Genomic DNA, 113,678 nt, shown 5'->3' with positions numbered 1-113,678 from the left:
GGCGGCGTGGATCTGTTCGGTCGAGACCGAGCGTACGCCGGCGCGGGCGGCGATCGCCATCGGCGCGAAGATCGCGAGGTAGATCAGGAACACCTTCGGGAACTCGCCGATGCCGAGCCAGATGATGATCAGCGGCAGGTAGGCGAGCGGCGGCAGCGGGCGGTAGAACTCGATGATCGGGTCGAACAGCCCGCGGATCGTGCGGTTGACGCCCATGAGGATGCCGACCGGCACGGCGGTGACCAGCGCCAGCACGAAGGCGCCGAGCACGCGGCCGAGGCTCGCCAGCGTGTGCTGGAGAAGCGTCGAGTTGGACACGCCCTCGGTCATGGCGACCACGAACTTGTCCCACACCGCGAGCGGCGAAGGCAGGAACAGCGGCTTGACCCAGCCCATCTCGGTGACCAGCAGCCACAGGCCGAACAGCACGAGCGCGGTGATCAGGCTGATGTGGCCGCTCATGCCGTCGCCGGGGGCGCCGTAGATCTTGCCGGGACGGACGGGCCTCGCCCTGGAGATGCGCTCAAGCATGGAGGAGTTCCGGGTTGCCGGACTGGCGCTCGTCGCCGTAGATGATGCCGAGGATCTGTTCGCGCATGTCGATGAAATCGCGGCTGGATTTGATTGCACGGGCGTTGCCCTCCTCGAGGAAGCGTCGATTGAAATCGAGCTCGTAGGTGTGGGTGATGCGGCCGGGGCGCGGCGACATGACGATCAGCCGCGAGCCGAGGAAAAGCGCCTCCTCGACGCTGTGGGTGATGAAGAAGAACATCTTGTTGGTGAGCTGCCAGACCTTGAGCAGCAGCTCCTGGATGGTCTCGCGGGTCAGCGCGTCGAGCGCGGCCATCGGCTCGTCCATCAGAAGCATTGCCGGATCGCAGGTCAGCGCCCGGGCGATGCCGACGCGCTGCTGCATGCCGCCGGACAGGTGGTAGATCATGTGGCGGTGGAAGTCCTGCAGGCCGACCAGCGCCAGGTTCTTCGTGGCGATCTCGCGGCGGGCCTGCTTGTCGATGCCGCGCAGCTTGAGGCCGAATTCGGTGTTGTCGATGACGTTGAGCCAGGGCAGCAGCGCGTGCTTCTGGAACACGACGCCGCGGTCGGCGCCGGGGCCGACGACCTGGCGGCCGCCGAGCGTGATGTCGCCGCCCGTCGGCGCCATGAAGCCGGCCATGAGGTTGAGCAACGTGGTCTTGCCGCAGCCCGAGGCGCCGAGGGCGACGACGAAATCGCCGCTCTTGATCTCGAGGTTGACGCCCTTGAGGGCGATCACAGCCTGGTCGGAGTAGAGCCCCGGATAGGTCAGGCTGACATTGCTGACGTTGAGGGTTTCCATCGCGTCGAGCCTTTCGAAGAATTGCCGTCCAATGTGAATGCGGGAGCGGCCGCCGGCAGCGTGGTGTCCGCGCCGGCGGCCATCCGGGATCAGTCGGCCGCCTGCTTCGCGTAGCTCGCGTTGACGTAGGGCGCGTAGTCGTCGAGCGCCTTGTCGATCTGCTTCTGCGCGACGAGGAACTTGGCGCTTTCGCTCAGCGCCTTGATGGCGCCGCCGCCCAGCCAGGTATCCGACGCCTGTTCCGCGGCCGTCGGGAAGGACAGCAGGCTGAGCGCCTCGACAGCGCCAGGGCCGTCGCCGCCGATCAGCTTGACGATACCCTGGACCTGCGGCGAGTCCGCCGTCCAGGCAGCCTTGTTCCTGTTGTAGTCGGCATAGGCCTCGGCCAGCACCTTGGTGAAGGCAGCCATGAACTTCGGATTGTCGGCAGCCCATTTCTTGTCGGCGACGAGGCCGTCGAAGGTGGGCACCGAGGCTGCGCCGATGGTCTCGGAATCGGCGATCGTCTTGCCGTTCTTGAGCAGTTCGGTGAGTGCCGGCGGCCAGACATAGGCCGCGTCGATGTCGCCGCGCTGCCAGGCGGCGATGATCTGCGGCGGCTTCATGTTGAGGATGTTGACCTCGCGCGGATCGACCTTCCACACCTGTTCGAGACCGACCAGCAGATGGAAGTGCGAGGTCGAGACGAACGGCACACCGACATTCTTGCCCTTGAGGTCCTCGGGCTTCTCGATGCCGGAGCCGTTGCGCACGACCAGCGCCTCCGACTTGCCGATGTTGTCGAGGATCCAGAACAGCTCGAGGTCGACGCCGCGCGTGGCTGCAGCCGTGGTGCCGGTCGAGCCGATGACGCCGATGGGCACGTTGCCCGAAGCGAGCGCGGTGGAGATGTCGCCGCCGGAGCTGAACTGGCGCCAGTCGATCTGGTAGCCGGCCTCCTTCGCCGCCGCATCGAAGCGGCCGTCGGCGATGGCCGTGACGAACGGCCCGACGATCTGCTGGTAGCCTACGACCACCGTCGTCTGGGCAAAAGCGAGGCCTGCGGCGAATATACCTGCCGTTAACGATACGGCGCCTGCCAAGTGCTTGAAATGTATCATCGTTACCCTCTTTGTTTTGTAGCTGCCGGTTGTTCCGGGAACTTGCCGGCTTTGGCGCCGGTCTTGGTTCTGACTGATAGGGTTAAATGAGAGACCCCGATTGCCTTATATCCAGATTGGAAGTTGAATAATTCCAGTTGCAATTGTCGAACGGCCATGGCGCATCCAACTGTTTCGGAGACGGTCTTCTTCCTCGACACCGCGAGCCGGGTCGGCCTGCAGGCGCAGATCCGCGAGACGGTGGTTTCGGCCGTGCTCGCCGGCCGCATCCAGCCCGGGGCGCAGCTGCCGTCGACGCGCAAGCTCGCCGGCTACCTCAACATTTCGCGGATCACCGTGACCCTCGCCTACCAGGAGCTGGCGTCGCAGGGCTACGTCGAGGCGGCGAGCCGCAGCGCCTACCGCATCGCCGGCAACCCGCCGACGAATGCGCTCGCAGCCAATGCCGCGGAAGCGGGCGGCGAGGCCATCGACTGGTCGGCCAAGCTGCGCTCGAGCTTCATCGTCGCCAAGCAGATGCGCAAGCCGCTCGACTGGCGGCGCTATCCCTACCCGTTCCTCTACGGCCAGATGGATCCATCGCTGTTCGACCTGACGGCCTGGCGCGACTGCGCCCGGCGGGCGCTCGCGCGCGAGGACTTCGAGCAGATGGCCGGCGACTTCGCCGCCGCCGACGACGTGCAACTGGTCAACTACATCTGCTCGCGCACCCTGCCGAGCCGCGGCATCCGCGCCAATCCGGACGAGATCCTGGTGACGGTGGGCGCGCAGAACGCGCTGTGGATCGTCATCCAGCTGCTGCTGCGACAAGGCGCGCATGCCGTCTGCGAGAACCCGTGCCATCCCGACATGAGCGCCTCGCTGCTGCTGAGCGGCGCGCGGGTGACGGCGATCGACGTCGACAAGGAAGGCCTGCCGCTGGAGACGCTGCCGAAGGACATCGATGCCGTGTTCGTCACGCCGAGCCATCATTCGCCGACCGGGGCGACGATGCCGATCGAGCGGCGGGCGCGCCTGCTCGAGGCGGCGGCTGAGGACGACTTCATCATCGTCGAGGACGACTACGAGTTCGAGATGAGCTTCCTCGCCCCGCCATCGCCGGCGCTCAAGGCCTTCGACCGCAGCGGCCGGGTGTTCTACATCGGCAGCTTCTCCAAGTCGCTGTTTCCCGGATTGCGGCTCGGCTACCTGGTGGCGCCGGCGCCGGTCATCCGCGAGGCACGCGCCCTCCGGGCGCTGATGCTGCGGCATCCGCCAGGCCACCTGCAGCGGACTGCGGCCTATTTCCTGGCGCTCGGCCACCATGACGCGGTGCTGCACCGCATGCGCGGCGAATACCACAAGCGCCATGTCGTCATGGCCGGGGCGCTGAAGCGCGAGAGCCTCAAGATCGCCGGGTCGTCGGCCTTCGGCGGCACCTCGTTCTGGGTCGAGGGGCCCGAGGGACTCGACGCCGACCGGCTGATGAACGAGCTGCGGCAGGACGGGGTGCTGATCGAATCCGGCTCGCCCTTCTTCCCCGACGGCGACGGTCCGTGCCGGTTCTTCCGCATGGGCTATTCGTCGATCCCGCGCAACAACATCGACGAGGGCGTGTCACGCACGGCCGCGCGCATGGCGAAGCTGATGAGCCAGGCGGGCGGTTGAGGACAATCGCTCGACGGCCGCGGTGGTCCGGCGTCAGGCGCGCTTGCGCGCTGCGAACGGCTCCTTGTTGAGCGCTTCGTATTCCGCCTCGTCCCAGACGCCGATGACGATGCCGCGCGGCTCGCGCCCCGACATCCTGTCGATGGTTTCGGGGGCCATGGTGATGCGGTTGTGGTGCTGCCGCGCCCAATGGAAAATCGCGTCGGCCATGCGCTGGCGAATATCGGCGAAGCGCTCGTCCTCGCCGAGGTCCCGAAACTCGGCCGGGTCGTCCTGGAGATCGAACAGCATGGGGCGGAAGCCTTCGGCGTGGACATACTTCCAGCGCTCGTCGCGGATCATGATCAGCCGCGCGTCCTTCTGGTCGTTGCCCAGGATCTGCCTGGCCTCCTGCAGCGCGTAGTCATATTCGGATATGGCGTAGCGCCGCCACCCGGCCGGTCGGCCAGCATCGTGCAGCAGCGGCTCGATGTTGCGCCCCTCCATGACATGCGGCTTGGCCTTGCCGCCGAAGCAGGACAGGAACGTCGGCGCCAGGTCGATGCCCTCGACCAGTTCGTCGCGCACCAGGCCGCGCGTCGCGTCGGCCTCGCGGCGCGGGTCGTAGACGATCAGCGGCACCTTGACCGAAACGTCGTGGAACAGCTCCTTCTCGCCCATCCAGTGGTCGCCGAGATAGTCGCCGTGATCGGACGTCATGACGATCATGGTGTTATCCATCAGCCCCTTGTTTTCCATGTAGGCGAACAGCCGGCCGAGCTGGTCGTCGATCTGCTTGATCAAGCCCATATAGGCCGGGATGACGCGCTCGCGCACGTCGTCGCGCGCGAAGCTGCGGCAGATGCGCGACTTGATATAGGCGCCGTAGACCGGATGCGTCGTGGCCTTTTCGGCCTCCGAGCGCACCGGCGCGATGACGTGCTCGGGTCCGTACATGTCATGGTAGGGCGCCGGCACGATGTAGGGCCAGTGCGGCTTGATGAAGGAAAGATGGCAAAGCCACGGCTTGTCGCCGGCCTGTTCCATGAAGTCGATGGCACGGCCCGTCATGTAGGGCGTTTCGGAGAGTTCCTCGGGGATGTTCGCCGGCAGGTTGGAATATTTCAGCAGCCAGCCCGACAGCAGCTCGCCGTCGTCGCCCTTTCCGGAATTGGCGAAATCCTCCCAGGGATTTTCCGAGTCCAGCCCATTGGCGCGCAGATGCTTGTCGTAGTCCGGGTCGGGGTCATAGGAACCATACGGATGCAGGCCGTCGTCGCGCTCGAACGGCTCGAAGCCACATTCGGAGATCGACACCCCGATGGTCGAATCCGGGTCGATGCCCAGCCATTCCATGCCGCGCGTGTCGACCTTCATATGCGTCTTGCCGACGATCACCGGGCGCACGCCGATCTCGCGCAGGTGGTCGCCCAGCGTCGGCTCGCCCACGCGCAGCGGAAATCCGTTCCAGGTCGAGCCGTGCGAACGGCAGTAGCGCCCGGTATAGGAGCTCATGCGCGACGGGCCGCAGATCGGCGACTGGACATAGGCGTTGGTGAAGCGCACGCCGCGCCCGGCCAACCTGTCGATGTTCGGCGTCTCGAGGTGCGGATGGCCGTAGCAGGACAGATAGTCCCAGCGCAGCTGGTCGGCCATGATCCACAGGACATTCATCGGCTTGGTCATATCGATGCCTTCTCGGTAAACAGTGATCGGCTCACGCGGCGTTGCCGCCGCCGGCCAGCGCCAGCCGCTCGTGGTGCCATGCCAGCAGCCGCCGATCGACGAGGGCATAGATCCTGCCGATGGCCAGCCCGAGTGCCGCGATGACGGCCAGCGCGGCCAGTCCGTCGGCGATCCTGAACAGCTGCTGGGCGCGCATGATGTAGGCGCCCAGTCCGTTGCTGGACAAAAGCAGCTCGGTCGAGACCGCGATCAGCAGGCACAGCGCCAGGCTGATGCGCACGCCGGTCATCATGCGCGGCAGTTCGGAGGGGAAATCGATCAGCCACATGATCTCGAGGCGGTTCATGCCGAGCGCCCGCGCCGACTGGACCAACTGGGGCTGCGTCGTACGCACCGCATCGAACGTGGTGATCAGGATCGGAAACAGGCAGCCATAGGCGATGACGGCGACCTTGGCGGCCGTGCCCGTGCCGGCGAAGATCATGGCGACCGGCGCGATGGCGATCGGCGGCAGCGGTCGCAGCAGGTCGAAGGCCGGCATGGCGAGATCGCCGAGCAGCCTGATCCGGCCGAAGGCGATGCCGAGCGGGATGCCCGCCAGCAGCGCGATGGCCAGGCCTGCCAGCGCACGCCCGAGCGTATAGGACGCCTCGGTCGCAAGCAGCCCGGCATCGTGCCAGAGCGAGCCGATGACAGCGCCGACGGTGGGCATGTTTGGCGTGCCGTTCAGGCGGGCAAGGACTTCCCAGGCCAGGGTCAGCGCGACCAGGAACAATACGCCGGACGCGTTGATGGAGCTGTTCTTGCTTGTGGTCATGACGATTTCAGCTCGGTCTGCAGGGTGTGCCAGCTCACCAGCGGCTGCTTGAGCAAATGGAGTGCCGCGTTGAACAGGACGCCGAGGAAGCCGGCTGCCAGCAGCGTGGCGTACATCTCGGGAATGCGCAGCGAGAATGCGGTGTCGAAGAGCAGGAAGCCCAGGCCGCTGGAGCCTGCGATCATTTCGGTCGCAATGGTCGCCATTAGCGACAGGCCGAGGCCGACCCGTATACCGGTGAAGATGGAGGGCAAGGCCGAAGGCAGCCGGACGTAAAAGAGTTGCCACCGGTCGCTTGCCCCGAAGCTGCGGGCGGTCATCAGCGGCAGAGGTTCGGTGCCGCCGAAGCCGGCGACGCAGGCCACATAGATCGGCCAGATCGCCGCGAACACAATGACTGCAAGGAACATCCGCTCGTTGAGGCCCAAGGCGAAGATCAGCAGCGGTGCCAGGGCCGGCGGCGGCAAGGTGCGACAGATGTCGACGAACGGCGCCAGCGCCTGGCGGGCTTTCCGGGACATCGTCGCGGCAAGCCCGAGCAGGACCGCCAGCACGGAGGCGATGGCCAGGCCCAGCGCAGCCCGCGCGAGCGTTGCGCCGGCGGCGGCCCACAATTCGCCCGATCGGGACAGGTCGACCAGCGCCCGGCCGATCTGCCCGACGGTCGGAAACAGGTTCTGCGGCGCAAGTCCGGTGCGCGCGACCGCCTCCCACACGAAGGCGAAGATCGCTACGCCGAGAATGAACCGAAAGACTGGCCTGAGCGCTGACACGTCCGCAATCCCCAATGGCCGGCTGGCGTCAGTAACTGACCGGAAAGACGAGGTCCGACGCCTTGACCGGACCGGCCAGCATGCCGGCCGCCGTCATCAGATCGATCAGGTTCTGGAAGTCCTTCTCGGCGACGGGACCGGGGCGGGTGTCGAGATTGATCCTGGCAGCGGCCGCGATCTCCGGCTTCACGCCGAGCTGCTTTTCCATCAACGCGGCCATGATGGACGAGTCCTTCATGATGTCGCTGTTCGACCTGGCGACGGCCTTGGCGAACTTGGTAGCGGAATCGGTGTTCGCGCTCAGCCATTCGTCGGTGGCGAAGAAGCCGTCCATCAACCCGAAATAGTCGTCCTTCATGTCCGGCATGGTGCCGGGCACGAGCACCTGGGCCTTGATCTCGGGCGACAGGCGCGAAGCCGAGTAGAAGGGTTCGAGCACGCAGCCGGCATCGGCATTGCCAAGCTGCAGGGCAGCCGGAATCTGCGGGAACGGCAGCACCAGCGGCTTGACGTCCTCCCAGGCGAGACCGACGGCCTTGAGGTTGGTGCGCACGACGAGCTCGCACTGGCCGCCCGCGGCATTGATCGCGATCGTCTTGCCCTTGAGATCGGCGACCTTGATATTGCCCGCCCGCTCCGGTGCAATCAGCCAGATGCTGTTGCCGGTCTTGGTTTCGAGCGCGAGATTGGAGAAGAACCTGACCGGCTGGTTGTTCGCCCGCGCGCTGACCACGGCAACCGCCGCCGCAAAGCCGATGTCGGCCGATCCGCTGACGACCGCCGAGGCCACCGCCGGCCCGTTGTTGAGGGTCGAGACCTCGACGTCGAGGCCCTCGTCCCTGAAGTAGCCTGCGTCGACGGCGTGCTGCAGGGAAAGCACATTGGCCGTCTTGAGCACCGCGACCTTCAGGTCCGCGGCGGCCGTGGCGCCCGCCGCACCCAGCAATGCAAGGCAGGACACGATCGCCGCCTTCGAAACCGTACCGAACTTCATGCTTTCCTCCCTCTTTGGTCCATCAGGACTTATTGTGTGCGTCGCGCATCAGCGTCATGACGTGATGGCGTATCTTCAGGAACTCCCGCATTTCGCGCGTTTCGATCTGGTCGCGCGGTTTCGGGAGACCGAGGACGATCTCCTCGCGCACCCGGGTGGGGCGCTTGGTGAGGACGACCAGCTTGTCGGCCATGTAGATCGCCTCTTCGACGTCATGGGTGACGAGCAGGCAGGCCTGCTGGCGTTCGCGCGCCAGCGACAAGATCAGGTCCTGGATCTCCGAGCGGGTCTGGGCATCGACTGCAGCGAGCGGTTCATCGAGGAGGAGAAGGCGGGGATTGGCCGCCAGCGCCCGGGCGATCGCCACCCGCTGTTGCATGCCGCCGGAAAGCTGCCACGGATAGCGCTGTTCGAACCCGGCCAGGCCGACCTTGGCCAGCAGAGCGGCGGCGGATTCGCGCTTGGCGGTGGCGGAGCTCACCCGATCGCGGTGCATGCCGAGGATTACGTTGTCGATGTTACGCCGCCAGGGAAAGAGCGAGCGGCTGTAGTCCTGAAAGACGATGGCCAGGCCCTCGGGCGGCGCGTCATGGCTGCGGCCATCGAAAACGACCTGCCCCTGATCGGGCTGGCTGAGATAGGAAAGGACGGTCAAAAGCGTGGTCTTGCCGCAGCCGGATGGGCCGATGACCGAGACGAACTCGCCCGCTCCGATCGACAGCTCGATGCCGTCGAGAACAGGCACGGCATCGCCATAAGCCTTGCGAACTCCGGTAACGGACAGGACCGTTCCGGCGACTGCGGGACTTTGCATCAGCACGGTTTCCTCCCAGCGGGCAGGCCGACAGTCCAGTTCCTGCCGGCAGCGGCGGCACCCATCGACCTGCAAGCATCAACCTCGGGGATGCCGCATGTCGTTGAGGGACGATAGACTGGAAATTCGATGCGCAAAAATGATATTATCGCATCTCATCATGTCGGACAGTTATGCAAATCGACCCTCGTAGCCTCATTCAGCTTGCCGAAATCGTCGAGCAGCAGTCGTTCTCGCTTGCAGCCAAGAATCTCGGCACGACACAGCCTGCCCTGTCGAAAACCGTGGCAATGCTGGAAAAGCGCCTGGGCACCGAATTGCTGGCCCAGCGCCGGCGGCCGGTGGTTCCGACCGAGTTCGGTCGCCAGTTGGCTGAATCGGGCCAGTTGATCCGCGCCGCACTCGCCAACGCGGCCAGGCTGGCCGCCGACAAGGCCAGCGGGGCCGCCGGCCACCTGCGCATCGGTGCGCCTCCGTTCATCTGCGACAGCCTGTTTCCGCAGATCGTGACCAGCTTCCGCAAGCAGTATCCGGGCGTCAGCTTCGACATCACGCCGGCCTATTCGACCGAGATGCGCTATCTCGTCCAACAGAACCGCATCGACATCGCCTTCGGCCCGATCCATTTGAGCCAGGACCGGTTCAACCTGGCGACGAGCGGGCTTGTGATGCTGAGCCACGCCATCGTCTGCCGCGCAGGACATCCGCTCCTCGGTCTTGATCGCATAACGGTGCGGGACCTCGAGCAGGCCGAATGGGTGAGCCACGCCAAGGAGAGCACCCTGCACACGGTCATGCGCGATTGCCTCAGTTCGGCACATGTGACGCAAATCCGCCCGGTCGTGAGCAGTGGCGCATCCGGCGCGATCCTGAGCCTGCTGCACGACACCGACAGCCTGACCGTCCTGCCGATCTTCTCGGTGGTCGAGCAACTGGAAAGGGGCGAGCTCAGGCTCGTGCCTTTCGACGCGCCGACGGTGGACATCATGCTCGGGGCGATCACCCACCGGACGCTCGAGCACGATCCGCTGATCGGCCGCTTCCGGCAGCACGTCGAGACCCATATAGGCGACATGGAAGCGCGCGCGCGGCGGATTCATGCGAGCCTGACGGTCGCCTGATTGCCCGGGGGGGCATTGCATCTCGTTGTTCGAGACGGGCCCGCGCGACGGCTTCTACATTCCCGCGGGCTGCAGGCACCAGTACTACAACATGGGACAGGGCAAGGCGGAGTTCGTCTTCGGCATCGCACCGGGCGAAGCACCCCGTTGATGCTGATGCTGCCACCCGACATGATGGCCGGGTGGTAGCGACCCCACGACCCCGAGCAGGGCCAAGGTCAGGGCTGCGGTGGCGCCGCCCTCGATGGCGCCGCGCGGCGCCATCGTCTTGCGTGCACTCGCGACCGACTACCAGTCGATGCCGGCTTCGGTCTTGGCCAGCGCGGATGCCAGCTCGGCGCGGGGTTCGGTTCCGTCCAGGGGGCGGATCGCCTGCTCCAGACGGCGCGCGGCGTTGTAGCCCTCGGCGGCAGCCTCGGTCGGCGCGGTGCCATAGGCGCTGCGGTAGCGCGCGGCGAAGCTGTCCGCCGCCGTGGCCTCGGCCCAGAGGCTGCGTGCCGGCAAGGTGCCGGGGCGCAGCACGGCTCCGTTCGCCGAAGCCTCGGCCATCGCCGTCGCCGCTTCCTTCTCCGGACCGATGACCACCGTCACGTGGGGCGTCGCGTCGGGGCGGCCGTTGAGCTTGTCGACGCCCGCCGCGGCTTCGGCCGGCAACGGGAGAATGTTCACGTCCACTCCGCCGAGATGGCCGTCCGACGTTTCGCCGGCATGCCCGTCGCGCTCGTCGGCCGCCAGGAGGAAGCCCCGCACCGCCTCGGCCAGCCGCGCCTCGCGCCCTTCGCCGACGCTCAGGATCCCGGCCGTGAATTCGTGCGCGGCCGCTGGCCCGGCTGCTAGCATGGCGCTGGCGAGAGCGAGTGCCCGAAATCTTGCGCCACGGATCCCACCTGCTGCGGCTGTGTCCTCGAAGAGGCGCCCCGTCATCGTGGCTCGCTGGTTCATTCCCGTCTTCATCTCCGTTTCGATCCTCATCGCATGGATGTCGTACTGCAAAGATGCCCCTGGAAAACCCGGGGAATCCCACGCCCCTCGCCCGCCGTATCCAACGGCATGGGAGGCGCGTTCGGCCTAAGTCGACATTGGATGGGCCGAGCGGAATGCGGCAATTGGCAGCGAATCGCGCCGCAGGCGCCGGATTGGCGCCCCTCCGGGGTCAGATCGCGAAATCGTGAAGGCAAGTGAGGCCGGCGAGCCCTTCCCAGCGCCGGCCACGGCAGATGGAATTCTAGGGGACGTCCGCCTCGCGGATGAAGTCGCGCAGCGTTTCCATATCCCACGACAGCGGCCGATCGTCGGCATAGTGCGCGACATGCCCGCGCACGGCGCGATAGATCGCATCGGTGCGAGGCGCGCGCGCTTCCTGGCCGGCCAGGAAATCATGCGCCTGCGCAGCCGCCATCAGTTCGATGGCGAGGATGTATTCGGCGTTGTCGACCACGGCCAGCAGCTTGTTGGCGGCGACCGTCGGGTGGGCAAGAAAGTCTTCCTGCAGGCCGGAGGTGACACCGCCGTCGGTCGCAGCCGGGGCCGCGAGGCGACGGTTGGCGTTGCTCAAGGAGGCGGCGGTGTACTGTGCGATCATGAAGCCGGAATTGCAGCCGCCTTCGCTGGCCAGGAATGCCGGCAGACCGTTGACGAGCGGATTGACGAGACGGTCTATGCGCCGTTCGCTCATCCCCGCCACCTGCGCGAGAGCGATCGCCAGGCCGTCTGCGGCCTGACCCAACGCGGGCGCCACGGCATGCGCCTCCGAGAACGCCATAGGGTTCTCCGGTGTGCCCAACACGGCCGGATTGTCGGTGACCGAAGCCAGTTCGCGGTCGACCAGCTGGGCCGAGCGCTCCAGAACCTCGCGTGCGGCGCCATGCACATGCGGAACCGCGCGAAGGCTCAGCGCGTCCTGGGTGCGCCTGCCGCTGGCGGCCGCGATCAGGCCACTGCCCTCGAGCAGTTGACGCAATGTTGCGCCTACCGCTTCGATGCCGGGCGATGGGCGCAGGGCGAGCACGCGCTCGTCGAAGGCCGCCATCTGGCCGCCGGCGGCTTCCAGGGTCAGCGCCGCGGCGGCATCGGCCCAGCTCAGCAGGCGTTCGGCACGGGCCAAGGCCATGCTCAACAGGCCGGTCGCGCATGCCGTGCCGTTGACGAGACTCAGGCCCTCCTTGGCGCCGAGCAGCAGCGGCTCGAGCCCGATGGCGGCCAAGGCATCGCGGCCACTCATGCGACGCCCGGCGACGCGCGCCCTGCCCTCACCGATCAACACCAGGGCGATGTGGGCATTGTGCGTGAGATAGCCGGCCGAGCCGCGTGAGGGCACTTCCGGAATGCAGTCCCGTTCCAGGAAGGCCAGCAGGTTGCGGACGATCTCGGGGCGTACGCCCGAATGGCCATGGGCGAAATTGGCGACCTGCGACGCAATGATGGCGCGAATGCCGCGCTCCGGCACCAGGTCGCCAACCCCGCAAGCGTGGCTGAGGATGATGTTGCGCGACAGTCTCTCCTGCAAGGCAGGCTCGACCACCGTGTTCGACAGCGCACCAACCCCGGTGTTCACGCCGTAGACGCGTACGCCGTGTTCAACGATGCGCGCCACGATGCGGTTCGCGTAGGCGATACGATCCCAGGCGGCCGGGGCCAGGGTCAGCGCTTCGCCATCACCGACGCGCGCGATGTCGCGCCAGCTCGGAGCTCTATCGAGGGATATCGTCATCACATGCTTTCCAAACGAATGTGCCGATCAGAGTCCGAAATAGTCGAGACTGACAAAGGGCACGCGATCCAGACAAGCGTCGCGTCATAGAGGAACCGATGTCCAGGCCGAGCGATGAAAGCGACTTGGATCGGTCGCTTATTTCGTCAAACGGAAGGAAGTCGAAGTGGCGGGAGCCGCAACGAGCGCTTCACCAACCGAGGCAAAGATGCCTCAGATTTCCAGCGCCCACGGCCATTCCCGAACAGCTGAGAGGATATCTCGACTGCCTAGGCGGCCACCGAACGGCGATCCGCCGACGAAACGCGAGCCAGCGCATGAGCGACCGGCTCGATCTGATCGGGGTGGAGACCGGCGATGTTGATGCGGCCGGTCTGCGTGCCGTAGATGGCGAACTCCTCGCGCAGCCGCGTCATCGCGTCCGGACCAAGCGGAAGCAGCGAGAACATGCCCTTGTGATGCCGCAGACCGCACATTTCCTCGGGGAGACCGAGGCGCTCGAGCGCATCCGCCAAAGCGTTTCTCAGGCCGACGACGCGACGCCTCATGCCTTCGAGTTCACAGCGCCAGGGCTCCGGATCGGCAAGGAGGGCTGCGGCGATGGCCGCACCGTGCTCGGCCGGCATGGAATAGTTGCTGCGCGTGATGCGTTCGAGCGTGCCGGGTATCGCACGAAGCGCGGGCGCGTCCGCGGCGATCACGGTCGCGGTCCCCGTGCGTTCGCAATAGAGGCCCATGTTCTTCGAGCAGCTTGCCGAGACGAGCACCGTTTCGAGCCTGTCCACCAGGAGGCGCAGGCCCGCGGCATCTTCATCGAGGCCGTCGCCAAAACCCTGGTAGGCGATGTCGACGAGAGGAACCAGACCGCGGTTTGCGCACAATTCCGCGACCGCCGTCCAGCCTTCGAGCGGCAGGTCGATGCCGGTCGGGTTGTGGCAGCACCCGTGCAGCAACACGATGTCGCCGCGGCGCGCGGCGGCAAGATCGTCGAGGACCGCTTCGACATCGACAACACCGCCACGCTCGCGCCAGCGATAATGGTTCACCCGAAGCCGGGCTGCTTCCATCAGCGGCCGGTGATTGACATAGGCAGGATCGGTCGACCACACGGTCGCCTCGGGGTTGGCACGAGCGACGAGATCGGCCAGGAGCCGCAGCGCGCCGCTCGCCCCGATGGTCTGCATCGTGAACTGGCGTGCCAGGCGCGCAGGGTCCGCCCCGAGCAAGAGCTTCGCCATTCCATCATTGAAATCGACGTTCCCGGCCAGCGACCGGTACGCTTTCGACGGCGCCTCCATCGCCAGTCGGCGCTCGGCCGCCTTGACGACGTCCAGAACCGGCGTGATGCCGGTGGCATCGCGATAGACACCGACCACCAGATCGATCCTGGACGGACGGGGATCGTGCCGGAATGCAGCGCTCAGCCCCCAAAGCGGATCCGCGGGAAGGATGGGCAGGTTCGAGAACATGGCTCTAATCCTCGGTTGAGATCAGGAACGATTGGACAGGACGACGCCCAAGGTGATCGCGCCGACACCAAGCGCAGTCAGCGGCGTGAGCGATTCGCCAAGGAACGGGACGGCCAGGAGGCTGGCGAGTGCCGGCGCCAGCGAGCCGACGGCGGCGCTGCGGGCGGCGCCGAGGCGGGCAATGGCGACGACGTAGGTGAGGCTCGAAATCAGGCCCACGCCGAGGCCCTGGACCAAGAGGAAGGGGGCTGCTTCGGCAAGCGAGAACGTCCCGAGGTGGCTATCGACCATGCCGGAAGCCATCAGCACCAACAGGCCGACGAGGGACGGCACGTTGAGAAGCAGCGTGCTTCCGACCGCATCCAGGCCGGCTCGGCGAAGGCCCAGGGTGTAGATCCCCCAGAACAGGCTGGCGCCCAGGAGAAGTGCCACCCCCTTGGCGGTGGATGCGGAAACACCCGCCGGCGCGGCGACCACGAGGGCGGCGGCACCGGCGACGATGATTGCAAGCGCGTGCCAGCGCGTCGCCGGCGGGAAGCGGCGGTCGATCGCATAGCCGACAAGAGCGACCGACAGCGGCGACGTCCCGGCAATCAGCGCACCGACATAGGTCGCGGATGTTGCCGCCCCGCCAGCGGAAGCGACGAAGAAGAACGGCAACCCTGCCCCGCAGATCACCATCATGGCGTCACGTGGCTTCACCGACCGCAGGGCCTGACCGCGCGATGGAAGGAACGGCAGGAGCAGCAGTGTCGGCAGACCGAAGCGGATGAGCGCGACGTCGGCGGTCGTCAAGGCCGAGGCGCTGATGTAGCGGATGGAAAGGGCAAAACCTGCCCAGACAGCGACCGTCACCGCGATGGCGGCGTAGCCAAGCACCGTCGCAGTCTGGATGTTGTTCCGCGCGACCTGTGTCGCCTCGCTGCCGACCGCCGATGACATCTGTTCCCTCGATCCAGTTTCGTGGAATCATTGCCAGGCATCTGCAGGAATGTTCTTGCTAAATTGGATAGCTTGTCCCAGTTTTTTGGCAGAATCTGCCACAGGAGACGAGAATGGATGCCAAGGACCGACAGATCATCGCCGCCCTGCAGCAGGACGGCCGGCTGACGAACCAGGAACTGTCGGAGCGTGTATCGCTGTCGCCCTCCCCCTGCCTGCGCCGTCTGCGCCTTCTGGAGGACGCCGGCGTCATCAAGGGCTACACCGCCATCGTCGACGAACAGGCTTACGGACTGCCCATCACAGTCTTTGTCCGCATTCGGCTCGAGCGGCATACGGAGGACGTGATCGAAGCCTTCGAACGAAAGATCCGCGACATCGACACGATACTCGACTGCTACGTGATGACCGGGGACGCGGACTATCTGCTGCGGGTCCTCGTCGAAAGCCTGCAGGACTATGAGCAGTTCGTGCGCATACGCCTGCACAAGATTGAAGGGATCGCGGCGATCGACACGAGTTTTGCCTACGGGATCGTCAAACGGTCCAACGTCTTTCCGCGTATCGGCTGAATAGAAGAGGCATCGCCTCTGCGCCCCGCCAACCGTCGGCGTCGCCGGATACCTGGCCGGGACGGAAACCACCCTTCCGCATGTCAAGAAATTTGCGTGCCACCCCAGGCTGAATTCATTTGCCTGGAAGCCGTAATGGCGGAAAACTCCATGAAGGCAGCCTGCCGGACAAGCCCAGCAGCGCGGCCAGCGGCACAGTCAGTTGCAGGGAGGAGAATATGGCCGGTAGCCATTCACAGCTCAGCGGACCCGACCTCGCCCTCGGCATTGCTCTCGCCGACCTTCCTGATGGCGGCAAGCTGATCGGCCATCGCGATGGCGAGCCGGTGCTGCTGGTGCGTCGCGGAGCGGAGATCTTCGCTGTCGCCACCGCGTGCTCGCATTACGGCGGACCGCTCGCCGAGGGCCTCGTCGCCGACGACACCATTCGCTGTCCCTGGCATCACGCCTGCTTCGACCTGCGCACCGGCGAAGCCCTGCGAGCCCCTGCGCTATCGCCGCTCGCCTGCTGGTCGGTGGAACAACGCGGCGACAGGATCTTTGTAGGCGAGAAACGCAAGAAGCCGTCGCCGGCACCAGGGGAAAGCGATGGAGCCGCTGCCGAAAGGATTGTCATCGTCGGCGGCGGCGCCGCCGGATTTGCCGCCGCAGAGCGGCTGCGGCGCGAACGATATCAGGGGTCGATCGTCATGCTCAGCGACGACGAGGCGTTGCCCGTGGACCGCCCCAACCTTTCGAAGGACTTTCTTGCCGGCAAGGCGCCGGAAGACTGGATCCCTTTGCGCAAGCAAGGCTTCTACGCCAAGAACGGCATCGACCTGCGCCTGGGGACCAAGGCCGCAGGCCTGGACGCGGGCGCCAGGGAGGTCGTGCTCGCCGATGGCGCCCGGCTCGCCTTCGACAAGCTGTTGCTGGCGACGGGCGCAGAACCGGTTCGCCTGACCATCCCCGGCGCCGACCAGCCTCATGTCCACACGCTGCGCTCCCTTGCCGACAGCCGCGGCATCATCGCGCAGGCCGACACGGCGCGGAGCGCCGTCGTCCTTGGCGCCAACTTCATCGGCCTAGAGGTAGCCGCCGCCCTCCGGACGCGCGGCATCGAAGTGCATGTGGTGGCGCCCGACGAGCGGCCGATGGAACGGGTCCTGGGTCCGCAGATGGGCGACTTCATCCGCGCCTTGCATGAGGAAAACGGCGTCGTCTTCCACCTTGGGGATACCGCCGCGAGCATCGGCACGAGGGACGTTCGGCTGAACGGCGGTGGCACCCTGGTCGCCGACATCGTCGTCGCCGGCATTGGCGTGCGGCCACGGACCGCCCTCGCAGAAGTCGCCGGACTTGCCACTGACCGCGGCGTCTTGGTGGACGAATATCTCGAAACCAGCGCGCCCGGCATCTACGCGGCCGGCGACATCGCCCGCTGGCCAGATCCGCACAGCGGCGGGAACATCAGGGTGGAGCACTGGGTGGTGGCGGAGCGCCAGGGTGCAGCTGCGGCGCTCAACATGCTCGGACGCCGGAAGCCATTCACCGACGTGCCGTTCTTCTGGAGCCAGCACTACGACGTTCCGATCAACTATGTCGGCCACGCAGAGGGATGGGATGCGATAGAGGTCGAGGGCGACATTGCCGCGAAAGACTGCATCTTGCGTTTCAAGCGCGGCGGACGCGTGCTGGCGGTCGCCACGATCTTCCGCGACACCGAAAGCCTCGAGGCGGAACTGGCGATGGAGCGCAGCCGGGCCTAGCGGATCGGCCAGGCTGCCCGCAGGCCATCAAGCGCGCACGGCTGGCGTCCGCATGCTCAATTTGCGCTAGCTGTTTGCCGATGTGGGCAAGTCGGTCGCTGTCCGCATGCGTCGTTCCGTAGGCTGGATGGACCAATCACGCCCTGCACCAACTAGCCCCAAGGGCGTGAGGACGAGACTTGGAAGATCGTCGCCTCAGGAGGTGCCGCGGTGACCTCCCCCAGGAGAGCTATCGCCTTCTGGACCTCGGCGAGCGCCTCCTGACGATCCAATGCGGCCTCGTTCTCAAACACCTCCGTGGCCACGAATGAATCGGGATCGGCGAGGTCCTGTCCGATGTCGAAACTTGCGACACCTTCGAGTGGTCGACTGGCTTTGATGACATCCTTGAATGCAGAGATCAGCGGTCCGCTTTTTCCGGGCTGGCACCGCACCTTGAAACGCACAACAATCATGGCGCTTCTCCCAAAAGCTCATGTCGAGCTTGTGGTCGGATCATACACTGTGGCGTGTGCGACTACCATGCTGAGTGCCCCTGACCGGAAATGCCGGCATAGGGTTGGACCCGCGAAGGTCGGGACGGCCAGAGTGTCTGTTGGTTCTTGGCGGCGTTGCAGTGCTCCTTCGGATCACACCAACGCCCGAGAACTTGAAGGGCTAGCGGACGCGCTCGGTTTGTGAAGTTCGGCTACCCCGTCCGGTGGGACGCCTCGTCCTTTTGATCTAGGCGACATCCCCGTCGATCCATGTCACGTTTCCCAGGCGGCCCGAAACGGCTCGCCCTGTCCGGCAGGTAAGCGCGCCGGCCAGTCGATCCCGCCCTCTTGCAAACGGCAGGGCGGGTTCTTTGTGAGGTAGGGTGGGGTGAACGCGGGAGGTTTGCTATGGGACACCCTCACAAGTTGGTCAGTAAACAGCCCCTCACGCGCGAGGATCTCGCCTTCATCAGGGGAGTGTTTGACACGGTTCGCGCTGAGCGGCGTGTGTCAACAGTATGGGCAGCCGAGATCGCGCGTATCCTGATCAGTGCCTATCGTGCCGGCGTCAGGGACGTAGCGCAGCTGAAATCAATCATACCAAGAGACAAGCTCTGGATCAGCTAAAGCCAGTCTTCACGCATGACCGCTAAGCCATTGATCTAGCCACGGTGTTTCTCGTCTTAGACGCCGAAAGCCGAACCCTCGGGCCGTCAAAATCTTACGCATACTGGTAAGGCTCGTCAGCGTCGGCCCTGCCGATGCGATCTCCCGCGGGTAGTGCAAAGCCCGCCGGCTGGACGCTTGGAAGCCTCATCGTTGCCGGCAGACCAGCCCCTCGGTCGCGGACCGCATTGCTCAGAGCATTTAACGCTCCTTTCGAGCGTCACGCTCGACAAAGAGCCTCGAGGGCGGCCAGGTGGATTTGCTCGTTCGCCGCCATCAGCACCGTTTCGTATTGCGCAGCATCAATGAGTGGCCGTCCGTCCCAGTCGGTCACAATACCCCCTGCCGACTCTACGATGGGCAATTGTGGCAGGATATCGTAGTCGAAGACATTGCTCTCGACGAGGAGATCGATCCCGCCAAGCGCCAGGAGTCCAGCGGCGTAACAATCATGCGAGAGGCGGGTGAAGCGGACCTTTTCGGCCAAGGCCACGAAGCGATCGTGGCGCGCGCGATCGAATTGGTCGAGGGCGGATGTGTAGACAATCGCATCGTTGAGCAGCGTGGTATTGCTGGTCCGGATCGGCTCGCCGTTGAGGGTCGCGACAGCGCCTACACCAAGCCAGCGTTCACCCGTAACAGGCTGATTGATCAGACCGAGGAGCGGCGTGCCTTGATGGAGAAGCGCAATCTGCGTGCCGAAGGCCAGCGATCCGGAGACGAAGGATTTCGTGCCATCGATAGGGTCGAGCACCCAGATCCAGTCCGCATCGATACGACAAGCGCCGAACTCCTCGCCCCTGATCCCGTGGTCGGGGAACTTCGCCTCGATCATCTGGCGCATGACTGTTTCCGCGTCGCGGTCGGCGATGGTGACGGGGCTCGCATCGGCCTTTGCGTCCATGGCAACGCGCTTGCGGAAATGCGGACGTATCACGGCGGCGGCGGCATCGGCCATAGCATGAGCCAAAGCCAGGAAGGCCGGGGGACAACTGCTTGCGGGGGTCATCCTAACTTCCTTTCGGCTTCGGCGGCGATTTCGCGGAGCATGGTTCGGACCGTTTGCACTTGCCGATGGGCGACGGCGGCCTCCCGTCGCAGCCGGGTTTCGAGATCGCCGGAACCGAGTTCCGTAAAGCTCGCCGTACGGGCGGGAATGAAGGGGTCGGGGTCGTCCGAAGAGCGGCGCATGGCCGGGGCGAAATAGCCTTCCTCCTCCTCAAGGGCGAAGGCGAGTACCTGCGGCCGGTCGCCACCTAGTAGAAGCAGTTCGACGAACATCGCCTGCATCGGCAGATGGCCCTCGCCCGAAAGGCAGGCAAGATGCGCCCAGCCGCCACGATCCGGCTGCACAAGGCAATCTTTAACATGCGCCTCGGTGATGTATGGCGCCTGGATCGCCAGCGCGGACATCGGCCATTCGTAAGCGTTGATCATGTTACCGAAGTCGAACAGCAGGCCTAGCCGAGGGTTGCAGACGGACTCGAGGATGTGGGCGAGTTCCTCCGACTTCAGGTCCTCGTGCTGCTCCAGTGTGTAGCGCAGCCGGCTTTCCGGGTCGAACTCGGGAAGACGCCGGAGATCTGCGATCGTCTTGTCGATGATCTGCGAAACCCTTCCTTCATAGCGCGGATAGCAGCGAAGCGAGGTCGCGCCTGCCACCAGTGCAATGCGCACCGCATCGGCGAGGCCCGCCGCCTCGGTCGTGCTGGTTTCGACATGGAGTTCCAGGTCACGCTTCCTCAGACGCGCGGCGAAATCCGCGAGCACGTCTCCACTCATACGGCTCAGGCTGAACTGTTCCCCATCGTCGACATGCAGTTTGATGCCGCAAAGGCCCTGCGCCTTGGCGAATTCAGCCAGCTGCAGCGGCGTCATGCCGCCGAACCGCATGTTTAGGTGGAAGGCATAGGCATGGGCGAAAAGCCGCGCGGTGCGTGCTCGCTCGGCAAGCCGGGCGCGGCTTGCCGGTGAAAGTGCGGCCAGCCTTGCCCGCCAGTCGGGCCGCGGTTCGATGCCCCATGGAGTGTCCATCACAGTGCCGGTTCCTCCGTAAGTTCGGGTTGCGCGCCCTCCTTCAAGCCGCCAGCACCAGCAGGTCGCGCTCTGAAATGCTGACCTCGACGGGCGTCCCGACGGCCGGCGGCGGCCTGTCGGGCTGGTTGAACGTGTCCAGGGAGACGGTCTGGCCTCCAATCGCCACACGGATGCGGATCACCGAGCCAAGGAAATGCACCTCGGCAATGCGGCCGGAAAGCACGACATCGTGCCCCTCTCCGCGCCCGAGCACCGCCGTCTCCGGCCGGAGCGCGAGGCTGATGCGCTCGCCGGCCCGGGCAGACAGGGGCCGGTTCAGCGCCACCAGCACCTCGCCCAGCCGCACCCGACCTTTGGCGGCCTCGACCACATCGGCATCGACCAGATTCAGCGTGCCGACGAACTCCGCCACAAAACGCGTAGCCGGGCGGTTATAGATCTCGAACGGCGTGCCGACCTGGTCGGCAACGCCCTGATGCATGACCACGATGCGATCCGATATGGAGAGCGCCTCCTCCTGGTCATGGGTCACGAAGATGGTTGTGATGCCGAGGCCGCGCTGGATGCGACGAATTTCCTCACGCAAGCTGACACGGATTTTTGCATCGAGCGCCGAGAGCGGTTCATCGAGCAGCAGCACCTGCGGACGCGGGGCAAGCGCGCGCGCAAGTGCGACGCGCTGTTGCTGGCCGCCGGACAGCTGGAAGGGATAGCGGCTGCCAAACTGCTGCAGGCCGATCAGTTCCAGCATTTCCGCGACGCGTCGGCCGATTTCCGCCTTGCCCTCTCCGGCCACCTTGAGGCCGAATCCGATGTTGTCGGCGACTGTCAGGTTCGGGAACAGCGCATAGGCCTGGAACACCATACCGATCTTGCGTCGGTTGGCAGGAAGGCCAGCGATATCGACCCCGTCGATGCGGATCGCGCCTGATGTGGGGGTCTCGAAACCCGCCACCATGCGCAGAACCGTCGTCTTGCCGCAGCCGGACGGGCCAAGAAAGGAGACGAACTCTCCCCTTTCGATGCCGAGATTGAAATCCTTGACGACGCACAGCGTGCCAAAGGACTTTTCCAGATGCTGAATGTCGAGAAAGGCCATGGTCAGCGCCTTGCAGTGGAAAACTTGGAAAAGCGGGTGAAAAGCTGGATCAGCCCGATGCAGGCCCAGGTGATGGCGAAGGCGACGACGGCGAGCGCCGAGGGCTCATAGGCCCGGTTGCTGCCCATCCAGACCATGTAGGGACCGAAGGCGTTGACGTTGAGAAGGGCGGCGAAGACATACTCGCCGATGACGATGGCGAAGGTCAGGAAGGCACCCGACAGCACCGAGACAAAGACGTTCGGCAGGATGACGACGGCAAACAATCGCACCCAGCCGGCCCCGAGCGACTGCGCCGCCTCGGTGAGGCTGGCGATGTCGATGGTGCGCAGGCCCGTATCCACCGAGCGGTACATGTAGGGCAGCGCCAGCGTCGCATATCCGAACAGCAGCAGGAGATTGGTGCCCGACCGGGTTCCCGTCAGCGGCAGGAACGAGGAGGTGTTGTAGATGCGGATGTAGCCGAAGGCGATGACGATGGGCGGGATGACCAGCGGCAACAGCGTGATGAACTCGACGACGGGCCTAAGGCCGGGAAGCCGCAGCCGCACGAAATAGGCGGCCGGCACGACGAGGAGGATCCCTAACACGATGGTGAGCAGGGCCAGCACGACCGAGTAGAGGAAGGTCTGCTGGAACTGCGGATCGGCAAGCACAATGCGGTAGGCTTCGAAGCTGTATTCGCCACGCTTCATGCGCATCGAGAAGTCGACCATGCCGGCAAGCGGCAGCAGGAAATAGAGCCCGCCGAGCGTGACGGCCAACAGGGACCAGAAACGTTTTCCCGTCATTTGAGCCACCGTTCGGCGCGCATCCGCAGGAGGATGTAGATGCCGTTGGCGATGGCGGTCAGCAGGATCATGCCGAAGGCGATGGCATAGCCGAGATGCGGATCGTTGAGCACGTCGCCACGAATCTGCGCGAAAAGCACGATGGGCGCGATGGAAAGCGAGGAGCCGGTCAGCGCGATGGCGGTGGCGACGGCCCCGAAAGCATTGGCAAAGAGCAGCGCCAGTGTGCCGAGCAGCGAAGGCCACAGCACCGGGAGCGCAACCAGCCGCCAATATTGCAAGCCACTCGCCCCCAGGCTTTCGGCGGCCTCGCGCCATTCGCGCCGGAGCCCTTCCAGCGCTGGCGTGATGATCAGCACCATCAGCGGGATCTGGAAATAGAGATAGGTGAGCGCGAGGCCGAGGAATGAGACGATGCTGAAACCGGAGCCGTAGAGATTGATGCCGAACCAGTTGCGCAGCAGCATCGTCACGAAGCCCAGCCGTCCGAGCGTGGCGATGAAGGCGAAGGCGAGCGGCACTCCGGCAAAGTTCGAGGCGACACCCGAAAAGGTGATGATGCCATTGCGCAAGGCACGCGGCAGGCCGCCAAGCGTGATCGCGGCAGCGATGAGGAAACCGAAGAAGCAACCGAGCACCGCCGTCAGGAAGCTGAGTTCCATCGAGATCCAGAAGGCCGCGCCGATCGACGGCGAGAAAAGCTTGCCAAGATTTTCCAGCGTCGCCTCGCCTTGAGCATTGCGGAAGGCGCCGATGACGATGTTGAGCGTCGGCAGGAGCAGGAACAGAGTGGCAAAGAGGAAGAACGGGGCGACCCCGACCCAATTGAGAAGCTGCCGCGGCCGAAAGGCCGCCGGCAGGGAAGCGGCGCTAGTCGTCATCGGATTGTTTCCTGAGGGCACTGCGGCCGGAGACCCCGCGACAGGCGAGGCCTCCGTGCTCGACGCGCGGCCTATTTCACGTTGGCGCCAACCACCTTGTCCCAACTTTCGACGATGGCGCTCTTGTTGGCGTCGAGTGCTTCGATGGTCGGGAAAATCGCCTTTTCATAAGCTTCGGTCGGCGGCAGCTTGTCCAGCAGATCCTGCGGGAATTTGTTGGCCTTCAGCATGGCATTGAAACGCGCCGGGTGGCAGTAACCCTTCAGCCAGCCGGTCTGACCCTCGTCGGAATAGAGGTATTCCATCCACAGCTTCGCAGCGTTCGGATGCGGCGCATAGGCCGAGATCGCCTGCACGTAGACGCCCGCGACCACGCCGGTTGCAGGCACGATGACATCCATGGGCGGGTTGCCGTTGAGGGCATCGCGCCAGGCGAGCAGGTTGTAGTCCCAGGCGGCGACGATCGGCGTCTGCCCCTGAGCGATGGTGCCGGCCTTGGCGAGGACGGGCACGAAGTTGCCGGCCTGGTTCAGTTGCGCGAACAGTTCGAGGCCTTTCTTGCCGGACTCCGCGCCGGGCTCGGCACCGCGCGAAATGCCGGCCGACATCAGTGCCAGGATTGCCTGTGCCGAGGAACGCGGGTCGCCGGTAAGCGCGACGGAGCCGGAATATTCCGGCTTGGCGAGGTCCGACCAATCGGCCGGGGCGGTCTGGACCAAGTCCTTGTTGATGCCGAAAGCCATGACGCCATAGTAGTCGCCGTACCAGTAGCCGTCCGCGTCCTTAATGTTGTCCGGGATTTCGTCCCAAGTGGCCACCTTGTAGGGCTGGAGCAAGCCTTCTTTCGTGGCCGCCGGTGCAAAGGCGAGGCCGAGATCGACGACATCGGGCGCTTGCGAGCCGGTATTGCCCTTGTTGGAGCGGATGGCTTCCAACTCGTCGGCCGTGCCAGCGTCGGGGTTCAGTTCGTTGACTGCGATGCCAGAATACTTCGCCTTGAAGCCTTCTATCACTTCACCATAGTTGCACCAGTCATGCGGCAGGGCGATGACCGTCAGCATGCCTTCCTTCTTGGCGGCATCGACAAGCTCCTGCGGAGCCTCCGCCCGGGCAAGGCCTGGCAGCGCGGCAGCAATGGCGAGCGTGGAGACGAAAGCCGAGCGGGCGACATCGGATAGACGTTTCTTCATGAATTCCTCCTGTTCACCGTCTGCGACGGTTGGTGGTCATTGGCTGTCAGTCGGCATCAGCAATCGGCCGCAGGTGCGGCCGTGCATTCCGGTTCCCCTGCACTCTGTCTGCATCAAAGGGGCTGCATCGGTGCGTTTCGTGTAGGCAGAGCATGTAACAATTGGACAACATTAGAATGTCCATTATTGTTCATTCGACTGTACCAATTCTGGAGACGCGTCTTGGCCAAGCAACTCGAAGGCCCGATCCTGCCGTTCCTTCGCTTGGATGCCGCGGCCGCCGTTCCGAAATTCCGCCAGGTGCAGGACCAGCTGCGCCAGGCGATCCTCAAGGGCCATCTGCGCCCAGGTACACGCCTGCCGGCAAGCCGCATCCTTTGCGAAGAAGTGGGCCTGTCACGCCAGACGCTGGTGCGGGTGCTGGAGAACCTCAAGGCGGAAGGATATCTCGAGGCGCGGCAGGGTGCGGGCACCTTCGTCTCGGCCGCCCTGCCGAGGCCGGCAGCAATACCACGCTGGCAGAAATCCTTGGCGAATGTACCGGACATGCCTCCACCCCGGCTGTCGCGGATCGGGGATCTCTCTCGGCAGATGTCGGCCGATATCGGCCAGTTCGAGCCAATGCCCTTCCTGCCTAACCGGCCGGCGATCGATCGCTTTCCCTTTGCCCTCTGGCGCAAATGCTGGAATTCGGTGACGCGCGGCGGCAAGGTCGCGGCCCTTGGCTACGGCGACCTTGGCGGCGAACTCATCCTGCGCCAGCGGATTGCCGAATATCTCGCCGTACACCGGCATGACCCCTGCGATCCCGAGCAGATCGTCATCACGCCTGGCGGGCACGCAGCCTTCACGCTCGCGGTGCTCGCGCTCGCAGATCCCGGCGACGGCATCTGGTTCGAGGATCCCGGTCCGGTGACTACTTACAATCTCTTCCACACGCTCGGCTTTCGCCTCTGCCTCACCGATGTGGATGGCGACGGGATGGATGTCGCCGGAGCGGCAGCGCGCTATCCCGGCGCCCGGCTCGCATTCGTCATGCCATCCCGGCACCATCCCCTCGGCGTGACGCTTTCGCTGCCACGCCGGCTTGCTCTTCTCGAATGGGCGCGAGCCAACGACGCCTGGATTCTCGAGGACGACTACGACAGCGAATTCCGTTATGACGGCGCACCGCTGCCATCCATACGCTCCATCGATAGTCATGACAGGGTCATCTATGCCGGCAGTTTCAGCAAGGCACTCTATCCAGGCGTACGCGTCGGCTACCTCGTTCTCCCGCCGCAGCTCGTGGGCACCTTCCGCAATCTCTCCGGACTGATCAATCGCAGCGTGCCGGTGGAGACCCAACTCGTATTGGCCGAATTCATCGGCGGAGGGCACTTTGCCAGCCATCTGCGTCGCATGCGCGGCCTATATGCCGAGCGCCGCGAGGCCTTCATCGACGCGGGAAAGGTCGCACTCGCCGGGCTTGCCAACATCGACTGTTCCGAAAGCGGGCTCAACGCGCTCGCCTGGCTGACGGACGGGCGCGACGACCGCGCGGTACGACAAGATGTGTTGGAGGCGGGCCTACAATGCTACCCGCTCTCGGACTATACTGTGGCGACACCGCGGCCCAGCGCGCTCATCCTCGGCTATGCGGGCGTGCCGACCGAGCGGATGAGGCCCTATCTCGCCCGCTTTGCCGAGGCGCTTTCCCGCTCGTGAGGCTGCCCGTGCGTCGCCGGGCGAGGCCCACCCCTGAGACGCGCAATCAGGCGACGGGACAGGGCCTCAATGAAAGGCGGCCAATCCTGAGGCACTTCAGGGTCCCCGTGATCTCGCTTGGCCACGATGTGGCCGATCGCCCGCAACATCGGCACCTCCGCTAGAACCGCGCCGCACGCACCGGGGTGCCGCTGCGTTGCGAGACGCCGACACCCGGAGCGACACCCACGGCAGCATTCGAGGCGGCGAGCAACGGCTTGCCGCGCACAATGTCGGATGCGCGCTCTGCCAGCATTATTGTCGGCGCGTTGAGGTTAGCGTTCGGTTCGGCGGGAAAGACAGAGCTGTCGACGACACGCAGCCCTTCGAGGCCGCGCACTTTGAGGTCGCTGTCCACCACCGCCATCGTGTCCTCACCCATGCGACAGGATCCGCACGGGTGGTAGGTGCTTTCCATGGTCTCGCGCACCCAGGCGTCGATCTCGTCATCGGTGCGCACGTTCGCACCAGGCGCGATTTCCTCACCGCGAAAGCGGTCGAAAGCCGGTTGAGCGATGATTTCACGGGTGAGCCGCAGGCAGCGCCGAAATCCTTCGCGGTCCTCCTCGCGATTGAGATAGTTGAACAGGATGTCCGGCTGCTCATGCGCCTCAGGCGAACGCAGACGCACATGACCACGGCTCTTCGGCTTGTTCGGCCCGGTCAGCACCATGAAGCCATGGCCATCGAGCGGCTTCTTGCCGTCATAGCGCATGGCCGCGGGCAGGAAGTGAAACTGGATATCGGGCCATTCGAGCGATGCATCGGAACGAATGAAACCGCCACTCTCGAAATGATTGGAGACCGAAAGCCCCTTCTTGAACAGCAGCCATTCGGCGCCGATCAGGGCGCGGCTCAGGAGCCCCATCTTGCCGTTGAGGGTGATCGGCTCCTTGCAGGCGTACTGAATATAGACCTCGGAATGGTCCTGGAGGTTTTCGCCGACGCCGGGCAGATCGTGCAGCACCTCGACACCCGCCTGCCGCAGCACCGACGCCGGGCCGATGCCGGAGCGTTGCAAAAGATGCGGCGAGCCGATCGGGCCGGAGGAAACAAGCACCTCTCGGCTCGCCTTGGCCACGACGCGTTCGCCGCCGAGTTCATACTCGACGCCGACGGCGCGCTTGCCTTCGAGCAGCACGCGCCGCGTCATGGCATGGGTGACGACGCTGAGGTTCGGCCGGTTCATCGCCGGCTTCAGATAGGCATTGGCGGTCGACCAGCGCACACCGTCCTTGACGGTCATGTGCATCGGGCCGAAACCTTCCTGCATATGGCCATTCGGATCTTCCGTCGTGATGTAGCCCGCCTCGTGGCCGGCATCGACGAAGGCCTTGTAAAGCGGGTTCTGCATCTTGTTGCCGGCATTGGTGGCAAGTGGGCCGGCGGCACCGCGATAGGCGTCGCCCCCGTCCCGCCAGCTTTCGGCGCGCTGGAAATAGGGCAGGCAGTTGGCATAGCGCCAGCCTCGCGCGCCCAGTTCCTCCCACTCGTCGAAATCGCGGGCATGGCCGCGCATATAGACGAGCCCATTGATCGAGGAGGAACCGCCAATGACCTTTCCGCGCGGGCAATGGACCCGACGACCATCGAGACCCGGCTCCGGCAGGGTCATGTATTTCCAGTTGTACTTGGTGCCGTTCATCGGGATGGACAACGCCGTCGGCATCTGGATGAAGATCGACTTGTCGCTGCCGCCATATTCGAGGACCAGGACCTTTGTCGTCGGGTCCTCGGAAAGGCGGTTGGCGAGCACACAGCCGGCTGATCCGGCGCCGATGATGATGTAGTCATAGGTCTCGGTCATGGCGGTATCCGGAGTTTACGGGTAGAGGCCCCAGCCGCGCCCGCGGGCGAAGAGCCGGGTCAGGACATAGTGGACCGCGCCTGCTGCAAGACAGGAGGGCACGGAGGCGGTCAGGTACTTGAAGGCCGGCACGCTCGCGAGCGTCTGCGGGTTGAAGATCATCACATAGACGATGAAGCCGACGGCAAGTGCTGCGAGCCCGATCGGGTTGAAACCCGCCCAGAAACGATAGGGGCCGTTTTCCTGCGGGCCATGCAGGCTGCGCATGTCCAGCTTCTGGCCGCGCAGGAAGAAGTAATCGGCGATGCCGATGCCGGCGAGCGCGGAATTGAGCGCCGACGTCCAGACGAGGAAGATGAAGAAGCCGTCATACATCTGCGGATAGAAGATCACGAGGCCAAGCGGGATGAGGCAGAACAGGAAGAGGATCGTGCCCCAGGAAATGGCTCGAACCGACGCCGTTCCCACCTGCCTGAGACCGACGATGGAGGTGTAGAGGATGTTCGCCATCGAGGTCATGTTGGCGAAGGCAACAAAGAGCAGCGCGATGATGCCGATCATCGGGCCAGCGATCTTGGTCATCCAGATCGTCGGGTCGCTTTCGCCAAGGGCCACGGCGGCGAGCAGGCCGACGATCTCGCCGAGCGCGGCAGCGCCGAAGATGCCGAGGATGTTCGGCCAGAAGGCGGTGCGCTCGTTCTTGGTGAGACGCGCGAGGTTGCCGATGTAGGGCCACCAGGAGAAACCAGCGGCAAGATTGACCTCGACGGCAATGATGAAGTTTAGCGTGTCGTCCTCGAAAGGCGGGGCAAGCGCCGGCATCGCCAGGAGTTCGGCAAAGGAACGGTTCTGCAGGATGAGGTAGAGCATCACGATCATCAGGATCACCAGCGCGGGCGAGACGACCATGTTGAAGAACTTGATCGAAGTCGGTCCCTTGGCGACGATGAACCAGGTGACGAGGATCGCGCCAACGGCGGCGATGACCATCTTGATGCCGGTCGGACTGGCCGCCTCACCTGCGCTCAGCGCCGCGAGACCATCGATCGAGCGGCCGAACATCATGGCGAGCACGGCAAGCCAGCCCATGGTGAGCACGACGACGGCAAGTACGTAAACGACGCGACTGCCGTTATAGCCGAACTGGCTGCGCAGCGCGACGAACTGTTCGATGCCATAGCGCCCGGAAAGGGGTGTGGTGGCAAGCGCCGTCAGCACGACACCGACGACGTTGCCGATGACGATGGCGGCTATGCCTTCCTTCGGCCCGACAAAGAGGCCGATGGCCCCCCCGATCAGGAAGGCCCAGGTAGCGATGGCGAGTGCGGAGTTGGCGTAGGTGAACTCCCAGAAGCCCCAGAGCCTTTCGGACGGCAGCAGCGGCGCGTCGCCGCGTTCCGCGGCCTCGCGATTGCGGGCGGCCTCCTGACGTTCGGCGGCAGCAGCCGCAAATCCCGCATTGGCGACGTGGTCGGTCATCTCACGCCCCCCAGATCCAGAATCCGGCGACCAGAACGAGCGTCAGAACGGTCATTCCGGCGTAATCGAGCGTGGTCATCACGCCCTCGAAACGGCCGCCAGCCTCGATATCCTCATAGATGCGGGCGCGCCGCTCGAGTTCTTTCTGCCAGGCGATGTCGGTTTCCATCGTCGTTCCCCTTTCGCGTCGCGCCTTCGGCGTCTGTCCGCGATGCATGCGGCTCCATCAGCCGCGGATCCTGCCAACCGGCCGCCCATGGGCGACGGCCGGAGAATTGCTCATCGGGCGCCCAGCCTCATGGCAGCGTGATCCACACGGCCTTCGTCTCCATCAGGTAGTCGAGCTGCTCGGGTCCCAGATCCTTGCCAAAGCCCGAGGCCTTGAACCCGCCGAAGGGCATGGAAGGATCGATCGTGCTGTGGGCATTGACGTAGATCGAACCCGCCTGCAGACGCGGGATCAGCCCGTGCACCCGCGACAGGTCGTTCGAGTAGACCGCGGCCGCCAGGCCGAACGGCGTGTCATTGGCCAGCGCAACCGCATCGTCGAGATCATCGAAGGCGTCGGTCACCAATACGGGGCCGAAGATCTCCTCGCGCACGATCGTCATTTCAGGCTTGCAGTGTGCGAAGATGGCCGGCTCGATGAAGTGGCCTGGCCGGTCGAGGCTTGTGCCGCCATGGATCAGCTCGGCGCCTTCCCGGCGGCCGGCCTCGATGTAGGATGAGACGACCTTCTTCTGCTGCGCCGATACCAGTGGGCCGATGTAGCAATCGCGGTCTAGGCCAGGCGCTATCTTGAGCGCCTTGGTGACTGCGACCAGTTCGTCAAGGAAAGCGTCGTGCACCGAACGCTGGACGTAGACGCGCGTGCCTGCGTCGCAGACCTGACCTGAATTGAAGAACACGCCGTTCACCACCGCCTGGGCCGCGCTGGCGAGGTCGGCATCGTCGAGAACAAGCACCGGCGACTTGCCGCCGAGTTCCAGCGTGACATGCTTGAGATTGCCGACGGCGGTACGACCGACCTCCTGCCCGACTGGCGTCGAGCCGGTAAAGGTGACCTTGTCGATACCGGGATGCGTCGACATGGCGGCGCCGATCACGCTGCCCCGGCCGGTCACGATGTTGACGACACCGTCGGGGATGCCGGCCTCCTGCACCAGTTCGGCAAAGCGCAGGGTGGAGAGCGAAGTCAGTTCGGCCGGCTTGACGATGACGGTGCAGCCGACCGCCAGCGCTGCCGCGAGCTTCCAGGCCATTGTCTGGAGCGGAAAGTTCCACGGCACGATGGCCGCGACTACGCCCAGCGGCTCCTTGCGGGTGTAAGCGAGATAGTTGCCGGGAATGGACGGCTCGACGGTGCGCCCGTGCAACTTGGAAGGCCAGCCGGCGAAATAGCGGAACGTATCGACAGTGCCCTGGATGTCGATCTCGCGGGCAAAGGTCACCGACTTGCCCATGTCGATCGCCTCGATTTCCGCCAGTTCGTCTGCATGCAGTTCGATCAGGTCGGCAAGACGGTGGAGCAGGCGCTCGCGCTCGAGCGGCTTGAGGCGGCGCCAGGCCCCGCCATCGAACTGGCGTCGGGCGGCCAGGACGGCCCGGTCGAGATCCTCCGTCGTGCCGGCAGGCGCGCGGCTGACCAGACCGCCGGTCGAGGGCTCGAAAATGTCGAAGGTCGCGCCGTTGCCGCTATCGACCCAAGCGCCGTCGATGAACATCTTCTGCGGTTTCGCCAGAAACCGCCGCGTCGCGTCGCTGACACCATGTTGGTCGAGATAATTTCGGACGTTGTCGTCCATGTGTCCTTCCTCCTCAGCCAGGCGCCGCAAGCGGCCGACTCTCCCAGGTTCTTCTGTCAGCGTTGTTTTGGCCTGGCATGCATGACACGGCCGATGAGGTTCATCAGCACCTGTGCCGCCAGGATCGAGGTGCCGCCGGTATGGTCGTAGTCGGGGGCCACCTCGACCAGGTCGATGCCGACGATGGTGCCGCGCTTGGCCAGAGCCGCCAGGATCTCCAGCACCTCGTAATAGATGAAGCCGCCATGCGAGGGCGTGCCGGTGCCCGGCGCAATCGACGGGTCGAAGCCGTCGATGTCGATGGTGACGTAATAGCGCGCGTCGGCGGGCACGCGCTCGGCAACGGCAGCGCTTCCAAGCGCGCGGATCTGGCGGACCGAGAGAATGTCGGAGCCCATCTTGCGCGCGTCCTCATAGCCCTCCTTGGCGGTGGACGAGACGTTGCGGATGCCGAGCTGCGACAGGCCGCTGACATAGGGCTTTTCCGCCGCGCGCCGCATCGGGTTGCCGTGGCCGTAACGCACGCCGTGGCGCTCGTCGACGAAGTCGAGATGGGCGTCGATCTGCACGATGTGGATCGGGCCGTTCTTCGTGCAGTCGTCGGAGAAGGCGTTGATGCATGGAATGTTGACGGAATGATCGCCGCCCAGCACCACCGGCAGCGCGCCGGCTGCCAGGATCTTGCGCACGCCGAACTCGATGTTGGTGTGGCTTTTCATGGTGTCGGTGTGGACGATGTCGGCGTCGCCGATGTCGACGATGGAGACCTCGCCGCTGGGCAGGTAGGTGACGTCGTCCTCATGGTCATAGGCGCCGCCGTGACCGAAGGAGAACAGCGTCGAAGCTTCGCGGATCGAGCGCGGCCCGAAGCGGGTGCCGGCCCGCCATTGCGTGCCGCAGTCGAAGGGCGCGCCGAGGATCGCCACGTCAGCGTCGATAGCGTCCCAATCCGGCTGATAGGGATATTTCCCGAACGTGCAGATGCCGACGAACGGCAGGTTCAGGCGTCCGGAATCGTAGGAATTGCTGGCCATGTACCCTCCTCCAAAGGTCGGAGGAGTGTGCCAAATGCATATACATTTAAAAGTATCTATGATTGGATGTTTACTTGTGCATTAATCAATGAATGATCAACAAGGTCCGCCACCGCGTCCTCAACCTTTCGCTCGGCGATGCGGAACTCAGGCTTCTGCGTGTCTTCGCCTCCGTCGTGCAGCATGGCGGCTTTTCCGCGGCGCAATCAGCGCTCGGCATGACCCAGGCGACGATCTCCACCCATATGCGGCACCTGGAGGAACGGCTGAGCCTGCGCCTGTGCAGCCGCGGGCGCGGCGGCTTCCTGCTCACCGACGAGGGGCGGCTCGTCTATGACGCAGCACTCGAACTCTTTGGATCGCTCGAAAAATTCCAGAGCCGCATCGGCGAGGCGCAAGGGGAACTGACGGGCAACCTCAGCTTCGGCACCGTCGATGCCATGATCACCAATACGGAGCTCGACCTGCAGGGGGCACTGGCCGCCTTTCACCGCGCTGCCCCGCGCGTTCATCTCGAAATCGACGTGGCCGCGCCGCAAGTGCTGCACCAGGGCCTGCTGAACGGGGCCTACCAGATCGTATTGATGCCGTCGGTCGGCAGCGTCACGCCGCATTTCCGTACCCAGCCGGTCTTCTCCGAGGTCCAGAAGCTCTACTGTGCCGAGGGCCATGCGCTGTTTGCCGTTGCCGACGCCGACCTTACGGACGATCGCCTCTCTACCCAGCCCTTCGCCGGCCGCACTTACATGCTGAACGAGACGATCTGCGGAGTGAACTTCACCTGGGCAGCCGCGACACCTCACATGGAAGGTACGCTGCTGCTGCTGCTCTCCGGCGCCTATATCGGCTTCCTGCCCGACCATTATGCCGACGAATGGGTCCGCACCGGCCGCCTGCGCGTGCTGGCACCCGACCGCATGGTTTTCGAGGATATGTTCCACATAGCCTATCCGCGCAACAAGCCTTCTCGCGCCGCCGAAACGCTGGCGCAGACCATCACGGAATCGGTGCGCAAGCCGCACTGACATCAATCCGGGTCCCCGCCTTTCGACATCGCCGCCCTGGCCTTTGATGATTGCGCCATCGTCCTTCTGATGGCCCTGAGCGAACGCGGCTTGACTCCATTCGAAACGCTTCATATTAAATTGTAGGCCTAACCCTACAATTTAATGTCATGTCTCAATCGCCGCCACCTTCAACTGCCGCATTGCCGCTGGCCGACCTGCCGCCGCGTGACGTCGCTGTTCGCCGCCTGCACCATCCCGGGCGCTGGATCAGCGGCGGCATCGTGCTTCTGCAGCTGGCTGTCATCGGCCGTGCATTTGCGGTCGGGCAGATCCAATGGCCGGTGGTCGGAGAGTTCCTGACGGCGGGCGTCATCGTGACCGGCTTCGGATGGACGCTGCTGATCTCGGCTGTGGCATTGGCGCTCGGCGTGGCCCTCGGCTTCGCCTTCGGCATCATGCGGCTGTCGGCAAATCCGATCCTGCGTTTCGCCGCCTGGCTTTATGTCTGGGTGTTCCGCGGGACGCCGGTTCTGCTGCAGTTGCTCATCTGGTTCAACATCGCGCTGGTCTTCCCGCGGCTCTACATTCCCGGCCTCGTCGACGCACGCATGGTCGACGTGGTGACGCCTTTCGTCGCCGCCGTGCTCGGCCTCGGCGTCAACGAGGGCTCCTATCTGACGGAAGTGGTGCGCGGCGGTATCGCCTCGGTTGACCGTGGCCAGACGGAAGCAGCCCATACGCTCGGCATGACGCCTGGCCAGACGATGCGTCGCATCATCCTGCCGCAGACGCTGCGGCTGATCCTGCCCGTGCTCGGCAACAGCGCCATCGGCATGCTGAAGTTCTCCTCGCTCGCCGCCACCATCGCCATGGGCGAGATGCTGAACGCTGCGCAACGCATCTATTTCATCAATGGCGCGGTCATCGAACTGCTGTTCGTCTGCGCCGTCTGGTATCTCGCCGGAACCACCGTCCTCTCCATAGGCCAGTATTACCTCGAACGTCACTTTGGCCGCGATGCTACGGCAGCCACCGGCCAGCGCAGCTGGTTCAAGGGCTGGGCGCGCAAGGCCGTCGCCGGGGGGCAGGCATGAGCCTCGCGGTCAAGGCGGTTGGTATCCGCAAGAGTTTCGGCGAACACGAGGTCCTCAAGGGCCTCGACCTGGAAGTCGCCTATGGCGAGGTTCTCTGCATCCTGGGCCCTTCCGGCAGTGGGAAGAGCACCTTCCTGCGCTGCATAAACCATCTGGAGACGCCCAATGGCGGCTATGTCTGGGTCGACGGCGCCATCATGGGCTACCAGTACGCCAACGGCGCCCTCCAGGAGTTGCCGGTGAAGCGCCTGCGCGCCCAGCAAAGCCAGCTCGGCATGGTGTTCCAGCATTTCAACCTGTTCGCCCACCGCACGGTGCTGGGCAATGTCATCGAAGGGCCGATGGTTGTGCGCGGCCTCAAGCGCGCCGAGGCGGAGGCCCGCGCCATGGAGCTTCTGGAACAGGTCGGCATGGCCGGCAAGGCATCTAGCTATCCCTCCCAGCTTTCCGGCGGCCAGAAGCAGCGCGTGGCAATCGCGCGCGCTCTCGCCATGGAGCCACGGGTCATGCTGTTCGACGAGCCTACCAGCGCGCTCGACCCGGAACTGGTCGGCGAGGTGCTCGAGGTGATGCGCACGCTGGCCCGCGGCGGCACCACCATGATCGTCGTCACCCACGAGATCGGCTTTGCCCGTGAGGTTGCCGACCGCGTCGTGGTGATGATCGACGGCGAAATCCGCGAAATCGGGGCCCCGGGCGACGTACTCAGCAGCCCTGCAGATCCACGCGTGCGCTCGTTCCTGAGCCGCGTGCTCGCCTGACCCTTTCAGTCCAACAAATGGGAGTACGGACAATGAAGAGAATGCTACCGATGGTTCTGGGGTTCGCCTCCGCCACATTCGTCAGCCTGGCGGGTGCGGCAAGCGCCGCCGGTGACGAAAAGCTGGCGGCCGCCTTGCCCGAGACCGTGCGTTCGGCCGGCAAGTTGAACGTCACGATCAGCCTCGCCTACCCGCCGATGGAATACAGCGATGCAGGCTCGAACGAGCTGAAGGGCTTCGACATCGATCTCGCCAAGGCCATCGCCGAACGCCTCGGCCTGACGGCGGAGTTCCAGAACGTCGAGTTTCCGCAGCTCATCCCGCAGGTCGTCACCGGCCGTTCGGACCTGATCATGACGGCGTTTTCCGACAAGGTCGAACGCCAGGCCCAGCTCGATTTCATCGACTACTTCAAGACCGGCAACGTCTTCTATTCGAGCACCGACCATCAGGGCGAAATCAAGACCGAGGCCGACCTGTGCGGCAAGACGGTGGCCGTGGCGACAGGCACGAGCTGGGTCACCTGGGCCGAAGAACTCGGCAAGTCCATCTGCCCGGCAGACAAGCTGATCACCGTCATCCAGATCCCGACCCAGGCCGAACACATCATGCAGATCCGCCAGGGCCGCGCCCAGGCGTCTGTCATCGGTCTCGAAGGCCTGCTCGACCTGATGAAGCAGGAGCCGGGCAAGTTCTACCAGATCGGCCAGGTCGGCGACGTCAACCACTACGGCATCGCTTTCGCCAAGGCGAACGGCGAATTGCGCGACGCCGTATTGGCCACGCTCGACGCGCTCAAGGCCGACGGAACTTATGCACAGATCCTCGACCGCCACGGCTTGAAAGAGGCTGGCGTGGAAGAGTTCAAGATAAACGGATCCACAATGTAACGGTACCGCGCCGGAGCCGCCCTTGACCCAACCTTCCACACCAGATGCCGCAATGACGGGCGAACGCCCCGATGCCAGGCTGTCGCGCTTTCGCCTCGATCCCTATTCGGGCGAACAGCTCTACCGCCAGCTCCATCGGGCGTTGCGCGCCGCCATCCTGAGCGGCGATTTCTCCGAGGGGGAGGCCATTCCTTCGGAGAACCAGTTGCGCGACCAGTTCGGTATCGCCCGAACGACGGTGCGCAATGCGATGGCGCTTCTGGTGTCGGAAGGACTGGTTCAACAGGCACGAGGCCGGGGCACGATCGTCTCGCATCGACCGATAAGCCACAACATCTGGAACTTCGGCAGCTTCACGGAACTGGCACGCCGGCAAGGCCTGCGACCGGTAACGCAGGTGCTGGAGCACCGGGTGGAAAACGGCGAGCTGCTTCTGGTGCGCGCCCGCGGCCTTGCCAATGGCGAGACGATCAACTGGCTGAACGTCGACACGTCCCAGCTCGACCTCGCGCTTTATCCAGGTATCGAGAATTACGATTTCGCGGCGCAATCGCTCTACGAGGTTTTGCGCCGCGATTATGACCGCCATCCACTGCGTTCGGAACTGCTGCTCACCGTCGTGCCGCCGTCCGATCGACTGCGAGCGGTTTTCGGCTCGGTGCCTGAGGTGCCTGGCTACCTTTGCGCCAGCGGGGACGTGCTCGACGCGGACGACCGATTGGTCGAGCGCACGTCGATCGTCTACTCGCCGGCAGTCCAGATGAAATTCGCCACCCGCTGGGGACGCGATACCGCGCCTGCCTGAAGGCGGCGCGCAGGAGAAGAAGACATGAGCCGTCTTGGTGAGACATTCCCAACCGTAAAGCCGATCCTCGGCATGCTGCACCTTGCCGGTGACGGCCCTGCTGCAAAGCTTGCCCAGGCCGAGGAAGAAGCCCGCATCATGGCGGGTGAAGGCGTCGACGGGCTGGTGGTGGAGAACTATTTCGGCGAGGCCGATGACGTCGAGCGCGTGCTCGACCGCCTGTGCGGACTCGATCTCGGTGCGAAGATCGGTGTCAACGTGCTGCGCGACGATGCGCGCGCCTTCGCGCTGGCAAAGCGCTACCCGATCGCCTTCATCCAGGTCGATTCCGTCGCCGGCCACCTGCCGCCGGAAGCCGACGGCCCCTTCGCGACGGGTCTCGCAGAAAGACGCGCAAGCGTGTCCGCATTGCTGCTCGGCGGCGTGCGCTTCAAATACCAGCCTGTCCTTTCCGGCCGTCCGGAAGAAGAGGACGTTCGCATCGGTGCATCTCGCTGCGACGGTCTAGTCGTGACGTCAGACGCCACCGGGCAGCCGACAGACATGGACAAGGTAGCGCGCTTCCGCGCCGCCACCGGCGGCACCGTCCCGCTCTTCATCGGCGCCGGCCTGACCGAGGCGAATGCCGCCGAGCAGCTCGCCTCGGCTGACGGCGCAGTGGTCGGCAGCTGGTTCAAACATGACCACAAGGATACCGGTCGCGTCGAGGCGCCGCATGTTGCACGCCTGATGCGCGCCGTCCGTTCGCTCAGGAGTGCTGCATGAGCGTGCCGCACGCAGTCGTCGCTCAGCCCGTGACGCAAGAGAATTTTGCACCCTACGGCAAGGTCTACGATCTTATGGGCGACACGGATGCCGCCGTGATCTGGACAGCCGGCGACGGCTGGCGTGACGGGTTCACTCGCATGCCGCTGATCGAGGGCGCAGGGCATCTCGGCATCACCCGCGGCGGCGGCGCGCCGTGGTCCTGCACGGCAATGGAACGGCATCCCGGAACTGAGGAAGCGATCTTCTGCGCCGCCGAACCGGTCATTCTCGCCGTAGCCCCCGCATCGGTCGCCGGCGCGCCGCACCGCGACGACATCGAAGCCTTCGTGATCACCCCTGGCCAGGCGGTGGTGATGCACCGCAATGTCTGGCACGACGCATGCCGGGGACTTTCAGGCCCGGCGCCCTACTACTGGATGGCGATCTGCGGCCTCGGAGAGAGCCCCTGGGTGCCGGTCGAGGGCGGACCGCGTCAGGTGCAGGCTCCGCAAGGACAGCTGCGATGACCACCTTCTTCATCGGCGACGTCGCGCTCGACGAATATTACACCGCCGATCGCTGGCCGGGCCGAGCCGACAAGGGCATGGTCAGGGAACTGCCGGCCGAGATCGGCGGCTCCATCGCCAACGCCGCCGTCGTGCACGCGGCGCTCGGCGGCGAAACCCAGTTCATTTCGCTGCTCAATGACAGCCCCTTGTCGCGCCGCCTGATCGATGACCTCAGGCAGAATGGCGTCGGCGCCGACCATATGCTGATCGACCCCACAATCGCGGAGTCCCGCAACCTGATCTTCCTCATCGACGGCGAGCATGTCGTGCTGACCGTGGAAATGGGCGAGCAACCGATGTGGCTGGCGGCCTCGACCTTGGCGGCCTTGCGCCAACCCGGCTTCCTCTACACGTCGCTCTACCGCGTCCGCCGGCTTCACGCCCAGACCGAACAGGGCCTGCTCAAGCAGGCAGATCTCGTCGCCGATCTGCGGCACAACCGGCGCCGCGCCATCTTCGACTTGGACGTCGGCGGCTGCACGCCCGAAGACATGGACTATCTTGCAGGTGCAGCAGTCGTCATCTTCAACCAGGTCGGCTTCCGGGCCACCTTCGGTCACGACGACATTTCCCGCATCGGCGATTGGATCGGCGATCACCAGATCGGCTGGGTGGTGCGCACACTGGCGGCTGAAGGCGCCGAGGCGTCGGACGGCCAAGCACGCCTGCAGGCAGCCGGCTACCCCGTCAGCGTGGTCGACGTGACCGGTGCCGGCGATACTTTCGGCGGGGCGCTGACCTGGTGCCTGACTCAGGGCCAGAGCTTCGCCGATGCACTGGATTTCTCCATCGCCGCCGCCTCACGTTCGGTCACGATCCATGGCCCGCGCGGCGGCAAGGCCGGCGCGAACACCGTGCGTGCCTGGCGCGAGGAAAACCGTCGACCATAAGGCACCCCGAGCCGGACATGTCGGCGGCAAGCAGGAGGTCACATAGACCTTCTCAGTGGCCGCCCTGCCTGAACTGGAATTCCGCTGACGGCGGAAGTGATGCCGGCACCTTGAATATCGCCTCTGCCCCCTCCTTTCGATAGACGGGCGCATGGGTAGATTAGAGGAACAACGCAATCTGCCTCTGGATGACGTTCCACGCCTAGGGCCTTCAACCAGGATAACGAGCCACTTCTTGGTTCTGTCCTGAAGCCCAGATCAACTCACGCCGACGACGGCGGGCGACACGCCTCAGCCGACCGACAACCATCGCCTCGACGCGTTCCAAGTCTGCCACGTCATCTGCACCCGCTGTAATACGCAAAGTAGTGAGGTGTGCTTCAACCCTGCACCAGCCGAACGGAAAGCGGATCTGCCCACGTCGGCTGGAATGCGCCGAAGCATAATTGGCAAAAGCGGTACAGAGCCCTTGGATCAATCGACCTGGGTCCTCAATTTCAACCGTCGAATGCGAGAAGAGTGTCACCTTCAGCGTCCTATCAGCGCCATCTCAACTGGACTGCCGCCCGGTCATCCGGCGTCGGGCACGACGATGGTGCGATCTCGCCCGAGCTGTGGATGGTGCACGTTTTCGGTTCAGTCGGACTGCAGCGCCCTCTCGACAGCAGCTTCAGCGTGAATGACTGTCGTGTCGAGGATGGGATGCAGGAAAGCCCCTCCTTTGCGAGGGCGGAGCGAACCAGACCTTGACGCTGACCCATCCTTCGCGAACGGCGGTTTATTGAGCCGGATGCTTGATCTCCCAGGGGGCGACCCAATCTCCGGCAACGCGCAACTCAACGTTTGCATCGTCCTCGATCACTTTGCACACGGTCATCTCGCCAGCCTCCTTGCCGTAGCGCGAAGCCGCTTCCCTGAACCGATCGTGCGTTGCGCGCGTGAGTTCGTTGCCCGTCCCCATCTCGTTCATCAACTCCTCGATCAGGCCTAGATCCTTGAGACAGAGCGCCAAGGGAAACGAGGGATCGTAATGTCCGGCGAAGATGGAGGGAACGTCATGCTGCATCACGAAGCTGTCAGCTGCACCCCCTTTCATGGCTGCCCACCACGTGTCCGGCTCAAGACCGGCAAGCTTGGCGGTAACGATAGCCTCGCCTATCGCCGCAGCGTGGATCTTCCACAACTGGTTGTTGACGAGCTTGGCCACATAGCCGTTCCCGTGCTTGCCGACCTTGCGTATCTCGCCCATTGCTTCGATCACCGGACGGACCTGTTCGATGTCGGCATCCTCACCGCCGACGAACATGATCATGTCGCCACGAATGGCGGAGTCGACGGAACCCGTGACCGGTGCATCGACGGGAGCGCCACCCTTGGCGCGGAATTCAGTCCCGAGCGCACGCATGAGATCAGGGCTGCTGGTCGTGAGGTCGATCCAGTACTTGCCTCGGCCGTCTGTCGAGAGAAAGCCGTTTTCGCCACGGACGACAGCTTCGATTTCCTTGGGGCCGAACACCATGGTGACCACGACATCGACCTGATTGAGCACGTCTGCCGGGCTGTTGGCAGCCTTGGCGCCTTTCTCGACCAGAGGTACCTGGGCTTCCGGGCGAACATCATAGACGACCATATCGAATCCCTTGCGGGCGATATTCAGCGCGGCGTTTCTGCCCATCATGCCAAGGCCAATGAAACCGACCTTCATGCCAAACTCCCTTTGAAAATCCCGAATCCTGATCTTGAGTGCCGCCGTCTCACTGTTCCCACGGTGGCACCCAGTCGCCCTCGAGCCGCATGGAAAGGCCGGCATCATCCTCGATACGCTTGGCGACATGCAGTTCCGCCGCCTGGGCGCCGTAGCGGCTCGCGGCAAGGGCGAACGCGCCTTCAGCCGCCACTGTCATCGGTAGCGCCGCGCGCACGTTGCGATTCAATTCCTGGATGAGACGCAGATCCTTGAGGCACAGGTCCAGCGAGAAGGATGGATCGTAATGACCAGCGAAGATCGAAGGAGCGTCATGCTGGGTGACGAAGCTGTCGCCAACGCTGTTCCGGATCGCGTGCCACAATGTGCCAAGTTCGACGCCGTTGGCGATACCGGTGGCAAAGCCTTCGCCGATCGCAGCGGCGGCGATGAACCACAGCTGATTGGTCACCAGTTTCACGACGTTGCCAGTGCCGAGGGCACCACAGTGGATGACCTTTCCGAGAGGGGCGAGCACGGGCGCGGCGCGATCGAACGATGCCTGGTCTCCGCCCGCAAACAGCGTCAGCTTGCCGTTTCTCGCCCCGTCCACCGCTCCCGTCACGGGCGAGTCGACGACCTTGACGCCTTCTGGTGCTTGCGATGCGAGACGGAACACGAGTTCGTTACGGTTGGTGGTCAGGTCGATCCAGAGGCTGCCCGACTTCAGGCTCTTCAGCGCGCCGCCGTCGCCGCCCATCACGGCCTCGACGTGATCCGGCCTAGGAAGGGAGGTGAGGAAGATGTCGGACTGGGCAGCGCAGTCTGTTGCAGAAGAGCCAGCCGAGGCACCGATGGCCACGACCCTTTCGAGGGCGTGGGGATTGAGGTCGAAAGCTGTCACGGGATAGCCGGCTTCAACAAGCCGCTGACACATGGGACCGCCCATGTTTCCAAGTCCGACGAATCCGATACGAGGAAGGCTTGTCATCTCTTGTTCCGCTATGTTTGATTTGGGAGTTGAACGGCTGTCCTTCGCTCTTCTCAGCGAAGCATTGCTTCCTCGAACGGGAACCGGGAGAGCAACTCGCTTCCGGTTTCGGTAATGAGCACTTGCTGCTCGAGCTTGACGCCCTCGGAGCCGTTCTGCTCGCCGGTATAGCTCTCGACGCAGATGGTCATGCCGGGCTCGATAACGCCGTCGTAGCCCGCGTCCGGGAAATCGCCGCGGTGATAGAGATACGGATATTCGCCGGTCATGCCGCAACCATGCGCGGACAGATAGTAGCGGTTGGCATAGAATTTCTCGGGAATGTCCCAGGCCCGGTCCGCATAGTCGCGGCATCGCGAAGCTTGCCGACGCCGACCTCCGTCGCGCGGAGCGAGGCGTTGATGCATTTCATCTCTTCGGACGACTTGATGGCGCGGGCCAGCTCGACAGGTCGCTGCGCATCGACGATCCGCAGCCCAAGCTCGCTGAGGGCGATGGCCGTTCCCGCGTTGAGCCTCTCGAGCCCGAGCGTCGCGCCCTTCCCCGCGAGTTCGACGATCAGATCGTTCATCTCGGCCGCCCAGCGACGCTCGCGATCGGCAATGTCGGGACCGGCTGCGACGAAGCTGGCAGTCTTCGATGGGCGAACCTCGTCGACGGTTTCGTATCCCTCGGCAAGATGAAGGCAGCCGGTGAACTCGAACAGGATCGATTTGGACTGGGTCATGACCAGATAGCGTGACGGCGCGTTGCGCTGCGAGAATATCTGCATGTTGCGGGTGCCGGTGGCGTAGCGAATGTTGATGGGATCGGACAGAAGCACCGCATCGACGCCATGCCTTGCCATCTGCTCGCGAACGCGCCCATGGCGGTACCTTCGGACCTGCCGGAGGTCGATGCCTTCGCTCTCCGGTGCACGGTCGAGGAGGGCTATGGCCGAGAGATCGCTGCGCTCGGCGTGCCAATCGAGATTTGCCATTTCCATCACCGTCAAGCTCACTGTGACGGCAAGATGCATCGGCCGATGGGCGCTGGAAACGTTGAAAAAACTCAGCCTCTCTAATAACCTGTCGTTATGAGGAAGTACCGGACCGCCCTTCCCCCGCTGGACCTGCTTATCTTCTTCGAAGCCGCTCACCGCGTCGGCAGCTTCACCGGCTGCGCGACCGAATTGCATGTCTCGCAGGCTGCGGTCAGCAAGCGCATACGCCAGCTCGAGGAATGGGTCGGAGAGCCACTGTTCATCCGCAACGGCAAACGACTTGAAACTACCCAGGGCGGGGACCAGCTTTATCAATCAGTGGGCACGGCCCTTGAATTTCTCCGCCTCGGCCTCGATAACCTGCGCGAAAACGCGCGAAGGCCACTGTCGATCGCGGCGAATACTGTAGTCGGCATGTTCTGGCTCGCGCCGCAACTACAGGCATTCGGCATGTCCGGGGACGCATGCCCGACACGCCTGACGACCTCCGACAACACCAACGGCCTGCTCTCGGCCAAGAACGACTTGCTCGTCCTCTACAGCAACGGAGTGATCCCTGGATGGCAGACGACACTGTTGCTGCATGAAGAGATGGCGCCGATGGCGTCGCCAGAACTTGCCCGAAAGCTGAACGCCGATCCGACAGCCCCGTTTTCGTCGCTTCGCTCCAAGGATGGCCCACCGATCCTGAACTACGCCCGAGGCGCGCCTGACTGGGTCGACTGGCGCGTCTGGTTCAGCGCGCTATCCGTCGGAGACCTGAAGGACTGGCGGGCGGAAATGCTGAGCACTTACTCCCAGACGATAGGCGAGGCCATCCGGGGCAACGGGATCGCCTTGGGAAGCATCGGGCTGCTGCAATCCGAGTTGAATGCCGGCCGCCTCGTGCTTCTGTCGAAAGACATCCTACGGACCAATAGAGGATACTACCTGTGCCGTGACGACCAGTCATCCCTATCGGAAGATGCGCGACGGCTTGCGGATTTTCTAGAGACAACCGCTGCCGACCAAAGGGCTCAGCTTTCACGCAACCAGGACTTCCAGCGCGACCGGCAAAAATAGGAATGTCTCCTTTCAAGGAGGCAAGAACGAACTGGAACGACCGAGATGGGCGCAAAGCGGACGCGCCAAGGGCCTTCGAAAGCTGAATTTGTTCGCCCCAGCGCAGGTCGCGAGGTTCAGATCGAATGATCGACAACAACCAATGCACGGCCCCTTGAGCAAGTCTCGACGCGGGCCTCCACCCGGTAGACTTCCTTCAGCATCGCCGACGTGATCACCGTAGAGGTCGCGCCGCTCGCGACGAGCGATCGCCGATGGTTATTGCGATGGTCGACCTTTGCGGAACGGGTCCTGTGATTTCCGTGTCAGCGCGCCGTTTCTGCGCGATACAATTTCAGGACTGCATCTCGCTTGCGGCGCAGGTGCTGTTCCAGCAGCTGACGCGCGCCAGCGCCGTCCCGGGCCTTCATCGCAGCCAGTATCTGGGCGTGCTCATCAAGCGCCTTGACCCACTTGCCTTCATCCTGGTTCGAACGGAAACGAAGAGCGTGCATGCGACCGTTGACCTGTTTCCAGGTTTCCCGAAGGATGGGATTGCGCGCAGCCTCACTCAGCAGATCGTGCGTACGCGCATTCAGCTGGTAGTAGCTCGGCAGGTCGCGGCGTTCGAATGCCGCCTGCATTTCGTGCTGGAGCGCGGTCAGTTCCGCCAGTTCTCCCGTCGTGATGCGTTGCGCGGCCAGCTCTCCGGCGAGGCCCTCGAGGGCACCCAGCAGTTCAAAGGTGTTGGAAATATCGTCCGTCGACCATTCCGGGGTGAAAGCGCCGCGCCCGGGGTCGAGCACGACCAGGCCTTCGGAGACGAGCAGGCGTATCGCCTCGCGCAACGGCGTGCGCGACACGCCCAGCTGTTCGCAAAGCTCACGCTCATTGAGTTTTGAACCGGGCTCCAGCCCGCCTCGCACCAGCAATTCACGCAAGCGGTTGGCCACGCGCTGCTGAAGCGTGTCGCGTGGAATGGCGATGTCAGATGGGGAAACCAGAGTCATACAACGTATTATATATACAGAATGGTGAGATTGCCAGCCCATAACAACTGAAATTTCTTGGCTTTTCTCGGATTGTGTTTTGTATTATGTATTATGTCATGTTCGGAGCAACAGAGGGAGTCCATCGTGCCGGATCTGAATTTCCACCCCAGCGGCCGCCATTTTCTCCAGATCCCAGGTCCCAGTCCGGTGCCTGACCGCATCCTGCGCGCCATCAGCTATCCGACCATCGATCATCGCGGTCCCGAATTCGGCGCCCTGGGTCGCAAGGTGCTGGCCGGCATCCGTCGCGTGTTCAAGACCGAACATCCGGTGGTCATATATCCGGCCTCCGGTACCGGCGCTTGGGAAGCCGCGCTCAGCAACACCATGAGCAAGGGCGATGCCGTCCTGATGTATGAAACGGGCCATTTCGCTGCGCTGTGGAAGAAGATGGCGGAGCGTCTCGGCCTGAAGCCCGAGTTCCTGGGATTGCCCGGCCTCGAGGGCTGGCGCCGCGGCGTGCAGGCGCACATGATCGAAGCCCGCCTGAGAGACGACGCCCGTCACGAGATCAAGGCGGTTTGCGTCGTTCACAACGAGACCTCGACGGGTGTGACGTCCGACATCGCGGCAGTGCGCAGGGCGATCGACGCCGCCGGCCACCCGGCCTTGCTCATGGTGGATACGATCTCCGGGCTTGCTTCGGCCGACTACCGGCACGACGAGTGGGGGGTCGATGTCACCGTCAGTGGCTCGCAGAAGGGCTTGATGCTGCCCCCAGGCATCAGCTTCAACGTCGTGTCGCCGAAGGCTTTGGAAGTCGGCAAGCGGGCAACGCTGGGCAAATCGTTCTGGGCCTGGGACGAGATCATCGAGATGAACAAGACGGGGTACTGGCCCTACACCCCGAGCACCAATCTCCTCTATGGCCTGTCGGAAGCCCTGGACATGATCGAGCAGGAAGGGCTCGAGAATGTATTTGAGCGCCACGAGCGCCTGGCCGCAGCATGCCGCGCGGCAGTCCGTGCCTGGGGGCTCGAGATCCAGTGCCTCGAAGAGGCTTGCCACTCGCCCGTGCTGACGGGCGTCATGATGCCGTCGGGTGTGGATGCCGATTGCGTGCGCAAGCTCATCTACGAGAATTTCAACATGTCGCTGGGGGCGGGCCTGGGCAAGCTCAAGGGCCTCATGTTCCGCATCGGTCACCTGGGCGATTGCAACGACCTGACGCTTTTGGCCACGCTAGGCGGCTGCCAGATGGGCCTGCACCTCTCGGGGGTCGAGCTCAAGGGTGACGGCGTTGCCGCAGCCATGCAGTACCTGCGGGACACGGCGAGGCCGGTGGCCCGTAATCCGCACGAACGCATCCCGGCCGCAAACCAGGCATCGCAACTGGCGGTCGGTGGACGGAAATTGGCGGGTGCCCACTCATAAGAAAGTATCTGGCGCCCACCAAGACGGGCGCGAGGGGAACACAATAACAACGGTATTTCTCATGCCGAACTAGGGTCGGTGCATCGGTTCATGGAGGAGACGACGATGTCGAAATGCTTGTTCAAGCTTGTTGCGGCGGCCGGACTGGCAGCCAGCCTTTACCTGCCGGCCACAGCGCAGGAGGCGCTGAAAATCCGGGTCATCGGCCAGCCTTTGGCGACGGGGCTGGTCCAGGCCAAAAAGGAAAAACCCTTCTTCGAAAATTTCCAGACCGCGACCGGCTTGCCGATCGAGATGGACTACAAGCCGATCGACACGCTCGGCATCAAGGACACCGAGGAACTGCGGGTGTTGAAGTCGGGCCTGTTCGAAATGGCGTCGCTGCGCTTCCCGCAGAATTCGCGCGACGAGCCTGCCCTGCTGGGGTTCGACCTGGTCGGCCTGAACCCGGACTATGCCACCGGCCGCAAGGTGACGGAGGCCTATCTGCCAATTGCCGACGCGCGCCTGCAAAAGCAGTTCGGGGTCAAGTTGCTCGGCGTGTTTCCGTTCGGGCCGCAAATCCTGTTCTGCAACAAGCCGATAGCGAAGCTGGCCGACGTCAAGGGTCTGAAGGTGCGGACCTACGACCAGAACCTGGCCAAGTTCATCGAATCCGTTGGCGGCACTCCCGTTCCGATATCCTTCGCCGACACCTACCAGTCGCTGTCGCTGGGTGTCGTCGATTGCGCCATCAGCGGCGCCAGTTCCGCCAACTCCTCGGGCTGGCCGGAGGTGAGTTCGTACCAGCTGGCCATCGGCTTCCAGTTGGCCGTCAACGGCTATGTGATTTCGCTCAAGACCTGGGAGAAGCTTACGCCTGATCAGCAGGCCAAGCTGACCGAGGCCGTCGCGGCCCTCACGAGCGACATCTGGACATATTCCGAGACGCTCTTTGCCGACGCGGTTAACTGCAATGCCGGCAAGGATCCGTGCACGACCGGCAAGAAGTTCAACCTTGTCGACGTGCCGGTGTCGGATGCCGATCGTGCGCTGCTCAAGGAAGCGGTCACCCAGATTTCCCTGCCTTCCTGGGCCGAAGTTTGCGACAAGGCCGACCCCGGCTGCATTGCCTCGTGGAAATCGACGGTCGGCCAGGTCGTGGGAATCAAGTGATGAGCACCGCATCCTCCAACAACCTGCCTCGGATCTCCGAGGCAGGCAGCCGTGAATCGGAAGAATCGGGCCGTGCCGCATCGAAGCGCCTCAAGGAAGGCATCGAGTCGGCCCTTGCCCTCGTCTTCGGCGTCATCTTCTTCGGGCTGTCGGTCGTCGTCTCCGTGGAAACCCTGTCGAGAAAGCTGTTCAACTTCTCGCTGCAGGGCGCCGATGAACTCGGCGGCTACGCGCTGGCGCTGGGCTCCACCTTGGCGTTCAGCCTGGCGATCATGGGTCGGGCCCACATCCGCGTCGATGTGTTTCACGAGCGTTTGCCCAAAAGCTGGCAGGCGGTGCTGAACCTGTTGTCGATCGTCTCGCTGGCCGCGTTCGGCATTTTCATCTGCTGGCTCGCGTTCCAGGTCCTTGTCGACACCTTAAACTACGGAAGCACGGCGCCCACGCCCTGGGCGACGCCGCTCGCCTATCCGCAGTCGCTGTGGCTCGCCGGGCTGATCGCGTTCGCCCTCGTCGCCGGCGGCTATTCATTGCAAGCGATCCGGCTTTTCCTCAACGGCCGCACCGACCGCCTGCTGACCGACTTTTCTCCCAAGAGCGCCAAGGAAGAACTCAAGGAAGAACTCGATGACCTCGTGCTGCGCCAGGGGGGAGAAGCTTCATGAGCGTGCCATTCATTGCCCTGGGCTTCTCTGCGATGCTCGCCATGATGCTGATCGGCTTGCCGATCGCGATCTCGATGGCGGTCATCGGCGTCGTTGGCGGCGTGGCCGCGTACGGCATCCCCTTTCTGGATTCGATCGCGCCTGTCGTGTGGGGCGTCCAGAACGACAATCTGCTGACGAGCATTCCCCTGTTCGTGCTGCTGGGAGAGCTTCTATTGCGCTCTGGTATCGCCGACCGGATGTATGTTGCACTGTCGGCCTGGCTGGGCAGGCTGCCGGGCGGCCTGCTGCACACGAACATCGGCAGCTGCGCCATGTTCGCGGCCACGTCGGGATCTTCGGTGGCGACCGCTGCCACTGTCGGAACCGTGGCACTCCCGTCGCTGCGGGCGCGCGGCTACTCCATGCGATCCTCGCTCGGCTCGCTCGCCGCCGGCGGAACCCTGGGCATCCTCATTCCGCCCAGCGTGAACATGATCGTCTACGGTTCGCTCACCAACAACTCCATCGGCAAGCTGTTCATTGCCGGGATCATTCCTGGACTGCTGCTCACCGGAATGTTCATGCTGTACATCGCCGTTGCCGCGATGTGGAGCAAGGAGAGCATGCGTGAGCCCAAGGTGCCGCTGGGCGAGCGAATCCGGCTCCTGCGCAACCTGGTGCCGCCGGCGATCGTGTTCGGCATCGTCATGGGAAGCCTCTATTTCGGCATCGCCACGGCTACCGAGAGCGCGGCGCTCGGCGTATTGGCGGCATTGTTCTTCGTGTGGCGGTCGGGACGTCTGGATTGGGCCTTGCTGCGCAACTGCTTCATCTCGAGCGGACGCATCAGCGGCATGATCCTGCTGATAATAACGGCGGCGTTCATCCTGAACCTGACCATCAGCCTGACCGGCGTGGCCGAAAACATGACCAGGTGGGTCGTCAGCCTCGGGCTGTCGCAAACGGCGCTCCTGCTGGCACTCATCGTCTTCTATCTGGTGCTCGGCATGTTCATGGACGTGCTTTCCATGCAGGTGGCGACCATCCCGATCACCTATCCGATCGCCATGGCGCTGGGCGTCGATCCCATCTGGTTCGGCATCTTCATCGTGCTGATGTCCGAACTTGGCATGATCACGCCGCCCGTGGGCATGAACCTCTTCGTGGTCCACGGCATCCGTCCCGACAACGGTGGAATACAGGACGCCATTTGGGGGGCATTGCCCTATGCCGTCATCATGCTGCTCTTCACACTGCTGCTAATCGCCGCGCCATCGATCGTGACATGGCTGCCGCTGTACATGTGACGGACTGGAAGGCAGACATCCCCGATCGCGGAAAGGCATGACAAACATGGACAAGCACGAACAAGCCTGGCGCCTTTCCGCCGTCCAGCTGCAGCAACGCTATCGCAGTGGCACCTTAACGCCGCGTGCCGTAGCGCAGGCTTGCCTGGCTCGACTGGACGCCGTCAATCCGCGGATAAATGCCGTCATCGCTCGGCGCGAGGAGGCCATGCTGCGCGAGGCCGACGCCGCTACCGAGCGTTACGGGACAGGTAAGCCCCTTTCCGCGATGGATGGCATTCCTGTCACCATCAAGGACAATCTGGCGACCGCGGACCAGGCGGCCACCTGGGGTTCGCCAGCGTTGCGCGCCCACAGGCCGGCGCGTGACGAACTGCCGGTGGCACGCCTGCGCGAAGCCGGCGCCCTCATCATCGGCAAAACCAATCTGCCCGAGTTCGCACTGGAAGGTTACACTGACAACCGGCTTTTCGGGGTAACGAGCAATCCTTGGAATCTCGCCTTGACGCCCGGCGGCTCGAGCGGCGGGGCGGTTGCCGGCCTCGCCGCAGGCATCGCCCCCCTGGCGCTTGGCACCGATGGCGGCGGCTCGATCCGCAGGCCCGCCTCGCATTGCGGGTTGGTCGGGTTCAAGCCCTCGATCGGCGCCGTTGCACGCGCCGGCGGCCTGCCCTCGCTTCTGCTCGATTTCGAGGTCGTGGGACCGCTGGCCCGAACGGTCGCGGACGCTCGAATGATGTTCGACGTGCTGAGGGGGCCGCGGGCGACCGACTGGCGTTCGTTCGCCGCCTCCGGGGCGCGGCAAACGCCCAGGCAAAAACCGTTGCGCATTCTCTACGTACCGACGATCGCCGGAGCTCCGGTCGATCCCGAGATCGCGGCCAACTGCGCGGGTGCGGCGAAGGTATTCCAGAGTTTGGGTCACATTGTCGACGAAGGCGAAATGCCATTGAATCTCGATTTCATGACCGAGACATGGCCGCTCATCGGCCAGGTCGGCCTGGCCCGGCTTTTCGAAGCGCAGCCCGAATGGCGTGGCGGCGCGGCGTCCAAGTATCTGGACATGGCGGAAGCAGGCGCCAAATACGGAGCGTCGCGCCTCTGGCGGGCACTTGAGGACATCGAGCGCCTACGCCAGCAGTGCGCGGCCGTGTTCGATGCCTACGACATGCTCGTCACTCCGGCAGCAGCGGCGCTGCCATGGCCAGCCCGAGAAGCCTACCCGCCGACGATTGCAGGCCAATCGGTCGGGCCGCGCGGCCATGCCGTCTTCACCGGCTGGGTGAACGCCGCCGGCCTGCCGGCGCTGGCCGTGCCGGCTGCGCCTTCCTCGACGGGGCTACCGATCGGCATTCAGCTCATCGGCGCCTATGGAGCGGACGATCTGCTGCTCGATCTCGGCGACGCCTATGAAGCCGCCGCTCCCTGGGCCGATCGCTGGCCCGACCTCTAAGACCAGAAAGCATCGCATCATGTCTACATCGTCGGTTCAGATCGTCGCAGATACCTTGTTGTCGGCGCGCCAACAGGGTCAACCCCATGTGGCGGCCGTATTCGACAAGGCATTGGCCGGCGCGGATGAAGCGTATGCCGTGCAGGAGGCTGTCTCGGGAGCACTGCGGTGGTTCGCGAATGCCGCGCCGCGCCACTGGAAATCCGGCGGCCAATCGCGCCAATCCGTTCTGACGCATGCGCCGCTTCCGCCCCATGGCGTATGGACGAGCCCGGCGATCGCGAACGGCTTTTCGTTCACCCGACGCGGAATCGAGGCGGAAATCGCATTGCGTCTGGGACGGGACGTCGATGCCCGGCTTGCCGCCGAGCTGGACGAGACGGCGGCAGTCGAACTGATCGACGCCATGGCGGTATCCATCGAGATCGTCGACTCCCGCTGGACTGAATGCATGGCGGCCCCTCCCCTCTTGCGCCTGGCCGACCTTCAGTGCCATGGCGCTCTCATTCTGGGCGACTGGCAGCCCTGGAAGGCGCGCGACTGGTCGCGCCAGGTCTGCCGGGTGGCGATCGGGAGTAAGGACGTAGTGGAGCGCTGCGGAACCCATGCGCTTGGCGCACCGACTTGGGGCCTTGGTGCCTGGCTCAGGCATATCACCAGGAACGGTGCAATCGCGGGGGCGGGTACAGTCGTGACCACGGGAACCTGGGTCGGTATCCTGGACGCCAGAGAGGGTGATCTGGTCGTTGCCGAATTTGAAGGCATCGGCAGCACCAGGGTCCAGTTGTAGGAAGACAGAGACCAAGATCCAGCTACAGCGCGCACCGCTCCTACTATGCTTGGTTAGCAAAAAATCCTCGTGCGGGAGCCTGACGTCAACTCGTCGCTTCGGGCCTGAAAACCGCAAGGACGACCTCACGAGGATGCGATCAGGCAGACGAAGTGGGCCGAATGGAGCAAGACCGGCGCAAGGTGCCGGTCTTGCCTATCGCGGGAAGCGTACCAAGTACGATCTCCGCCTTCGGATTGCCTGAGGAATCAGGCGGCCTTGGGGTCCTTCAAAGCCTTCTCGAAGGCATCCCTGATCGGCTTGGATACGTCCTCTGCGGCTCTCAACATCACGGCCTGCAAAGTCTTGGCCTGCTCGATGGAAGTTTCGATATGTTTGTTCAGGAAAGCGGACTGCAGTTCGAAGAACTCGGACGGCGACTTCACGGCAACCAACGCTTCGAGGTGTACGAAGCCGGCTTCGGCATTGGCTCGCAGAGCGGCAATGGCCTTCAAGGACACCCCATCGCGAGTTGTCTGGGCCATTTCAACAGTCGACTCAAAAGCCTTTTGAGTGGTTTCCGCGTCCGATTGCAATTTGGAAAAAGCTTCCTTCCCCTGCTCAGCACCCTGTTCGGCCACAGCGCGAAAATCGGTAGCCTTGGACGGCTCGAAGCTAGCGGATTCCGCGTTTTCGATCGTTTCGGTCTTGCCGGGGATCTTGGACATTTTTCCATCCTTTTCCAGAGTGGCCTAAAACAAAGCCCCCTCCTTCATGTACGAAACCGTCACAACGGATTTGTGAAACCGACATGAATTTGAGCGAGCGGGCCGGTCGAATAGCGAGGGATGACGACGCTTCGGACGGTCCGACGACATATAGGAACAGCGGCACCCACCTTGCGAGGTGACACGTAGCTCAGAGGGTTGCATCAACCTTACGAGTGAGCTCCAACCGCGATTGCAACTGCCGATTGCGCAGTCTGTTGCAGCTTCGCAAATCGCCCACGGTCGGTTGCCGGATGGGTTGGGACTGCTACGGAACCGACACAATCCATTTCTGGCGGAAATCGACTGATTTTGGGCCTAAAAGACCGTCAGGCAAAATTCGGCCTGCTTCGACGCTGCTTTCCTTAACGAATTCAGCGCGGTCCTTTTGCAGGCGATAGTCCGCGATAAATGATGAAGATTTCTATTTTTGAACTCAGGTACTTAAATGTGACTTCCGACAGTTTGCGATAGACCGCGAAGGACCCAAAATCATTCCCACTCAATTGTTTTTGGACCAGCTAAGATATTGATCCAGTTGGTTTTTCTTTGACCGCCATTGGGAATACTTTCGAACAGCCCGCCAATATCCTACAATGTTGATTTTAAAGGGAAATTTTTCGCATCTTTTTATTACCATTTCGCGGACTATCGGGATCAATCGGTCCTTTCGCCAGCCCTTCGGATCCAAAAGATGTTCCACCTACTAACACCAAAAGTACCGTCACCGCTCGCCGCCAATCAACACCGGCGAGCACCGGGGCGCAGTCTTGCCAGCGCGGGCAGCACGCGGCTGCGGCCGCGTAGGGATTTCCATCAGCAGACCGCCCACGCCCATGCCGCCAATATCTGCCGCCGTCACACCAAGCCCAGCAGTGAGTCGGTCGAGAACCCAGTCGAATCCGTTTTCCTTGTAGCTTCGCGCACAACCTGGTGCGCCGATCACAGCCGCGCTGCCAATTTCGCCCAGCACCAGCAGATTGCCGGGATCGACGGGCATGCCTGCGCGAATAACGATGCCGCCGGCTGCGCGAATGGCTGCCGGGATGACGTCGTCGAAATCGGCAAGCGCTGACGCAGCAAAGATGACGATCAGATCGTGGTCGCGAGCGAGCACCTTGACAGCCCCCGCCACCGCCACCGTTTCATGCTTGGTGCGGAGTTCGGCACTGACTACGCTGCTGGAACGCGCCAGGCGTTGACCGGTGACGCGCACGGTCTTGTCGAGCACGCTCTCTTTCACACTCGGCAGCACAGTCTGAATCAGGCCAACGCGCCTAGCTATGAAAGGGCTCACAGCACAGATCGCTCGGTCCTGGCAGAAGGCAGCGGCCCTGCGCACAAGGTCGCCGGAGACCGCGAAGGGGATGATTTTCACGGTCGCGACCATCTGGCCCTTCTCGACCGTCACGTGGTTGGCGAGAGTGGCGAGCGTGATCGATGGGTCGACGGCATTTATTGCGTCGATCAGGCTTTTGTCTACGGTGAAGACGCCGGCTTCCTGTGCATGCAGATTGACGCGCCCCGTCGAGGCGGGCTTTACCTCGACAAAGCAATGACGCATTGCTGTGGCGATCGTACTGGCAGCTTCATCCTCGCCCAGATCGCCTGGCCCCAAGACTACAACGACAATGTCCGCGAGCCCTGCGGTCTGCAAGGCAGCAACATCCCCGGCTCCGAGCACATGGCCCTTGCGGTAGCGCACGTCACCTGCGGTGGTGGCGTGGGCAAGTACCGCACCTTCAGCTTCGGCGACCGGGACGGAACCGAACTTCATGCCGCCTCGCTCTTTGCAAATTCCGCACCGAAGCCGCCGGCGGCAACCTGCTTCACATGATCGGGAAACAACGGCCATAGCCCGTCCCGACGACAGGCTTTACACGCGCTGGACGTTCCGGGACTTCGGCAAATTCGGCGCCGACACCACCTTCGGCGTCGGCGCGCTCGTTGACGCCCCCCTCTGCCTGAAATCAGGCCAGGATCCCGCTTTTCTTTGCGGTCCAGGTGGCGATGTAGTCCATCAGGGCCGGTGATAGGCAGTCGTAAGGCGCAAGGCCAAGCTCGTTGAGCCTGGAGCGGATATCATCCATCGCTGCCGGGTCGACACCGGCTTCGATGACCGAAGAGACGAAGGCCGCAAAGCCCGGCGCCGACCAACCGTTCTCCTGGAACCGCTCCGGATGGATGAAGTCGAGCCCCTTGAACGGATGATCGCGCTCGACCGGGCCGTACATGTGGACGCCGCATTCGGTGCAGGCGTGGCGCTGGATCAGCGCGCTCGGGTCGACCACCGCGAGCTTGTCGCCGTTTTCGATCACCTCGACATTCTCGTGGCCCGTGACCGCGACGATCGAAAAGGCCGCACCGTCCGGCTTCCAGCATTTGGTGCAGCCGCAGGCGTGGTTATGGGCGACGTCGCCTTTGATCTTCACCTTCACGGGCCGATCGACGCAGGCGCAAACCAGAGTTCCGCCGGCAAAGCTACCCGTTCCCGGCTTGAAGCCATGATCGATGGCGGGATGCAACGATTTCATGTTCTCCTCCATTGCCGGGACATACTTTGGCCGACGGCCCCGGCTGACCGCCGACGTGGATCAGGCGAAACAGGCCATCGGCTCAGAACAGGACGACCGAGCGGATCGACTTGCCTTCGTGCATCAGCTCGAAGGCCGTGTTGATCTCGTCCAGCGGCATCGTGTGGGTGATGAGATCGTCGATCTTGATCTTGCCCTCCATGTACCAGTCGACGATCTTCGGCACGTCGGTGCGGCCGCGCGCGCCGCCGAAGGCGGTGCCCTTCCATATCCGGCCGGTGACCAGTTGGAACGGCCGGGTGGCGATCTCCTTGCCAGCCTCGGCGACGCCGATGATGATCGATTCCCCCCAGCCGCGATGGCAGCATTCGAGCGCCTGGCGCATCACATCGGTGTTGCCGGTGGCGTCGAACGAATAGTCGGCGCCGCCGTCGGTCAAGTCCTGGATGGCCTGCACCACCTTGTCGTTGCCGATCTCGCGCGGGTTGACGAAGTCGGTCATGCCGAACCTGCGCGCCATCGCGACCTTGGCCGGATTGATGTCGACGCCGATGATCCTGTCGGCGCCAACCATGCGGGCGCCCTGGATGACGTTGAGGCCGATGCCGCCGAGGCCGAAGACCACGACATTGGAGCCGGGCCGCACCTTGGCCGTGTAGATCACGGCACCGATGCCGGTGGTGACGCCGCAGCCGATGTAGCAGATCTTGTCGAAGGGCGCGTCCTCGCGCACCTTGGCGAGCGCGATCTCCGGCAGCACCGTGAAGTTGGAGAAGGTCGAGCAGCCCATGTAGTGGAAGATCTCGCCGCCATCGCAGGAGAAGCGCGAGGTCTTGTCGGGCATCAGCCCCTGGCCCTGGGTGGTGCGGATCGAGGTGCACAGGTTGGAGCGCTGCGACAGGCAGGTTTTGCACTGCCGGCATTCGGGCGTGTAGAGCGGGATGACATGGTCGCCCGGCCGCAAGCCCGTGACGCCAGCACCAACCTCTCGGACGACGCCAGCACCCTCGTGGCCGAGTATTGCCGGGAACTTACCTTCGGAATCGAGGCCCGACAGCGTATAGGCGTCGGTGTGGCAGACACCCGTCGCCATGACCTCGACCAGCACCTCGCCGGCCTTCGGCCCGCCGATCTCGATCGTCTCGATCGTCAGAGGCCGGTTCGCCTCCCAGGCAACCGCTGCACGTGATTTCACTGAAGTACTCCTTCGCGGCGAACCTGGATGCTGTGGCAGGCAGCGATCAACCGCACTTGAGGCCGTCCGCGCTTCGCCGCGTCATCCGATTGGTGAAGCGGATCGATCAGTTCTACTTCCGTACTGCGAACGGCCCTCCGGTCGCGTGACCGGAGGGCCGACTGTTGGGTCAGGAGCCGGATCGCTTGAAGTATGACTTCATGACCATGCCGGCCACTTTCAGGGCGCTGATCTCGTTCGACTGAGGCGCATCTGCCGCCTCTCCGGACAGGCGAGCTTCGACATTCTTGACGAACTGCCCAATCAGCACGTTTGCGGTTTCCGTGACGATGCCGGTGCGCCCGAACTGGGCGATGGGGCCGGCAAGCTGGATATCCGCATCGATGCTGACGAGCGTGGCGGAACCGGCCTCCTTGAGCTGGTAGTCCATGACCAGCCTTGAGCGGCTGCCGCCCTTCTTGTCGATGCCGCGCCCTTCGGCCCGGCCAACGAAGCTGGCCGGGTCCGCGGTTACCTGCGCCTCTCCCTCGAAGGAAGCGCCGAACGGGCCAAGCTTGATGCCGACCCGACCGGCATAGACGCCGTCGCCCTTGTTCTCGGTAAGCTCGGCGCCGGGCATGCAAGCCGCCACGGCGGGAACATCCTGGAACAGCTCCCAGACTGCAGGAAGAGGCCGTGCCACTTCGAAGGATTGACTGATCTTCATGCCTCACTCCCTTGTCATGCGGACCAAATCAAGCCACCGGCTTTGCGTACCAGCCGGCATCCGGGTCGGTCCATCCGTCCGGCCGGCTAATTTTCCCGGCGACCTTGAGATCGTCGAAATATCGGCCGCGGTCGAACATCGGCGGCGTGCCGCGCTCCTTCGCCAGCTTGCTGCGCCGTGCCGCCGTCGCCGCGGCATCGGCCGTCCACTTGCGACCGGACTTCACGAGCTCGACGCCATAGTCGTCCCGTGCCGATTCCGGCGACACCAGCCCGCACTGGACATCTTCGACCACTTTTTCGACCGGACGCTGCAATGGATCGCCCCAGCCGCCGCCACCCGTCGTGACGATGGTGATCGAGGCGCCAACCGGCACGGTGACGGTATCGCACATGCCCGGGTGAACGGTCTCGCTGCCGTCGCCGTCGCTGACCGACACCTGGTAGTTGGCACCAGCCTTGCCGCCGTTGACGCCGTAGCAGCCAAGCAGCGATCGGTCGGCATTCGAGATCAGCCGGCAATCGCCCAGCATCTTGATACGCTTGTCATAGCCGAAGCCGCCGCGATGGTAGCCAGGCCCGCCAGATCCCTGCTTGAGGCCGAGTCTCTCGACCAGGATCGGATAGCGCGTCTCGGAGAATTCAGCCGGCAGGTTCTTCGAGTTGGGAACGATATGGACCACGTCCGAGCCGTCGGCCCAGGGCCGGCCCGGACTACCCCCTCCCAATACTTCGCGGAAGAGGAAGAAGTTGTCTTGCGTGTTGCCACCGGTCACGCCCCAGATGCGGATCGTCTCGTGATCGGCCGGCATCTTGCCGTCGGTCGCCTTGGACAGGCAGGCCGCAAACGAACCGAGTGTACGCAGCATCAGGAAGAAGCGCATGCCTGTCGGCTTTCCGAAGGTCGGCGTGATCAGCGTCCCCTTTTCGGGGAAGATCACGTCGATGACGTCGAGCACGCCCTCGTTGGAATCGATTTCCGCCGCCCGCTCGGGCGAGGAAGCCAGCGAGCGCAGCGTCGGCGCCAGCCATTTGCGGAAGTAGCGGCCCTCCATTTCATCAAGCGACCAGTTGATAGGCCCCTTGGCCTCGGGGTCCGTCCCGGTGAAGTCGAGGATGATCTTCTCGGGCGTCTTGATCATCTTGATGCGCAAGGCATGAAGTCGGTTTTCTTCCACGCCATCCGCCTCGATGTAGTCTTCGAAGTGATACTCGCCGTCTTTGATGCGCGGGAGGATTTCGCGGCGGAAGATTTCCGCGGTGTTCTTCAGGATCTGGTCGAACGCAGCTTCCAGAGTGTCGACACCATACCGCTCCGCGAGCGTGACGATCCGACGGGAACCGAGCTTTGCCGCGCCGATTTCGGCATCGAGATCACCGGCCAGATGTTCCGACAGGCGAGAGTTGCGCACGATGATCTTGAACGCCGCCTCGTTGAGCTTACCGCGCTCATAGAGCTTGATTGGCGGGATCAGCACGCCTTCCATCCAGCTGTCGGTGGCATGGACGGGAAGACTGCCCGGCACGGCGCCGCCGATATCGTCGTGGTGACCGAACACCTGGCTGAAACCGATAAGCCGTTCGCCGTGGAAAATCGGCACTGTCGTGCAGAGGTCGGGCACATGGCCGATACCGCCGCAGGAGTTATATGGGTCGTTCCAGAAGAAGACGTCGCCTGGATGGATGTTGTCAGCACCGAAGTACTCGAACACCGGCTCCACGATAGCTGAGTAGGAGCGACCAGTCAGCTTGCGGCCCTTGGCGTCAAACAGCGCGACACGATAGTCGTGCTGGTCGCGGATCATCGGCGAGCGTGCGGTGCGCTCCACCGCTGCCTCGATCTCTAGTTCCGCAGCGCGGATGGTGCCGTGGATCACCTCGAGCTCGATCGGGCCGAGGGCTGTGCGCTTTGTCTTGTCAAGCATGGGGTGTCCTCCGCTTAGGCGTTCTTGTCCAGGATGAGATTGCCGTATTGGTCGGCGCGGACGCTCCAGCTCGCCGGAACCACGACGGTCGAGCCGTACTCTTCGACGATGGCAGGGCCGGCAATCAGCTGTCCGACGGCAAGCTCGGTTCGGTTGTAGAGAGGGCAGTCCACCCAGCCGGTGGCACGCCAGTAGGCCATCCGGTAGCCGAATGGGCTGGCGGCGTCGCGGGCGATGGTGTCCGGCTTGAGGTTTGGACGGTGTTGCACGCCGACCGCCTGGACCCGGAGATTGACCACCTCGACGTCCTGTTCGCCCTCATAGTGGAAGCCGAACGTCTGGTCGTGAACGCGATGGAAATCCTTGAACAGGTGCGCGATCGCGGCTTCTCCGCCAAGATCGGAAGGAATGTCGACCTGCACCTCATGGCCCTCGCCGAAATAGCGGACGTCGGCGACGCGGCGGATCTCGATCTTGTCCTCGGCGATGCCTTCGGCTGCGATATCGGCGATGCCACCACGCACCAGATCGTCCCAGGCCGCAAGGATTTCGGCAGCATCGGCCGTAGACTGCCGGCGCACCATTGTACGGATGTAGTCACGCCGCACGTCGGAGACATGCAGGCCGAAGGCGCAGAGATTGCCCGGGTTCGGCGGCGACACGATGGTGCGCACGTCGAGGAAGTCGGCCACCTCCGCTGCAAACAGGCCGCCCGCACCACCGAATGCGACCATGGCGTAGGCCCCCGGGTCGCGTCCGCGGGTGGTCGTCACCTGGCGGATGCCGAACACCTGGTTGACGGCTGCGATCTCGAGGGCGCCAGCTGCGACCTCTTCTGCCGACATGCCGAACTCGGCGCCCAGTTTCCGGTATGCCTCACGCGCGGCATCAGCATCGAGCTTGATCGCTCCGCCGATGAGCGCCGCCGGCAATCGCCCGAGGGAAATGGCGGCATCGGTCACGGTCGGCTTGGTGCCGCCCTTGCCGTAGCAGATCGGGCCCGGATCGGCGCCGGCGCTCTTCGGCCCGACCTTCAATTGTCCGTAGGGATCGATCCAGGCGATCGAGCCGCCGCCGGAACCGACGGTGACGATGTCGAGCATCGGCGTCTTGACCGGATAGCTCTCCACCATCGAGGCCGAGGTGTACATCGGAGTGTAGTTCTCGATGATCGCGACGTCGGTCGAGGTCCCGCCGACATCGACGGTGAGAATATCCTTGTAACCCGCCAGATGCGCCATGTGGATCGAGCCAAGGATACCAGCCGCAGGCCCCGAGAGCAGCATCGTCACCGGCTTCTCGCCAGCGGTGGAGTGCTTCACCACGCCGCCGTTGGACTGCATGATCAGGAACGGGATGTCGCCCGACTGAGCGCGGATACGATCGGCGGCACTTTGCAGGTAGGTCTTGCAGTAGGGCTTCACCAGAACGTCGATGAGCGTCGTCATCGCGCGCTCATATTCGCGGTACTCGGGCAGCACCACCGACGAAAGCGAGACGAAGACATCGGGGAAATGCTCCTTGATCAGCGCACCGATGCGCTGCTCGTGAGCGTCGTTGGCATAGGCATGCAGCAGGCAGACGGCAATGCAGCTCACGCCGTCCTCGACCAGTTCGCGCACAGCCTGAAGCGTCTCGGCTTCGTCGAGCGTTTCCAGCTCCTCGCCCGCAAAGGTCATACGGCCGCCGACTTCGCGAACCAGATGGAGCGGCACCAGGCGCGGCGGCTTGACCCAGAAGAAGGAGTTGCCATAGCCGTCTGGAACTGACTGCCTGGCGATTTCGATCATGTGGCGGAAGCCACGCGTCACGACCAGCCCCAGCCCGCCGAACTTGTGCTCCAGAACGGCATTGGTCGCCACGGTCGAACCATGCAGCAGCATCTGCAGGTCTTCGTCCTTGCCGCCTGTTTCCTCGAGGACCCGACGGACGCCGTTCAAAAGACCGACGCTCGGATCAGCGGGCGTCGAGGGCGTTTTCACCGCGGTGATCTGTCCCGTCGCTTCGTCGATTGCAACCACGTCGGTAAAGGTTCCGCCCGTGTCGATGGCAATTCGCAGGCCCATTTTCTCTCCTCCGTATCCACATATTAGATATTGCATTCAAATGTTGCAGAAAGCAGGCTTCAAATCAAGCGGCAATCTCCAAAATATGGATATTATCGCTTCTATTTGGATACTGTTTGAGCCCGCGACGGTGGTTTTTGGCGTGACCGCACACCGTCCGCCTGGAACTATGGGCGCTAGCGGCGTTCCTCACGCAAATATGGCTGTCCGAGCCCGCGCGGCTCGTCGAACCGCCGCTCGGTGCTCTTGTTCAGATTGGCGTAGACCATGACGGCAAGCGTCGCGACGTAGGGCGTCATCAGCATAAAGTATTGCGGCACCTGCAGGCCGACTGCGGCAATGCGCGGGATCAGAGCCTCGATGCCGCCGAACAAGACGGCGCCGGCAAGAGCCCGCCAAGGCTGCCACCGCGAGAAGATCACCAGCGCTACTGCGATCCATCCCCGGCCGCCGGACATGCCCTCCACCCACATCTTGGCAACGCCGACCGAGAGATAGGCCCCTGCCAAGCCAACGATCGCCGCGCCAGCGACGATCGCGCCATAACGGTAGACGGCAACGCTTGTGCCTGCGGCATCGGCTGCTTCGGGAGCATCGCCGACGGCGCGCAGCCGGAGCCCCACCATCGTGCGCGACAGCAGGTACGCCACGCCGAAGAAGATCGGTAGCGTCAGATAGACAAGCATGTCCTGGCGGAACAGGATCGGACCGAGCACCGGAAAGTCGGCCAGAGGCCCGAGCGGGATCCGGTCGAGACCGGCGATCGGCCGATTGGTCCATCCCTGCTGGGTGCCGATCAATCCGGTCAGGCCCTGGGCCAGGAACACCATGACCAGGCCAGCCACTACCTGATTGACCCGCAGCGTCACAGCCATCAGCGCAAACACCAACGACAGTGCAGCCGCCGCCAACGCTCCCGCGGCAAATGCAACCAATGCATGGTCGCCGATCACGATGGAGGCGCCGGCTCCCGCCAGAGCCCCCATGAGCAAATAGCCCTCGGCCCCCAACGAAAGGACGCCGGACTTCTCGGTGACGATCAGGCCGAGTGCGGCGAGCGCGAAAGGCACGGCGAACGCCGGAACATTGGCTGCCCAGTTGACGAGGAATTCGATCATCACGATCCCCTGTGAATGCGACGGATGCGGTAGCGTATGAAGAACTCCGACGCCGCGACGCAGATCACCACCACCGCCTGCACGAGTTGCACGACCGAACCGGGAATCTGGTAGAAGACCTGCAGGCTCTGGCTGGCGATGAACAACGTCGCCACGCACAGCGCCACCAGCACGGCGCCAAGCGGATTGTTGCGCGCGAGGAAGGCGATCAAGATCCCGGAGAAGCCATAGCCAACAAAGAAGCTCTGCGTCATCCGGTACTCGACACCGGCGCTGATGACAAAACCCGCGACGCCCGAGAGTGCGCCAGACAACAGCGCAGCCCCGACGGTGACAGCGACGACCGGCAGGCCCATAGCCGCAGCCATGCGTGGATTGGCCTGGACGACGCGGGTGAAATAGCCGTAGCGACTGACGTTCAGCAGCCACCAGATGGCTGCCGTCAGGACAAGCGCCAATGGCAGCGCGTAGGTCAGGCTCTCCCATCCCACCGTCGCCAGCCGCTCGGTTGCCTCGTACTGCTCCGAGTTCGGAAAACTGCTCTTCGGATCTTTCCATGAGCCATAGAGAAGATGGAGTAAGAGGTTGAACGCCACGTAGTTGAGCAGCAGCGTCGAGATGATCTCGTTGACGCCGTAGCGGAGGCGCAGAAGTGCCGGGATCAACATCCAAGTCATGCCACCCAGGGCCGCAGCGACGAACATCGTGGCAAGCCGCACCGGCGCCGGGCCGACATTGCCGATGGCCACAGCCGTCGCCGCAATCGAACCAAGGATCATCTGCCCTTCGATGCCGATGTTCCAGAAGCGCACCCTGAACGCCACAGCCGCGGCAAGCCCGACGATAAGTAGCGGGGCAGCTTGTGTCAGCACGTCCGACAGGCTGCGCGGGGTGGAAAAGATCGAAAAGATGAATTCATTGGCGAGGTCGGAAAAGCCAACACCGGACGCCACGAGGATCAGCGCGGCAATGAAAAGGCCCGCACCGACACCGCAGGCAAGGGCGACAGCCTGATACCAGGCCGGTGTATGCTGGCGAACCTCGAGGTTGAACCGGCCAAACCCGTGTCGTTTGCGGCGCTGATCGGGTTTGCCGGCAACCGCAAGCGCGGCCGGGACGTTGTGATCGATATCAGTCATGGTGCACCATCGCCATTCCCACCGCCTGCCGGTCGGCTGGCGCGGCAAACTCCCGGACAATCTTTCCGCGACTCATGACCCCGATGCGGTCCGACAAGAGCAGGATTTCGTCGAGATCCTCGCTGATCAGCAGAACGGCCGCGCCGCTGTCGCGCGCATCGCGCAATCTTTGGTGCACTGCCGCCGTCGCACGCACGTCGAGGCCGCGGCTTGGGCTGTGCACGACGACCACCCGCGGCGGTGTCGCAAATTCCCGCGCGATGACCAGCTTCTGGGCGTTTCCTCCCGACAGCAGCGCGGTCTTCTGGCGTGGGCCCCGCACGCCGTTGACTTCGAATGTCGAGACCGCGGCGGTCGTTTCGGCCTGCGCAGCGCGGCTATTGACGCGCGCCCAGCTGCCGAACCGGTGCGAACGAATGCCGTGCACGGCGTAGTTGTCGGTGACCGACAGGTCTCCGGCGAGAGCATATGTCTGGCGGTCGGCGGGTATCGAAACGATGCCGAGTTCGCGGCGACGGCGGGCGCCATCTCCACCGACCTCGCCAACCCCGTCGAATTCGATGCTGCCGGCTACAGGGCGCAGCACACCCATCAAGATTTCGGCCAATTCGGACTGTCCGTTGCCACCGACACCGGCGATGCCGTAGATCTCGCCCCGGCGCAGTTCGAAGCTGGCGGCGGCGAGCGCGCGATGGCCATCGGAGCGGAGGCCGGCAACGCCGGTCAGCTTCAGGATCGGTGCGCCCGGAGCGGCAGCCGGCTTGCGGACCTCCGCCTGGACGTCCCCGACGATCAGCGCCGTCAGGTCGTTGATCGAACGCGACTTCGGATCGACGGAGGCGACGGTGCGGCCGCCGCGCATGACGGTCACCCGATCGGCGAAACGCTGAACCTCCGCCAGCTTGTGGGTCACCAGCACGACGGCAGCACCCTGGCCGGCCAGTTGCCGCATCACACCGAGCAAGGCTTCGGCCTCCTTGTCGGTCAGCACCGCGCTCGGCTCGTCGAGGATGAGGATGCGCGCGCCCTCGACCAGCACCTTGAGGATCTCGACGCGCTGCTGTTCGGCGACCGACAGCGCACCGACGGGGCGCCTTAGATCGACCTCGAAGCCGATCGCTTCACTCTGGTGTCGGATAGATGCCTCGACATCGGCGATGCTCTTGCCGTAACGCCCCTTGCCGCAGGCGAGGAGCACGTTCTCCAACGCATTGAATGCCTTAACCAGCTTGTAGTGCTGATGCACCATGCCGATGCCCAGCCGTTTGGCAGCCATTGGGCCGTCGATCAGTACCTCGCGGCCTTCTATGTTGATACGCCCCTCGTCGGGTTGGTAAAGGCCGGCAGCGACATTCATCAATGATGACTTGCCGGCCCCGTTCTCACCCAGCAGAGCATGTACTTCGCCTGCTGCCACCGTAAACGAAGCAGATGACAATGCATGGAAGCCATCGAAAGACTTCGAAACGCCTGAAAGTTCCATCGCCATCATGATTGCAGCCTCGATACAATTCGTCCGGGAAAGCCCGCGGCGTTAGTCGCCGCGGTGTGTTTTCATTGCTGGCTGACGACGCCAGGCACGTACCAATCCATCGCCCAAAGGTCCGCGTCGCTCAGCACCGCCCCAGCCGGAACACGCTCCTTGCCGTCGCGATCCTTGAGCGGTCCGGCGTAAACCTTCTTCGTGCCGTCGATGATTGCCTGGCGCTCAGACTGGATCTTGGCGACCGCATCTGCCGGCACGCCCGGACCGCAACAGGAAATGTCGGTGCCGCCTTCCTTTATGGAAGCAAAGAACCCATATTCGTTGGGCTTCCAGGTTCCCTTCTCGATGTCGGCGATGATCGGCGTGAGCAGGCGATCCCAAACCCAGGACGACGTACAAAGCATCGCCTTTGGTGTAAGCGCCGACAGATCGAGATGGTGGCCGGTTGCATAGATGCCACGCTCCTGGGCAACCATCTGGGTTGCCGTCGTGGCGCCATGCTGACCAAGCACATCCATGCCTTGATCCGCCAGGGCAACGGCTGCGCTACGCTCCTTGACGACATCGTTCCATGATCCGGTGTAGATCACCGTTACGGTCGCCTTCGGGTTCATCTGCTGCGCGCCCATCGCAAAGGCGTTGATCGCCCAGTTGACCAGGCCGAAAGGATTGGGCGCCACGTAGCCGATCTTACCCGTCTTGGAGGCGGCACCTGCAGCCATGCCGCACAGATACTGGCTCTCGTAGGTGCGACCATAGAAGCTCTCTAGGTTCGGACCGTTGGTCGTGCCGGCGCCATTCACAAACGCAACATCAGGATATTTTTCGGCCAGTTCCTTGAAGGCGTCGGAGTACCCGAATGCCGTGCCGATGATGATGTTCACGCCCTTGCTGATGAGAAGTTCGACGGCCGGGCGAACCGCAGTCGCATTTTCGGGGATGTTCTCGACCAAGGCGATCTTGATCCCCAGGTCCTGCTCCATCTTCTTTCTGGCGTTCTCGAAAGCCTCGGACCACGCCTTGTCGTCCTTTGGCGAGTACATGATCATCGCCACCTTTGGCGGACCGGCTAGCTTGAAGTCGGCTTGCGCCGGCGACGAAATCGCGGCGACCAGTGCCCAAACGGCCACGGCAAGTAGGCTTACAAATGTTCTGCCCATGAGACCCTCCATTTGTCTGGTTGAAACATCCTGACTGCTTGTAATTCTCCGAGACCGGAGGGCGCTCCCTCTTCGCTCGCCTTAAAGACGGTCACTGCTGGCTGATCACACCGTCTACGTACCAGTCCATGCTCCAGAGGTCCGCGTCGCCCAGCACGGCCCCGGTCGCCACACGCTCCTTGCCGTCTCGGTCCTTGAGCGGACCGCCATAGACCTGCAGCTTCCCGTCGACGATCGCCTGGCGAGTGGCCTTGACCTTGTCGGCGACTTCCTTGGGCACGGCCTCGCCGCAACAGGCGACATCGGTGCCGCCCTCCTTGATCGACAGGAAGGCACCGTAGGGGCTCGGCTCCCAGGTGCCGGCTTCTATCTTCTTGATTTCCGGAAGCAGGAAGCGATCCCATACCCAGACGGAAGAACACTGCGTCGCCTTCGGTGCGAACTCCGACAGGTCGCGATGGTGGCCGGTGCTGTAGATGCCCTTTTCCTGCGCCACCAATTGCACCGCCGGGGTATCGACATGCTGGCCGATGACATCGATGCCCTGTTCGGCGAGGGCTTCGGCGGCGGCGCGCTCCTTGACCGGATCGTTCCAGGCGCCGGTGAAGACGACGGTGACCGTCGCTTTCGGATTGACCTGGCGGGCGCCCATTGCGTAGGCGTTGACCGTCCAGTTCACGAGACCGAAGGGATTGGCCGCGACGAAGCCCAGCTTCCCGCTCTTCGAAGCGCCGGCGGCCGCCATGCCGCACAGATACTGGCTCTCATAGGTTCGACCGTAGAAGCTCTCGAGGTTCGGACCGTTGGTCGTTCCCGCCGGATTGAGGAACGCAACTTCGGGATACTTCGCCGCGAGTTCCTTGAACGTGTCGGAATAACCGAAAGCCGAGCCGATGATGACGTTGAAGCCACGCTGGATCAGAAGTTCGACGGCGGGACGGATGGCAGTGGCGTTTTCCGGCACGTTCTCGATCACGGGGATGGAGACGCCCAACTCCTTTTCCATACGCTGGCGCGCCTCGTCCAACGCTTGCGACCAGCCGCCGTCGTTCTTCTTGGTGAAGACGACCAATGCAATTTTCGCAGGGCCGGAAAGCTTGAAGGCAGCATCTGCCATCGAAGTTGCGGCGACCAACGCGACGGCGCCCACGGCAAGCAATTTGCAATATCTTCCAACCATCGGATCCTCCATCAGACCGATTGAACAAAATTGACTTGTTTTCGGATGCGCCGCCCTGCGAGCGCGCGGGGTCTATGATGCCGTGGCCTTCTCGAAGGCGGCCATGCCCTCGCCCCAGCTGGTGCGACGCTCAATTAGTGTCTTGCTGAGCATCAGGCTCCTTGCCTCGTTCATGGCCAATGCACCGACCAGGCGATCGCCGCGACGATACCAGGCTAGGAACCTACGCTCGGCGACCGAGCCCTCGACGATGCGGATTTCATCAGCCTCGGTGATCCCGGCAAACTGGATGCGGACGCCATATTGGTCCGACCAGAAATAATTGCTGCCGTGGAATGGCAGCTGTGCGTCGGCGTTGGCGAGTATGTTGCGCGCGACGTGCCGACCCTGCTCCACTGCGTTGGTCCATTGCTCGCCGCGCATGCGCAAGCCGAACAATTCGTTCGGCCAGGACGCAACGTCGCCGGCTGCGTAGACGCCCCTGGCAGGTGTCGAGAGGGTGGCATCGCAAACCACGCCATTGTCGAGCAGCAGCCCGGATCCGGTCAGCCAATCTACAGTCGGTGCAACGCCGATGCCGACCACCAGGAGATCGCATTCGATCGTCGTCCCGTTGGTGAGACTGACGCGCTCGACGCGCCCGTTACCTTCGACAGCAGCGATCGAAACGCCCCGGAGCAATCTGGTTCCATGGTCGGCGTGAAGTCCGGCGCATGCGAGCCCCATGTCGTCGCCGAGCGCGCGTGCCAGTGGCGCAGGCGAAGCCTCGACGATCGTAACTTCCAACCGGAGCTGGCGGGCACTAGCCGCTACCTCCGAACCTATGAACCCGGCCCCGACCACAACAACGCGGGGCCCGTTCGCCAAAGCATCGCGGATTGCTATGCCATCCTCGATGGTTCTGAGTTCATGAACGCCGGCCAGTTTCGCGACGCTCAATCGTCGCGGCGCGGCGCCCGTGCAAATGATTAGGTCATCAAAATCAACGTACCCACGGGTGGTCTTAAGGCAGTGCTCGCGCAGATCGAGGCTGTCGATCCGATGCTCCAGCAGCAAATCGATGTTCAGCTTTTTGTAATACTCGGCGTCGCGGTAAATGGCGTTGTCGGCGGAAGTGGTTCCGACGAGCAGGCTCTTCGACAATTGCGGCCGGTCATAGGGCGCAACGGCTTCGGCGGCGACGATCCTGATCGAGCCGTCGAAACCCTGGCGACGCAATTCCTCGGCAGCCCGCAAGCCGGCCAAGCCACCGCCGGCGATAGCGACACGCCGGCGGTGGTGGGGAGGATGGCTAACGCTTGCTTGTATCATGGCACAACTTGCCCTTGCGCCCGCCCAGGCACGAAACCATGGGCTGGGCCGCTACTTGTGTCAGCGCCCCCTTGGGGGCCATTCAGTCAGTTGGTAACGACCGAAATCCGAACGATATCGGCCAGCCGTCCTTGGCCTAGTTGGCCAGCTTGTTGGCCAGATCGAGGAGCCATCGGCGATACTCAACCGAGTATTTGTCGACGCCCTTGACGTGCATCTCGACCGTCAGATCTTCCGGCAGTTCCTCGGGCCGCTGCGATTCCACGACCGGCTTGTCCTGGTCGTAGATAAATTTGACAAAGCCTGCGAGTTCCGTGTCCTTCTGCGCCGGATCACCAAAATCGCGCGTAGCGACCGTGAAGTTGCGGATCTTCTTCGCGTTCATGGGCGTGGGATGGAAGATCAGGTTGTAACGATTTCCATCCTGAAACAGGATGTTCAAGACACAGGTCAAGGGCATGAACACGCGCCAATCGACCAAAAACCGGATGTAGGGATCAGCCGGCAGCTCCTTCCCACCCCAGGCTGCCGTGTCGATGGGCACGCGCACCCACGCACCCTCACCTTGCTTGTTCTCGAGCTTGTTTTCGTTGCGCCAGACTTCGTGAGCCGGAACCTCCGGTACTGTGACGTCACCAAGATAACCGTCGTGCAGAATGGCGAAGTGTGAATAGTCGGTGTAGTTCTCGACCCGGCGCGGCGCACTGCAGGCCCAGTCGTCGGTCGGCACCGCAACGTAATGGAATGCAGGGTCATCCCAGAGATGATATTCGGGAAGCGGAAAGTGAGGCTCGTCCTCGAGGCAGACCCAGACCATTCCGTATTTTTCGACGGATTGGTATTTGCGAACGCTGGCACGCAGATGCCCAGCCAGATCGGGCCGCTGAGGGGCGAGCTTCAGATCGCCGCTCGAGTCGAATTGCCAGCCATGGTAGGGGCATTCCAGCCGGCAGTTTCCGTCCTTCGTCTCCTTCACGCTGCCGAGCGACAGGCGCGTGCCGCGATGCGGACAAAGATCGTCGAAGACCGAAACCTCGCCCCGCATGCGTACGAGGACGATATCCTGGTCGCACAAGGTAAAGCCGATCGGCTTTTCGGTCACCTCATGCGAATATGCGACCACGTGCCAGAAATGGCGGAGCGATCGATAGACGAGCGCTTCGCCCTCGACATCAAGTTCGTTCGCACGCGTGCTCCCTACGGGTTTGAGTTTGGTAACAGCCATTTTTGTTCTCCTCTAATTGGCTCTGCCGTCCAGATGACGCCTTGCAGGCGTTCTTGTTCGTCTGCCCACAGGGCGAGCAAATCCGTTGCAGCGTGAGCTGCCAGTCCAGTCCGGTGATGCTTTTTAGTTGTTAGGCCGTGCCGTTAGGCGATTGCTGGTTCGTGCTCCAGGAACTCGATGGCTTCGACGGGGCAACACATTGCCGCGTCCTGGGCTTCCTTTTGTTCGGTATCGCTGAGCTTGCAGCTCTTGATGACGACGAGGCGGCCGGCCTTGTCCAGATCGAACAGGCTTGGCGCAATGGTGATGCACATGCCGGAGCAGATACATTTGTCCATGTCCACATGCACTTTCATCTTGGTCTCCCTGTTGGTCAGTCAGTTGCTGCGCATTCAGTACGCACGCCCATAGGCGGACATCAGTTGCCGGAAACGGCCGCGTGGATCATGCTTGGGGTGATCGGGATGTGCTGGAACGGCGCGGCGCCAAACGGCCGCAGTGCGTCGTCGATGCCCGAGGCGATCACAGCCCCGACCGGGATGCACCCCGCCTCGCCGACACCCTTGACCCCGAGCGGATTGAGCGGCGACGGCGTTTCGAGATGCAGTATCTCCACCTGTGGCACTTCCGTGGCATAGGGCACGAGGAAGTCGACGAAGTTGGCGTTGATCATGTTGCCATCGGTGTCGAATTCAATGCGCTCGTACATCGCGCCACCGATGCCCTGGGCGATACCGCCCATCACCTGCCCCTCCACGATCATCGGATTGATCATGTTGCCGCAATCGTGGATGCAGACGTAGCGTTTGACCTTGACCGAACAGATATCCGGATCGACTTCCAGGATTGCGCCGTGCACGCCATAGGCCCAGGTGGCGGAAGGTGGGCTGTAGTAATCCGTTGCTTCGAGGCCCGGGGCCTGCCCTTCCCCAAGCGCAGGACCATCATGGCGACTCGCGGGGGCGAACTGCGTGGCGGCCTTGGCCGATTCATTGAAGGCATATCGCAGCGGGTTGGTGGCGGTGGCCACCGCGGCAAGCGAGACCTGGCGGTCTGTGCCCTTCACCCAGGCTGCGCCGTCGCGCAACTCGATGTCGTCCGCACTGGCCTCGAGCATGTTGGCCGCGGCCGCGAGCGTCTTGCTGCGGACAATCAGTGCCGACTTGTGGATGGCGTTGCCTGATACCACAGCGGCGCGGCTGGCGAAGGTCGCGACGCCCCAGTCAAAGGCCTTGGTATCACCCTCGACGAGGATGACGTCCTCAACCTTCACGCCGAGCTGGTCCGACACGATCTGCGCGAACACAGTATCGTGGCCCTGCCCTTGTGACGTGAGGCCTGTGTTGACGTAGACCTTGCCCGTGATCGGGTGGATCTTTATGTGGCCGCCTTCATAGGGGCCCAAGCCGGTACCTTCCACGTAGAAAGCCATACCGAGCCCGAGATGCTTTCCTGCCTTGCGCGCCAACTCCTGCAAGGCAGGGAAACTGGCGACGTCGAGCTTGTCATGAAGCATCTCCAGCGCCTTGTGATACTGGCCGCTGTCGAGACTGACCGGAAGGCCGTCGGCGAACAGCAATCCCTCGCGCAGCTTGGGGAACTCGTCCTCGCCGATCAGGTTGCGGCGCCGGATCTCGAAGCGGTCAAGCCCGAGGTCGTCCGCAAGCTGGTCCATCGCCCGTTCGATGGCGAAGCAGGCGTGCGGGCGGCCGCAGCCGCGATAGGGTGTGACAGGCACGGTCGGGGTGTACACCGCCTTGAACTCGACCCAGATGTTGGGGATGCGGTACGGACCGGCGATGGAGGTCGACGCGACCTGTGCCACCGCGATGCCATAAGGAATGAACGCGCCGGTGTCGTGCAAGAAGCTGTCGCGCAGGGCCACCACCTCGCCGGTCTTCTTGGCATAGAGTTCGATCGTGTGGATCTGCGTGCGTTCCTGGGTGGAACCAACAAAGTTCTCGCGTCGGTCCTCGATGTATTTCACCGGACGCCCGAGCTGCATGGCGGCAAAGGGTACTAGCAACTCGTCTGGATAGAAGAGAAGGACCTTCTGACCGAAGCCGCCGCCGACATTGGGAGCGATCACGCGCACCTTGTCCTCGTCGAGCTTCAGGATCGAAGCGAGCCCTCCGCGCACCGAAATCGGTGCTTGCGTGCCGTCCCACACGGTCAGCTCACCGGTCACCCGGTCGAAAATCGCGGCGACAGCACGGCATTCCATGGCCGCGGCAGTGGAGCGGTCGACCTGGACCCTCACCCTGGTGACGTGCTCGGCCCCGGCAATCGCCTGGTCCGGCTTGCCCGACACCTGCACCAGATGGGCAGCGATGTTGTTCGGGTGCGTCGCATGGACCAGCGGCGCTCCGTCCAGGATCGCCCTTTCGAGATCGATCTCGACTTCCAGCGGATCATAATCGACGTCGACCAGGCTCGCCGCGTCCTCCGCGGTATAGCGGTCGACGGCCACGACCATGGCAACGGTCTGCCCCACATAATAGACGTCATCGCGGGCCAGAGGCCGCTGCGTACGCGCGTCCTTCATGGAAGGATGGGGGATCAGCAGCGGCATTTCCAGGTCGAGATCGCCGGTGTTGTCGCAAGTGTAGACCGCCGCGACGCCCGGATGCGCCAAGGCCATCGACACGTCGATCGAATTGATCCGTGCTCGCGCAAATGGGCTGCGCACGAAGGCGACATGCAGCGCGTTCGCCAGCGGAATGTCATCCACGAACGACCCTTCGCCACGCAGCAGTTGCGGGTCGATGTTGCGCTGGACGCGGGAACCGAAAGCTCGGGTGGACATGGTTCCGCTCCTTATCGCGAGGCCAGCGCATCCGCCGCCTGGCGTACGGCAGCGACGATGTTCTGGTAGCCGGTGCAGCGGCAGAGATTGCCCGAAAGCATATCGCGGATGCCCTCTTCGGAGAGGTCCATCGGCGTGTCGGATTCGAGATTGCTCAGGATGTTCATGATCATTCCCGGCGTGCAGTAGCCGCATTGCAGCGCGTGGCAGTCGCGGAATGCCTCCTGCAGCGGATGCAGGCTGCCATCTTCGGCGGCAACCGACTCGATGGTGCGCACCTCGGCACCCGATGCCTGCACCGCGAAGGTCAGGCAGGAGCGCGCGGCGACGCCGTCGATGATGACCGTGCAGGCGCCGCACACGCCATGCTCGCAGCCGACATGGGTGCCGGTCAGGCCGAGCTCGTGGCGCAGGAAGTCTGAGAGCAGCATACGCACGCTCACCTCCGCCGATACGGCCTCGCCATTGACAGTCAGGGCGACGGCTGCCTTGGGATCGATGGAAGTGGCCGCCAGCCTCGGCCTGATCGTTCCGCGGTTCATCTGCATATCCTTCATTTCGTCCTGGAAGCGGCCTTCTCGACCGCGCGCCGAACCAGCGTCGCCAGCAGATGGCGGCGGTAGTCGGTCGTTGCGTGCATGTCGTCGGGTGCGGTGACCGCCTCCTTGGCAGCCTCGCTTGCGGCCTTCAGGGCATCAGATCCCAGGCCACCCTTGGTGAGTATCTCTTCCGACTGCTTCAGCCGTACCGGCCGCGAGGAGATGCCGCAGGCAGCAAGCGAGACGCGGCCGGCGGTCTTGTCCACGATCGCGGCAACTGCGGCGATCGCATAGTCGCCATGGCGGCGGGTGAATTCCTCGAAAGCCCAGCCGGCGCCGTCGGGCAGCACGGAGAAACGCGCCTCGGTGATGATCTCGTCGGGCTCGCGCGTCGTGGTCATGTGGAACTGGAAGAAGTCCTCGGCCGCGATCTCGCGGCGGCCGCGCGGGCCTTCGGCAACGACACTGCCGTCGGTTGCGAGCAGCACCATCGGCATCTCGGCGGCGGCGTCGGCATGGCACAGGCTGCCGACCACCGTCCCGCGGTTGCGGATCGGCACATGCGCGACATGTGCCATCGCTGCGCGGATCAGCGGATTGGCGCGAAAGGCCGCATCGCTCAGTTCGAGCTGCCGATGGCGCGTCATCGCCTTCACGACGATCGTTCCATCTTGAACCGAGATGCCCTTGAGGCCTTCGACATGCTGAATGTCGACAAGGCGGCTTGGACTGGCGAGCCGCATGTTCAGCGCCGGGATCAGGCTTTGACCGCCGGCAAGCACCATCGCACCGGGATCGCCAGCCAGCAAGGCAATCGCGTCCTTCAGCGAACGAGGCGCGCGATACTCGAACAGCGGTGGCTTCATGCTACCTCCCGTATGTGTTTGCGCCATGCCCTGGACGGTGAACATCCAATGGCCGGCACCGTGTTTTGGCGACCCCTCGTCGCCTCCTGACTGTGCCGACTGCTCATTTCCTGAGCTTCTTGTCTATCCACAATCTGGATATTGCATCCTAAATAGCGATAGTCCGCGATGTCAACAGCAATTGCGACAGGCCGTCATCGCAATTGCATTTTCCTTGAATTGTCAGGGTCTGGCCGTGTTTCCCACACGGTTCACGAGCAGGACGCCTGTCACGATCAATGCCAGTGCCAGCCATATCCAGAGAGACAGGCTTTCACCGAACAACAGCACTCCAAAGCCGACGCCGACGGCAGTGTTCACGTAGCTCATCTGGCTGACATAGACCGGCCCGCCGACCTGTTGCAGGCGGAAGAAGAGGCCATATCCGACCCCCGTGGCGACGCATTGGATGGCTATGAGACACCATCCACATGCTGGGCGGTACATCCGTGACCATCCGAGCGCAAGAGTGGCGAAGGCAGCCATCAATCCAGGACATTTGACGGAGGCAGCTACGTCCGCTTGGAGGCCTCGACTATGATCCGCGGGGAGAAGTGGCCACGGCCCTTTGGAGCTCGACAAATCGACATCCCAGGTAGCGGGATCGATGGATGCTCGACAGCCTTCGAGACAGTCAAACTCCCAAACTTCGTACTCGACACTGAGCAATAAAGTCATAAACCCAGCCATCGAGCAAGCAGCGCCTCGCCATCGTGACCGATGGGAGACGCCGCCCGTTGCCGAGCCGGAAGAGCGGGTTCTGGCAAAACTAGAACTTCTTGGTAACGAATACCGAGAAAGCATTGTCATCGACGTCCTTGACGCCGTACTTGTTGTTGAAGTGGACATACCGCAGACCCGCTTCGAGCGAGTTTTCCTTGCCGCCAAGAGCGCTGCCAATGTCCCAACGAACTTCAGGCTGGAAGTATATCTGGCGCTCCACCCCGGCCCCTTGCGGCCCGATCCAGTCGATTACACCACCAGTCGAAAATTTCTGAGCGCCAACTTTGAACGGAATATCCCATATCAGCGTCGCCTGGTAGGTCGTATCGAGAGCGCGACCATACGGGTCTATTTGATTGTCATATGCGTAGACACCGAATGTAAGAAGACTAAATCCAGGCACTTTGAAGCTGGCCCGGACACCGTACAAACTTACAAGGAAATCCGCACCCGCGTTGATGCCTACTCCTGGGCCAATGTCCGCAAGGAACGACCCATCATCAATGGGCACGCCTAACGATTTCAAACCCATGTGGCCATATAGCTCGCCGTAGAACCCGACTCGTGAAGACGCCCCATCCCACTTGTGATCTCCGTAGATGTCGACAAAATAAAATAGGTCTCCATAGTCATATGCGCTGAAATGCTGAAGCTCGACCATTGTTCTGGTCGTATCATCCATCCCATTTCCACCAAAATGATAGCCACTTCCGAAATGGAGCTGAATTTGATTCGCTGAAAATGTTTGCGCCGATGCCATATCAGAAAAAGTAACATAAATAGTTGAAAAAAATAATAATACCAATATTATATTCTTTATGACATTTTGTTTCACCTTGATAAATTCTTGTGTTATTTTATTCATATTACCATTCCCCTATTTTTTTAATTTTAAAATTAAGCTGAAATACCGAATGCAGACGCAGCGTCTACCACTAGAAAATTCACACCTGGCAAAACGCCATCGTGCCGGCAATCAGCCAGCAAAGCAGGTACATCTTCTCAGTTTGATGCATTTATATAAGCATTGTATCCAGAATCTGGATACAACATCCTAATTATCGATACTCCGCAATGTCAACTGCAATTGCGACGGACCGTCATTGCATCCTTGAATTGTCAGGATCGGACCGCGTCTCCCACACGGTTCACAAGCAGGACGCCGATCACGATCAATGCGAGCGCCAGCCATATCCAGAGCGACAGGCTTTCGGCGAAGAGCATCACGCCGAAACCGACACCGACCGCGGTGTTCACGTAGCTCATCTGACTGACATAGACCGGCCCGCCGACCTGCTGGAGACGGAAGAAGAGGCCGTATCCAACGCCCGTGGCGACGCATTGCATGGCAATGAGATGCCAGCCATTTGCGAGAGCGGCGGCAAAGCCAGGCATTGCCCCTGTCACAATGAAAAGGGACAGGGTCACGGCAATGCCAAGGGCCGCAGCGGCTAGGGTCCATGCCGCGAGTGGCAGCGGGTGCTTGCCCTTCGGCCAGTGGGTTGTGCGGTAGACATTGCCTGCAGCCAGCACCACCGGAGTGATCAGGGCCGCCAAGTACCAATAGAACGGCGCATGAGCGCCACCGCCACCATTACGGGCGAAAAGGATCACCAGCGTACCAATCATGCCGATGCCGAGACCAACTAGGCGCGGCACGTTCGGCTTTTCCAGCGCCAATGCGTAGACGATGGCGAGCGTGGCAATCGGCGCCAGGGATTGGATTATCGCCGGAATTCCTGCCCCAAGATGCGGCATCACCGTCACGACGGCGGTCCAGGGAATGGCAAAGGTCAGCAGTCCGGCAATCGCCGCGTAGCGGAGAATGGCCCGGTCCGGCCGCAACGAATGGCCCGCGAGTCGGGCAATTGCCGTCAGCACGACGCCGGCACCGGCAGCGGTCGCGCCGACATAGACGAGCGAAGGTATTCCCGCGGCCACTGCGATCTTGCCCAAGGGAAAGATCGAGCCGATACAGATGCCCGCGCCAAACAACAGCAGGACCGGTTCCAGTCGCGCCCTGTGCGTCATGCATGCTCCCTCGGATCGATCGGACGGGTGAGCGATTGTCCGAGTACGCCCTCGCACCAGGCAGCTGTCCTGAGCAATTCGGCCTCGCCATGCGGTTTGCCCACGAGTTGCAGGCCGACTGGAAGCCCGGTGGACGTCCGGCCGCAGGGAATCGAGATCGCGGGACAGCCGCAGACGGTGATGGCGTAGCCCAACACCAGCCAGTCGAGATAGGTCGCCAGCCTCTGGCCGTCTATGTGCTCGACATAGCGTTGCTCCACCGGGAACGGCTCGACCGGCGCCGTAGGCGTGATCAGCACGCCGTGCCGGTCGAGAAACTCAAGCATGGCAAGCCGCACGCGAGCCCTGTCGGCCTCCGCGCCGGCAAGTTCCAGTGCCGTGAGCTTCAGCCCCTGCTCGATGTTCCAGATCACCTCGGGCTTCAACTTGTCGCGATGCTGCTCCAGCACGCCACGGCGCAGGGCAGCGAACTGGAAAGCACGCAAGGTGCGGAAGGCCGGGTCGCTGGCGGCGAGGTCCGGACAGGCTTCGTCGGCCCGCAGTCCTGAAGCCACCAGCGTGTCCAGCGCCTGACCGACGGTCCCCTGCACGGCACGATCCACTGCGGCCATGCCGATCGTCATGCTGAATGCAGCGCGTGCGGGTGCGCGCGGCGCTTGTGCCGCCGCCAGGAATGACGCGGGGCTACACGGCCGTGACAGCGGATCGCGTGGATCGAAGCGGGCCATCCCGTCCAGCGCCAAGGCAACATCGTCGACATTGCGGGCCAGAGGCCCCATCACCGACAACACTTGACCGGGTAACGCACTCGGGCCTTGCGGCACCACGCCGGGCGTTGGCCGCAACCCCACCACATTGCAGAAGGCGGCCGGATACCGCAGCGAACACGCGAAATCCGATCCCTGCGCGAGGAAGGCCATGCCCGTCGCAACGGCGACCGCGGCGCCTCCGGAAGAGCCACCGGCGGATCGCGACAGATTCCATGGGTTCAGCGTTCGGCCGAAAACCTCGTTGAAGGTGTTGGCGCCAGCTTCGAATTCCGGCGTATTCGATTTGGCAAAGATGACGCCGCCTTCGGCTTCTATTGCTTCGACGACATAATCCGATGTCTCCGGAACGTGATCAGCATAGGCGAGCGACCCCCACGTGGTACGCACGCCCGAAACAGCAGCCGAGTCCTTGATTGGCCAAGGCAGACCGGCAAGACGTCCCCGATCGGCGACGGCTGCCTCCTCAAGCTGACCGGCGAATCGTTCTGCCCGGTCAAAGCACAGCGTTGGCAACGCGTTGACTAGAGGATCGACCGCTTCCACGCGCTGACGTATGCTGGCAAGCAGTTCACGGGGCGAAATCTCGCCGCTCTTCAACCGCTCAACAGCCGCCACCGCGCTCCACGTCCAGGGCGTGTCGGTCATAGCCAAACCTCACTATGGCATGCCTTCAAATATTCAATATTGCATCCATTGAGTGGACAGACTTTATTGCTTATGTATGTAGATAACTTCAACTTAAAGCGGCCTTCCAAGTGAGAAATCCCCCTCGCAATTCGCCTGATGTGAAGCCAACGAAGAAGTTGGCAAAGAAAAATGACATCAAGAACGGGGAGGACGACGGCGCCGAAGATCCGCTGCGTGGCATGGCGCGCTCCTTCGCCGTTCTTGACTTCCTTGCTACCTCGCCGGGCCGCGTCGTCGATGTGACCCGCAGCCTCAACCTGCCGTGGGCGACCGTGCACCGCACGATCATCCAGTTGGAGAAGGCCCAGTTTCTCCGCCGCGATCCCGAGACCAACCGCTATGAGATCGGACCCAGGCTTTGGCATATCGGCTCTGCCTATCTCGCCAACCACCGCATCCTGCGGGTTGCGATGCCCTATCTTGCGCGTCTCGAGGGCGAGGAAGGTATTGCCATGCAGGTCGCCGAGCGCATCGGCTGGCACTCGGTAGCGATCTATTCGCACCAGCGCGTCGACGAGGACATCACCAAGGCCCATTACGGCTACCATTTCCCGCTGCATTGCGGCTCCAAGGGCCAGGTGCTCCTGGCAAACGAGGAACCGGAATTCATTGAGGAGTACCTGCTGCGCGACCTCGAGCGCCTGACGCCAGACACGATTACCGACGTGGCCCGGCTGAGGACGACGCTGGAACAGATTCGCCACGATGGCCTGTCGCTGACCATAGGCGACGTGCAGCCCTTTACAGGCTCGATTGCCGCGCCGATCCGCGACGCCAGTGGCCGCACCATCGCTTGCATCTCCTTTGTCTTCAGGAAGACCCTCGCCAAAAACAGCAATCGTCTCGACGATCTCAAAGACAAGCTGTTGCAAGCCACCCATTCGATCAGCATCGACCTTGGCTGGCATCCTGGCCAGGGATGACGACGAGACTGGCCGGCCAGATGCCGGCAAAAGGATAGGCCGAGCAACTGATCCGTTACGGCTCTTTGCGCGGCCTCATTCACCGCCGGACCTCTATCTACGTTCTTCGTAAGAGGCCTGCAGCTTGGTAAAGGTTTCAGCCAGCGCATCAACGACAGTGTCGATGAACACCTTGCCAGCTTCGGCCGATGCCAGGGTTGGATCGCCAAAGATCGCCGCATGTCCCGCCTCGGGCCGTGGCCGGCGCGAATAGGTTCGCGTCGGGTTGGTCGGCGCGACCAAATCCCATCCCACCGGGCCGTAATAGGCACCGGCCAGCCGCTCCATCTTGACCACGTTGGGCCGCGTAGCGAGTTGGAACGAGGCTTCGAACTCGCAGCCATGGCCCATGCCGCCCGGGACTGACTTGCGCAACGCGTTGATCTTCGCCGCTGCAGGCTCCCAATAGCTGACTGCCGAAACCTTGACGTTGTGGCTGGCATCCAGTTCATCGACCAGATGACGGGCGACCGCGTCGTTGGCCGTGCCATTCGGGCGATTGCCATTCAGTATGATCAGGTGATCGAAGCCCTGGCGAATAAGTGCTGCCCCAACTTCGAACAGCATCGCCTGGTATGTTGGGATCGACAGCGAGATAGTGCCTGGAAAGAACTCGAAGGTTTTGGAAATCCCATAGGCGACCGGCGGCGCGACCAGGGCGTCGATGCGCTCGGCCAGAAGCCCCGCAATATGATCCGCCTGGTGGGTATCCGTATCGGTGGGCATGTGAGGCCCATGCGCCTCTGTGGCGCCGGTGGGGAGGATAACCGCCTTCTTGGCAGCGATCGCCTCCCCGACCTCCATCTGCGTCATGAATGACATACGGCGTTCCATAGCGACTTCCTCCAGCTTGGACTTGCATCGATCCGACAATCGCGTAATATTCACATTGTGGATACGATATCTAATATATAAGCATCAGAACGCAACGGCAGCAACCGGCTTTTTTTTGCAAACAGGATTGGCGACGGCGGAAGGACGACAAGTCGACATGCGCGCGTTTGATCGGGAAAGCGTCTTCTTCGGGGAATTGTTCAACGGCATCGCACAGCGCGGCCGACGCCTGTTGTGGAGGCCTCACACGCAGGCGGCATTGCCCACCGAGGGCATCGCCGGCCTGGCGAAAAAGCTCATTTCCAGCCGCGGCGAAGCATCCGGCGTGGCCCTGGCCGCCGATCTGCTCAAGGCATGGCGCATGCTGGACAACGAGGCCCGCCTGGCATGGTTTCGAACCTTGGCAAGCGCATTCGGTCCGGACGAGAAGCAGCTCGAAGCTGCGGTCGAAGCCTGGCGCTCTGGCCACAGCGCCGAGGCCGCCTCACGCCTGGCAAGCGCCTCCGAGCCATTGAGGCAGGAGTTGTTCCGGCGCATCAACCTGGCGCCCGGTGGCACCGCCGCGCTTGTTGCGATGCGCGCCGACCTTATCCGGCACTTGCGGCAAGCACCCGAACTGGAAGTCGTTGATCGGGATTTTGTCCATCTCTTCAGTTCGTGGTTCAATCGCGGCTTCCTGATGATGACGCGTATCGACTGGTCCTCGCCCGCATCGATCCTGGAGAAGATTATCCGCTACGAGGCCGTCCATGAGATTCGCGGCTGGGACGACCTGAGGCGCCGCCTGCAGCCGACGGACCGACGTTGCTTCGCCTTCGTCCATCCGCAGATGCCGGACGAGCCGCTGATCTTCGTCGAAGTCGCACTGACCTCCGGCACGCCCGCGAGCGTCGACGGTCTGCTCGCCGGGGAGCGCTCTCCGCTCGACCCGGCAGAGGCCGACACCGCAGTCTTCTATTCCATCTCGAACACCCAAGTGGGCCTCAAGGGCATCTCCTTCGGCAACTTCCTGATCAAGCAAGTGGTCGAAGACCTGCTCCGCGACCTGCCCAACCTGTACCATTTCGTGACACTGTCGCCGATCCCGGGCTTCGCCGATTGGCTTTCCCATCATCGCAACAACGCAAGCCCCGAGGAGGCCAAGGCGCTGCAGCTCCTCGACCGGCCGGACTGGAATGCCGATGCCGGTGCGGTCGCGACGCTGGAACCCGTGCTGGCCAGGGCGGCCGCAATCTATCTGGTGAACGTGAAGGACGCGGCGGCGCGGCCGCTTGATCCGGTCGCCCGATTCCACCTGGGCAACGGCGCCCGCCTCGAGCGCCTGAACGCCGGGGCCGACCTGTCGCCCAAGGGCCTCAGGCAATCGCATGGCATGATGGTGAACTATATGTACGATCTGCCGTCGATCGAGGCCAATCACGAGGCCTATGCCAACAAGGGTGACGTCGCCACGTCGAAAGCCGTGCGCAAGTTTCTGGCCTCAGACCGCCCAACCCGCGCTCAGCCAATCTCGCATTTCTAGGAGGATCTAGACGAACCATGAGCTGGCACTATCAGTCGAATCCATCGATCAGGTCGCTTCCTGCGCTCGTGCGGGCTCGAACCGGCGCTCTCGACAAGACCTTTATCCGCAACGCCGACGGCCGCGACTTCAGCTACGCTGATTTCTGGACGATGTCGGGCCGCATCGCCCAGACGCTGGTCAACGCCGGCGTGCGAAAGGGGGACCGGGTTGCCGTCCAGGTGGAGAAAAGCCCCGAGGTCATCGCCCTCTTTCTCGCCTGCGCACGCGCCGGTGCAGTGTTCCTCCCGCTCAACACGGCCTACACGCTGGCCGAGATCGAGTACTTCGTCGACGACGCCGAACCAAACGTTATCGTGGTCGCACCCTCACGCGTCTCCCAACTGGCCGACCTGGCCGCGCAGAAGCGGGCAACGCTGCTTTCGCTCGGCATAGCCGGTGACGGCACGCTGATGCAGGCTGCCAACGAGCAGGACGGCGTCTTCCGCGATGCGGCGCTGGGCTGGGACGACCTCATCGCCATACTCTACACCTCTGGCACCACGGGGCGTTCGAAGGGTGCCATGCTCACCCATGGCAATCTCGCCTCCAATGCGCTTGCGCTTGTCGAGACCTGGCGCTTCACCGAGGCGGATACGCTGCTCCATGCCTTGCCCGTGTACCATACGCACGGCCTCTTCACCGCCACCAACACGCTGCTGCTGGCGGGCGGCACGATTCTGTTTCGCCCGAAATTCGATGCCGACGAAGCGCTGCGGCTGCTGCCGCAGGCGACCACGATGATGGGGGTGCCGACCTTCTACACGCGTCTGCTTCAGCATCCCGGCCTGACCCGCGAGGCGACGGCGCACATGCGGCTGTTCATCTCCGGCTCCGCCCCCCTGCTTGCCGAGACGCATGCCGAGTTCGCAGAGCGTACCGGCCACGCCATCCTCGAGCGCTACGGCATGACTGAAACGAACATGAACACATCGAACCCCTATGACGGGCCGCGCCTGGCCGGGACCGTGGGCAAGCCGCTGACGGGCGTGGAGGTGCGCATCACCGATCCGGCGAATACGTCACTCTTGCCCACGGGCGAGATCGGCATGATCGAGGTGCGTGGCCCGAACGTCTTCAAGGGCTACTGGCGCATGCCCGAGAAGACGGCGGAGGAGTTGCGCGCCGACGGCTTCTTCATCACCGGCGACCTGGGACGCATCGACGACAACGGCTACGTCTCGATCGTCGGTCGCGGCAAGGACCTGATCATCACCGGCGGCTTCAATGTCTATCCCAAGGAAGTCGAGACTGAGATCGATCAGATCGAGGGCGTCATCGAGTCCGCCGTCATCGGCCTGCCGCACCGGGATTTCGGCGAGGGCGTCACCGCCATGGTGGTTGCGGAGAAGGGCAAGTCCCCGACGGAAGCCGCCATTCTCGAGCGTCTGCAGTCGCGCCTGGCCAAGTTCAAGCTGCCCAAGCGCGTGCTGTTCGTCGACGACCTGCCGCGCAATGCCATGGGCAAGGTGCAGAAGGCGCTGATGCGGCAGACCTACGCGGATTTATATCGAAGTTGAACGGGGCGCGGCCGGCATGAAAAGTCACACGTTGCGCTCTCGCCCGACGCCGTCCGAACAGGTCGCGCGGTCCGGTGCGGCCGGCGCGGCGGCGGCGCCGCTTCGCCAGGATCCGCATGCCGCTTCCTCATCCAAGGCCATGCTTCAGGCGGCTATTGGCAGGGAGATCCGCTCCCACCGCCAGCGCCAAGGCTTGACCGCGACCGATCTGGCAAGCACGGCAGACATCTCCCCGAGCATGCTTTCCAAAATCGAAAACGGCACGATTTCGGCCGCGCTGGCCAAACTGCAGGCACTGTCCCGAGCGCTTGGGATCCCCCTGTCCTCGCTGATGCGATGCTCCGAGGACGAAGCGCGTGCCGTTTTCATCAAGGCCGGAGAGGGCACGCCAATCGAATGGCGAGGCGGTCATGCCGGTTATTCCTACCAATTGCTTTGCGGCACCGACGCAAGCGCTGGCGACACCTCCGTTCGGCCCCTTCTCATCACTGCAACCGAACAAAACACACCGTCTCCTCCATGGCAGGAGAGGGGAATGAAGTTTGTCTACGTGCTCGAAGGCAGCATGACTTATCGTCATGGCTCGAGGCTTTACCAACTCTCGCCCGGCGACAGCTTGTTTCTAGATGCAGACTGTCTACATGGACCCCACAGTCTTCTCGAACTGCCGGTCCAGCTCCTTTCCGTGCTTTGCCGTTCACCAAGCCCAACATGACAGCCCGCCGGCATCCATTCCGATCTTCCCGGCCAGATCACCGCCCAGGTAACCGAAAACATCTACGACAGCCCGTCGGGTAAGACCCTGCTCGTTCCGCAGCACACGCGCATTATCGGTCCGAATGGACCACCATGCTGGTTTCCACCAATCAATCGACCTGTGAAAGGCGCACCTGTGGCTGATCACCTCGCGAACTTGAGGTTAGCGGCTTTGAAGACCGTCTTCGGCAAGGCTTGCATCGCGGTCGCATCAAAGGGCAGATGTTCGAAGTACGTGGCGGCCAGTTGCGCCACCGCCTCCGCTTGGGCAAAGTCTCGCCGACGCTTGATGGGCTCTCGGTCAGCCCGCCGCGGCGAGCGATATCCCATCCCGCCCATATCGACCGAGGTAGATCGTCTGCGCGGGCCGTTGATGCGGTAGTCGAGGCGAAACGAGATCGCGCCGCTCGGCATGACGCGCACGTACATGCCGTCCCAGTCCGCAACCTTGTAGACTTTACCCTTTGGTTTCAAACACTTGAGCGCAACGTCCGGCAACATTCGTCCACTTCTTCCAGAAAAGTACCGTCACAGGGTTTTCTGCGGTCCGCGGCGGAAAAACGTAATATTCTTCAATATGTTAGACGCGAAAAAGTACCGTCACGGGCTTCATTTCCTGTGACGGTACTTTTCAAAATGGAGAAGAACAATAGAGGGAGGTCAGTCAGAACGTACGACAAGTCCGTCTGCTGCCTGCCGATTGTCCTCGACAGGTAGCGACAGAATTTATTTTTTATTTCAGGGGGTTAAGTCGCATCTTGGCGTATTTTCGGATACGCCCGGATGGGCCTGAGTCATTCCCACTCGATCGTGCCCGGCGGCTTCGAGGTGACGTCGTAGACGACGCGGTTGATGCCACGCACCTCGTTGATGATGCGGGTGGCGGCCTGGCCGAGGAAGTTCATGTCGTAGTGGTAGAAGTCGGCGGTCATGCCGTCGACGGAGGTTACCGCGCGGAGCGCGCAGACGAACTCGTAGGTGCGGCCGTCGCCCATGACGCCGACGGTCTGGACCGGCAGCAGCACGGCGAATGCCTGCCAGATGGCGTCATAGAGGCCGGCCTTGCGGATCTCGTCGAGATAGATCGCGTCGGCCTCGCGCAGGATCTCGAGCTTTTCGCGGGTGATGCCGCCCGGGCAGCGGATGGCGAGGCCCGGTCCTGGGAATGGATGGCGGCCGATGAAGCTGTCAGGCAGACCGAGCTCCTTGCCGAGCACGCGGACCTCGTCCTTGAACAGCTCGCGCAGTGGCTCGACCAGCTTCATGTTCATGCGCTCGGGCAGGCCGCCGACATTGTGGTGCGACTTGATGGTGACCGAGGGGCCGCCGGTGAAGGAGACGCTCTCGATGACGTCGGGATAGAGCGTGCCCTGGGCGAGGAAATCGGCGCCGCCGAGCTTCTTGGCCTCTTCCTCGAAGACCTCGATGAACAGGCGGCCGATGGTCTTGCGCTTCTTCTCCGGGTCCGACTCACCTTCGAGCGCCGAGATGAAGCGGTCGGAAGCGTCGACGAGGATGAGCGGCAGGTTATAGTGCTCGCGGAACATGGCGACGACGTCGGCCGCCTCGTTCTTGCGCATCAGGCCGTGGTCGACGAGGATGCAGGTGAGCTGGTCGCCGACGGCCTCGTGGATGAGGAGAGCGGCGACCGAAGAGTCGACACCGCCCGAAAGGGCGCAGATGACCTTCTTGTCGCCGACCTGCTGGCGGATCGCCTCGACCGCGTGCTCGCGATAGGCGCGCATGGTCCAGTCGCTCTCGATGCCGGCGATCCTGTGGACGAAGTTGCGCAGGAGCTTGGCGCCGTCCGGCGTATGCACGACCTCGGGGTGGAACTGCACGGCGTAGAAATTGCGCTTTTCGTCGGCGATGGCCGCGAACGGCGCGCCGGTGGAGGTGCCGATGACGCGGAAGCCGGCGGGGATTTCGGTGACGCGGTCGCCGTGGCTCATCCACACCTGGTGGCGGGTGCCCTTGGCCCAGACACCCTCGAACAGCGGGCTGTCGTCCTGGACTTCGAGATAGGCGCGGCCGAATTCGCGGTGGTGGCCGGCCTCGACCTTGCCGCCGAGCTGGGCGCACATGGTTTGCTCGCCATAGCAGATGCCGAGCACCGGGATGCCGGCGCCGAAAATGGCGTCAGGCGCGCGGGGCGAACCGATGTCGACGGTGGAGTGCGGGCTGCCCGAGAGGATCACCGCCTTGGGATTGATCCGCTTGAAGGCCTCTGCGGCCGACTGGAAGGGCACGATCTCGGAGTAGACCCCGGCCTCGCGGACGCGACGCGCGATGAGCTGCGTCACCTGGCTGCCGAAGTCGATGATGAGGACGGTTTCGGGGTGCTCGGAGTTCTTCATGGCGGGCGTTTAAAGAAAGAATCAGTTCTGTGCAATGGGCTCGATTGCATGGGTGACAAGTGCGCAACGCTATGGCCTTTCCGGCCGGACCGCGCGGTCATCCGGACCGGGCTTCGGCGAGGCCGCGCAGCGCCGCCATCAAGGCTTCGAAAGGCCCCTCGCCCAGCCGGTCGCGATAGCGATTCTCGATCTCCAGCTTGATGCGGTCGCCGTCGTCGAGCGCGGCCAATCCCTTCGGCGTGTAGAGGACGAGCTTGCCGCGCCTGTCTTCGGGGTCGGCGGTACGGGCGATCACGCCTTCGGCTTCCAGACCATCGAGCAGCTGCTGGATCGCCTGCTTGGAGATGCCGGCACGGTCGATCAGGGCGGATTGCTTCAGGCCACCACGGGGAATGTGGCCCAGGAGGCCGGCGCGGCTTTCGCTGAACCAGCCGTGGCCGGCGGCGCGCATCGTATCCGCGAACTCCGCCTGCCAGGCGCGGCTCGCCTGCCAGAGCCGCCAACCGACGTGGTCGGGCAACGGTCTTGCGTCATTTTCGTCAAGTTGCTTGACCATTTTTCCAATCACGCATATCGTCAAGACACTTGACTATCTGATAGCGGAAGGAAACGACAATGGCAATTCTCGACCAAGCCTCGCTGAAGGTGCTGATGGCAGGCACGACCCACGTGCTCGAGCGCAACGGCAAGGAGGCCTATGTCTATTTCGAGACGGGCGACGTCGCCCACATGCTGCTCGACGACGGCGAGGCGAGGACGGGCGTGTGGACGTTTGCGGATGGCGGCTATGTCGTGGACTGGGACAATGGCGCCACCGGCCGCTGGGCTCTCGACCACGAAGCCGGCGCGATCACCTATGTCAACCAGGACCGCGACGTCAGGGTGAAGCTGCTCGGCGTGCTGTTCGGCAACGCCAAGGGTTTGCCACGCGCGGCCGGCTGACTTGCTAGAACGTCAGCTCGCCCCTGGCGATCGCCTGGGCAAGCAGATACACGGCATGCGCCAGCTTCTCGTCGACGACGTGCAGATATTCGGTCCAGTCGTCGACATGATGGATGTCGCTCGCGCCGTCGGAAATGCCGCGCAAGCCGATCAGCGGCACGCCGAAAAGCTGGCAGGCGCGCAGCACTGCGAAGGTTTCCATGTCGACCATGTCCTCGGCGACGGCGTCGTAGGCGGCGCCCGCAATGATGGTCCCACCCGTCGAGAGGCTCGCCTCCCTCACGCCGCGGATACGGAGCGGAAGGGGCAAGGTGGCCGGCATACCGAGGAAGGGCGTGGTGCCCTTATCGAAGCCGAGCGCGGAAGCATCCATGTCGCGGTAGGACACCGAGGTGACCTGGTAGACCTCGGTCTGCTCGAGCCTGCGGCTGCCGGCGGAGCCGAGACAGACGACCAGATCCGGCAAGGCATTCGCAGCCGCCAGGCGCGCCAGCTCGGCGCCGACCGCGACGCCGGCCTCGACCGGCCCCACCCCGGTCATCAGCGGGGTGAACAGCTTGCTCAGGTGCTCGCCATATTCGACGTCTACGGCCATGACGAAGAGGATGCTTCGGCCAGAGAACTGCACGACCTCGGCCACGGCGCTCACCCCTCGATGCCGTCGCGGCCGACGACCACCATCATCGTGCCGGTCATGGTGGCGATCAGCTTGGCCTCGCCGTCGGCGGCGAAGGCATAGGCCTGGCCGTCGGCAACGACGATGGTGCGCCCCGGCTTGGTCACCGAGCCGCGGAACAGGAAGCGCTCGCCGCGGCCGGGTGCCAAAAGGTTGACCTTGAACTCGATCGACAGCACGCCGGAATTCTCCGGCATCAGCGAATAGGCAGCGTAGCCGCAGGCGGAATCGAGCGCCGCCGAGATGACGCCCGCGTGCAGGAAGCCATGCTGCTGGGTGAGGCCGGCAGAAAAAGGCATCTCGATCTCCACCGTGCCCGGCGCGACCAGCGTCAGCTCGGCGCCGATGGTGCGCATGGCGCTCTGGCGCGCGAAGGAAGCCCTCACCCGCTCGTCATAGTTCGGTGCCGGAACGTTCTTGGATGCCATGTCAAACTCCTCCGCCACGCTTATCGCAAAGCGAGGAAAGACAGGCAATCGGAAATGCTGCGATGCAGCAACCGGGCCGCGTCGCTGCGACCGACCGGTGGGCGGTCAGGCAGCCCGGCGCATGGCGGCGAAATAGAAACCGTCGGTGCCGCTCCGCTTCGGGGTGAGCGACAGGCCCTGGCGACCGAAGCGCACGGCGCCCTCCTTGCCCGGAAAACGGCTGGCCCACAAGGCACGGTGATCGACGGACGAGAACGCCCCATCGCGCGCGAGGAAGGCCTCGACCTGGACGGCGTTCTCCTCGTCGAAGACCGAGCAGGTGATGTAGACCATCAGGCCGCCGGGCTTCACATAGGTGCTGGCAGCGTCGAGGATGGCCGACTGCTCGGCCTTGCGCACGTCGAGCTGGCGGTCGGTGAGGCGCCATTTGGCGTCGGGCCGGCGGCGCCAGGTGCCGCTGCCGGTGCAGGGCGCGTCGATCAGCACGAGATCCATGTGGCCGGACAGCTCGGCCAGCTCGGACTGCCGGGCGACAACCTGGACATTGCGGTTGTCGGAGCGGCGGAGGCGGTCGAACATCGGCGCGAGCCGCGACTTCTCCGAGTCGTGGGCGAATATCTGCCCGCGATTGTCCATTGCCGCCGACAGCGCCAGCGTCTTGCCGCCGGCGCCGGCGCAATAGTCGAGCACCTGCATTCCGGGCGTGGCACCGGCGAGTTCGGCGGCGAGCTGCGAACCCTCGTCCTGGATCTCGAACCAGCCCTTCTGGAAGGCGGGCTCAGCCTGGACGTTGGGGTGGCGGCCGCTGCCGTCGATGGGCGGAATGCGCACGCCATGCGGCGCAAGCGCGGTCGGTGCGGCCTGCGTGCCCTCGAGTTCGGCGATGACGCGGTCACGGTCGGCCTTGAGCGTGTTGACGCGGATGTCGAGCGGCGGGCGGGCAGCAAGCGCCGCGCCCTCCTCCACCCAGTCGGCGCCGAAGGCGCGTTCGAGCAGCGGCGCACACCAGTCGGGGCTGTCGGCGCGCACGACGTCGGGCGCGTCCTTCAGCTTGCGCTCGGCAATGGACTTGAGCTCGGCGGCTGTCAGCGGCTCGGGCGCGAACTTGTCGCCGTCGAGCGTCTGGTTGAGGGCCTCGGCCGACTGGTTCCATTCGAGCAGGAGCGCGCCGAAACCGAGGGCGCGGGAGGTATCGTCGCCGACCAGCCAGCCGGCGGAGCGCTTGCGGCGCAGCGCGTCGTAGACGATGTTGCCGATCGCGGCGCGGTCGCCGGCGCCGGCAAAGCGATGGGAAAGCCCCCAATCCTTGAGCGCATCGGCGGCCGGCCTGTGCCGCCGCTCGATATCGTCGAGCACTTCGATGGCCGCAGCCAGCCTTCCGCCAAGTCGCATGTCCGGTGATCCGTCTTCGGTTGACCCGTTTCAGGCCTAGCTAAACAGCGACGGCGAAATGCACAAGCGGCGGCGGGCCGGAAACCGGGCCTATTTTTTTCACGGGGGACAGTCGGCAGTCCCGGACAAAACCGGTGCCCGGGGCGCGCGCGCGTCAACCGCCGACAGCCGCCGCTATTGCCGCGTTGAACGCGGCGACAGCGGCCTCGTCGGCGGCGCTGCGCTTCCTGCGCGACTGCACCAGGCAGGCCTGCGAGCGCAGGATGATGCCGTCCGACAGGATCTTGAGGTGGTTGGCGCGCAGCGTCGAGCCGGTCGAGGTGATGTCGACGACGACGTCCGCCGAGCCTGCCGCGGGTGCGCCTTCGGTCGCCCCAAGGCTCTCGACGATGCGATAGACCTGGATGCCGTGCTTCTGGGAGAAGAACTGCTGCGTCAGCCGCCAGTATTTGGTGGCGATGCGCAGCCGGCGGCCATGGCGCTGGCGGAAATCGGCGGCAACGTCGTCGAGGTCGGCCATGGTGTCGACGTCGAGCCAGATCTCCGGCACCGCGACGATGACGTCGGCATGGCCGAAGCCCAGCCGGGCTGCGATCTCGGCCTTGCTTTCCCAGTCGGCGAGGTTTTCACGGACGAGGTCCTCGCCGGTGATGCCGAGGTCGACATTGCCCTGGCCGATCTCGCCGGCGATCTCCGAGGCGGAGAGGAAGGCGATCTCGATGTCCGGCCGGCCGTCGACGGTGGCGCGGTAGCGGCGGTCGTCCTCCGGCAGGTTGACCGTGAAGCCGGCCTTGGCCAGCACGTCGAGTGCCTGCTCCTTGAGCCGCCCCTTGGACGGCAGCGCGAGCGAGATTGCCATCAGCGTGCCTCCCTGAGCGCTTCGATGCGGTCGAGCCAGACGGAGAAGCCGACGCCCGGGATGGGCTTGCCGGCGCCGAGCAGTGTCAACAGCCGGTCGTAGCGGCCGCCGCCGGCCAGCGGACGGTCGGCCTCGGGGCCCGAAATCTCGAAGACGAGGCCGGTGTAATAGTCGAGCGGCCGGCCGAAGGCCGCATCGTAGCGGACCGCGCCGGCGGCAAGGCCGTGGCCGGCGATCGCCTCGGCGCGCGCGGAGAAATTCTCGAGCGCGGCCCCGAGCGTCAGCCCGGCAGCCGCGGCGAAGTCCTTGAGCGCGGCGGGCGCCGCATCCAGCGCGACATGGATCGACAGGAAGCGCTTGAGGGCCTCGAAGGCGTCGCTCGAAAGGCGCACGCTGCGCAGTTCGGCCCGCTCGATCAGGCGACGGCCGATGTCGGTGGGCGTGCGGCCGGCGGACGGCGACAGCCCCGCCTGTTCCATGCCTTCGGCGATGTGCGCCGCCAGCGCATCGAGGTCGCCGTCGGCGACGAGCGAAGCGACGGGCTCGGCCAGCGCCGAGCTGCGCGTCGGCGCCGCCAGATCGTCGAGGGCTGCGGCAAGCTGTTCGGCCGAGCCGAAGGCGCGGGCGAGCCGCATACGCCAGCCGCGCGGCAGGCCAAGGGCCGCCAGCACCGCCTCGAAGATCGCCTGGTCGCCCAGGGTAACTGTGAGGCTCCTGCCGGGCAGGCAAAGCGTGAGAAGCGCGTGCGCATCGGCCACCGAGCGCGCATCGGCCGCGGCGATGTCCTTGTCGCCGAGATCCTCGACGCCGGCCTGGAAGAACTCGTTGCCGCCTTCGCGGCGCTGGCGGAAGACCTCGCCGAGATAGGAATAGCGGCGCGGCGTGCCGGAACGGGTGCGGATGTGGTCGAGGCAGACAGGGATGGTGAACTCAGGCCTGAGGCAGAGTGCTGAACCCGTCTCGCTTTCGGTCAGGAAGATGCGGCGGCGCAGGTCCTCGCCGGCCATGTCAAGGAACGGATCGGCCGGCTGCAGCACGGGCACGTCGACCGCATCGGCCCCGCGCGCGGCGAACAGCTTCAGGATATCGGGCGCAATCGCCGGGAAGCGCGCGTTCATGCGGACACCAAAGATGTTGCGGCGAAGGTTGGTGCTCCACGTCGCCCCCCTCTGGCCTGCCGGCCATCTCCCCCGCAGGGGGGGAGATCAGCCTTCAGTTCGCTTGCCGCCAATCGCCAACGCCGTAGGACCGGCGCAGATGCCGAAGCTGCCGATCTCCCCCCTTGCGGGGGAGATGGCCGGCAGGCCAGAGGGGGGCGCGACGAGGCGCTGAACCCACTAGCCACGGCTGCGCTCTTCCGCCTGAGCGGCGAGGATCTTCTTCACTTCGGCGACGAGGTCGGCTTCCGGCACGGTGATCTGGGCCGGGCGGGCGGCGCGCCACTCGGCGTTGTCGGTGATTTCGGCCGACATGCGCGCGCCCTCGATCAGGTCCTTGATCTGGACTTCTCCCTTGGCGCGCTCATCGCCGCCCTGGATGATGACGACGCCCGAGCCGCGACGGTCGGCATATTTGATCTGCGCCTTCATGCCGGCGCCGCCGAGATACATCTCGGCGCGCACGCCGGCGCGGCGGAGGTCGGAGACCATCTTCTGGTAGCGGCCGAGACTTTCGGTGTCCCTGTCCATGACCAGCACGACGACAGGTGCCACGACGTCCGAGGCGTCGAGCTTGCCGAGATTCTTCAGCGCCGTCATCAGGCGCGACACGCCGATGGAGAAGCCGGTCGCCGGCACCGGCTCGCCGCGGAAGCGCGAGACGAGGCCGTCGTAACGGCCGCCGCCGCCGACCGAACCGAAGCGCACGACCTGGCCCTCGTCATTGGGGATCTCGGCCAGCAGTTCTGCCTCGAAGACCGGCCCGGTGTAGTATTCCAGGCCGCGCACGACCGACGGATCGATACGGATGCGGCCATCGTCATAACCTGCCGCGGCCGCCAGCGAGCCGATCTGGGCGAGTTCGTCGACGCCTTCGGTGCCACGTGCATTGCCGGCGACAACGGCGCGCAAGTTCTCGACGGTGGTGGCGGCGTCATCGGCCCCTGCCTCGGTGAAGGCGATGACCGTGTCGATTGCAGCCTGGTCGAGTTCGGCGCCTCGGGTGAAGTCGCCCTCGCCTTCCCTGCCGCCGTCCCAGCGGCCCTTGCCGAGCAGGAGCCTGACGCCGTCGGCGCCGAACTTGTCGAGCTTGTCGATGGCGCGCAGCACGGTCAGCCGGCGCGAGGCGTTCGGATCGCCGCCGAGGCCGATGGCCTCGAGCACGCCATCGAGCACCTTGCGGTTGTTGACGCGGATGACGTAGTCGCCGCGCGCGATGCCGAGCGCTTCCATCACGTCGGCCATCATCATGGTCATCTCGGCATCCGCCGTGACGCCGGGCGTGCCGACGGTGTCGGCGTCGAACTGCATGAACTGGCGGAAGCGGCCGGGACCCGGCTTCTCGTTGCGGAACACCCAGCCGGAGCGATAGCTGCGGTAGGGCTTGGGCAGCCTCTCGAAATTCTCGGCGACGAAGCGCGCCATCGGCGCGGTCAGGTCGTAGCGCAGCGACAGCCACTGCTCGTCGTCGTCCTGGAAGGAGAAGACGCCTTCGTTGGGGCGGTCCTGGTCGGGCAGGAATTTTCCGAGCGCGTCGGTGTATTCGATCAGCGGCTGGTCGACAGGCTCGAAACCGTAGAGCTCGTAGACCTCGCGGATCTTCGCCATCATCTTCTCGACGACCCGGATGTCGTCAGCACTGCGGTCGACGAAGCCGCGCGGCAGTCGCGCTTTCATCTTTTCCGATTTGTCGGCCATGGTCGAATTCCGCGATTTTTCCAGAAGTTTTGGCCGCAGGCGCGGCGCGCCGTGTCGTAACCGAATTGGGGAGGAGCGGCAAGGGTTTGGCGCGACCGGCGGGCCAACGCCGGAGCGACAGGCCGAAACAATCGCCCGCCCCGCCCGACATCGTGCCGAAACAGCCGCGCTCGATAAGGCGCGAAATCGGAAGCCAAGGCCACGACGATGTCCAGGACCGCCACCCCAAAAGACGACAGTGCCGCGCGGCTGCGCCCTGCCCGACCGGGTCACCCAAGTCGCGGGAAGCCCGTGCCGCGCATTGCCGACACGCTCGTCACCGCCCTGCTCGTGCTCTATCCTGCGCTGGGGACGGTCGGCGTCATCATCGCGGGCCTTTTGTTCTCCGGCGGCGACGCCTAGCCAGGAAGGCACTGCCCATGTTGCGCAAACTCCTGCCCCTTGCCGCGATCCCCGTCGCGGCCCTCTCGATGCCGGCCTTCGCCGGCGCAGCTGCCGCCTGCGAGCCTGGCGACAAGCGGCTCGCCGGCCACTACTACCTCAACGGCGTCATGGAAGTGGGGTCCGAGCTTTTGCTCAGGCCCGACGGCAGCTTCGAGTTCATGCTGGCCTATGGCGCCAACGACCAGTACGGCAAGGGCTGCTGGGTGCGGCGCGGGTCGACCGTCGAGGTGATCCCCGCGGGGCGCCGCGCCGCCTCGCGAAGGCACACGCCCGACGACCGCGGCTTCGCCGGACTGGTTCTGACCGTGTCCGGCCGTTCGCTGATCTGGAACATCGCCGGGAGCGGCTACAAGGGGCGGTATGAGCGCTAGGTCGTTTAGCATCGCCTCGCTTTAGAATACCCCCACCCCTAACCCCTCCCCACAAGGGGGAGGGGAACAAATCCTGCATTCTGCGGCCCCGCGGCATCGCAGCAGGTTCGGCTGCATTTAGCCGTGGCATCGCCAAAATCCCCCTCCCCCTTGTTGGGAGGGGTTAGGGGTGGGGGTATCTCTTGTCGAGCCCTCTCACCCCGGCCGCTTGAACGCCCGGCGCTCGGCCTCGACCTTGTCCCGGCACATGCAGCCCTCGATATGGTCGTTGACCAGGCCCATGGCCTGCATGAAGGCGTAGACGGTCGTGGGGCCGACGAAGGTCCACCCGCGCTTCTTCAGTTCCCTTGAAATGCGGGTCGAGGTCGGCGTCGTCGGGTTGGCGATAAGCGTCGGGTAGTCGACCACCTTGGGCCGCTCGTCGTCGCCCGGCTCGAACCGCCAGAACCAGGCCGCGAGCGACCCCGCCTCATCGGCGAGGGCGCGGGCGCGCCTGGCATTGTTGATGGTCGAGACGATCTTGCCGCGGTGGCGCACGATCCCCGGATTGCCCAGCAGACGCTCGATGTCGGCCTCGCCATATTCGGCGACCCTGTCGAAGTCGAAGCCGGAGAAGGCTTCACGAAAGCTGTCGCGCTTGCGCAGAATGGTGAGCCACGACAGGCCCGACTGGAAGCCCTCGAGGCAGATCTTCTCGAACAGGCGATGGTCGTCGGCGACCGGGCGGCCCCATTCGTGGTCATGGTAATGCAGGTAGTCCGGCAAGCTGCCCGGCCAGAAGCAGCGTGTCGCGCCGTCGGCCCCCTGCATCAGCCCCGTTTTTCTCTCGTCCATCGTCAACCCACTCGCCAATTGCCCGAAGGCTTTGATTTACCCGCGCTTTACCAGATTCCTGAACGGCCTGGTAACCACACCGAATGGTTTGCTGACAAATCCGTATTTCACGCAACCCGATTCACGTTTCGGTGGGATCGGACAGCCAAGGTCGGCTGCGAGCGGATCGCTGCTCGCGACCAGGATGTTGAAGAGTTCTGCCATGAAGACCCTCTTGATGCTCGCTGCCTCCGCCACGTTGCTGGCCGCGCCGGCGCTGGCCTACGACCGCTATGCGGAGCGGCCGCCCGTCATGGTCAGCCCCGACCTTTCGGCGCCGTGGGTGCTGCAGCTCGGCCGCGATCCGGCGGAAGTTGCACCCAGGCGGCAGGCACGCGAGCCGAAGCTTCGCCAAGTACCGCCGAAGGTGCAGCAGCGCGCGGTGCAGCGCCGGCAGGCGAACCCGGCCCAGCCGCAGCTGGCTGCGCTGCGGGCACCGGAAAAGCGCACGGTCCAGCCGCAGATGAACCCCATCTACCTGCCGCAGCAGGTCGCCTATGACGGCGGGGAGAAGCCGGGCACGATCATCATCGATACGATCGAGAACTTCCTCTACCTCGTCGAGGAAGGCGGCCAGGCAAGGCGCTACGGCGTCGGCACCGGCAAGCCGGGCTTCGAATGGTCGGGCACCCACAAGGTGACCGCCAAGCGTGAATGGCCCGACTGGCGCCCGCCGGCCGAGATGATCGCGCGCGAACGGGCCAAGGGACGCGTGCTGCCGGCGAAGATGGAGGGCGGCCCCGACAACCCGCTGGGCGCACGCGCGCTCTATCTCGGCTCGACGCTCTACCGCATCCACGGTACCAACCAGCCTTGGACCATCGGCGGGGCCGTCTCGTCGGGCTGCATCCGCATGCGCAACGAGGACGTGATCGAGCTCTACGAGCGCGTTCCGGTCGGCACCAAGGTGATCGTCAGATAGTTCGGTTACGGGGGCGGAGCCCGGCCGCAGAAGCCGGGCTTCCGGGAAAGGGGCAGCGGGCGCTGCCCCTTTCCACATTCGAAGGGTGCCCTGACGTCACATTCAGGAAAATTTGTTCAATGCAGGTGAAATTTTGACACCGACCGCCCTTCCCTTTGGCGGCGGGGCGAAGTATCGGAGAAACGACTTGGAGCGCCGCGGCTGAACGGACGCGCCGTGCCCCAGCTGATCATTCTGCGCGCCTTCCGTAGATAGACTTTCGGCCGGCGCGCTGGCCGTTGACCGCCGGAGAGAAAAAGATGCCGCCGCTCGATGACACTCGCTATCTCAAGGGCGGCCCAGTTGCCGCCCGCATCATTGCCGAAGTTCGCGCCGCTGCCCTGCAGGCCACCGAGGAAGGCTTCCGCCCAAAGCTCGTCTCCATCACCGTCGGCGACGTCGAGGCGGTGGATGTCTATGTGCGCAACCAGCGTACCAAGGCCGAACTCGCGGGCATCGACTTCGAGGAACGGCGCTTTCCGGCCGAACTGACCGCCGGCGAACTGGAAGCCGCGATCCACGGCATGAATGCCGATCCGCGCATCACCGGCATCATCATCCAGAGGCCGGTTCCGCAGCACATTCCCATCAAGGCGATCCAGGCCGCGGTGCATCCGCTGAAGGACGTCGAGGGCATGCATCCCGCCTCGATCGGCAACATCGTCTACAACCAGCTCGACCTCGCGCCCTGCACCGCGGCGGCCTCGGTGGAACTGCTCAAGGCCACCGGCCTCGACCTCAGGGGCCTGGAGGTGGTGGTGGTCGGGCATTCGGAGATCGTCGGCAAGCCGATCGCCTTCCTGCTCATGAGCGAGGGCGCGACGGTGACGGTGTGCCATCACATGACGCGCTCAGTGGCAGCGCATGCACGCCGCGCCGACGCCCTGTTCGTCGCCGTCGGCAAGCCGCGGCTGATCAAGGCCGACATGGTGAAGCCCGGCGCGGCGGTGATCGACATCGGCATCAATGCCGAGACGCTGCCGGACGGCTCGACCCGCATCGTCGGCGATGTCGACACCGATTCAGTCAAGGACGTGGCGTCGTGGATCACGCCGGTGCCCGGCGGCGTCGGCCCGGTCACCGTGGCGATCCTGCTGCGCAACACCATGGTGGCGCTAAACCGCCAGCGCGCGCTCTACAAATCGAGCTTCGCAACCGGCGACGCCAAGCTGGCTGCAGCGGAATAGAGCCGACGCCTACAGCCTGTAGGCGTCGCTGCTGATCTCGGACACCGCGGCCGGCGCCATGCCGGTCGGCAATCCGCTGGTGACGACGATCGGCGTGCCGTCGGATACGCGCTCGAACAGGTCGATGACGTCCTGATTGATCAGCCGCACGCAGCCGGACGAGACGGATTTGCCGATCGATGCCCATTCGGGCGAACCGTGCAGGCGGTAGAGCGTGTCCTTGCCGTCCTGGAAGATGTAGAGCGCACGGGCCCCGAGCGGGTTCTGAATGCCGGGCTGCATGCCGCCTTCCCACTCGTTCTTGCCCGGCACCTGCTTGGCGCGGTACGGCTCGAGGTCCGGCTGGCGGTCGATCATCTCGTTCGGCGGGAACCAGCGCGGCCATGCCTGCTTCCACTCGATGACGCCGCGCCCGGCCCATTCGAAGCCGGCGCGGCCGAGGCCGACGCCGTAGCGGATCGCCTCGCCGTCGCCGAGCACCAGATAGAGGAAATGCGTCGACGTATCGACGACCACCGTGCCCGGCTTCTCGCCGGTCGGATCGGCCACGATCTGGCGATAGTAGCGCCGGTCGATCTTCTTGAACGGCACGCCCGGAATGTCGTAGCCGTTGTCGTTGACGGCAGCATACATCATGGTCGGATCGCCAAAGGCCGGATCCACGCTCAACGGCGGCGCCACCGGAGGTTCCGGAAAGGCAGGGGCGACATAGGCGGCCCGCTGGCTGCTTGTGGTCGAACAGGCCGACAGTGCGGCGGAGGCGGCTCCGGTCGCGGCCAGGGCAAGCAACCTGCGGCGGGTAAAAGTCGTCATCAAGCTTTCCAATAGTGCTTTCTGCGAAACCGGGAACGCGCGCCAATCTCGCACGTTCCATGCCCGGGTTTCAATCTGGGTGTCGAGGACTGCCGACCGTGCAACGATACCGGCTGCCAGCCCCCCGGCTATCAGAGCATCCCGAAATAGCAAGGTATCCGGGCGTCGCTCGCGGTTAGTTGATCAGCCGAGGCCGGCCGGCTTGTCGCCGCCATAGGCCCAGTCGAGCAGCTTGACGGTATGGACGACCGGCAGCTTGGCCGCAGAGGCGATCTGGGTGATGCAGCCGATGTTGCCCGTGGCGACCAGCGCCGCACCCGTCGCCTCGATGTTCTTGACCTTGCGGTCGCGCAGGCGGGCCGAAATCTCCGGCTGCATGATGTTGTAGGTGCCGGCCGAGCCGCAGCACAGGTGCCCCTCGCGCGGCTCCTTGACCAAGAAGCCGGCGCGGCTGAGCAGGTCCTTGGGCTGGCGGGTGATCTTCTGGCCGTGCTGCATCGAGCAGGCGGAATGGTAGGCGACCGTCAGGCCCGGCTTGCGGGCCGGCTCGGGCAGGTCGAGGGTGGCGAGATATTCGGTGACGTCCTTGGCCAGCGCCGAAACCCGTGCGGCCTTCTCGGCATAGGCGGGATCGAGCCTGAGCATGAAGCCGTAGTCCTTGATCGTGGTGCCGCAGCCCGAGGCGGTGATGACGATGGCGTCGAGCCCGCCGCGCTCGATCTCGCGCGTCCAGGCGTCGACATTCCGCCTGGCCGAGGCAAGTGCCGCTTCCTCGCGGCCCATATGGTGGACGAGCGCGCCGCAGCAGCCCTCGCCTTCCGGGACCACCACCTCGACGCCGAGCCGGTTGAGCAGCGACACCGTCGCCTCGTTGATGCCGGGCTCGAGCACCGGCTGCGCGCAACCGGTTAGGATGGCCACGCGGCCGCGCCTTGCCGCCTTCGGAGTGTGGACGCCGGGCTTCTCCAGCGCCGATGTCGCCGGCACCGACACAGGCGTGAGGCGCAGCATGGCCGCGACCGGCTTGAGGGCCGCGACCTTGTCGAAGGCACCGGCGAAGGGCCGGCCAAGCCTTGCCAGCTTCAGCGCCGCGCGGAAACGGCCGCGATGCGGCAGCACGAATGCCAGCAGCGCGCGCGTCAGCCTGTTGGCGAGCGGACGCTTGTAGGTCTTCTCGATATGGGCGCGGGCATGGTCGACCAGATGCATGTAGTTCACGCCCGACGGGCACGTGGTCATGCAGGCGAGGCAGGACAGGCAGCGGTCGATGTGGGTGACGATCTCCTTGTCGGCCGGCCGGCCGTTCTCCAGCATGTCCTTGATCAGGTAGATTCGTCCGCGCGGCGAATCCAGCTCGTTGCCGAGCGTCACATAGGTCGGGCAGGTCGCCGTGCAGAAACCGCAATGCACGCATTTGCGCAGGATCTTCTCCGATTCCGCGACATGCGGATCGGCAAGCTGGGCGGTGGTGAAATTGGTCTGCACGGCGTTATGGCACTCTTGTCGGTGGCTAGATCAGCCAGCTCTCGGGGTTCTTGATCGGCTCGCCGCGCCCGATCGCCTGCAGCCCCATGATGCAGCGGACGATGAACCAGACGGCGACCGCGAACATCAGGATGATGCCGATGAACAGGAACATCAGCACGAAGGAGGCCAGCGCGTAGAGCAGGCCGATCCAGAAGGTCCGGATGAGCCAGGTGTAGTGGGTGTCGACGATGCCGCCGGCCTTGCCGCGGTTCATGTAGGCCAGGATGATGCCGATGATGCCGCTAATGCCGATGACCAGCCCGGCGAGATAGAGAACATAGATCACCTGGACGTTGGTCGGGCCGGGTTCAAGCCAGCGGTCGGTCTGGCGCGGCGCGGGGTTCGGCTGCGTGTCGCTCATGAAGTGGCTCCCTCTGTTGCACGCGCCAAGGTAGCAGAGTCGGGCGAATGCACCATCCGGCCGGGGTTGAGGATATGCCCGGGGTCGAACTCCGCCTTGAGGCGGGCCGACAATGCGGCGAGAGCCGGCGGCTGCGGCTCGAAGACGGGCACGGAGGCGCGCCAGGCTGGGCTGGCTCGGACCAGCGTCGCATGGCCGCCGCCGAACTTCCTGATCAGCGCGCGCAGCAGGTCCGCCTCCGGCTCGCTCTCCATGCGCAGCCAGACGAGGCCGCCCTGCCAGTCGTAGAAGGCATCCACCGCCGCCTGCATGCGCAGCGCAAGTACCATATGGTGGGCATTGGCCGGCGGCATGGAAACCCGCCAGACCGGCTTGTCCGTGCCGTCGGCGAAGGGCCGGCAGTCGCGCACGTCGCGCCACAGAGCCAGCGAGGCCTCGCCGGCGATCTCCACGGTGGGGCCGGCATTGCCGAGCAGATGCCGGAGCTGGCCGAGGCGATAGGCGACCGACGGGCCGAAGCCTTCGACGCGCAGCAGGGTGGCCGGGTCGCCGCCAAGCCTGCCATCGAGGACGCGGCCCGCCATGCGCTCGGGCAGGTGGGCGGCGGAAGAAACCTCGGCGCTGGAGCCCATCGCCATTGCCATGGCCGCGGTGGCGTTATCGTCCAGCAGTCCTCGGATAGCGAGCGTGGTCTCGGTTTCCGCAGCCGGCAGCACCTTGAAGGTGAGGTCGGTGACGACGGCCAGCGTGCCCCACGAGCCGGCCATGGCCTTGGAGAGATCGTAGCCGGTGACGTTCTTGACGACGCGGCCACCCGACTTGAAGGCCTCGCCGCGCCCGGACACCGCGTGGATGCCGAGGATATGGTCGCGGGCGGCACCGGCCTTGAGGCGGCGCGGACCGGCGAGATTGGCCGCCAACACGCCGCCTATGGTGCCGCGCCCGGGCGCCTCGCCCAGCAGCGGGCCGTAGTCCATCGGCTCGAAGGCCAGCTGCTGGCCGTTGTCGGCGAGCAGTTTCTCGATCTCGGCCAGCGGCGTGCCCGCCCTGGCCGACAGCACCAGTTCGGCGGGCTCGTAGAGGGTGACGCCCGCGAGCCGCGACAGGTCGAGCGTGTGTTCGCATTGCAGCGGCCGGCCGAGCGCGCGCTTGGAGCCCTGGCCGAGGATCTCCAGCGGCGCGCCTTCGGCAGAGGCCCATTGGACCGCGGAGAGGACATCAGCTGCGGTGGCGGGGGTAAAGGTGGTCATGGGTTGAGCCCGCCAGGAACGTCCGAAAGGCCGCGTTTCTTCCCACCCCCCTCTGGCCTGCCGGCCATCTCCCCCACAAGGGGGGAGATTGGCAGTTGCGGCCGCAGCCTCCACTTTTCGGCGCTGGCGATTGGCGAAGGAGGCGATAACAGCTGATCTCCCCCCTTGTGGGGGAGATGGCCGGCAGGCCAGAGGGGGGTGGGACAGAGCGCCAGCATCAAATTTTCACCCCTCAGAACCTCGGAATGTCCGGAAACGCCACGTGGCCGCGGTGGACATGCATTCGGCCGAGCTCGGCGCAACGGCGCAACTGCGGGAAGACCTTTCCGGGGTTGAGCAGATGATTGGGGTCGAAGGCGCATTTGACCCGCATCTGCTGGTCGAGATCAATGTCGTTGAACATCTCCGGCATCAGGTCGCGCTTCTCGACGCCGACGCCATGCTCGCCGGTCAGCACGCCGCCGACCTTCACGCACAGGCGCAGGATGTCGGCGCCGAACGCCTCGGCCTTTTCCAGCTCGCCCGGCTTGTTGGCATCGTAGAGGATCAGCGGATGCAGATTGCCGTCGCCGGCGTGGAAGACATTGGCGACGCCGAGACCGTAGCGCTCCGACAGCTCGCGCATGCCGGCGAGCACGCGCGGCAGCTCCTTGCGCGGGATGGTGCCGTCCATGCAGTAGTAGTCGGGCGAAATGCGGCCGACGGCCGGGAATGCCGCCTTGCGGCCGGCCCAGAAGGTCAGTCGCTCCTGCTCGGACTGCGAGATGCGGCAGGTGGTGGCGCCGTTGCGGTTGGCGATCGCCTCGACCAGGCCGATCAGGTGGTCGACCTCGACGGCAGGCCCGTCCAGCTCGACGATCAGCAGCGCCTCGACGTCGAGCGGATAGCCGGCTTGGACGAAGTCCTCGGCGGCGCGGATTGCCGGGCCGTCCATCATCTCCATGCCACCGGGGATGATGCCGGCGCCGATGATGTCGGCGACGCACTGGCCGCCCTCTTCGCTGGTCGGGAAGCCGATCAGCAGTGCCCGCGCCGTCTCGGGCTTCTGGAGGATGCGGACGGTGACCTCGGTGACGACGCCGAGCAGCCCTTCCGAGCCGGTCATGACACCGAGAAGGTCATAGCCCTCGGCGTCGAGATGCTTGCCGCCGAGACGCACGACCGCGCCGTTCATCAGCACCATCTCGATGCCGAGCACGTTGTTGGCGGTGAGCCCGTATTTCAGGCAATGCACGCCGCCGGAATTCTCCGCGACGTTGCCGCCGATCGAGCAGGCGATCTGCGACGACGGATCGGGGGCGTAATAGAAGCCGTCCTGCTCCACGGCAGTGGTGATGCCGAGATTGGTGACGCCCGGCTGGGCGGTGACGGTACGGTTGGGATAGTCGATCTCGAGGATGCGGTTGAAGCGGCTCATGACCAGCAGAACGGCGTCCTCGAGCGGCAGCGCGCCGCCGGAAAGCGAGGTGCCCGAACCGCGCGGCACGACGCGGATGTTGCGCTCGTTGCAGTATTTCAGCAGCCGCGACACCTGGGCGACGGTCTCGGGCAGCACGACGACCATCGGCAGCTGACGATAGGCGGTCAGGCCGTCGCTTTCGAAGGCGCGCATCTCGTTGACCGTGTCGACCACGCCCTCGCCCGGCACGATGATGCGCATGTCGGCAACGATCTCGGCGCGGCGGGCAAGCGTGGCCGCTTCGGGCTTGGGCATCGATATGCCGGACATCGGTCACCTGCGCTCGATAACTGGTAAAAAGCTTTTACCAGTCGAACCCGGCACATGCAAATTGGAAGAAAGTCGACGGCCGCGGCGGCGCGCCACGACCTTCCCGCAGCGTCAATCTGCCGCTGGCGCAGAGCGGCACCTCTCCCCGTGGGGAGGGTGCCGCCGCTATTCTCCGGGGTGCAGCTTGGATTCGCTGTGGGCGCGGCGCACGCGGCGGACGCCCCACCAGACGAGCAGCACGGCAAGCGGCACCGCCGCGGCCGTGACGATCTCGGGCGCGAAGGCGTGGTCGACCGCCGAAGCGCCCTTGGCGATGTATCCGACCAGGCCGACGACGTAGTAGGAGACGGCGGCGACCGACAGGCCTTCGACCGTCTGCTGCAGGCGCAGCTGCAGCCGGGCGCGGTTGTTCATCGAGGCAAGCAGGTCGCGATTCTGCTTCTCGACCTCGACGTCGACCCAGGTGCGCAGCAGCGTCGTGGCGCGGGTCAGCTTGCGCGAGAGGTTGGCCTGGCGCTCCTCGACCGAACGGCAGGTGCGCATTGCGGGCGCGACGCGGCGTTTGAGGAAACCGGCCCAGGTGTCGTAGCCGGGCACGACCTCCTCGTCGAGCGCTTCGAGGCGCTCGCGGACGATGCCGTCATAGGCGCGGCTGGCGCCAAAGCGGTAGAGGCTGGAGGCGGCGTCGGCCTCGAGCTCGGCGGCGAGCTCGGTGAGGTCGGCAAGCAATGCCTGGCTGTCGCGCGTTTCGATCGCCTTCATCTCGCGGGTGATCTGGGCAAGCCGGTCCTCGATGCGGCGGACGCGACCCGACAGCGACAGCGCCATCGGCAACCCCAGCATCGCCAGCGTACGGTAGGTCTCGATATCGGTCAGCCGTGCCGATAGCGCGCCGGTCCGGGCCGGCGTCAGTCCCCGGTCGAGGATGAGGATGCGGGTCAGGCCGTCGCCGTCCTGGCGGAAATCGGTGACGATGGCCGCAGCCCCGCTCTCGACCAGCGAATAGCACAGGCTGGTGGGATCGAAGGTGGCGATCAGCTTCTCGCTGGCCGGCGTCCACTTGCGGATCTCGAGCCGGATGCCGGAGATGACGGTACCGGGCGGGCTGAAGCCGTTGCCGAAGGGCGAATCCTCCTGGGCGCGGCCGCTGTCGCTCAGCGGCCCTTCCCACAGATAGGTCGAGAATTCCGTGTGGCGCTCCCAGCGCAGCGAGCCCTGCCCCCACTTCATGGCGTGGTGACGGGCCTGACGATCGGGTGCGGCGATGCCGAGGCGGCGCGACAGTTCCGAAAGCACCGCCTGGTCGACGGCGGATCCGCCCTCGGTCATGAAGGACAGCTGGACCAGCACGCGCGGGCTTTCGACCAGCGGATGCGGCCGCGAATGGACTTCGCCGAGGGCGCCGGGACGCCCCTCATGGGCCGGAAAGCCCATGACGCTGCCGGTCGCGCGCGGCAAGAACTCCAGTGAGGACGGCTCGGCTGTCACTTGCAGCTCCCTCGATGCCATGACCTTCCTGCCTCTAGGTAAGTTTGCCGCGACAGGCAAACGCCAACTTTAGCGGCGGCTGATACTGTGCATCACAAGTGGCATACCCGGATACTGCCGGACTGGATAAATAATTTGACCAGTTGGGGGCCTCCCACCTATCCTTCCGGCCAAGAACAGAGCTTCCGGACAGCACCCCTTGAGCGACATCTTTTCCAGGATCGAGCATTCGCGCACCGCCGACGAGGTGGTGCAACAGATCGAAAGCCTGATCCTCGAAGGCGTGCTGCGTGCCGGCGACCGGCTGCCCGGCGAACGCGAGATGGCCAAGCAGCTCGACGTGTCGCGGCCGATCCTGCGCGACGCGCTCAAGGCGCTCGAAGCGCGCGGCCTGATGGTGTCGCGCCACGGCGGCGGAACGCATGTCGCCGACGTCATCGGCCAGGTGTTCTCCAAGCCGGTCATGGAACTGATCGTCAGCCACAGGAAGGCTGCTTCCGACTACCTCGAATACCGGCGCGAGATCGAAGGGCTCGCCGCCGAATATGCAGCGCGGCGGGCGACCAGGGAGGACCTGGCGATGCTCGACGGGATCATGCAGCGCATGGAGGCGGCCTATGGCCGGGCCGACTTCGAGGAGGAAGCGGCGATCGACGTCGAGTTCCACCACGCGGTCGGCGAATGCGCACACAACATCATCCTGCTGCACACGCTGCGCTCTTGCTACCGGCTCCTGTCCGACGGGGTGTTCCAGAACCGGCTGGTGGTGTTTGCCCTGCCCGCGGCGCGCGACGCGCTCTTCGACCAGCACAAGGCGATCCACCGCGCCGTGGCCACGGGAGATGCCGCCGGGGCGCGCAAGGCGGCGATGGACCACATCAGCTATCTCGAACGCGCCATGGCCGAGGCCGAGCGCAGCAGCGACTGGCAGCGCATTTCCCGCCTCAGGCTGAAGCAACGGCTCGAAACCGGCGGAGCCGACCGGAAACTGCCATGATGGGCGTGCATTTTCTCGATGCCCGGGGCCCTGAGGGCGTGCGCCTCTATGCGGTGGGCGACATCCACGGCCATCTCGACCTGCTCGCCGAAATGCATGCCCGGATCGCCGCGGAGATCGCCCGCGACCGGCCGCCCGACTGGCGCATCATCCACCTGGGCGACCTGGTCGACCGCGGTCCCGACTCGAAAGGCGTGATCGAGTTCCTCATCGCCGCCGTCGCACGCGACAACCGCAACATCGTGCTCGCCGGCAATCACGACCAGGGGTTTCTAGACTTCCTCGACTATCCCGACCCCGCCGGGCTTTTCGCCCGCAACGGTGGGCCGGAGACCGCGTGGTCATACGGCGTCGCATTGCGGATGGCCGATGCGCTCGGCCTGCATCAGACCCATGCCGCACTGGTCAGGGCGGTTCCCGACAGCCATCGGCGCTTCCTGCGCCGGCTGCCCGCCGCGATAACGTTCGGCGATTTCTTCTTCTGCCACGCGGGCATCCGGCCGCAAGTCCCGCTCGACGAGCAGGACCCGCGCGACCTGCTGTGGATCCGCGGCGAATTCCTGAACTATCCGGCGCTACATCCGAAGGTGATCGTGCACGGCCATACACCCCAGGCCGAAGCCGAGGTGATGCCCAACCGCGTCAACGTCGACACGGGCGCGTTCCATTCAGGCATACTCACGGCGCTCGTCGTCGACGAAGCCGAAAAGCGACTGATTTCAGTGGAGGTGCCGCGCGTCAGCGGGCGGCGGTGACGCCGTAGCCGTCGACGACGTTGTGATCGGACGCAGCGTCCGCGGAATAGATTCCGAAGCCGCCGAGCACGATGGCCGACAGCATGGCGAGGGACAGGAGCACTGCTTTCACAGGGGTCATCTCAGGTTGAGCTTCCTGCACTCTGCACGAGCAGAGTTACGAACAAGTTTACGAAAAGTTGCTGCAAGGCACCGCGGCCCGACCAGTCGAGCCGAGCTTGTAGTGTCGTTCTGTATCGGGCTTGTGTCGCTCCGAATGCGGGAACGGTTCATTCGCGATACCATTTCCGCCCGGCGCGGGAGTTCTCATAGAAAGGCTTTTCGGCACAATCCAGCGGGCAAACGACCGTCCACAGCGGATTTCTTTCGCAGTGCCAAAAATGTCACTAATGGGATGGCGGACGATGTTCGGCTGCCGCCATCAGCCGTCAGATCGCGGCCACCCAGGCGCGCGCCAGGGCCATGCCCACGGCATCCGCCTCGGGCCCATGACGGGCAGCCTCGGCCTCGTGCCGTTCGGGCCAGTCGGGATTGGCGCTGGCGATCACGTCGGCGAAGGCCTCGTTCCATTCGCGGACCATCGCCCGGTCGGCTTCGAAATGGAACTGGATGCCATAGCCGGCGCGGCCGACCCTGAAGGCCTGGTTGCCGGTGACGGAACTTGCGGCAAGGCGCACGGCATCGCCGGGCAGGCTGAAGGTGTCGTCGTGCCACTGGAAGATCGGGAAACTGTCGGGGAGCTCGGCGAAGACCGGATCTTCGAGGGCCTCCTCGGTGAGCGAAATGCCGTGCCAGCCGAACTCGGTGGCGCCGCCGATGCGGTTGTGGCCGCCGAAGGCGCGAGCCAGCAACTGGCCGCCGAGGCAGATGCCGAGCACCGCCTTGTCCCTGTCGACGAATTCGCGCGCCAGTTCGAGCAGTTGCGGGAAATAGGGAGAATGGCCGTCGTCGAGCGCATTCTGCCCGCCGCCGAGCACGACGAGCGCATCGTGGCCGTCCGCATCCGCGGGCAGCGGCTCGCCGAGATAGGCGTTGCACTGGACGATCTCGGCGCCCGCCTCGGTGAGGGCCGCACCCAGCTGGCCGAGACCCGTCTTCTCAAAATTCTGGACGATCAGAACGCGCATTTCGGCCCTTCGAGCGGTGGCGTGACAAAGCTGCGGCGAGCCCTATCATGCGGTCCCCGACGCAGCCAAGAAGGATCGGCTATGCCACTTCAGAACAGGGTCGATCCGGCCGGGGAAATCCACGCGCATCCGGCGCGCGGCATGTTCACGGGCAATCGCGGCATCATCCACGATCCCGAAACCCGCACGCTGCTCCGGCGGCGCTGGGCTACCAAGGCGTGGATCACTTGCGCGCTGCACTTCAAGGGCGTCAGGCGCGTGCCCATGGGGCGCAACCGTCCCGGCGGCAAGACCGGCTGGACGGAACTGTTCTTCCTCGACGAGGTGACCGCGCTCGCCGCCGGGCATCGGCCCTGCCACTATTGCCGGCGCGACCGGGCCAGGGAATTTGGCGCAGCCTTTGGCCGCGCCTTCGGCGTCGACAGCCCGAAGGTCGCCGAAATCGACCAGCGCCTCCACGGCGAGCGCCTCGCCTCGGGCGGAATCCCAGTCACGATCGAGCGCGGCGGCCTCGCGCTGCTGCCCGACGGTGCCATGTTCTCGGACGGTGGTTCCGACTATGCGATCCGCCAGGGCCAGGCGCTGCGCTGGAGCTTTTCCGGCTATGACGCGCGGTGCGGCCTCGGTGAACTTGCGGATGCCAAGCTGTCCGTCGTCACGCCGATGGCGACGCTCGCGGTGCTTGAGCAGGGCTACCGGCCCGATTGGCATCCGAGCGCTGGCCCTTGACCACCGCAGCGGCCTGCCGCATTGCTCGGCCATGCGCGCGAACTACAAGATGCAGCGGCTTTTCGTGCCGCACGACCTCTCCGCCGGGGCTGCCTTCGACGCCGACCCGCAGCAGAGCCACTATCTCGGCAACGTGCTTCGCCTCGGCGAGGGCGCGGAGGTGCTGGTGTTCAACGGCCGCCATGGCGAGTGGACGGCGAAGGTTGCCGGGCGCACAAAGAAGGCGGTGCGGCTCGAGGTGCTGGAACTGCAGCGGCCGCAGCCCGGGCATCCTGACCTCGTCTATTGTTTTGCGCCGCTGAAGGTTGGCCGGCTCGATTATCTCGTGCAGAAGGCAGTGGAGATGGGCGCGGGTACATTGGTGCCCGTCATCACCCAGCATACCCAGGTGAAGCCCGGCATCGACCGGCTGCGCGCCAACGCCGTCGAGGCAGCCGAGCAATGCGGCATCCTGGCCATCCCGGAGGTGACGGAAGCGGTCAAGCTGGAGCAGCTGCTCGCCGGCTGGGACAAGGAGCGACGGCTGATCTTCTGCGACGAGGACGCCTCGACCAACAACCCGATGGCAGCCTTGCGGGGCATCAAGGAGCGCAAGCTCGCCCTGCTGGTGGGGCCTGAAGGTGGCTTCTCCGACGAGGAGCGCCGCATGCTGCGCGCCCTGCCCTTCGTCACCGCCATTCCGCTGGGCCCCCGCATCTTGCGCGCCGACACGGCCGCGGTCGCGGCACTGGCCGTCATCCAGGCGACTATCGGCGACTGGTGATCGGCCGGTCAGCTTGCCGGCAAAGCCAGAGCGGCTGAACCGGAGATTCTCGCCCGCCAGGTGGTGCTGCTGCTCGACGGGGCATTCGCGGTGGTGCCGCTCAACCGCGATGCCAGCTACATGGAAACGGCGGGCGAAGCCGCGGCGACGCTTGTTCGGACCGCACTTCCGGCGCGATAGTCAAGGCAAGGACTTGCCAGGGGCACCGCGCATCGCGAAAACCATTCAATTCCAGTTGACGAAGGCTCAGGATTTTTCGCTTGATCGGCGAGCGCTCGATCGTCCATCAAGCGCCACCGTCCTTCCGCCCAGGAGAAGCTTTAATGGCGCGCGACACCACCGACTTCCAGCCCATCGAGGGAATGGATGAGCTCGTCAGCTATCTGGCTGCCGGCAACAAGCCGCGCGACAAGTGGCGGATCGGCACCGAGCACGAGAAGTTTCCCTTCTATGTCGACGGCAACGCCCCCGTGCCCTACGGTACCGACCGCGGCATCCGCGCCCTGCTCGAGGGCATGCAGAAGACGCTCGGCTGGGATCCGATCATCGACGCCGGCCGCATCATCGGCCTGGTCGAGCCGACCGGCCAGGGCGCCATTTCGCTGGAGCCGGGCGGGCAGTTCGAGCTGTCGGGCGCGCCGCTGGAGACGATCCATCAGACCTGTCGCGAGGGCAACGCGCATCTGGCGCAGTTGCGCGAGATCGCCGAGCCGCTCGGCATCCGCTTCCTCGGCCTCGGCGGCAGCCCGAAATGGACGCTGACCGATACGCCGCGCATGCCCAAGTCGCGCTACGACATCATGACCGCCTACATGCCGAAGGTCGGCAGCAAGGGTCTCGACATGATGTACCGGACCTGCACGATCCAGGTGAACCTCGACTTCGAGAGCGAGGCCGACATGCGCCGCAAGATGCAGGTGGGGCTCAAGCTGCAGCCGTTGTCCACGGCGCTCTTCGCCAATTCGCCCTTCACCGACGGCGAGCCGAACGGCATGCAGAGCTGGCGCGGCGACATCTGGCGCGACACCGACAACCAGCGCTCCGGCCTGCTCGAATTCTGCTTCTCGCCGGAATTCGGTTTCGCCGACTATGCCGAATGGGCGCTCGACGTGCCGATGTACTTCGTCATCCGCGACGGCCGCTACCACGACATGACGCACATGACCTTCCGCCAGTTCATGAACGGGGCGGCGCGCAACGAAGTGACCGACGGCATGCCGACCATGGGCGACTGGGCCAACCACCTGTCGACGCTGTTCCCCGACGTGCGGCTGAAGCGTTTCCTCGAAATGCGCGGCGCCGATGGCGGTCCGTGGCGGCGCATCTGCGCCCTGCCAGCCTTCTGGGTGGGGCTGCTCTACGATGCCGCGACGCTCGATGCGATCGACGAGTACACGCGCGACTGGACCTATGCCGAAGTGCTGGCGATGCGCAACGCCGTGCCCGAGCAGGGTATTTCGGCGCCGTTCCGCAACACGACGCTGCGCGAAGTCGGCCGCGAGGTCCTGGCCCTGTCGCGCCAGGGGCTAGTCAACCGCGGACGCAAGAACCGCGACGGCTTCGACGAATCCGGCTTCCTCAGCACGCTCGACGAAGTGATCGCCCGCGGCACGACCAGCGCCGAAGAGATGCTCAACGCCTACCACACGCGCTGGGGCGGCTCGATCGAGCCGGCATTCATGGAGTACGCCTACTGAGGCAGAGGCGGCGAAAGCCACTTCATTCCGCGCCGGAAACACACTAGGCTCCCCCGCAGCCAACGACCTGCGGAGGAAAACATGCTGCCCCTGTTCGACATGCTGGCCAACGCCCAGAACGGCAATGGCATGGAGGCACTGGCGCGCCAGTTCGGGCTCACCCAGCAGCAGACTCAATCCGCCATCGAGGCGTTGATGCCCGCCTTCAGCCAGGGGCTCAGGCGCAACGCCTCCGACCCCTACGGGCTGGGCTCCTTCCTGCAGGCGATGGCGAGCGGCCAGCACGCCAAATATTTCGACGATGCCAGCCGCGCCTTCTCGTCCCAGGGCGTGGACGAGGGCAACGGCATCCTCGGCCACCTGTTCGGCTCGAAGGACCTGTCGCGGGCGGTGGCGGCGCAAGCCGCGCAGGCCACCGGCGTCGGCCAGAACATCCTGCAGCAGATGCTGCCGGTCGTCGCCTCGATGATCATGGGCGGGCTGTTCAAGCAGTCCACCGGCCAGATGCAGGCCGCGGCCGGCTTCGGCGGCGGCAGCAACCCGTTGGGCGACATCATCGAGCAGATGATGCGGCAAGGTGGCGGCATGATGGGCGGCGGCCAGCAGCCGCAGCGGCAGGCGCCGCAGCAGACCCAGGTGCCCGACCCGTTCGACAATCCGTTCGGAAAGATCCTCAAGGACATGTTCGGCGGCAGCCCGGCTGGGCAGCCGGCGCCGCGCCAGCCGCAGCCACAGCAATCTCCCTACGGCGACAACCCGCTCGGCAAGATCTTCGAGGAAATGCTGGGCGGAGGCCGCGGCCAGCCTGCCCCGCAGCCTCAACCACGCCAACCGCAGCCGCAGCAGAACCCCAGCGGCCGGCCGCGCAATCCCTATGACGACCTGTTCGGCAAGATGTTCGAGACCGGCAGCCAGCAGCGCGACGACTACCAGAAGGGCGTCGAATCGATCTTCGAGCAGTTTTCGCGCGGGATGGACAGGTATCGGTAGGGGAATAGGGCAATGAAAGCCCAACGTAATTCCCTACTGCCTTACTGCCCTATTCCCCTACTGCACCCAACGAAAAAGCCCGGTCCCTTGGGAGGACCGGGCAGCTTGCAGGCAGAGCCGGCGGGGAACCGGCTGGGAGTGGGAAGCCTGCGAAACTCTCAGCCGACGCGACGGGCCAATTGCTCGACGTTCTCGCTGCGCGCCTGGCGGATCGAGCCCAGCCGTGCGGTCGGATCGCTGGCGAACGGCAGGTCTACGGCGACATGGAGATCGCCACGGGTGAGACCGATATCGGCCAGTTCGGTGTCGGTCATTTCGCCGAGACGATAGAAGGCGCGCCGATTTTTCCAGGCGCGCACCATGTCGGCAAAGTGGGTGACGATACGCATCGCATTCACCGGGCGAGCCGCGGGATGCGCCGTCTCAGTGCAATGGTCGAGCGTAGTCATGTCGATCTCCTCTCTGATCGGGGACAAACGGGTCCCTTCCGGTCGGCGCTCCTTTTTCGCCGCCCCGGTTCCGATTCACATGCCTCATGTGGACGCTAGAACATTGCCATCGCTGTATTGATTAATCCAACGAATGTTTTTAATGTATCGCATCAATGTTCATGATGGAAACGACCATGGCCGCTCCACTCGACCTTGACCAGCTTCACACCTTCATCTCCATCGTCGACACCGGCAGTTTCACGCGCGCGGCGGACGAGGTCCACCGCACCCAGTCGGCGGTGTCGATGCAGATGCGGCGCCTGGAGGACCGCATCGGCAAGCCGCTGTTCGAAAAGGACGGCCGCATGAACAAGCTGACAGAAGAAGGCGAAAGGCTGCTTTCCTATGCCCGCCGGCTGCTGCAGCTGAACCGCGAGACGCTCGCCGCCTTCGACGATCGGGCGCTCGAAGGTACCATCCGTATCGGCGTGCCCGACGACTATGCCGACCGCTTCCTGCCCGAGATCATGGCGCGGTTTTCCCGCTCGAACCCGCGCGTCGAGCTGTCGGTGGTGTGCGAGCCGACCGTCAACCTCGCCGACCAGATCCGGCGCGGCAATCTCGACATCGCGCTGGTGACGGAGTGCGCCGACACCAGGCCCACCGAGATCGTGCGCAACGAGCCGCTGCTGTGGGTGTCGTCGGCCGCGCATATGGTGCATGAGGAAGAGATCCTGCCGATGGCCTTCGGCAGGCCGACCTGCCAGTGGCGTCGCATGGCGACAGAGATTCTCGACGCCAGCGGCCGCCAGTATCGCGTGCTGTTCACCAGTTGGTCGGCGACCGTCATCACCGCGGCGATCCTGGCCGGGCTGGCCGTATCCGTGCTTCCGGAATGCGCGCTCAGGCCCGGCATGCGGGTGCTGGGCGAAGCCGACGGCTTCGGCCCGCTGCCCGACTGCAAGATCGGCATCCTGCGTGGCCATTCCAGCCGGCCGGAGATCGTCGACGCGCTCGCCCGCCATATCAGCGAGAGCCTGGACAACATCTCCGTCCCGATCCCGGAGGACGCCGGCAGCTTCGACTTCCAGGCGCTGATGGCCAATCGCGGGCGCAGGCACAAGCCGAGCCACATTATGCCGGGATGGTAGGCCGCGCCTGACGCTCCAAGCTTGACGAGCCGGGCCCGCCGGACCTCAATCGCGCCATGACCGAGCTTGCCACCGAATCACGCACCAATGCTGCCGAGTACACCGTCAGCGAAATCTCCGGCGCACTGAAGCGCACGGTGGAGGATACCTTCGGCAATGTGCGGGTGCGCGGCGAAATCTCCGGCTACCGCGGACCGCACTCGTCCGGCCACGCCTACTTCGCGCTGAAGGACGACCGAGCCCGGATCGAGGCAGTGGTGTGGAAAGGCACGATGAGCCGGCTGAAGTTCCGTCCCGAGGAAGGGATGGAGGTCATCGCGTCGGGCAAGCTCACCACCTATCCCGGCTCGTCGAAATACCAGATCGTCATCGACAATCTCGAGCCCGCCGGCGCCGGCGCGCTCATGGCGCTGCTCGAGGAGCGCAAGCGCAGGCTGGCGGCCGAAGGTCTGTTCGACGAGCGGCGCAAGCAGCTTCTGCCGTTCATGCCGTTGGTCATCGGCGTCGTCACCTCGCCCACCGGCGCGGTCATCCGCGACATCATCCACCGCATCAAGGACCGCTTTCCGATGCATGTGCTGGTCTGGCCGGTGCGGGTGCAGGGCGAGACTTCCGGCGCCGAGGTGGCGGCGGCCGTCGACGGCTTCAACGAATTTCCGGACGACGGCCCGATCCGCCGGCCC

At 64.2% G+C, this 113,678-nt stretch carries 109 protein-coding genes and 3 pseudogenes (2 of these 112 running past the window's edge); 39 read left to right on the top strand and 73 right to left on the bottom strand.

Going from position 1 to position 113,678, the window contains the following annotated elements; genetic code table 11:
- The 3 genes from PV773_RS01365 to tauA form a co-directional block, all read right to left on the bottom strand.
- Positions 1-531, bottom strand: partial view of an ABC transporter permease subunit gene (locus tag PV773_RS01365; RefSeq protein ID WP_347964605.1) — the 5' portion only. 297 nt of this gene lie to the left of the window's left edge; the window shows 531 of its 828 coding nt (coding positions 1-531); it begins with the start codon at positions 529-531; its stop codon lies beyond the left edge, outside the window.
- On the bottom strand, positions 524-1,336 hold the full coding sequence (locus PV773_RS01360) for a taurine ABC transporter ATP-binding protein (protein WP_347964604.1): 813 nt from the start codon (positions 1,334-1,336) through the stop codon (positions 524-526). Before PV773_RS01360 ends, PV773_RS01365 begins: the two co-directional genes overlap by 8 nt.
- Positions 1,337-1,425: 89 nt before the next feature.
- On the bottom strand, positions 1,426-2,436 hold the full coding sequence (tauA, locus tag PV773_RS01355; protein ID WP_347964603.1) for a taurine ABC transporter substrate-binding protein: 1,011 nt from the start codon (positions 2,434-2,436) through the stop codon (positions 1,426-1,428).
- Between the two features lie 156 nt (positions 2,437-2,592).
- Between tauA and PV773_RS01350 the strand changes: the two genes are divergently transcribed.
- A complete protein-coding gene (locus PV773_RS01350; RefSeq protein ID WP_347964602.1) occupies positions 2,593-4,083 on the top strand; it encodes a PLP-dependent aminotransferase family protein in 1,491 nt (496 codons plus the stop codon).
- Positions 4,084-4,116: 33 nt separating this feature from the next.
- On the opposite strand, the gene PV773_RS01345 is transcribed toward PV773_RS01350, so the two are convergent.
- From PV773_RS01345 to PV773_RS01325, 5 genes are read right to left on the bottom strand one after another with little or no spacing between them, the layout of a single operon-like run.
- Positions 4,117-5,748 (bottom strand): alkaline phosphatase family protein, encoded by a 1,632-nt coding sequence (locus PV773_RS01345; protein WP_347964601.1) that lies wholly within the window; start codon positions 5,746-5,748, stop codon positions 4,117-4,119.
- Positions 5,749-5,779: 31 nt separating this feature from the next.
- Positions 5,780-6,565 (bottom strand): ABC transporter permease subunit, encoded by a 786-nt coding sequence (locus tag PV773_RS01340; protein ID WP_347964600.1) that lies wholly within the window; start codon positions 6,563-6,565, stop codon positions 5,780-5,782.
- Positions 6,562-7,338 (bottom strand): ABC transporter permease, encoded by a 777-nt coding sequence (locus tag PV773_RS01335; RefSeq protein ID WP_347964599.1) that lies wholly within the window; start codon positions 7,336-7,338, stop codon positions 6,562-6,564. Before PV773_RS01335 ends, PV773_RS01340 begins: the two co-directional genes overlap by 4 nt.
- A gap of 28 nt (positions 7,339-7,366) precedes the next feature.
- Positions 7,367-8,332 (bottom strand): ABC transporter substrate-binding protein, encoded by a 966-nt coding sequence (locus PV773_RS01330; RefSeq protein WP_347964598.1) that lies wholly within the window; start codon positions 8,330-8,332, stop codon positions 7,367-7,369.
- 22 nt (positions 8,333-8,354) lie between these two features.
- A complete protein-coding gene (locus PV773_RS01325) occupies positions 8,355-9,221 on the bottom strand; it encodes an ABC transporter ATP-binding protein (protein ID WP_347964597.1) in 867 nt (288 codons plus the stop codon).
- Positions 9,222-9,319: 98 nt separating this feature from the next.
- Here PV773_RS01325 and PV773_RS01320 point away from each other — a divergent pair, with 98 nt between their 5' ends.
- Positions 9,320-10,267 (top strand): LysR family transcriptional regulator, encoded by a 948-nt coding sequence (locus tag PV773_RS01320; RefSeq protein ID WP_347964596.1) that lies wholly within the window; start codon positions 9,320-9,322, stop codon positions 10,265-10,267.
- A gap of 25 nt (positions 10,268-10,292) precedes the next feature.
- Positions 10,293-10,418: a hypothetical protein gene (locus tag PV773_RS01315; protein WP_347964595.1), complete on the top strand. Its 126-nt coding sequence runs from the start codon at positions 10,293-10,295 to the stop codon at positions 10,416-10,418.
- Between the two features lie 137 nt (positions 10,419-10,555).
- On the opposite strand, the gene PV773_RS01310 is transcribed toward PV773_RS01315, so the two are convergent.
- The 4 genes from PV773_RS01310 to PV773_RS01295 all read right to left on the bottom strand — a co-directional run bounded on the left by PV773_RS01310 (position 10,556) and on the right by PV773_RS01295 (position 15,388).
- The gene (locus PV773_RS01310; RefSeq protein WP_347964594.1) at positions 10,556-11,260 is read right to left on the bottom strand and encodes a hypothetical protein; all 705 of its coding nucleotides are present in this window, start codon (positions 11,258-11,260) and stop codon (positions 10,556-10,558) included.
- Between the two features lie 232 nt (positions 11,261-11,492).
- The gene (gene hutH / locus PV773_RS01305; protein ID WP_347964593.1) at positions 11,493-12,977 is read right to left on the bottom strand and encodes a histidine ammonia-lyase; all 1,485 of its coding nucleotides are present in this window, start codon (positions 12,975-12,977) and stop codon (positions 11,493-11,495) included.
- 269 nt (positions 12,978-13,246) lie between these two features.
- On the bottom strand, positions 13,247-14,446 hold the full coding sequence (locus tag PV773_RS01300) for an aromatic amino acid transaminase (protein ID WP_347964592.1): 1,200 nt from the start codon (positions 14,444-14,446) through the stop codon (positions 13,247-13,249).
- 21 nt (positions 14,447-14,467) lie between these two features.
- Entirely contained in the window at positions 14,468-15,388 is a 921-nt protein-coding gene (locus PV773_RS01295) for a DMT family transporter (protein WP_347964591.1), read from the bottom strand.
- 113 nt (positions 15,389-15,501) lie between these two features.
- Between PV773_RS01295 and PV773_RS01290 the strand changes: the two genes are divergently transcribed.
- Both PV773_RS01290 and PV773_RS01285 read left to right on the top strand, forming a co-directional pair.
- Positions 15,502-15,960: an Lrp/AsnC family transcriptional regulator gene (locus tag PV773_RS01290; RefSeq protein ID WP_347964590.1), complete on the top strand. Its 459-nt coding sequence runs from the start codon at positions 15,502-15,504 to the stop codon at positions 15,958-15,960.
- Positions 15,961-16,178: 218 nt separating this feature from the next.
- Positions 16,179-17,708 (top strand): FAD-dependent oxidoreductase, encoded by a 1,530-nt coding sequence (locus tag PV773_RS01285; protein WP_347964589.1) that lies wholly within the window; start codon positions 16,179-16,181, stop codon positions 17,706-17,708.
- 152 nt (positions 17,709-17,860) lie between these two features.
- Here PV773_RS01285 and PV773_RS01280 read toward each other — a convergent pair whose 3' ends face one another.
- From PV773_RS01280 to PV773_RS01250, 7 genes are all read right to left on the bottom strand, one after another.
- Entirely contained in the window at positions 17,861-18,163 is a 303-nt protein-coding gene (locus PV773_RS01280) for a putative quinol monooxygenase (RefSeq protein WP_347964588.1), read from the bottom strand.
- Between the two features lie 907 nt (positions 18,164-19,070).
- Positions 19,071-19,859: an inositol monophosphatase family protein gene (locus PV773_RS01275; protein WP_347964587.1), complete on the bottom strand. Its 789-nt coding sequence runs from the start codon at positions 19,857-19,859 to the stop codon at positions 19,071-19,073.
- The gene (locus PV773_RS01270) at positions 19,856-20,728 is read right to left on the bottom strand and encodes a TIM barrel protein (RefSeq protein WP_347964586.1); all 873 of its coding nucleotides are present in this window, start codon (positions 20,726-20,728) and stop codon (positions 19,856-19,858) included. Before PV773_RS01270 ends, PV773_RS01275 begins: the two co-directional genes overlap by 4 nt.
- A 199-nt stretch (positions 20,729-20,927) precedes the next feature.
- Positions 20,928-21,986, bottom strand: coding sequence for an ABC transporter ATP-binding protein (locus tag PV773_RS01265; RefSeq protein WP_347964585.1), 1,059 nt, complete (start codon positions 21,984-21,986; stop codon positions 20,928-20,930).
- Between the two features lie 2 nt (positions 21,987-21,988).
- Positions 21,989-22,777, bottom strand: a complete 789-nt coding sequence (locus PV773_RS01260; protein WP_347964584.1) for an ABC transporter permease subunit — start codon at positions 22,775-22,777, stop codon at positions 21,989-21,991.
- Positions 22,774-23,658, bottom strand: coding sequence for an ABC transporter permease subunit (locus PV773_RS01255; protein ID WP_347964583.1), 885 nt, complete (start codon positions 23,656-23,658; stop codon positions 22,774-22,776). Before PV773_RS01255 ends, PV773_RS01260 begins: the two co-directional genes overlap by 4 nt.
- Before the next feature lie 71 nt (positions 23,659-23,729).
- Positions 23,730-24,848 carry an ABC transporter substrate-binding protein gene (locus PV773_RS01250; RefSeq protein ID WP_347964582.1) on the bottom strand — a complete coding sequence of 373 codons (1,119 nt, stop codon included), beginning with the start codon at positions 24,846-24,848 and terminating at the stop codon, positions 23,730-23,732.
- A gap of 222 nt (positions 24,849-25,070) precedes the next feature.
- Here PV773_RS01250 and PV773_RS01245 point away from each other — a divergent pair, with 222 nt between their 5' ends.
- Positions 25,071-26,555, top strand: a complete 1,485-nt coding sequence (locus PV773_RS01245) for a PLP-dependent aminotransferase family protein (protein WP_347964581.1) — start codon at positions 25,071-25,073, stop codon at positions 26,553-26,555.
- A gap of 160 nt (positions 26,556-26,715) precedes the next feature.
- Here PV773_RS01245 and betA read toward each other — a convergent pair whose 3' ends face one another.
- The 5 genes from betA to speB all read right to left on the bottom strand — a co-directional run bounded on the left by betA (position 26,716) and on the right by speB (position 32,719).
- Positions 26,716-28,401 carry a choline dehydrogenase gene (betA, locus tag PV773_RS01240; RefSeq protein ID WP_347964580.1) on the bottom strand — a complete coding sequence of 562 codons (1,686 nt, stop codon included), beginning with the start codon at positions 28,399-28,401 and terminating at the stop codon, positions 26,716-26,718.
- A gap of 15 nt (positions 28,402-28,416) precedes the next feature.
- On the bottom strand, positions 28,417-29,880 hold the full coding sequence (locus PV773_RS01235; protein ID WP_347964579.1) for a cytosine permease: 1,464 nt from the start codon (positions 29,878-29,880) through the stop codon (positions 28,417-28,419).
- 1 nt (position 29,881) lies between these two features.
- Positions 29,882-30,049 (bottom strand): hypothetical protein, encoded by a 168-nt coding sequence (locus tag PV773_RS01230; protein ID WP_347964578.1) that lies wholly within the window; start codon positions 30,047-30,049, stop codon positions 29,882-29,884.
- A gap of 127 nt (positions 30,050-30,176) precedes the next feature.
- Positions 30,177-31,685 (bottom strand): aldehyde dehydrogenase family protein, encoded by a 1,509-nt coding sequence (locus PV773_RS01225; protein WP_347964577.1) that lies wholly within the window; start codon positions 31,683-31,685, stop codon positions 30,177-30,179.
- Between the two features lie 56 nt (positions 31,686-31,741).
- Positions 31,742-32,719, bottom strand: a complete 978-nt coding sequence (gene speB / locus PV773_RS01220; protein ID WP_347964576.1) for an agmatinase — start codon at positions 32,717-32,719, stop codon at positions 31,742-31,744.
- 92 nt (positions 32,720-32,811) lie between these two features.
- On the opposite strand from speB, the gene PV773_RS01215 reads away from it, so the two are divergent.
- The 8 genes from PV773_RS01215 to PV773_RS01180 all read left to right on the top strand — a co-directional run bounded on the left by PV773_RS01215 (position 32,812) and on the right by PV773_RS01180 (position 39,482).
- Positions 32,812-33,744: a LysR family transcriptional regulator gene (locus PV773_RS01215; protein WP_347964575.1), complete on the top strand. Its 933-nt coding sequence runs from the start codon at positions 32,812-32,814 to the stop codon at positions 33,742-33,744.
- A gap of 149 nt (positions 33,745-33,893) precedes the next feature.
- Positions 33,894-34,820, top strand: coding sequence for an amino acid ABC transporter permease (locus tag PV773_RS01210; RefSeq protein ID WP_347964574.1), 927 nt, complete (start codon positions 33,894-33,896; stop codon positions 34,818-34,820).
- Positions 34,817-35,581: an amino acid ABC transporter ATP-binding protein gene (locus PV773_RS01205; protein WP_347964573.1), complete on the top strand. Its 765-nt coding sequence runs from the start codon at positions 34,817-34,819 to the stop codon at positions 35,579-35,581. Before PV773_RS01210 ends, PV773_RS01205 begins: the two co-directional genes overlap by 4 nt.
- Before the next feature lie 32 nt (positions 35,582-35,613).
- On the top strand, positions 35,614-36,471 hold the full coding sequence (locus PV773_RS01200) for an ABC transporter substrate-binding protein (RefSeq protein ID WP_347964572.1): 858 nt from the start codon (positions 35,614-35,616) through the stop codon (positions 36,469-36,471).
- A 52-nt stretch (positions 36,472-36,523) separates the two neighbouring features.
- A complete protein-coding gene (locus tag PV773_RS01195; protein WP_347964571.1) occupies positions 36,524-37,276 on the top strand; it encodes a GntR family transcriptional regulator in 753 nt (250 codons plus the stop codon).
- Positions 37,277-37,300: 24 nt separating this feature from the next.
- On the top strand, positions 37,301-38,041 hold the full coding sequence (locus PV773_RS01190) for a BtpA/SgcQ family protein (protein WP_347964570.1): 741 nt from the start codon (positions 37,301-37,303) through the stop codon (positions 38,039-38,041).
- On the top strand, positions 38,038-38,550 hold the full coding sequence (locus PV773_RS01185) for an ureidoglycolate lyase (protein ID WP_347964569.1): 513 nt from the start codon (positions 38,038-38,040) through the stop codon (positions 38,548-38,550). The genes PV773_RS01190 and PV773_RS01185 overlap by 4 nt, the downstream gene beginning before the upstream one ends.
- On the top strand, positions 38,547-39,482 hold the full coding sequence (locus tag PV773_RS01180) for a carbohydrate kinase family protein (RefSeq protein ID WP_347964568.1): 936 nt from the start codon (positions 38,547-38,549) through the stop codon (positions 39,480-39,482). Before PV773_RS01185 ends, PV773_RS01180 begins: the two co-directional genes overlap by 4 nt.
- 778 nt (positions 39,483-40,260) lie before the next feature.
- Here the strand turns inward: PV773_RS01180 and PV773_RS01175 are convergent.
- From PV773_RS01175 to PV773_RS01160, 4 genes are read right to left on the bottom strand one after another with little or no spacing between them, the layout of a single operon-like run.
- Positions 40,261-41,187, bottom strand: coding sequence for an NAD(P)-dependent oxidoreductase (locus PV773_RS01175; RefSeq protein ID WP_347964567.1), 927 nt, complete (start codon positions 41,185-41,187; stop codon positions 40,261-40,263).
- 49 nt (positions 41,188-41,236) lie between these two features.
- The gene (locus PV773_RS01170; RefSeq protein ID WP_347964566.1) at positions 41,237-42,157 is read right to left on the bottom strand and encodes an NAD(P)-dependent oxidoreductase; all 921 of its coding nucleotides are present in this window, start codon (positions 42,155-42,157) and stop codon (positions 41,237-41,239) included.
- A 53-nt stretch (positions 42,158-42,210) separates the two neighbouring features.
- A complete protein-coding gene (locus tag PV773_RS01165) occupies positions 42,211-42,480 on the bottom strand; it encodes a M24 family metallopeptidase (RefSeq protein WP_347964911.1) in 270 nt (89 codons plus the stop codon).
- Positions 42,423-43,334, bottom strand: coding sequence for an aminopeptidase P family N-terminal domain-containing protein (locus PV773_RS01160; protein ID WP_347964565.1), 912 nt, complete (start codon positions 43,332-43,334; stop codon positions 42,423-42,425). The genes PV773_RS01165 and PV773_RS01160 overlap by 58 nt, the downstream gene beginning before the upstream one ends.
- Between PV773_RS01160 and PV773_RS01155 the strand changes: the two genes are divergently transcribed.
- Positions 43,233-44,201 carry a LysR family transcriptional regulator gene (locus PV773_RS01155; RefSeq protein ID WP_347964564.1) on the top strand — a complete coding sequence of 323 codons (969 nt, stop codon included), beginning with the start codon at positions 43,233-43,235 and terminating at the stop codon, positions 44,199-44,201. The genes PV773_RS01160 and PV773_RS01155 overlap by 102 nt on opposite strands.
- Positions 44,202-44,317: 116 nt before the next feature.
- Here PV773_RS01155 and PV773_RS01150 read toward each other — a convergent pair.
- Both PV773_RS01150 and PV773_RS01145 read right to left on the bottom strand, forming a co-directional pair.
- Positions 44,318-44,449 (bottom strand): annotated as a pseudogene (locus tag PV773_RS01150) (ABC transporter ATP-binding protein); the annotation flags it as partial.
- Positions 44,450-44,506: 57 nt separating this feature from the next.
- A complete protein-coding gene (locus tag PV773_RS01145; RefSeq protein ID WP_347964563.1) occupies positions 44,507-45,190 on the bottom strand; it encodes a GntR family transcriptional regulator in 684 nt (227 codons plus the stop codon).
- Positions 45,191-45,283: 93 nt separating this feature from the next.
- Here PV773_RS01145 and PV773_RS01140 point away from each other — a divergent pair, with 93 nt between their 5' ends.
- From PV773_RS01140 to PV773_RS01115, 6 genes are all read left to right on the top strand, one after another.
- Positions 45,284-46,606 (top strand): aminotransferase class V-fold PLP-dependent enzyme, encoded by a 1,323-nt coding sequence (locus PV773_RS01140; RefSeq protein WP_347964910.1) that lies wholly within the window; start codon positions 45,284-45,286, stop codon positions 46,604-46,606.
- A 105-nt stretch (positions 46,607-46,711) separates the two neighbouring features.
- The gene (locus PV773_RS01135) at positions 46,712-47,761 is read left to right on the top strand and encodes a TRAP transporter substrate-binding protein (protein ID WP_347964562.1); all 1,050 of its coding nucleotides are present in this window, start codon (positions 46,712-46,714) and stop codon (positions 47,759-47,761) included.
- On the top strand, positions 47,761-48,426 hold the full coding sequence (locus PV773_RS01130; RefSeq protein ID WP_347964909.1) for a TRAP transporter small permease: 666 nt from the start codon (positions 47,761-47,763) through the stop codon (positions 48,424-48,426). Before PV773_RS01135 ends, PV773_RS01130 begins: the two co-directional genes overlap by 1 nt.
- Before the next feature lie 41 nt (positions 48,427-48,467).
- Positions 48,468-49,715: a TRAP transporter large permease gene (locus tag PV773_RS01125; protein WP_347964561.1), complete on the top strand. Its 1,248-nt coding sequence runs from the start codon at positions 48,468-48,470 to the stop codon at positions 49,713-49,715.
- A gap of 46 nt (positions 49,716-49,761) precedes the next feature.
- Positions 49,762-51,168 (top strand): amidase, encoded by a 1,407-nt coding sequence (locus tag PV773_RS01120; RefSeq protein ID WP_347964560.1) that lies wholly within the window; start codon positions 49,762-49,764, stop codon positions 51,166-51,168.
- Between the two features lie 19 nt (positions 51,169-51,187).
- Complete coding sequence (locus PV773_RS01115; RefSeq protein WP_347964559.1) at positions 51,188-51,958, top strand: fumarylacetoacetate hydrolase family protein; 771 nt, start codon at positions 51,188-51,190, stop codon at positions 51,956-51,958.
- Between the two features lie 248 nt (positions 51,959-52,206).
- On the opposite strand, the gene PV773_RS01110 is transcribed toward PV773_RS01115, so the two are convergent.
- The 22 genes from PV773_RS01110 to PV773_RS01005 all read right to left on the bottom strand — a co-directional run bounded on the left by PV773_RS01110 (position 52,207) and on the right by PV773_RS01005 (position 78,167).
- Complete coding sequence (locus tag PV773_RS01110; protein WP_347964558.1) at positions 52,207-52,665, bottom strand: phasin; 459 nt, start codon at positions 52,663-52,665, stop codon at positions 52,207-52,209.
- Positions 52,666-53,428: 763 nt separating this feature from the next.
- Entirely contained in the window at positions 53,429-54,481 is a 1,053-nt protein-coding gene (locus PV773_RS01105; RefSeq protein WP_347964557.1) for a molybdopterin-binding protein, read from the bottom strand.
- A 193-nt stretch (positions 54,482-54,674) separates the two neighbouring features.
- A complete protein-coding gene (gene gfa / locus PV773_RS01100; protein WP_347964556.1) occupies positions 54,675-55,238 on the bottom strand; it encodes an S-(hydroxymethyl)glutathione synthase in 564 nt (187 codons plus the stop codon).
- A gap of 82 nt (positions 55,239-55,320) precedes the next feature.
- A complete protein-coding gene (locus tag PV773_RS01095; RefSeq protein ID WP_347964555.1) occupies positions 55,321-56,433 on the bottom strand; it encodes an S-(hydroxymethyl)glutathione dehydrogenase/class III alcohol dehydrogenase in 1,113 nt (370 codons plus the stop codon).
- A 169-nt stretch (positions 56,434-56,602) separates the two neighbouring features.
- Positions 56,603-57,139, bottom strand: coding sequence for an SRPBCC family protein (locus PV773_RS01090; RefSeq protein ID WP_347964554.1), 537 nt, complete (start codon positions 57,137-57,139; stop codon positions 56,603-56,605).
- A 28-nt stretch (positions 57,140-57,167) separates the two neighbouring features.
- Positions 57,168-59,063, bottom strand: coding sequence for a hydantoinase B/oxoprolinase family protein (locus PV773_RS01085; RefSeq protein ID WP_347964553.1), 1,896 nt, complete (start codon positions 59,061-59,063; stop codon positions 57,168-57,170).
- 14 nt (positions 59,064-59,077) lie between these two features.
- A complete protein-coding gene (locus PV773_RS01080) occupies positions 59,078-61,129 on the bottom strand; it encodes a hydantoinase/oxoprolinase family protein (protein WP_347964552.1) in 2,052 nt (683 codons plus the stop codon).
- Between the two features lie 176 nt (positions 61,130-61,305).
- Positions 61,306-62,247 (bottom strand): ABC transporter permease, encoded by a 942-nt coding sequence (locus tag PV773_RS01075; RefSeq protein WP_347964551.1) that lies wholly within the window; start codon positions 62,245-62,247, stop codon positions 61,306-61,308.
- The gene (locus tag PV773_RS01070; RefSeq protein WP_347964550.1) at positions 62,247-63,386 is read right to left on the bottom strand and encodes an ABC transporter permease; all 1,140 of its coding nucleotides are present in this window, start codon (positions 63,384-63,386) and stop codon (positions 62,247-62,249) included. The genes PV773_RS01075 and PV773_RS01070 overlap by 1 nt, the downstream gene beginning before the upstream one ends.
- Positions 63,379-64,878, bottom strand: a complete 1,500-nt coding sequence (locus PV773_RS01065; protein WP_347964549.1) for an ABC transporter ATP-binding protein — start codon at positions 64,876-64,878, stop codon at positions 63,379-63,381. The genes PV773_RS01070 and PV773_RS01065 overlap by 8 nt, the downstream gene beginning before the upstream one ends.
- A 62-nt stretch (positions 64,879-64,940) precedes the next feature.
- Positions 64,941-66,032, bottom strand: a complete 1,092-nt coding sequence (locus PV773_RS01060) for a BMP family ABC transporter substrate-binding protein (RefSeq protein WP_347964548.1) — start codon at positions 66,030-66,032, stop codon at positions 64,941-64,943.
- A 91-nt stretch (positions 66,033-66,123) separates the two neighbouring features.
- On the bottom strand, positions 66,124-67,212 hold the full coding sequence (locus PV773_RS01055; protein WP_347964547.1) for a BMP family ABC transporter substrate-binding protein: 1,089 nt from the start codon (positions 67,210-67,212) through the stop codon (positions 66,124-66,126).
- A gap of 72 nt (positions 67,213-67,284) precedes the next feature.
- Positions 67,285-68,523: an FAD/NAD(P)-binding oxidoreductase gene (locus PV773_RS01050; RefSeq protein WP_347964546.1), complete on the bottom strand. Its 1,239-nt coding sequence runs from the start codon at positions 68,521-68,523 to the stop codon at positions 67,285-67,287.
- A gap of 136 nt (positions 68,524-68,659) precedes the next feature.
- On the bottom strand, positions 68,660-69,748 hold the full coding sequence (locus tag PV773_RS01045; RefSeq protein ID WP_347964545.1) for an aromatic ring-hydroxylating dioxygenase subunit alpha: 1,089 nt from the start codon (positions 69,746-69,748) through the stop codon (positions 68,660-68,662).
- Between the two features lie 143 nt (positions 69,749-69,891).
- Positions 69,892-70,104 carry a ferredoxin gene (locus tag PV773_RS01040; protein ID WP_347964544.1) on the bottom strand — a complete coding sequence of 71 codons (213 nt, stop codon included), beginning with the start codon at positions 70,102-70,104 and terminating at the stop codon, positions 69,892-69,894.
- 62 nt (positions 70,105-70,166) lie between these two features.
- Entirely contained in the window at positions 70,167-72,554 is a 2,388-nt protein-coding gene (cutA, locus tag PV773_RS01035) for an aerobic carbon-monoxide dehydrogenase large subunit (protein WP_347964543.1), read from the bottom strand.
- Positions 72,555-72,565: 11 nt separating this feature from the next.
- Complete coding sequence (locus tag PV773_RS01030) at positions 72,566-73,096, bottom strand: (2Fe-2S)-binding protein (RefSeq protein WP_347964542.1); 531 nt, start codon at positions 73,094-73,096, stop codon at positions 72,566-72,568.
- 11 nt (positions 73,097-73,107) lie between these two features.
- Entirely contained in the window at positions 73,108-73,959 is an 852-nt protein-coding gene (locus PV773_RS01025) for an FAD binding domain-containing protein (RefSeq protein WP_347964541.1), read from the bottom strand.
- A 222-nt stretch (positions 73,960-74,181) separates the two neighbouring features.
- On the bottom strand, positions 74,182-74,484 hold the full coding sequence (locus tag PV773_RS01020) for an EamA family transporter (protein ID WP_347964540.1): 303 nt from the start codon (positions 74,482-74,484) through the stop codon (positions 74,182-74,184).
- Between the two features lie 283 nt (positions 74,485-74,767).
- A complete protein-coding gene (locus PV773_RS01015) occupies positions 74,768-75,586 on the bottom strand; it encodes a hypothetical protein (RefSeq protein ID WP_347964539.1) in 819 nt (272 codons plus the stop codon).
- A 254-nt stretch (positions 75,587-75,840) separates the two neighbouring features.
- Positions 75,841-76,752, bottom strand: coding sequence for a DMT family transporter (locus PV773_RS01010; RefSeq protein WP_347964538.1), 912 nt, complete (start codon positions 76,750-76,752; stop codon positions 75,841-75,843).
- Positions 76,749-78,167 (bottom strand): amidase family protein, encoded by a 1,419-nt coding sequence (locus PV773_RS01005; RefSeq protein ID WP_347964537.1) that lies wholly within the window; start codon positions 78,165-78,167, stop codon positions 76,749-76,751. Before PV773_RS01005 ends, PV773_RS01010 begins: the two co-directional genes overlap by 4 nt.
- A gap of 140 nt (positions 78,168-78,307) precedes the next feature.
- On the opposite strand from PV773_RS01005, the gene PV773_RS01000 reads away from it, so the two are divergent.
- Positions 78,308-79,132 (top strand): IclR family transcriptional regulator, encoded by an 825-nt coding sequence (locus PV773_RS01000; RefSeq protein WP_347964536.1) that lies wholly within the window; start codon positions 78,308-78,310, stop codon positions 79,130-79,132.
- A 93-nt stretch (positions 79,133-79,225) separates the two neighbouring features.
- Here the strand turns inward: PV773_RS01000 and PV773_RS00995 are convergent, their stop codons facing one another.
- Positions 79,226-80,005: a creatininase family protein gene (locus PV773_RS00995; protein WP_347964535.1), complete on the bottom strand. Its 780-nt coding sequence runs from the start codon at positions 80,003-80,005 to the stop codon at positions 79,226-79,228.
- Positions 80,006-80,162: 157 nt separating this feature from the next.
- Between PV773_RS00995 and PV773_RS00990 the strand changes: the two genes are divergently transcribed.
- The 4 genes and pseudogenes from PV773_RS00990 to PV773_RS00975 all read left to right on the top strand — a co-directional run.
- Positions 80,163-81,527, top strand: coding sequence for a malonyl-CoA decarboxylase (locus PV773_RS00990; RefSeq protein WP_347964534.1), 1,365 nt, complete (start codon positions 80,163-80,165; stop codon positions 81,525-81,527).
- A 17-nt stretch (positions 81,528-81,544) separates the two neighbouring features.
- Positions 81,545-83,086 (top strand): malonyl-CoA synthase, encoded by a 1,542-nt coding sequence (locus tag PV773_RS00985; RefSeq protein ID WP_347964533.1) that lies wholly within the window; start codon positions 81,545-81,547, stop codon positions 83,084-83,086.
- Between the two features lie 16 nt (positions 83,087-83,102).
- The gene (locus tag PV773_RS00980) at positions 83,103-83,801 is read left to right on the top strand and encodes an XRE family transcriptional regulator (protein ID WP_347964532.1); all 699 of its coding nucleotides are present in this window, start codon (positions 83,103-83,105) and stop codon (positions 83,799-83,801) included.
- A 9-nt stretch (positions 83,802-83,810) separates the two neighbouring features.
- Positions 83,811-83,921, top strand: a pseudogene (locus PV773_RS00975) (TrbI/VirB10 family protein); the annotation flags it as partial.
- Between the two features lie 65 nt (positions 83,922-83,986).
- Here the strand turns inward: PV773_RS00975 and PV773_RS00970 are convergent.
- The 3 genes from PV773_RS00970 to PV773_RS00960 all read right to left on the bottom strand — a co-directional run bounded on the left by PV773_RS00970 (position 83,987) and on the right by PV773_RS00960 (position 86,755).
- Positions 83,987-84,343 carry a GSU2403 family nucleotidyltransferase fold protein gene (locus PV773_RS00970; RefSeq protein WP_347964531.1) on the bottom strand — a complete coding sequence of 119 codons (357 nt, stop codon included), beginning with the start codon at positions 84,341-84,343 and terminating at the stop codon, positions 83,987-83,989.
- Between the two features lie 293 nt (positions 84,344-84,636).
- Positions 84,637-86,199, bottom strand: coding sequence for a glutamine-hydrolyzing GMP synthase (gene guaA / locus PV773_RS00965; RefSeq protein ID WP_347964530.1), 1,563 nt, complete (start codon positions 86,197-86,199; stop codon positions 84,637-84,639).
- A gap of 97 nt (positions 86,200-86,296) precedes the next feature.
- Positions 86,297-86,755, bottom strand: a complete 459-nt coding sequence (locus PV773_RS00960) for a MarR family winged helix-turn-helix transcriptional regulator (protein ID WP_347964529.1) — start codon at positions 86,753-86,755, stop codon at positions 86,297-86,299.
- A 59-nt stretch (positions 86,756-86,814) separates the two neighbouring features.
- Between PV773_RS00960 and PV773_RS00955 the strand changes: the two genes are divergently transcribed.
- Positions 86,815-87,141: a hypothetical protein gene (locus PV773_RS00955; protein ID WP_347964528.1), complete on the top strand. Its 327-nt coding sequence runs from the start codon at positions 86,815-86,817 to the stop codon at positions 87,139-87,141.
- A gap of 4 nt (positions 87,142-87,145) precedes the next feature.
- On the opposite strand, the gene PV773_RS00950 is transcribed toward PV773_RS00955, so the two are convergent.
- The 6 genes from PV773_RS00950 to hisS all read right to left on the bottom strand — a co-directional run bounded on the left by PV773_RS00950 (position 87,146) and on the right by hisS (position 93,351).
- Positions 87,146-87,781 (bottom strand): 5'-methylthioadenosine/S-adenosylhomocysteine nucleosidase, encoded by a 636-nt coding sequence (locus PV773_RS00950; RefSeq protein WP_347964527.1) that lies wholly within the window; start codon positions 87,779-87,781, stop codon positions 87,146-87,148.
- Positions 87,782-87,786: 5 nt separating this feature from the next.
- Complete coding sequence (locus tag PV773_RS00945; protein ID WP_340036439.1) at positions 87,787-88,245, bottom strand: PaaI family thioesterase; 459 nt, start codon at positions 88,243-88,245, stop codon at positions 87,787-87,789.
- A 105-nt stretch (positions 88,246-88,350) separates the two neighbouring features.
- A complete protein-coding gene (locus PV773_RS00940; protein ID WP_347964526.1) occupies positions 88,351-89,637 on the bottom strand; it encodes an RsmB/NOP family class I SAM-dependent RNA methyltransferase in 1,287 nt (428 codons plus the stop codon).
- Positions 89,638-89,791: 154 nt separating this feature from the next.
- A complete protein-coding gene (gene hisG, locus PV773_RS00935) occupies positions 89,792-90,496 on the bottom strand; it encodes an ATP phosphoribosyltransferase (RefSeq protein ID WP_347964525.1) in 705 nt (234 codons plus the stop codon).
- A complete protein-coding gene (locus PV773_RS00930; RefSeq protein WP_347964524.1) occupies positions 90,496-91,614 on the bottom strand; it encodes an ATP phosphoribosyltransferase regulatory subunit in 1,119 nt (372 codons plus the stop codon). Before PV773_RS00930 ends, hisG begins: the two co-directional genes overlap by 1 nt.
- Positions 91,615-91,833: 219 nt before the next feature.
- Positions 91,834-93,351: a histidine--tRNA ligase gene (hisS, locus tag PV773_RS00925; protein WP_347964523.1), complete on the bottom strand. Its 1,518-nt coding sequence runs from the start codon at positions 93,349-93,351 to the stop codon at positions 91,834-91,836.
- A gap of 419 nt (positions 93,352-93,770) precedes the next feature.
- On the opposite strand from hisS, the gene PV773_RS00920 reads away from it, so the two are divergent.
- Entirely contained in the window at positions 93,771-94,166 is a 396-nt protein-coding gene (locus PV773_RS00920; protein WP_347964522.1) for a hypothetical protein, read from the top strand.
- Positions 94,167-94,361: 195 nt separating this feature from the next.
- Here the strand turns inward: PV773_RS00920 and PV773_RS00915 are convergent, their stop codons facing one another.
- Both PV773_RS00915 and PV773_RS00910 read right to left on the bottom strand, forming a co-directional pair.
- Positions 94,362-95,000, bottom strand: a complete 639-nt coding sequence (locus PV773_RS00915) for a DNA-3-methyladenine glycosylase I (RefSeq protein ID WP_347964521.1) — start codon at positions 94,998-95,000, stop codon at positions 94,362-94,364.
- 36 nt (positions 95,001-95,036) lie between these two features.
- A complete protein-coding gene (locus PV773_RS00910; protein ID WP_347964520.1) occupies positions 95,037-95,204 on the bottom strand; it encodes a hypothetical protein in 168 nt (55 codons plus the stop codon).
- Here PV773_RS00910 and PV773_RS00905 point away from each other — a divergent pair.
- Both PV773_RS00905 and PV773_RS00900 read left to right on the top strand, forming a co-directional pair.
- Positions 95,203-95,961 (top strand): L,D-transpeptidase, encoded by a 759-nt coding sequence (locus PV773_RS00905; RefSeq protein ID WP_347964519.1) that lies wholly within the window; start codon positions 95,203-95,205, stop codon positions 95,959-95,961. The two genes, PV773_RS00910 and PV773_RS00905, sit on opposite strands and share 2 nt — an antisense overlap.
- A gap of 299 nt (positions 95,962-96,260) precedes the next feature.
- A complete protein-coding gene (locus tag PV773_RS00900; RefSeq protein WP_347964518.1) occupies positions 96,261-97,187 on the top strand; it encodes a bifunctional 5,10-methylenetetrahydrofolate dehydrogenase/5,10-methenyltetrahydrofolate cyclohydrolase in 927 nt (308 codons plus the stop codon).
- Positions 97,188-97,196: 9 nt separating this feature from the next.
- Here the strand turns inward: PV773_RS00900 and PV773_RS00895 are convergent, their stop codons facing one another.
- The 6 genes from PV773_RS00895 to PV773_RS00870 all read right to left on the bottom strand — a co-directional run bounded on the left by PV773_RS00895 (position 97,197) and on the right by PV773_RS00870 (position 104,355).
- Complete coding sequence (locus tag PV773_RS00895) at positions 97,197-98,000, bottom strand: L,D-transpeptidase (RefSeq protein WP_347964517.1); 804 nt, start codon at positions 97,998-98,000, stop codon at positions 97,197-97,199.
- 183 nt (positions 98,001-98,183) lie between these two features.
- Positions 98,184-99,485: a glycolate oxidase subunit GlcF gene (gene glcF / locus PV773_RS00890; protein ID WP_347964516.1), complete on the bottom strand. Its 1,302-nt coding sequence runs from the start codon at positions 99,483-99,485 to the stop codon at positions 98,184-98,186.
- 25 nt (positions 99,486-99,510) lie between these two features.
- Positions 99,511-99,888, bottom strand: a complete 378-nt coding sequence (locus tag PV773_RS00885) for a DUF4870 domain-containing protein (protein ID WP_347964515.1) — start codon at positions 99,886-99,888, stop codon at positions 99,511-99,513.
- Positions 99,885-101,138: a glycolate oxidase subunit GlcE gene (glcE, locus tag PV773_RS00880; RefSeq protein WP_347964514.1), complete on the bottom strand. Its 1,254-nt coding sequence runs from the start codon at positions 101,136-101,138 to the stop codon at positions 99,885-99,887. Before glcE ends, PV773_RS00885 begins: the two co-directional genes overlap by 4 nt.
- A 232-nt stretch (positions 101,139-101,370) precedes the next feature.
- Positions 101,371-102,867 (bottom strand): FAD-linked oxidase C-terminal domain-containing protein, encoded by a 1,497-nt coding sequence (locus PV773_RS00875; RefSeq protein WP_347964513.1) that lies wholly within the window; start codon positions 102,865-102,867, stop codon positions 101,371-101,373.
- Between the two features lie 165 nt (positions 102,868-103,032).
- The gene (locus tag PV773_RS00870; protein WP_347964512.1) at positions 103,033-104,355 is read right to left on the bottom strand and encodes a DUF3422 family protein; all 1,323 of its coding nucleotides are present in this window, start codon (positions 104,353-104,355) and stop codon (positions 103,033-103,035) included.
- 199 nt (positions 104,356-104,554) lie between these two features.
- Here PV773_RS00870 and PV773_RS00865 point away from each other — a divergent pair, with 199 nt between their 5' ends.
- Together PV773_RS00865 and PV773_RS00860 are read left to right on the top strand one after the other, a co-directional pair.
- Positions 104,555-105,352 carry an FCD domain-containing protein gene (locus tag PV773_RS00865; RefSeq protein WP_347964511.1) on the top strand — a complete coding sequence of 266 codons (798 nt, stop codon included), beginning with the start codon at positions 104,555-104,557 and terminating at the stop codon, positions 105,350-105,352.
- Entirely contained in the window at positions 105,349-106,107 is a 759-nt protein-coding gene (locus PV773_RS00860; RefSeq protein WP_347964510.1) for a metallophosphoesterase family protein, read from the top strand. Before PV773_RS00865 ends, PV773_RS00860 begins: the two co-directional genes overlap by 4 nt.
- Here PV773_RS00860 and PV773_RS00855 read toward each other — a convergent pair.
- Positions 106,091-106,228, bottom strand: coding sequence for a hypothetical protein (locus tag PV773_RS00855; protein ID WP_340036423.1), 138 nt, complete (start codon positions 106,226-106,228; stop codon positions 106,091-106,093). The genes PV773_RS00860 and PV773_RS00855 overlap by 17 nt on opposite strands.
- 307 nt (positions 106,229-106,535) lie before the next feature.
- A complete protein-coding gene (locus PV773_RS00850; protein ID WP_347964509.1) occupies positions 106,536-107,234 on the bottom strand; it encodes a type 1 glutamine amidotransferase in 699 nt (232 codons plus the stop codon).
- A gap of 81 nt (positions 107,235-107,315) precedes the next feature.
- Between PV773_RS00850 and PV773_RS00845 the strand changes: the two genes are divergently transcribed.
- From PV773_RS00845 to PV773_RS00825, 5 genes and pseudogenes are all read left to right on the top strand, one after another.
- The gene (locus PV773_RS00845) at positions 107,316-107,963 is read left to right on the top strand and encodes a hypothetical protein (protein ID WP_347964508.1); all 648 of its coding nucleotides are present in this window, start codon (positions 107,316-107,318) and stop codon (positions 107,961-107,963) included.
- A gap of 31 nt (positions 107,964-107,994) precedes the next feature.
- Entirely contained in the window at positions 107,995-108,726 is a 732-nt protein-coding gene (locus tag PV773_RS00840; protein WP_347964507.1) for a 16S rRNA (uracil(1498)-N(3))-methyltransferase, read from the top strand.
- 36 nt (positions 108,727-108,762) lie between these two features.
- A pseudogene (locus PV773_RS00835) lies at positions 108,763-108,906 on the top strand (TetR family transcriptional regulator); the annotation flags it as partial.
- A gap of 143 nt (positions 108,907-109,049) precedes the next feature.
- Complete coding sequence (locus PV773_RS00830) at positions 109,050-110,423, top strand: glutamate--cysteine ligase (protein ID WP_347964506.1); 1,374 nt, start codon at positions 109,050-109,052, stop codon at positions 110,421-110,423.
- 81 nt (positions 110,424-110,504) lie between these two features.
- Positions 110,505-111,413, top strand: a complete 909-nt coding sequence (locus tag PV773_RS00825; RefSeq protein ID WP_347964505.1) for a DUF937 domain-containing protein — start codon at positions 110,505-110,507, stop codon at positions 111,411-111,413.
- Between the two features lie 158 nt (positions 111,414-111,571).
- On the opposite strand, the gene PV773_RS00820 is transcribed toward PV773_RS00825, so the two are convergent.
- The gene (locus tag PV773_RS00820) at positions 111,572-111,862 is read right to left on the bottom strand and encodes a DUF1127 domain-containing protein (RefSeq protein WP_347964504.1); all 291 of its coding nucleotides are present in this window, start codon (positions 111,860-111,862) and stop codon (positions 111,572-111,574) included.
- A 176-nt stretch (positions 111,863-112,038) separates the two neighbouring features.
- On the opposite strand from PV773_RS00820, the gene PV773_RS00815 reads away from it, so the two are divergent.
- Both PV773_RS00815 and xseA read left to right on the top strand, forming a co-directional pair.
- Positions 112,039-112,995, top strand: a complete 957-nt coding sequence (locus PV773_RS00815) for a LysR substrate-binding domain-containing protein (RefSeq protein ID WP_347964503.1) — start codon at positions 112,039-112,041, stop codon at positions 112,993-112,995.
- A 56-nt stretch (positions 112,996-113,051) separates the two neighbouring features.
- Positions 113,052-113,678, top strand: the start of a protein-coding gene (xseA, locus tag PV773_RS00810; protein WP_347964502.1) for an exodeoxyribonuclease VII large subunit. 936 nt of this gene lie beyond the right edge of the window; 627 of the gene's 1,563 nt are visible here — the first part of the coding sequence; its start codon is at positions 113,052-113,054; the stop codon falls past the right edge of the window.

The organism is Mesorhizobium sp. CC13, from assembly GCF_039907765.1.
Lineage (GTDB): Bacteria > Pseudomonadota > Alphaproteobacteria > Rhizobiales > Rhizobiaceae > Aminobacter.
This window is presented reverse-complemented; position numbering and strand designations above follow the sequence as displayed.

Coding starts and splice junctions, on each gene's coding strand:
- PV773_RS01360 (WP_347964604.1), bottom strand. CDS start 1,336: ATGGAAACCCTCAACGTCAGCAATGTCAGCCTGACCTATCCGGGGCTC.
- tauA (WP_347964603.1), bottom strand. CDS start 2,436: ATGATACATTTCAAGCACTTGGCAGGCGCCGTATCGTTAACGGCAGGT.
- PV773_RS01350 (WP_347964602.1), top strand. CDS start 2,593: ATGGCGCATCCAACTGTTTCGGAGACGGTCTTCTTCCTCGACACCGCG.
- PV773_RS01345 (WP_347964601.1), bottom strand. CDS start 5,748: ATGACCAAGCCGATGAATGTCCTGTGGATCATGGCCGACCAGCTGCGC.
- PV773_RS01340 (WP_347964600.1), bottom strand. CDS start 6,565: ATGACCACAAGCAAGAACAGCTCCATCAACGCGTCCGGCGTATTGTTC.
- PV773_RS01330 (WP_347964598.1), bottom strand. CDS start 8,332: ATGAAGTTCGGTACGGTTTCGAAGGCGGCGATCGTGTCCTGCCTTGCA.
- PV773_RS01320 (WP_347964596.1), top strand. CDS start 9,320: ATGCAAATCGACCCTCGTAGCCTCATTCAGCTTGCCGAAATCGTCGAG.
- hutH (WP_347964593.1), bottom strand. CDS start 12,977: ATGACGATATCCCTCGATAGAGCTCCGAGCTGGCGCGACATCGCGCGC.
- PV773_RS01300 (WP_347964592.1), bottom strand. CDS start 14,446: ATGTTCTCGAACCTGCCCATCCTTCCCGCGGATCCGCTTTGGGGGCTG.
- PV773_RS01295 (WP_347964591.1), bottom strand. CDS start 15,388: ATGTCATCGGCGGTCGGCAGCGAGGCGACACAGGTCGCGCGGAACAAC.
- PV773_RS01290 (WP_347964590.1), top strand. CDS start 15,502: ATGGATGCCAAGGACCGACAGATCATCGCCGCCCTGCAGCAGGACGGC.
- PV773_RS01285 (WP_347964589.1), top strand. CDS start 16,179: ATGGCCGGTAGCCATTCACAGCTCAGCGGACCCGACCTCGCCCTCGGC.
- PV773_RS01280 (WP_347964588.1), bottom strand. CDS start 18,163: ATGATTGTTGTGCGTTTCAAGGTGCGGTGCCAGCCCGGAAAAAGCGGA.
- PV773_RS01275 (WP_347964587.1), bottom strand. CDS start 19,859: ATGACCCCCGCAAGCAGTTGTCCCCCGGCCTTCCTGGCTTTGGCTCAT.
- PV773_RS01270 (WP_347964586.1), bottom strand. CDS start 20,728: ATGACGCCGCTGCAGCTGGCTGAATTCGCCAAGGCGCAGGGCCTTTGC.
- PV773_RS01265 (WP_347964585.1), bottom strand. CDS start 21,986: ATGGCCTTTCTCGACATTCAGCATCTGGAAAAGTCCTTTGGCACGCTG.
- PV773_RS01260 (WP_347964584.1), bottom strand. CDS start 22,777: ATGACGGGAAAACGTTTCTGGTCCCTGTTGGCCGTCACGCTCGGCGGG.
- PV773_RS01255 (WP_347964583.1), bottom strand. CDS start 23,658: ATGACGACTAGCGCCGCTTCCCTGCCGGCGGCCTTTCGGCCGCGGCAG.
- PV773_RS01250 (WP_347964582.1), bottom strand. CDS start 24,848: ATGAAGAAACGTCTATCCGATGTCGCCCGCTCGGCTTTCGTCTCCACG.
- betA (WP_347964580.1), bottom strand. CDS start 28,401: ATGACCGAGACCTATGACTACATCATCATCGGCGCCGGATCAGCCGGC.
- PV773_RS01235 (WP_347964579.1), bottom strand. CDS start 29,880: ATGACCGACCACGTCGCCAATGCGGGATTTGCGGCTGCTGCCGCCGAA.
- PV773_RS01230 (WP_347964578.1), bottom strand. CDS start 30,049: ATGGAAACCGACATCGCCTGGCAGAAAGAACTCGAGCGGCGCGCCCGC.
- PV773_RS01225 (WP_347964577.1), bottom strand. CDS start 31,685: ATGGACGACAACGTCCGAAATTATCTCGACCAACATGGTGTCAGCGAC.
- speB (WP_347964576.1), bottom strand. CDS start 32,719: ATGGCCAGCAATTCCTACGATTCCGGACGCCTGAACCTGCCGTTCGTC.
- PV773_RS01215 (WP_347964575.1), top strand. CDS start 32,812: ATGATCAACAAGGTCCGCCACCGCGTCCTCAACCTTTCGCTCGGCGAT.
- PV773_RS01210 (WP_347964574.1), top strand. CDS start 33,894: ATGTCTCAATCGCCGCCACCTTCAACTGCCGCATTGCCGCTGGCCGAC.
- PV773_RS01205 (WP_347964573.1), top strand. CDS start 34,817: ATGAGCCTCGCGGTCAAGGCGGTTGGTATCCGCAAGAGTTTCGGCGAA.
- PV773_RS01200 (WP_347964572.1), top strand. CDS start 35,614: ATGAAGAGAATGCTACCGATGGTTCTGGGGTTCGCCTCCGCCACATTC.
- PV773_RS01195 (WP_347964571.1), top strand. CDS start 36,524: ATGACGGGCGAACGCCCCGATGCCAGGCTGTCGCGCTTTCGCCTCGAT.
- PV773_RS01190 (WP_347964570.1), top strand. CDS start 37,301: ATGAGCCGTCTTGGTGAGACATTCCCAACCGTAAAGCCGATCCTCGGC.
- PV773_RS01185 (WP_347964569.1), top strand. CDS start 38,038: ATGAGCGTGCCGCACGCAGTCGTCGCTCAGCCCGTGACGCAAGAGAAT.
- PV773_RS01180 (WP_347964568.1), top strand. CDS start 38,547: ATGACCACCTTCTTCATCGGCGACGTCGCGCTCGACGAATATTACACC.
- PV773_RS01175 (WP_347964567.1), bottom strand. CDS start 41,187: ATGAAGGTCGGTTTCATTGGCCTTGGCATGATGGGCAGAAACGCCGCG.
- PV773_RS01170 (WP_347964566.1), bottom strand. CDS start 42,157: ATGACAAGCCTTCCTCGTATCGGATTCGTCGGACTTGGAAACATGGGC.
- PV773_RS01155 (WP_347964564.1), top strand. CDS start 43,233: ATGAGGAAGTACCGGACCGCCCTTCCCCCGCTGGACCTGCTTATCTTC.
- PV773_RS01160 (WP_347964565.1), bottom strand. CDS start 43,334: ATGCAATTCGGTCGCGCAGCCGGTGAAGCTGCCGACGCGGTGAGCGGC.
- PV773_RS01145 (WP_347964563.1), bottom strand. CDS start 45,190: ATGACTCTGGTTTCCCCATCTGACATCGCCATTCCACGCGACACGCTT.
- PV773_RS01140 (WP_347964910.1), top strand. CDS start 45,284: ATGTCATGTTCGGAGCAACAGAGGGAGTCCATCGTGCCGGATCTGAAT.
- PV773_RS01135 (WP_347964562.1), top strand. CDS start 46,712: ATGTCGAAATGCTTGTTCAAGCTTGTTGCGGCGGCCGGACTGGCAGCC.
- PV773_RS01130 (WP_347964909.1), top strand. CDS start 47,761: ATGAGCACCGCATCCTCCAACAACCTGCCTCGGATCTCCGAGGCAGGC.
- PV773_RS01125 (WP_347964561.1), top strand. CDS start 48,468: ATGATGCTGATCGGCTTGCCGATCGCGATCTCGATGGCGGTCATCGGC.
- PV773_RS01120 (WP_347964560.1), top strand. CDS start 49,762: ATGGACAAGCACGAACAAGCCTGGCGCCTTTCCGCCGTCCAGCTGCAG.
- PV773_RS01115 (WP_347964559.1), top strand. CDS start 51,188: ATGTCTACATCGTCGGTTCAGATCGTCGCAGATACCTTGTTGTCGGCG.
- PV773_RS01110 (WP_347964558.1), bottom strand. CDS start 52,665: ATGTCCAAGATCCCCGGCAAGACCGAAACGATCGAAAACGCGGAATCC.
- PV773_RS01105 (WP_347964557.1), bottom strand. CDS start 54,481: ATGAAGTTCGGTTCCGTCCCGGTCGCCGAAGCTGAAGGTGCGGTACTT.
- gfa (WP_347964556.1), bottom strand. CDS start 55,238: ATGAAATCGTTGCATCCCGCCATCGATCATGGCTTCAAGCCGGGAACG.
- PV773_RS01090 (WP_347964554.1), bottom strand. CDS start 57,139: ATGAAGATCAGTCAATCCTTCGAAGTGGCACGGCCTCTTCCTGCAGTC.
- PV773_RS01085 (WP_347964553.1), bottom strand. CDS start 59,063: ATGCTTGACAAGACAAAGCGCACAGCCCTCGGCCCGATCGAGCTCGAG.
- PV773_RS01080 (WP_347964552.1), bottom strand. CDS start 61,129: ATGGGCCTGCGAATTGCCATCGACACGGGCGGAACCTTTACCGACGTG.
- PV773_RS01075 (WP_347964551.1), bottom strand. CDS start 62,247: ATGATCGAATTCCTCGTCAACTGGGCAGCCAATGTTCCGGCGTTCGCC.
- PV773_RS01070 (WP_347964550.1), bottom strand. CDS start 63,386: ATGACTGATATCGATCACAACGTCCCGGCCGCGCTTGCGGTTGCCGGC.
- PV773_RS01065 (WP_347964549.1), bottom strand. CDS start 64,878: ATGATGGCGATGGAACTTTCAGGCGTTTCGAAGTCTTTCGATGGCTTC.
- PV773_RS01060 (WP_347964548.1), bottom strand. CDS start 66,032: ATGGGCAGAACATTTGTAAGCCTACTTGCCGTGGCCGTTTGGGCACTG.
- PV773_RS01055 (WP_347964547.1), bottom strand. CDS start 67,212: ATGGTTGGAAGATATTGCAAATTGCTTGCCGTGGGCGCCGTCGCGTTG.
- PV773_RS01050 (WP_347964546.1), bottom strand. CDS start 68,523: ATGATACAAGCAAGCGTTAGCCATCCTCCCCACCACCGCCGGCGTGTC.
- PV773_RS01045 (WP_347964545.1), bottom strand. CDS start 69,748: ATGGCTGTTACCAAACTCAAACCCGTAGGGAGCACGCGTGCGAACGAA.
- PV773_RS01040 (WP_347964544.1), bottom strand. CDS start 70,104: ATGAAAGTGCATGTGGACATGGACAAATGTATCTGCTCCGGCATGTGC.
- cutA (WP_347964543.1), bottom strand. CDS start 72,554: ATGTCCACCCGAGCTTTCGGTTCCCGCGTCCAGCGCAACATCGACCCG.
- PV773_RS01030 (WP_347964542.1), bottom strand. CDS start 73,096: ATGAACCGCGGAACGATCAGGCCGAGGCTGGCGGCCACTTCCATCGAT.
- PV773_RS01025 (WP_347964541.1), bottom strand. CDS start 73,959: ATGAAGCCACCGCTGTTCGAGTATCGCGCGCCTCGTTCGCTGAAGGAC.
- PV773_RS01020 (WP_347964540.1), bottom strand. CDS start 74,484: ATGGCTGCCTTCGCCACTCTTGCGCTCGGATGGTCACGGATGTACCGC.
- PV773_RS01015 (WP_347964539.1), bottom strand. CDS start 75,586: ATGAATAAAATAACACAAGAATTTATCAAGGTGAAACAAAATGTCATA.
- PV773_RS01010 (WP_347964538.1), bottom strand. CDS start 76,752: ATGACGCACAGGGCGCGACTGGAACCGGTCCTGCTGTTGTTTGGCGCG.
- PV773_RS01005 (WP_347964537.1), bottom strand. CDS start 78,167: ATGACCGACACGCCCTGGACGTGGAGCGCGGTGGCGGCTGTTGAGCGG.
- PV773_RS00995 (WP_347964535.1), bottom strand. CDS start 80,005: ATGGAACGCCGTATGTCATTCATGACGCAGATGGAGGTCGGGGAGGCG.
- PV773_RS00990 (WP_347964534.1), top strand. CDS start 80,163: ATGCGCGCGTTTGATCGGGAAAGCGTCTTCTTCGGGGAATTGTTCAAC.
- PV773_RS00985 (WP_347964533.1), top strand. CDS start 81,545: ATGAGCTGGCACTATCAGTCGAATCCATCGATCAGGTCGCTTCCTGCG.
- PV773_RS00980 (WP_347964532.1), top strand. CDS start 83,103: ATGAAAAGTCACACGTTGCGCTCTCGCCCGACGCCGTCCGAACAGGTC.
- PV773_RS00970 (WP_347964531.1), bottom strand. CDS start 84,343: ATGTTGCCGGACGTTGCGCTCAAGTGTTTGAAACCAAAGGGTAAAGTC.
- guaA (WP_347964530.1), bottom strand. CDS start 86,199: ATGAAGAACTCCGAGCACCCCGAAACCGTCCTCATCATCGACTTCGGC.
- PV773_RS00960 (WP_347964529.1), bottom strand. CDS start 86,755: ATGGTCAAGCAACTTGACGAAAATGACGCAAGACCGTTGCCCGACCAC.
- PV773_RS00955 (WP_347964528.1), top strand. CDS start 86,815: ATGGCAATTCTCGACCAAGCCTCGCTGAAGGTGCTGATGGCAGGCACG.
- PV773_RS00945 (WP_340036439.1), bottom strand. CDS start 88,245: ATGGCATCCAAGAACGTTCCGGCACCGAACTATGACGAGCGGGTGAGG.
- PV773_RS00940 (WP_347964526.1), bottom strand. CDS start 89,637: ATGCGACTTGGCGGAAGGCTGGCTGCGGCCATCGAAGTGCTCGACGAT.
- hisG (WP_347964525.1), bottom strand. CDS start 90,496: ATGGCAATCTCGCTCGCGCTGCCGTCCAAGGGGCGGCTCAAGGAGCAG.
- PV773_RS00930 (WP_347964524.1), bottom strand. CDS start 91,614: ATGAACGCGCGCTTCCCGGCGATTGCGCCCGATATCCTGAAGCTGTTC.
- hisS (WP_347964523.1), bottom strand. CDS start 93,351: ATGGCCGACAAATCGGAAAAGATGAAAGCGCGACTGCCGCGCGGCTTC.
- PV773_RS00920 (WP_347964522.1), top strand. CDS start 93,771: ATGTTGCGCAAACTCCTGCCCCTTGCCGCGATCCCCGTCGCGGCCCTC.
- PV773_RS00915 (WP_347964521.1), bottom strand. CDS start 95,000: ATGGACGAGAGAAAAACGGGGCTGATGCAGGGGGCCGACGGCGCGACA.
- PV773_RS00905 (WP_347964519.1), top strand. CDS start 95,203: ATGAAGACCCTCTTGATGCTCGCTGCCTCCGCCACGTTGCTGGCCGCG.
- PV773_RS00910 (WP_347964520.1), bottom strand. CDS start 95,204: ATGGCAGAACTCTTCAACATCCTGGTCGCGAGCAGCGATCCGCTCGCA.
- PV773_RS00900 (WP_347964518.1), top strand. CDS start 96,261: ATGCCGCCGCTCGATGACACTCGCTATCTCAAGGGCGGCCCAGTTGCC.
- PV773_RS00895 (WP_347964517.1), bottom strand. CDS start 98,000: ATGACGACTTTTACCCGCCGCAGGTTGCTTGCCCTGGCCGCGACCGGA.
- PV773_RS00885 (WP_347964515.1), bottom strand. CDS start 99,888: ATGAGCGACACGCAGCCGAACCCCGCGCCGCGCCAGACCGACCGCTGG.
- glcE (WP_347964514.1), bottom strand. CDS start 101,138: ATGACCACCTTTACCCCCGCCACCGCAGCTGATGTCCTCTCCGCGGTC.
- PV773_RS00875 (WP_347964513.1), bottom strand. CDS start 102,867: ATGTCCGGCATATCGATGCCCAAGCCCGAAGCGGCCACGCTTGCCCGC.
- PV773_RS00860 (WP_347964510.1), top strand. CDS start 105,349: ATGATGGGCGTGCATTTTCTCGATGCCCGGGGCCCTGAGGGCGTGCGC.
- PV773_RS00855 (WP_340036423.1), bottom strand. CDS start 106,228: ATGACCCCTGTGAAAGCAGTGCTCCTGTCCCTCGCCATGCTGTCGGCC.
- PV773_RS00850 (WP_347964509.1), bottom strand. CDS start 107,234: ATGCGCGTTCTGATCGTCCAGAATTTTGAGAAGACGGGTCTCGGCCAG.
- PV773_RS00845 (WP_347964508.1), top strand. CDS start 107,316: ATGCCACTTCAGAACAGGGTCGATCCGGCCGGGGAAATCCACGCGCAT.
- PV773_RS00840 (WP_347964507.1), top strand. CDS start 107,995: ATGCGCGCGAACTACAAGATGCAGCGGCTTTTCGTGCCGCACGACCTC.
- PV773_RS00830 (WP_347964506.1), top strand. CDS start 109,050: ATGGCGCGCGACACCACCGACTTCCAGCCCATCGAGGGAATGGATGAG.
- PV773_RS00825 (WP_347964505.1), top strand. CDS start 110,505: ATGCTGCCCCTGTTCGACATGCTGGCCAACGCCCAGAACGGCAATGGC.
- PV773_RS00820 (WP_347964504.1), bottom strand. CDS start 111,862: ATGACTACGCTCGACCATTGCACTGAGACGGCGCATCCCGCGGCTCGC.
- PV773_RS00815 (WP_347964503.1), top strand. CDS start 112,039: ATGGCCGCTCCACTCGACCTTGACCAGCTTCACACCTTCATCTCCATC.